Source organism: Cupriavidus pauculus (assembly GCF_008693385.1).
Lineage (GTDB): Bacteria > Pseudomonadota > Gammaproteobacteria > Burkholderiales > Burkholderiaceae > Cupriavidus > Cupriavidus pauculus_D.
The window spans coordinates 2601302-2714720 of the sequence record NZ_CP044067.1 but is presented as its reverse complement, the minus strand read 5'-3'; the positions used below and the strand labels follow the sequence as shown (position 1 = coordinate 2714720).

Genomic DNA, 113419 nt, shown 5'->3' with positions numbered 1-113419 from the left:
AGGATACGCCGCGCGCCGCGCCACGAGCACCAGCGCGAGAATCGACAGCAGATACGGCAGCATCAGATAGAACTGATACGGCAGCGCGGGCAGTCCCGGCAGGCTCGCGCCGCCCTGCTGCAGGCGCAACTGCAGCGCGTCGAACGCCGCGAACAGCAATGCGCCGAGCAGCGCGCGGCCCGGCCGCCACGAGGCGAAGACGACAAGCGCCACGCAGATCCAGCCACGGCCGTTCACCATATTGAAGAAGAACGCGTTGAATGCCGACGTGGTCAGGAACGCGCCGCCCACGGCCATGAGCGCGGACCCGGCCATCACGGCGCCGATGCGCATCGCACCCACGCGGATGCCCTGCCCCTCGGCCGCGGCGGGATTCTCGCCGACCATGCGGATGGCGAGCCCCAGTGGCGTGCGATACAGCAGCCACGCAAGCACGGGCGCGAGCAGCAGCGCAAGGAGCGTCAATGCGGTTTCCGCCCCCAGCACGCGACCGATCACGGGAATGCCTTCGAGCCACGTCATCGGCGCGAACGGCGTGATCGTCGGCGGCGTCGAGACCGAAGCAAAGCCCAGCCGGTACGCGTAGTACGAGAGACTCGTCGCGAGCATCGTCACGCCGAGCCCGGCCACGTGCTGCGACAGCGCCAGCGACACGGTCAGCACGCCATGCAGCAGCCCGAACAGCAGGCCCACGCCGGCGGCCACCGCCACGCCGCCCCAAAGCGGCGCGCCGTGATACACGGCCAGCCAGCCCGAGAATGCACCGGCCACCATGATGCCTTCGATGCCGAGGTTCAGCACACCCGCGCGCTCGCAGAGCAGCACACCCAGCGTGCCGAAGATCAGCGGCGTGCCCACGCGCAGCACGGCGACCCAGAACGGGGCGCCGGACAGGATATCGAGCAGTTCCATTACCCGGCCCTCCCGCTGCGGTTGAAACGGATACCGTCGAAGCGGACGCGATATCGCGCGAGCATCGTCGCCACCAGCATCGAGATCAGTGCCACCGCGACGATCACGTCGGCGATGGTATTAGGGACGTTCACCGCGCGGCTCATGCCGTCGGCGCCCACCAGGATACCCGCCACGAAGATCGAGGCAGCCACCACGCCCAGCGGATGGAGCCCTGCCAGCATCGCAATGACCACGCCCGCGTAGCCGTAGCCGGGCGAGATATCGAGTGTCAGGTAGCCCGTGCGGCCGGCCACCTCGACCACGCCGGCAAGGCCCGCCAGCGCGCCCGACAGCAATGCCGCCAGCACGGTCACGCGCGCCACGGGCATGCCCGCGAATGCGGCCGCGCGCGCATTGGCGCCCACCGCGCGCATTTGCAGGCCGAACACGGTAAAGCGGTTGATGGCCCAGACCACCACGGCCAGCAGCACCGCGCCGATCAGCCCGCTATGCACGCGGGACCGCTCCATCAGGCGCGACAGTTCGAGCTCGGGCACCAGTGCGACCGACTGCGGCCAGCCCATCGCGAGCGGATCCTTCATGGGGCCGTCCAGCATCATCGACACCAGCAGCAGCACGATGAAGTTGAGCAGCAGCGTGGTCACCACCTCGTCCACGCCGAGGCGCAGCTTGAGCATGGCCGGCACCAGCAGCAGCAACGCGCCGGCAATCATGCCGGCCGCCACCATCGCGGCGAACAGCACCCACACCTGCGCCGCCTCCGGCAGCGAGCCCACCCATGCCGGCATACCGCCATCGACCTGTCCGCCCACCGCCACCGCGGCCAGCGCGCCTAGATAAAGCTGCCCTTCGGCGCCGATATTGAACAGCCGCGTCCGGAAGGCGACCGCCACGGCCAGGCCGGTCAGCATCAGCGGCGTCGCGCGCGTCAGCGTTTCCGACCACGCGAAGCGCGAGCCGAAACCGCCCTCGAGCAGCAGCAGATAGGCGCGGCCCACAGGTGCGCCGGCCCACGCGACCAGCAGCGCGCAGACGGCCAGCGTGACGACGATCGCCCCGAACGGCGCGCCGAACAGCGCCAGCCGCGAAACGGAAGTTCTTGCCTCAAGCCGCATCGATGGCCTCCATGCGGTCGTTGGCGTGTGCTTCGCCGTGGCCCTCGCCCGCCATGGCGAGGCCGAGCGACGCGAGCGTCCAGGCCTCGGTGGGCCGTGCCGCGGTCAGGTGACCGCTGTGGATCACCGCGACGCGATCGGCTAGCGCGCGCAACTCGTCGAGGTCTTCGGAAATCAGCAGCACGGCCGCGCCCTGCGCCGCGGCTTCCAGCAGCTGGCGCCGCACATAGGCCACTGCGCCGATATCGAGCCCCCATGTCGGCTGGCTCGCGACGACGAGTCGCGGTGCCCGGTCGCCGCGCACCGACAGCGCGCGGCCGAGAATCAGTTTCTGCATATTGCCGCCAGACAGATTGCGCGCGGCCACTTCGGCGCCGCCGCCGCGCACGTCGAAGCGTTCGATCAGGCCGCGCGTGAATGCGCGCGCGGCGCCGCGTCGAATGACGCCGCCGCGCACGAAGGCGGGATTGCCCAGTTGTTCCGTAATCGCGTTCTCCCATAGCGAGAGGTCGCCGACCGTGCCTTGTGCATGCCGGTCTTCGGGAATGCGCGCCACGCCGGCCTCGATCCATTTCCGCGGCACGGCCGCAAGCGGCTGGCCCCCGAGGGTCACGCTGCCGTGCGACGGCGTCGCGATGCCGCTCATCAGTTCGGCCAGCGCCACCTGCCCGTTGCCGGACACGCCGGCAATGCCGACGATCTCGCCCGCATGCAGCGTCAGCGAGATGTCCGTCAGCGCGCCATGGCCGTCGCCGGCCGCCACGCTCACGCGGTCGAGCTTCGCCACGACTTCGCCCACCGTGCGGCTGGCGTCGCGAACCGGCATCTCCACGCGCCGGCCCACCATCCGTTCGGCCAGTTCGGCCTTGCTGGTCTCCCGCGTGGCGCCCGTCGAGACGAGCTTGCCGCCGCGCAGCACCGCCACGCGATGGGATACACGCATGACCTCGTCGAGCTTGTGGCTGATGAAGACGACCGACAGGCCTTCCGCGATCAGCTGCGCGAGCGTGCCGAACAGGCTGTCCACCTCCTGCGGCGTGAGCACGGCGGTCGGCTCGTCGAGAATCAGCACCCGCGCGCCACGATAGAGCGCCTTGATGATTTCCACCCGCTGACGCTCGCCCACCGACAGCGCGCCCACGCGCGCCTGCGGATCCACGGCCAGCCCGAAGCGCGCGGCAATCTCCTGCACGCGTGCGCGCGCGGCGCCGCGCTGCTGGCGCCAGCGCCACAGCGGTTCGGTGCCGATGAGGATGTTGTCCAGTACGGACAGGTTGTCCGCGAGCGTGAAGTGCTGATGGACCATGCCGATGCCGGCGGCCAGCGCGGCGCGCGGCTGGCCCGGAGGCAACGGCTGCCCGTCGATCTCGACGGTGCCGGCGTCGGCCACGTAATGGCCGAACAGGATATTGACGAGCGTACTCTTGCCGGCGCCATTCTCGCCGAGCAACGCGAGCACCTCGCCGCGATGCAGTTCGAGCGAGATATCGTCGTTGGCGACGAGGCTGCCGAAGCGTTTGGTGATACCGGTCAGGCGCAGCACCGGCGGTGGGGAATTCGACATCGTATGTAGAAAAGATCGGTGCCCCTCTCCCCGCTGGGGGAGAGGGGCCGGGAGTGAGGGCAGAAGTTTAATTGGACTTCGGCTCGGTCTCCACCACCTTCACCGCAAACTTGCCATCGAGAATCGCTTTCTCTTTTGCCTTGACCTTGGCCATCAGATCGGCCGGCACCTTGCCCTCGAAGGTCCCCAGCGGCGCAAGCTCCGCGCCCTTGTACTTCATCAGCGAGTACTGGCCATAGTCCTCGTTCTTGAACTGGCCGGCCTTGACCTTCGCCAGCGCGGCCGCGACGGTCGGCTCCATGTTCCACAGCGCCGAGGCGACGACCGTGTTCGGATACTGCGGCTGCGTGTTGATCACGTTGCCGATCGCCAGCTTGTTCCGTTCCTTGGCCGCATCGGACACCCCGAAGCGCTCCGCGTACAGGATGTCCGCGCCCTTGTCGACCATCGCAAAGGCCGCTTCCTTGGCCTTGGGCGGATCGAACCAGGAGCCGATGAAGCTCACCGTGAACTTGACCTTCGGATTGACCTCGCGCGCGCCTTCCATGAATGCGTGCATCAGGCGGTTGACCTCGGGAATCGCATAACCGCCCACCATGCCGATATGGTTGGTCTTGGTCATGCCGCCCGCGATCATGCCGGTGAGGTACGACGGTTCCTGGATGTAGTTGTCGAACACCGAGAAGTTGGGCGCCTGCGGTTTGCCCGACGAGCCCATCAGGAATGCGGTCTTCGGATAGTCCTTGGCCACCTTGCGCGCCGCCGACTCCACGGCGAACGACTCGCCCAGGATCAGCGCCGAGCCCTGCTCCGCATACTGGCGCAGCACACGCTCGTAGTCCGCGTTCGACACGCTTTCCGAGAACACGTAATCGATCTCGCCGCGGGCCTTCGCTTCGTTGAGCGCCTTGTGGATGCGCGACACCCACTGCTGTTCCACGGGTACCGTGTACACCGCCGCCACCTTGACCTTGGCCTGCGCATGCGCGCCCGGCGCGGTGCCCATGGCCACGGCCGCCGTGCCGGCCATGGCCAGCGCGATCACCAGACGGCGCTGTCGGCGCACGATTTCTACCCGTTCAGTCTTCATGACTTCCTTCCCCTTTTTCGTTTGACTGCGTTGATAACTTGTTCAGGCGTCCGCCGCGATCCCGCAACCGCGCAACAGCAAGGCGACCAGATGCTCGGTCGCATCGTCGAACGTGCGCGCGTCGAGCTCCGCCACGCCCAGCACCGCGCAGACCTGTGCCTCGAAATCGGCGTAGGTCTGCGTGGCCGCCCAGATCGTGAAGAACAGATGATGCGGGTCAACGGCCGCCATCTGCCCGCTGGCGATCCACTGCCGGATCACCACCGCCTTGCGCGCGACGAGCTCGCGCAACGCTTCGCGAAGCACGCCGCCGATCTCGGGCGCGCCGTGCAGCAGCTCGTTGGCGAACACGCGCGACGCATCGGGATGGCTTTCGGACAGCCGCATCTTGGCGCGGATGTACTGCTCCAGCGCCGTGCGCGGCGCATGATCGGCCGTGATGATATCCGTCTCCGAGAGCCAGAGGTGCAGCGTGTGCGCGAGCACGGCCCGATACAGCGCCTGCTTGGTACGGAAGTAGTAATGGAGGTTCGACTTCGGCACGCCCGCGCGCAGCGCGATCTCCGCCATGGTTGCCCCCGCGAACCCCGCGCGCGCGAACACGTGTTCCGCCGCGCGCATGATCAATGCCTCGTTCTCCTGGCGGATGCGCCCGCCGGGTTCACGCGCCGCTTCCGCCACGGCATTCGCCGGAGCGGATGCGGCCGTCATGCCTGCTGTATTTCTCATTTGGTGCCATAAAGCCGGTCGCCGGCATCGCCGAGTCCCGGCACGATATATCCGTGCTCGTTGAGCGTTTCATCGATCGCCGCCGTGACGATCAGTACATCGGGGTGCGCGGCCTGCAGCGCGCGCAGCCCTTGCCGCGAGGCGATCAGGCACACATACTTGAGCGCCGTCACGCCCGCTTCCTTGAGCCGGTTGAGCGCCGCGATGGCCGAGTTCCCCGTGGCCAGCATCGGATCGACCACGATCACGAGGCGCTCCCCGATGTCCTCGGGCATCTTGAAGTAGTACTCGATGGGCTCCAGCGTCTCCGGATCGCGGTACAGCCCGATATGCCCGACGCGCGCGGCGGGCAGCAATTCCAGCATGCCGTCCAGGAAGCCGTTGCCCGCGCGCAGGATCGACACGAGGCACAGCTTCTTGCCCGACAGCACCGGCGACTGCATCGGCGCGACAGGCGTGCGGATGGCCACCGTTTCCATCGCGAGGTCGCGCGTGGCCTCGTACGTCAGCAACTGGCTGATCTCGCGCACCAGCCGGCGAAAGTTGTCGGTCGTGGTCTCCTCGCTGCGCACCAGCGTGACCTTGTGCTGCACCAGCGGATGATTGACGACCAGCACCGATGGCGACAGCGCGCTCGCGGTCGTTTCGGCAAAGGCTTCCACTGCCGTGGGCACGGCGGACAGGTCGGTCATGGTGTGCTCCTCAGATCGGTCGCTAAGACGGAAGGCCAGACGAAAGACGACGGACGGGTGCCCGTCGCCCGATGCAATGCTGCCAATATCCTGCTGCTTCGTTTAGAACACGGTGCCGTCGCTCTGGATCGCGAACGGCGGCGGGCCACCCTCGCGCCGCTGCGCGGCGATGCGCCGCCCCGCGGCCCACGTGCCTCCTTCGAGCACGCGCGCGAGCGGGAAGTCCGCCTCGCTCAGGCCCAGCGCCTGCCGCACGCCATCGGCCACGAGATCGAGTCCGGTCACCGTCAGCGCGCGCCATTCCACGATGACGGGTTCATCGACGGTATGCACGCCCGCGGCAAACGCCGGGTCGCGCGGCTTCATGAGCTCGAAGTCGAACAGCAGCCCGCCGTTGCGATACTCGGGCAGGCCCGTCAGCGCATCGAGGCCCGTGACCGTGAGACCGCCGTCCTCGAGCGGCTCGATCAGCGAATATGTGAGCCACTGCGTGAGCTTGTGCAGCGGCACGAGCCCGTCCGGTGCCGCCTGATGCTGCCAGCAATCGCCGAGGGAGATCCCGTCCATCACGATCCGGCCCGGCCACACGGGACCGAGCGCGACCAGCAGCGTGCGCAATACGAAGCCCGCTTCCACGCGGCCGTCGCGCGCATGGCCCGCGATGTAGTCGAACAGATTGCCGAGCCGCGCGGGCGTGCCGAACACCGCCGGCGTGGCCTGCACGACCTCGCCGAGCCGGCGCAGCAGGCCCGCGCGTCCTTCGAGCCCGACGATGGGGTTGTGCTGCGCCACCTGGAACGCGTTGGCGATGGTCGAGGCATCGATGCGCATCAGCCGTTCGCCGTCCGCGCGCAGCGGATCGCCGTGCTCGGCCGAGAAGCCGCCGCGCGCGAACAGGTCGAAGCTCGCCACGCCGAGGCCTTCGGAACGCGTCAGGTTGATATCGCTGGCCGGATCGCGATAGCGCCAGTCCGGGCCCGCACCCGCATCGAGCAGCACGCTCGGGATGACGAGGTCGATGCCGATACGCGCGCGTTCGGCGCAATGGTCGGCACCGGACAGCCCCGCGCGCTCGCACAGGATCTGCCAGCGGTCCACCTTCTCGCCGGGCGCGCCGGCCTCGAAATGCCGCCAGCGGCTGTGATAGGGTACCTGCAGGTCGGGATAGCGGCGGCGGATCGTCGTGGCGACGTAATCCGCGATCGCATGGACCCGGTCGGGATGCCAGGTGAACAACGACGACTCGCCCGCCGCCACGTACTCGGTCACCGTGGCGCAATGCGTGCGCACCGCTTCGGCGGTCAGCAACGGGCTGGCCCGATGATTGGGCGGCACGGGGCTGTGCCAGCCGCTACCGTTGTCCTCGTCATGCCCGCTTGCCGGACGCTCCGGAAATTCGTTCATTCGTTCAACCCCCTGCCCTTCGCGAGAGCGAGTTCGTTGGCATCGGGCGGCGTGTAGTGCGTGAAATAGCCGGCAGCCACCTTCGCGTCGATCTCCACGCGCGCATCCGCCGGAATCAGCGCCTCGGGAATCGCCACCTGCTCCACCACTTCGATACCCTGCGCCGTCAGCGCGCCGTGTTTCATGTTGCTCATCGAGGCCCAGCGGTCGATACGCCGGATGCCGAGCCAGTGGAACACGTCGGGCATCAATTCCTGGAAGCGCATGTCCTGCACGCCCGCCACACATTCGGTCCGCGCGAAGTAGGTTTCCGCGCGATCGCCGCCCACCTGGCGCTTGCGGGCGTTGTAGACCAGGAACTTGGTCACCTCGCCCAGCGCGCGCCCTTCCTTCCGGTTATAGACCACCAGGCCGACTCCACCCTGCTGCGCCATCTCGATACAGACTTCGATGCCATGCGCGAGGTAGGGTCTGCAGGTACAGATATCGGAGCCGAAGACATCGGACCCGTTGCATTCGTCGTGCACGCGGCAGGCCACGCGCGTGTCGTCCTGCCCGAGCTTCGCGATATCGCCGAAGAAATACAGCGTCATGCCGCCGATCGGTGGCAGAAACACCTTCAGGTCGGGCCGCGTCACGAGTTCGGGGAACATGCCGCCGGTCTGCTCGAACAGGCTGCGCCGCAGCACGCTCTCCTTGATATGGAAACGCTCGGCGATACCGGGCAGGTACCACACCGGATCGATCGCGGCCTTGGTCACGCGCACGTCCCCGTTCGCGAACAGGATCTCGCCATCGGGCGCGAGCCGTCCGGCCGCGATTGCCGCGGTGAGTTCGGGCATGTTGATATGGGCGCGCGTGATGGCGATGGTCGGGCGGATATCGACGCCCGCCGCGATGCGGTCCTCGAACGCCGTGGAGACCAGATGCCCCCATGGATCGAGCGATACGATCTTGCCGGCGTCGCCCCACTGCGGATGCGGGCCGATGGCCTCGGCCGGCGCCGTGTCCGTGAGATCGGGACGGTGCGCGCGCTGCAGGTTGCCGGCCGCCACGGCCAGCGCGCGATAGATCGCGTAGGCACCCGCATGGGTGCCGATCACGTTCCGCTGCGCGGGGTCGGTGACGCTCGCGATCACCGGGCCCCGCTCGACCGCAGTCGGCGCGCCCCAGTGGATCGCTTCGGCCGGCTTGTCGCGCCGGGCATGCGAGGTCAGGACGATGTGATCGGACATGGAAGCCTCACTGGAATCCTGACCAAATGGTCAGGTTTACGATTCCATAGTAGGCAACCTTCATGCCATAGACCAATCGGGTTTTAACGAGTGTGCGCGCCAGGCAACGGTCCAGACGCGCACCGGCAGTGTGCGCGCCGCACCAGTCCGACGCGTGCCGTGCTCAGATCTTTGTCGTCCGCGAGGCAGGGGCGGGGTCGCGCGCCCACCACGCCTTCCACAGGACCTTCCACTGGGCCGCCAGCTGGCCCGCGAGGTCCCGGCTTTCCACGTGACGGTGGAACAGCGCCCCCGCCACGTTGCTCGCGACCCACGCGAGCACCATGCCCAGCGCGTTGAGCACCGGCTGCCCGGGCGCCACATGGTGTACGAACGCGTTCACGACGAGGCAGACCGGAAAGTGCACGAGGAAGACGGAGTAGGAAATCTTGCCGAAATAGGCGGCCACGCGCCCGCGCGGCCAGTCTTCGAGCCAGCCGCCCCGACGCGCGATCGCGAGGACGAGGGCCGTGGCCAGCGCCACCGCGATGCGCAGCCGGAAGTCCACGGCCAGCGCCGCCACGCCCACGGCGGCAAGCGCCACGAGCGCGCGCGAGGAACGCGACTTGTCCGATGCCCAGAACGCCAGCGAGCCCGCACCGTAAGCGCCGAAGAAATAGATCGCCCAAACGTCCCAGGCGGCATCGCGGTTGAACCAGAACAGCGAGGCCACCGCGAGCGCCGCCACCAGCGGCATGCCCCAGGGGCGGCCGTCAGTCCCCGCCAGCCCCGCGGCCGAGCCCGCGCGCGCCAGCCACAGCGCGCCAATCAGCAACGCGAACAACTGCAGGTCGATGGCCACGTACCAGACGCCGGCGGACAGCGCGTCCACATCCAGCACGCTGTGCAGCAGCAGCAGGTGCGCGAGGAACTGCTTCACATGGGGCGCGGCCGGAATCGAGTCGTGCACCATCCAGCTTCGCGCGAGCGCGGCGCCCACGATGCTGACGCCGATCGCGGCCGCATAGGGCACCACCAGCTTGCGGTACCGTCGCCACACGGTGGCGACCGGGTTCCGCACCAGCAGATGCCCGCCCGGCGCGAGGCTGCGTGCGGCGAGGAATCCGCTGATGACGAGGAAGACCTGCACGGCAATCCGCGCGTAGTCCGACATCCAGTCGATCAGGCCGGGCGCGAGCGAGTGGGCCGCATCGGACATGGGGCCGTAGAAGGACAGATGGTGCAGCACGATCAGCTGGGAACTGACCGCCTTGAGGGCGTCGATGCACGCCATCCGGGACGGACGGGAGCTCATTGTTATGGGGTGACGGCGAAGTTACGCGAAGGGCAGCATTCTACCTTGTGGTGCGTAACCTGTCCGATGCGGTGCATACCGCGCATTATCGGAGAACGGCGATTACCATTCGTCACATGGATTATCACAATGGTGCACTTCCACCACGCGGAGTTCACTAATGAGCGTCACCTCCCTCGTTTTCTCTCCTTTTTCCCGTTCTTTCCCTTCCGTTGCGCTCGCGGCCGCGCTCGGTGTCGCGCTAGGCGTCGCGCCCGCCGCCATGGCGGCGAACGACAACAGCGACGTCAGTGTCCGGGGCAATATCCGCCCGTCCGCCTGCCGCATCGCGCTGTCCGAGAACGGAGAAGTGGACTACGGCACGATCTCCGCCACGGTCGTCTCGAAGAGCACGGCAGGTTACTCGCCCGGCCAGCGCGAGGTGGTGCTGACCATCCACTGCGAGCTGGAAACGCGCGTGGGCGTCGCCGTCAGGGACAATCGCGTCGGCACGCGTGCCGACATCACTGGCATCGACCTGTATGGTTTCGGGCTCGGCAAGTTCAACGAATTCAAGCTCGGCGCCTACACGATCACGCCCGGCGCCACGGCCGCTACCGAGAAAGGCGAGGTCGCGCTGCTGATCTCGGACGACAAGGGCCGGAACTGGGCACGCAACTCGTTGCGTACGCTCCGCGCCGACGGCGTCTCCATGCTGAGCTGGGCCGAACCCGGCTCGACCACCCCGGCGGCACGGCGGCAGTTCCAGACGCCGCTGCGCGTGGACGCCTACCTGCCGAAGGCGGACGCGCTGCCCAAGCTGGACCAGACGATCGAGCTGGACGGCTCGGCGACGCTGTCCCTCGTCTACCTGTAAACCGCGTGCAAGCCGTGACGCGCAGCGAGCGAGTCAGGCGAGTCAGGAGCGTCGCGGCCTTGCGCGCCGCGACGTTACCGGTCGGGCGGGTCGATCTCCATGGCCGTCACGTCCACGCGTTGCAACCGGTTGTTCTGCCGGATCTCGGTCCGGAGCACGAACGCTTCGGACGGACAGTACCAGTCGGTCACGTTCAGCAGGCTCGGCTCCACCTGCAGATATTCGTCGCCGACCTGCAGCGGACCCAGCGAGGTGCGCTTCTCGTAGGTAATCGGCAGGCATTCCTTGCGACCCATCACGGTATCGATCATCTGCTTGCGCCCGACGTGGCGCGAGCCGACGAGGACGGTCGCATACAGCGCCTGGATCGACCCAACTACCTCGTCCTTGGCAATCGGGTAGATCTTGAGCGAGACGCTCGACCGGAACATCTCGCCCTCGAGCATCATGCCCTCGCGGATATCGAGGCCCGCGTAATTGAATACGCCGCTGCCCCGAAACGCCGCTTCACCGAACACGCGCGCATATTTCGCCCGCGCATTGATCACGGCATTGCGGCTGTCGATACTGGTCTTGGCCGTTGCCCCGCGGCGGTCGATGTTGATCTCGTGCATCTGGTTCGTGTCCACGGGCGGCCCCTTGAGGGCCGCCAGCGCCGACTTGGACCTGACCTCGAGCTGCGCGCTGCACCCCGTGTCCCAGCGCATGACCTCGCGCAGGATCATCGTGATGGACATCGGCATGTCGCCGTCGCCCTCCATTTGCACGCGCGACCCCGAGCGGAACCACGGCGCCTCGCATAGCGCGGCGCCTGCCGGCATCGGCGCGGTCGCCATCGGCTGCGTGACCGCCTGCACGATGGCGGCCGCGTCGGCCGGTGCGGCGCCGGGCGCGGCACCGGGTGCTGCATCGGGTGCGGTCTGTGCGAGCGCCGGCCCGGCGAGCAGCGCCATCGCCATCAGGGAGCCGTATTTTTGTGTTCTTTTAGTCACTTTAAGTCAACAATCCGGCGAAACTTAAGGCTTGCTTAATCTGCACCCGTCAGTATTGCGCGAAATCGCGTCCAAGGGTTTATCGGCCCATGTCCTATCGGGCACAGGGATGCGCTCGTGCTAACATTGCGCGCCCGAACGCCATGGTGCCCCGACGGGGCACTGCGTGGGGAACCGTCATGACGATGACGGTCTCAATTGCAGCACCTCTGTTGTCCACCGAATGCAGGCATGCCGCGTTGTCCGTGGTCTGCCATGCCGGCCGCGCCGCCGGATCCGGCCCAATCCAGGAGATCTATGCGCAGTTCCTCGCCCTCGCGCCTCGCCGGGCTGCCCGTCGGCATGATCGCCATGGTGGCCATCGCGATTCTGGTGGTATGGTTCGGCACGCTCGACGCCCGCCATCTGCTGCGCCCCGACGAGGGCCGCTACGCCGAGATTTCGCGCGAGATGTTCCTGAGCGGGGACTGGGTCACGATTCGCTACAACGACCTCAAGTACTTCGAGAAGCCGCCCTTCCATATGTGGGTGACGGCGCTCTCCTATACGTTGTTCGGCGTGGGCGACTGGCAGGCCCGGCTGTGCGTGGCGCTGTCCGGCATCGTGGGCCTTGCCGCGTCGATGTTCGCCGCCGCGCGCTGGTATGGCCCGCGCGTGGCCCTGCTGACCGGCCTCGCGCTGGTCGCCGCGCCGATGTGGAGCGTGGCCGGCCATTTCAATTCCCTCGACATGACGCTGTCCGGCGCGCTCGCCTGCGTGCTCGCGTTCATGCTCGTCGCGCAGCATCCCTCGGCCACGCCCGCCGCCCGGCGCAACTGGATGCTGGCCTGCTGGGCCGCGATGGGCGTCGCGGTGCTGACCAAGGGCCTCGTGGGCCTGGCGCTGCCGGGCCTCGTGCTCGTGGTCTACACGCTGATCACGCGCGATATCGGCCTCTGGCGCCGCCTGCACCTCGTTGCCGGCATCGTCGTGATACTGGTCGTGACGGTGCCCTGGTTCTGGCTCATCGACTCCCGCAATCCCGAATTCGCGCATTTCTTCTTTATCCACGAACACTGGGACCGCTACACGTCCACCGTGCACGAGCGCAAGGGCAGCATCTGGTACTTCGTGCCGCTGCTCGTCGCGGGCTTCCTGCCGTGGCTGGGCCTGCTCCCGCGGATGTGGAGCGAGATCCGCGAGCGGGCGGGGGCCGATCTGACCGCCCAACGCGGTGCCGGCTGCAAGCCGTTCCAGCCCGCATTGCTGGCCGCCGTGTGGGCCATCGCGATCTTCGCGTTCTTCAGCCTGTCCAGTTCCAAGCTGCCGGGCTACATCGTGCCGATCTTCCCGGCGCTCGCCATCCTCGCCGGCGTGGCGCTCGACCATATCAACGAGCGCTCGTGGAACCGGCAGATCAATGCGATGCTCGTGCTGGCCGTGGTCGGGCTGCTGGCCACGCCGTATCTCGCCACGCTCGACAAGCCGTCCACGCCGAACGCGGTCTACCGGCTGTTCGCGATCTGGGTCGGTGCCGCCTTCGTGGTGCTGCTGGCGGGCGCGATCGCCGCGCGCCGCCTGCTGCGGACGCGCGGGCTGTTCCCGAGCATCACGGCCTATGCGCTCGGGCTGTACCTGTGCTGCACCGTGGCGCTGCTCGGCCACGAGGTCATGGGCCGGCGCGCTTCCGGCGTGGACCTGCTGCCCGCGATCCGCGCCGTGCTCAAGCCCGACATGCCGTTCTACGGCGTCGGCGTGCTCGATCACACCCTGCCGTTCTACCTCGGCCACACGCTGACCATGGTCGAACACCCGGACGAACTCGAATTCGGTGTCACGCAGGCGCCCGACCGGTGGATTCCCACCGTGGCCGCGTTCATCGCCAAATGGAACGATGGCCAGCCCGCGCTGGGTATCATGTCGCCCGACACCTATGAAGGCCTGCGGGCGCAGCAGGTGCCGATGCATGTGGTCGCACGGGACGTGCGCCGCGTGGTCGTCAGCAACTTCCCGCTGCCGGCGCAATCCGAACAGACGAAACCCGCTTCATGACGCTCTCGACCTTCGCTTTCATTTTTGCCGGCGTGCTGCTCAATGCATGCGCGCAGCTGCTGCTCAAGGCCGGCACCAACGCGGTGGGCGCCATCACGCTCGATCGCGCGACCTTGCTGGACACCGCGTTCCGTGTGATCACGCAGTGGCCCGTGCTCGGCGGCCTGACGCTCTACGTGATCAGCGTCGGCGTGTGGATCATCGGGCTGTCGCGCGTCGATGTATCGATCGCCTACCCGATGCTGTCCCTCGGGTACGTGGTCAACGCACTGGCCGCCTGGTGGCTGTTTGGTGAGATGATCGGCCCGTTGCGCGTGGCCGGCATCCTGCTGATCCTGGCTGGCGTCTTCCTGATCGCCCGCTCATAGGAAATCACGATGACCGCTTCACACGAGTTCCTGCCGTTCGTGCGGCCCGACATCGATGCCGAGGCCATTGCCGAGGTCGGCAAGGTGCTGGCATCCGGCTGGATCACCTCCGGCCCGAAGATGCAGGCGTTCGAGGCCGCGCTGTCGGCGCTGTTCGACGGCCGTCCGGTGCGCACGTTCGCCAACGGCTCCGCCACGATGGAGATCGCGCTGCGCATCGCCGACATCGGCCCGGGCGACGAGGTCATCACCACGCCGATCACGTGGGTCGCCACCGCCAACGTGGTGCTCGCCGTCGGTGCGCGCCCCGTCTTCGTCGATATCGATCCGCGCACGCGCAACCTCGACCTCGATGCCGTGGAAGCCGCGATCACGCCGCGCACGCGCGCCATCATGCCGGTCTACCTGTCGGGCCTGCCCGTCGATATGGACCGCCTGTACGCGATCGCGAACCGCCACGGCCTGCGCGTGATCGAGGATGCCGCGCAGGCGATCGACTCGCGCTGGCGCGGCCGCCGCATCGGCGCGTTCGGTGACCTCGTCAGCTTCAGCTTCCAGGCCAACAAGAACATCACGACCATCGAAGGCGGCTGCCTGGTCATGAACTCGCCCGAAGAAGCGCAGCGCGCCGAGCGCCTGCGCCTGCAGGGCGTCATTCGCACGGGCATGGACGGCATGGACGTCGAGGAGCCCGGCGGCAAGTTCAACCTCACGGACGTCAATGCCGTGGTCGGCCTGCAGCAGCTAGGAAAGCTGGACGCGATTACCGCGCGCCGCGCGATGCTCGCGGAGACGTACTTCCAGTGCTTTGGCGCGACGGCCGGCTTCGAGGACCTCGGCGCCGAACTGCCGCTGCCGATCGACCGTGACGCCGCCACCACCAACTGGCACATGTTCCAGGTCGTGCTGCCCACCGCGCGCATGGCCGGCGGCCCCGCCACCGCGCGCCGCCAGTTCATGGAAGCGATGCGCGAACGCGGCATCGGCACGGGCGTGCATTACCCTCCCGTGCACCTGTTCACCCATTACCGCTCCCTGGGCTGGCGCGAAGGCATGCTCCCGCATGCCGAACGTATCGGCCACGGAATCGTCACGCTCCCGCTGTTCCCCGCGATGCAGCCTGCCGACGTCGAGCGGGTATGCGAAATCTTTACCGACACATGCAAACGCCTCTCTCACTAAGCCCGGTCGAAGTCTCGGTCGTCATTCCGGTCTACAACGAGGAAGACGGTCTGCAGGCACTGTTCGACCGCCTCTATCCGGCGCTCGATGCCCTGGGGACGTCGTACGAGATCATCTTCATCAACGACGGCAGCGCCGACCGCTCGCCGCAGATGCTGGCCGCGCAGTATCACAAGCGTCCCGATGTGACGCGCGTGATCCTGTTCAACGGCAATTTCGGCCAGCACATGGCGATTCTCGCGGGCTTCGAGCATACGCGCGGCCGCATCGTGATCACGCTCGACGCGGACCTGCAGAACCCGCCGGAAGAGATCCCGCGCCTGGTCGAGAAGATGCGCGAGGGCCATGACTATGTCGGCACCATCCGCCGCCAGCGCAACGACACCGCGTTCCGCCGCTATGCGTCGCGCGCGATGAACCGCCTGCGCGAGAAGATCACCAAGATCCGCATGACGGACCAGGGCTGCATGCTGCGCGCCTACGACCGCAACGTGATCGACACGATCAACGCGTGCCGCGAGGTCAACACGTTCATCCCGGCACTGGCGTACACGTTCTCGTCGAACCCGATCGAGATCGAGGTCGGCCACGAGCAGCGCCATGCGGGCGAGTCGAAGTACTCGCTGTATCAGCTCATCCGCCTGAACTTCGACCTCGTCACCGGCTTCTCGATCGTGCCGCTGCAGTGGTTCTCGGCCATCGGCACGATCCTGTCGCTGTCGTCCGCCGGACTGTTCGTGGTGCTGCTGATCCGGCGCTTCATCCTCGGCTCGGAAGTGCAGGGTGTGTTCACGCTGTTCGCCCTGACGTTCTTCCTCATGGGCATCATGCTCTTCGGCATCGGCCTGCTCGGCGAATACGTCGGCCGCATCTATCAGGAAGTCCGCGATCGTCCGCGCTATCGCATCCAGGCCGTGCTCGAACGCACCGGCGGCGCGGCTGGCGCGGGCGGCCGCGATGGCGCCGCCAGCAACGATGTGGAGGCAGCCTCGTGCGAGCGGTAGTCTTTGCGTACCACAACGTCGGCGACCGCTGCCTGCGCGTGCTGCATGCGCGCGGCGTGGACGTCGCGCTCGTCGTCACGCATCGCGACCGGCCCGACGAGAACATCTGGTTCCGCCGCGTGGCGGACACCGCCGCCGAGCTCGGCGTGCCGTTCGTCTATGGCGAGGATCCGGCCGATCCCGCGCTGGCACAGGCCGTGCGCGATGCCGCGCCCGACGTCATCTTCTCCTTCTACTACCGCTCGATGATCCCCGCCGCGCTGCTCGCGGTGGCGCCGGGCGGCGCGTTCAACATGCACGGTTCGCTGCTGCCGAAGTATCGCGGCCGCGTGCCGGTGAACTGGGCCGTGCTGCACGGCGAGACGGAAACCGGCGCCACGCTTCACGCGATGGAAGCCAAGCCCGACGCGGGCTTTATCGTCGACCAGACCGCGGTACCGATCCTGCCCGACGACACGGCCGGCGAAGTCTTCGAGAAGGTCACCGTGGCGGCCGAACAGACGCTGTGGCGCGCCCTGCCCGCGATGATCGCGGGCCACACGCCGCAACGCCCCAACGTGCTGGCCGAGGGCAGCTATTATTCGGGGCGCAAGCCCGAGGATGGCCGCATCGACTGGCGGCAGCCGGCGGCGGACGTCTATAACCTGATTCGGGCGGTGGCGCCGCCCTACCCCGGCGCCTTCACCGATCTGGGCGGCCGCCGCTTCGTGGTCGCGCGCGCACGCCGTATCTCTGGTGCTGGTGCCGGTGCCGGTGCCCTGTCGCCTGGCCTGCACGTGCGCGACGGCCGCATCGTCGCCGTCTGCGGCGACGGTGGCCTGCTCGATATCCAGACGCTGCTGCAAGGCAGCAGCGCGGACGACGGCGTTGCCGTCACCCCATCCGAATTCGCTTCTCTTATTACCGTTCTGCCCAACGAGGAAAACCGATGAAAAAGGTCCTGATTCTTGGCGTCAATGGCTTCATCGGCCACCACCTGACGCGCCGCATCCTGGAAACGACGAATTGGGAGGTCTACGGCATGGACATGTCGTCGGACCGACTGGGCGAGCTGATCGAGCACCCGCGCATGCACTTCTCCGAGGGTGACATCACCATCAACAAGGAGTGGGTGGAGTACAACATCCGCAAGTGCGACGTGATCCTGCCGCTCGTGGCCATCGCCACGCCGGCCACGTACGTGCGCAACCCGCTGCGCGTGTTCGAACTGGATTTCGAGGCCAACCTGCCCATCGTGCGCAGCGCCGTGAAGTACGGCAAGCACCTCGTGTTCCCGTCGACGTCCGAGGTCTACGGCATGTGCGCCGACGAAGAGTTCGATCCGGAAGCTTCGCCGCTGATCTACGGCCCGATCAACAAGCCGCGCTGGATCTACGCCTGCTCCAAGCAACTGATGGACCGCGTGATCCACGCCTACGGCATGGAACAAGGCCTCAACTACACGCTGTTCCGCCCGTTCAACTGGATCGGCGCCGGCCTCGACTCGATCTTCGAATCGAAGGAAGGCTCGTCGCGCGTGGTCACGCAGTTCCTCGGCCATATCGTGCGCGGCGAACCGATCAAGCTCGTGGACGGTGGCGAGCAGAAGCGTGCGTTCGCCGATATCTCGGACGGTATCAGCGCGCTGATGCAGATCATCGAGAACAAGGACGGCGTCGCCAGCGGCAAGATCTTCAATATCGGCAACCCCGCCAATATCCACTCGGTGCGTGAACTGGCCGAGATGATGCTGCAAATGGCCGCCGACTACCCCGAGTACGCCGACGAAGCGCGCAAGACGCAGATCGTCGAGACGTCGTCGGGCGATTTCTACGGCAAGGGCTATCAGGACGTGCAGCACCGCGTGCCGAAGATCGACAACACGATCCAGGAACTGGGCTGGAAGCCCGAGGTGACGATGGAAGACGCGCTGCGCCGCATCTTCGAGGCATACCGCGGCAAGGTCGTGGAAGCCCGCACCCTCGTGGACTCCGCGAACTGATATGGGCCGCATCGCGCTCAAGGTCGACGTCGATACGCTGCGCGGCACGCGCGAAGGTGTGCCGAAGCTGCTGTCGATGCTGTCCGCCGCGCGGGCGCAGGCCACGTTCCTCTACAGCCTCGGCCCCGATCACACGGGCTGGGCGCTGCGGCGCGTGTTCCGGCCCGGCTTTCTGAAGAAGGTGTCCCGCACCTCGGTGGTCTCGCTGTATGGCGTGCGCACGCTGATGTACGGCGTGCTGCTGCCGGCGCCGGACATCGGCCGCAAGGGCGCCGCCGAGATGCGTGCCGCGCGCGCCGCGGGACATGAGTGCGGCATCCATACGTGGGACCACGTCTACTGGCAGGACAACGTGCGCGGCCGCGATGCGGCCTGGACGCGCCGCCAGATGCAGAACGCGTTCGACCGCTACGGCGAAATCTTCGGCGAGGCGCCGCCCACGCATGGCGCGGCGGGCTGGCAGATGAACGACGAGGCGTTCCGCCAGATCGACGACTGGGGCATGGCCTATGCGTCCGACGGCCGCGGCGTGACGCCGTATATCCCGACCGTCGATGGCGTGGCGTGCCGCCACGTGCAGATGCCGACCACACTGCCAACGCTCGACGAGCTGATCGGCGTGGACGGCTGGACCGAAGAGAACGTGCACGAAGCGATCCTGCGCCAGACCGAGGCCGATCCGCGCGACCATGTCTTTACGCTGCACACCGAACTCGAGGGCGGCAAGCTGGCCCCCGTGTTCGAGAAGCTGCTGGCCGGCTGGCGCGCGCAGGGCCACGAGCTGGTCTCGATGGCCACGTGGTACCGCCACCTCGACCGTTCGACGCTGCCGCGGCTGCCGGTGACGTGGGGCGAGATCGAAGGCCGCAGCGGCGAGCTGATCATCCAGCCCTGAGCGGCCTCCAACCTGCTCCGTTCAACGGCGTGTCAGCCGCAGGCCGTTGAACACCACCAGCAGGCTCGCGCCCATATCGGCGAACACCGCCATCCACATGGTGCCCATGCCCATGACGGTCAGCGCGAGGAATACCACCTTGATACCGAGCGCCAGCGCGATGTTCTGACGCAGGATGGCCGACGTCCGGCGCGAGAGCCGCACGAACGCCGGAATCTTGCGCAGATCGTCGTCCATCAACGCGACATCGGCGGTCTCGATCGCGGTATCGGTTCCGGCCGCGCCCATTGCAAACCCGATATCGGCCCGCGCCAGCGCGGGGGCGTCGTTGATGCCGTCGCCGACCATCGCCACCTTGCGTCCGCCCGAGTGCGTCTTGTCCGCGAGCGCGGCAATCGCATCGGCCTTGTCGCCGGGCATCTGGTTGCCACGCACCTCGTCGATACCGACCTGCGCGCCGATGGCCGCAACCGTGTGCGGGTTGTCGCCGGACAGCATCAGCGTGCGAATGCCGAGCGCGTGCAGTTCCTCGATCGCCTGGCGGCTCGTCTCGCGCACCGTATCGGCCACGCCGAACAGCATTGTCGCGTCGGGCTTCGGCGCCATCGTGGCGAGCAGCACCACGGTCTTGCCCTGCCGCTCGAGCGCCTCGAGGCGGGCCTCGAGCGCCGGCGAGCACGCGCCGAGGTCGTGAATCAATCGATGATTGCCCAGGCAATACTGCACGCCATCGATACGCCCGCGCACGCCCAGACCCGGTAGCGCCTCGAATTCGGCAACTTCCCTCAACGCCACCCCATCGCTGGCGGCGGCATTGGCCACCGCGCGCGAGACGGGGTGATCGGACCGCGCGGCAAGGCTGGCCGCGATGGCGCGGGCCCGCGTGCCGGCCGATGCGCCATCGTGCGTCTCATCGACAAGGCTCGCCATATCGGTCTGCGCGGGCTTGCCGTGCGTGAGCGTGCCGGTCTTGTCCAGCGCGAGCCATGCGAGGTCGCGCCCCTGCTCCAGATACACGCCGCCCTTGACGAGAATGCCGCGCCGCGCGGCGGCGGCCAGGCCGCTGACGATGGTCACGGGCGTCGAGATCACGAGCGCGCACGGGCAGGCGATGACCAGGAGCACCAGCGCCTTGTAGATCCATTCCTGCCACCCCGCGCCCGTTGCCAGCGGCGGCACCACCGCCACCAGGACGGCGATCGCGAAGACCGCCGGCGTGTAGATGCGCGCAAACCGATCGACGAAGCGCTGCGTGGGCGCGCGGCTGCCCTGCGCGGCTTCCACGGCGTGGATGATGCGCGCGAGCGTCGAATCGCTCGCGGGCGCGGTGACTTCGTACTCGATCTCGCCCGACTGGTTGATCGCACCCGCGTAGAGCGGATCGCCCCCAGTCTTGTCCACCGGCACGCTCTCGCCCGTAATCGGGGCCTGATCGAACGCGGACTGGCCCCGCACGACGCGCCCGTCCAGCGCCACGCGCTCGCCCGGGCGCAGCCGCACGCGGGCGCCGACGGCCACGTCGCGCGCCGTCACGGGCTGCCAGCTGCCGTCGGGCTGCAACACCACGGCCTGCTCGGGCGTCATGGCCATCAGCCCGCGAATGGCATTGCGCGCGCGGTCGAGCGATGCGGCTTCGATGCGCTCCGCCACCGCGAACAGCACCATCACCATCGCGGCCTCGGGCCATTGGCCGATCAGCGCGGCGCCCGTCACGGCGATGCTCATCAGCGCGTTGATATTGAGATTGCCATTGCGCAGGGCGATCCAGCCCTTGCGGTACACGCCGAGGCCCGAGATCGCGATGGTCGCGAGGGCCAGCGCGGCGGGTAACCATGGCGTGGCAATGCCGAACCATTCGGCCGCCTCGGCGCCCAGCGCGGTGGCGCCGGCCAGCGCGAGCGGCCACCATGGCGCGGCGGCTTCCGCCGGCGCTCCCTCGGCACCTACCCCGGCCTCCGCATCGGCGAGCGGTTCGGCCTGCATGCCGAGGGTGCCGATGGCGCGCACCACGACGTCGGTCTCGTCCAGCGTGTGGTGGACCGTCAGCACGCGCTGCATCAGGTTGAAATCGAGCGCCGCCACGCCGGCCATGCCGCCGAGCTTGTTGCGGATCAGCGTTTCCTCGGTGGGGCAGTCCATGGCCGCGATGCGGTAGCGCGCGGCACGGGTGCCGGCCGGGGCCTCGACGGGCGTGCGGGCGGGTGTCACGGGCGTGCCGCAACCGCCGCCGCAGCAGGCGGAGACGGGCGCTACAGGTGCAGCTTCGTGCCCATGACCGCAATGCTCGTGTCCGCCATGGTCGTCGTGACCTGCATGATCGTGGTGGTCATGCGCGTGATGATCGTGCCCATGAGCGGCGTGATCATGATCGCGATGCGTGTCCTGTGCCGGGTGCCGGGCCATAACGTGATTCCGGAAGGGGGTGAGCCAAGATGGAATCCATTGAAGACCCTGTAGCCGCTACAGAGTCAAGCCGTCCCTTAAACGTCCCTTAAACCGTCCCTTTCGGAAACGGTCCGGTATCGGGGAACAGCAGCTCGAACTCGGTCAGCCCCTCCTGGCTGCGCACGGACACGCTCCCCCCATGCAGCCGCATGATCGAATCGACGATCGCCAGGCCCAGCCCGGTGGAGGTCGCCGAATTGCGCCGCGACGGATCGGCGCGGAAGAATCGCCCAAAGAGCTGCGGCAGGGCCTCCGCCTCGATGGCGGGCCCCGCGTTGGCGATGGAAATGCCCGTATGGCCGGGCCGCGCGCGCAGCACGGCCAGCCGGACCGTGCTGCCCACGGGCGCGTGCCGCAGCGCATTGTCGAGCAGGTTCGTGACCGCGCGGCGCAGCAGTGTCTGGTCCGCATTGATCATGGCCGCACCCGAGATCGTCAGTGTCAGGTCGCGCTCGGCCGCCACCGCGTCGAAATACTCGGCCACCTTGTCGAGCTCCGCGCGCGCGTCGAGTTGCCGCTGGTCGAGCGCCACCTGCGCGTGGTCGGCGCGCGCGAGGAACAGCATGTTCTCGATCATGCGCGACAGCCGCTCGAACTCCTCGAGATTCGACTCGAGCAGCGCTTCGTATTCGGCGGGGCTGCGCCGCTGCGCGAGCGTGACCTGCGTCTGTCCGACCAGATTGCTGATGGGCGTGCGGAAGTCGTGCGCGAGGTCGGCCGAGAACGTGGAGAGCCGCGTAAAGCTGTCCTGCAGGCGCGCAAGCATGTCGTTGAGCGCGCCGGCGAGTTCGCGCAACTCCTCGGGCGCGTTGCCGACGTCGAGCCGCGTGGCCAGCCGGCTCGTGGTCACGGCCGCGGCGTCATCGGCCATGCGCCGCAGCGGCAGCAGCCCGCGCCGTGCCAGCAGAAAGCCGAGCGCGGCCGCGACGATCGCGCCGCACAGGGTGGCGCCGAGCACCTGCCCGCGATACTCGCGCATCAGCGCGAAACGGGAGCCCGCGTCGCTGAGCACGAGGATCTCCACGGTCCGGCCCGTCGTGCCGACCTCACCCAGCGCGGCCAGCCCGCGCGACGGCGTGCCATTGCGCGGGCGCCATGACTCGAGCATCCCACGGTCGGGCGTCACGTTGGCCGCGTGCACACGCAGGGGCGGCAGCGTCTCGTTGCGCGGGTTGAGGGTGATCAGCGGCTCGCCGTCGCGTGTGCGCACGATCAGGATCAGGCCCTCGTGGCCCATGGCGATATCGGCAAAACGATGGGTGTCCGCGCGGATCTCGGTTTCGCTTTCCACCTCGCGCAGCACGTGCCGCACGCGCAGGACCTCGCTCACGAGCTCGCTGTCCGCATGGCCTTCCAGCTGGCTCTGGAGCGCGCTCGACAGGTAGGCGGCCACGCCGATCAGGATCAGCACGGTCGTCAGTCCATAGGCGAGCGCCAGGCGCGCGGTCAGCGACGACATGCGCCGGCGCAGCCAGTTCATGTGCGCGGTCCGATGCGGCGTCGCGGGAATCTCGTCACTCACGCCGCCCCGCACTCAGGATTCGTCCACGTCGTCGAGTACATAACCCATGCCGCGGCGCGTATGGATCAGCTTGCGCGGGAACGGGTCGTCCACCTTGGCCCGCAGGCGGCGGATCGAGACATCGACCACGTTGGTATTGCTGTCGAAGTTCATGTCCCACACCTGCGAGGCGATGAGGGAGCGCGACAGGACTTCGCCGCGCCGGCGCGCCAGCAGTTGCAGCAGCGCGAACTCCTTGGACGTGAGGTCGATACGCTGGCCCGCGCGCGTCACGCGGCGGCGGATCGCGTCGATCTGGAGGTCGGCCACTTCCATGAACTCGCTCTCGCGCAGCGGGCCGCGGCGCAGGATCGTGCGGATGCGCATGACCAGTTCCGCGAACGCGAACGGCTTGACCATATAGTCGTCGGCGCCGAGCTCGAGGCCTTTCAGCCGGTCCGACAGTTCGTCGCGCGCGGTCAGGCACAGCACGGGGGTGTCCTTGTCGCGCCGCAGTTCGCGCAGCACCTGCCAGCCATCCACGACCGGGAGCATCACGTCGAGCACGATCAGGTCGTAGTGATGCTCTCGCGCATGCGCGAGTCCATCGACGCCATCGCGCGCGAGGTCGGCCACGAAGCCGGATTCGGTCAGTCCCTTCAGCAGGTAATCGCCCGCCTTGGGTTCGTCTTCCACGATCAGGATGCGCATTGACAATCACTCATTGGCACTTTGCCCTTCCATCATAGGCAGCGTGCCCGTGTTTCCGTTGTTCAGAACCGCACGATAGCCGAGGAATCGCCGGGAGGGCCATACATTGCAGAAATGTCACGTTCCGGCGCCGTTTCTATCCGTGCAAACCCGGTACAATGCCCGCTGTCCTTTTCGCGCATCTTGCTCCGGTTTCTGCCGCCTGTAATGAAACGTCTGTTCGCCAGTTTCCTGTTGTGTCTTGCCATGTTCGCGCTCCCGATCCAGGGTGCCGCGGCGGCAGTCATGATGGTGTGCAGCGCGGCGGAAGCGGCGGGCCTGTCGATGACGGAGCGCCATGCGGCCGTCAAGGCGGAAGCCGAGGCGGAGATCGGCATCGATGCCACGCACGCGCATTGCCATATGCAGGGCGTCAGCGAAGCCGAGGACCAGCCGGTCTGGCACGATGCCGGCGACAAGGACCGCGATGGCAGTGCCTCCGCGCTGCCGATCGGCACGCATGCTTCGCATGCCGGCCATCATGCCGGTGGCATGTGCAGCGCGTGTGCGGCCTGTGCGGCCGGTGCGATGCTGCTGCCTGAAATTCCCGCCGTGGCGCTGATTCACCAGCGTCATGCCGCACCGCTCGCGGCGCCTGCCGCATTCGCGAGCTACCTCCCCCTGCCGGCCGAGCGCCCGCCTACTCCCGTCTGCTGACACCCGAGGTGCGTCCATCGCACGCACGGCGCGCCTGAGTTGCGCGCGGTGCGGGGCCGCTGGCTGCGCCTGCATGCGTTCGCTCTCCGGCGGACGTGCTCCTGTTGGTCTCGCTGACGCGTTGCACGCGTCGCCCTGAACTCGAGGTCTTTCATGCAAGCCATGCGTCTTTTGGCAATTGCCAGCCTGATGCTGTCCGCCGCCGCGCACGCCGCGGCACAGCCGTCTGGCACGGCCGGCGCGCCCGATCCGCTCGACCCGCGCGCGCCGGTGCCGCCCTTGCCCGCCGTCGGTGCGCTCGACGGCTACATCCCATTCGCGCCCGCGGCCATCGCCGGCTGGCGCCAGTCGAACACGCGTGTCGCATCGTCAATGCCCTCGCATGCGGGCCACAACATGGCCACCGCGCCCGACCCACACGCGGGCCACAACATGACCACCGCGCCCGACCCACACGCGGGCCACAACGTGACCGCCGCACCCGACCCACACGCGGGCCACAACATGACCGCCGCGCCCGACCCACACGCGGGTCATAACATGACCGCCGCACCCGATCCACACGCGGGCCACAACGTGACCACCGCGCCCGACCCACACGCGGGCCACAACATGACCAGCGCGCCCGACCCACACGCGGGCCACAACATGACCAGCGCACCCGACCCACACGCGGGTCATAACATGACCGCCGCACCCGATCCACACGCGGGCCACAACGTGACCACCGCGCCCGACCCACACGCGGGCCACAACATGTCCGCCGCACCCGACCCACACGCGGGCCACAACATGACCGCCGCACCCGATCCGCATGCGGGTCACAACATGAGCCCCGCGCCCGATTCCCACGCGGGTCACGACATGAGCGCCGCACCGGACGCGCATGCCGGTCATAACATGACCACCGCGCCCGATCCGCATGCGGGTCATAACATGACCGCCGCACCCGATCCACATGCGGGCCATGACATGGGCGCCGCGCCGGACCCATACGCGGGTCACGATATGGGCGCCCCATCGGATCCACACGCGGGCCATGACATGGGCGCCCCATCGGATCCACGCGCGGGTCACGATATGGGCGCCCCATCGGATCCACGCGCGGGCCATGACATGGGCGCCCCATCGGATCCACACGCGGGTCACGCGACGAGCGGGCATGACGCGCATACCGGTCATACCTCCCCCATGCAGGAGCCCCCGCATGCCCACTAAAACCCTCACCACCCTCCTCTCCGCCGCCCTGCTCGCCGGCTGCGCGCAGTTCTCGTCCGACGGCGGCTTCACCCCCGTCGCCGACACCGCGCGCGAACGCCTCGGCAAGGACGCCGCATGGCTCCGCACCGACGACGACCGCAGTGCCGCGCGCACCCGAACCCGCGAATTGCTTGCCGCGCCGCTCGACGCCGACGCCGCCATCCAGGTCGCGCTGCTCAACAGCCCCGCGCTGCAAGCGAGCTTCGCCAATCTCGGCATCGCCGAAGCCGACTACGTGCAAGCCACCCGCCTGCCCAACCCCGGCTTCTCGTTCAGCCGCAAAAGCGGCGACGACGTGCTCAAGATCGACCGCGCGGTCACCATCGGCGTCATGAACCTGCTGGCGCTCCCCTTTGCCGCGCGCATCGAGGACAGCCGCTTCGCCCAGGCCCGCCTGCAGGCCGCCGACGCCGTCCTGCGGCATGCCGAAGTCACGCGCCGCGCGTGGGTAGAGGCCGTCGCCGCCGAACAGGCCATGCGCTATGCCGAACAGGTCCGCCGCACCGCCGAAACCGGCGCGCTGTTCGCCCGCGACATGGCCCGCGCCGGCAATATGAGCGCACTCGACCACGCCCGCGAGCAGGCGTTCTACGCCGACGCCGCCGCGCAACTCGCGCGCGCCCGCGAACGCACGGTCTCCGCGCGCGAACGCCTCACGCGCCAGCTCGGCCTGTGGGGCGACGACGCCCAGCAGTACCGCCTGCCGGAGCGTCTGCCCGACCTCCCCGGCACCCGCCCGGAAATGCAGGACCTCGAGAGCTATGCCATTGCGCAGCGCCTCGACCTGCAGGCGGGCCGCGCGCAGCTGGAAAGCCTCGCGCGCTCGCTCGGCCTGACGCGCGCCACGCGCTTCGTGAGCGTGATCGACGTCGGCTACCTGCACAACAGCGACAACGGCCGCCGCGAAACGGGCTACGGCATCGATATCGAGGTACCGCTGTTCGACTGGGGCACGGCGCGCGTCGCCCGCGCCGAAGCCGTGTACACGCAGGCCGCCGCGCAACTCGCGGACCGCGCGATCGCCGCGCGCTCGTCGGTACGCGAACGGTACGCGTCGTACCAGGCGCGCTACGACGTCGCACGCCACTATCGCGACGAGGTCGTGCCGCTGCGCAAGCGCATCGGCAACGAACACCTGCTGCGCTACAACGGCATGCTGCTCAGCGTGTTCGAACTGCTGGCCGATGCGCGCGACCAGATCGCGGCCGTCAACGGCTACCTCGACGCCCAGCGCGATTACTGGCTCGCCGACGCGGAACTGCGCGGCGCGCTGGGTGGCACATTCGGCGGCCGCCTGCCCGACGGCCCCACCTCCAACGAACAACGATGACCATGGTCTCCCGACGTCAATTTCTCGGCGGCTCCGCCGCCGCCATGCTGGGCGCCGCGATGGTCTCGCGCGCCGGCGCCGCCGCGCTGCCCGAGGCACCGCTGCAGCAAAGCCCGACCATGCAACCGCCGCTCGCGCCGTCGAACGGCCGCCCCTATCAACCCGTGGCCACGCTCAACGGCTGGACGCTCCCCTGGCGCATGCGCAACGGCTGGAAGGAATTCCACCTCGTGGCCGAGCCCGTCGAACGCGAAATGGCGCCCGGCATGACCGCGCACCTGTGGGGCTACAACGGACAAAGCCCTGGACCGACGATCGAATGCGTGGAAGGCGACCGCGTGCGCATCTTCGTCACGAACAAGCTGCCCGAACACACGACCGTGCACTGGCACGGCGTGATCCTGCCCGCGGGCATGGACGGCGTGGGCGGCCTCTCGCAGCCGCATATCCCGCCGGGCAAGACCTTCGTCTACGAATTCGAGATGAAACACGCGGGCACCTACATGTACCACCCGCATTCGGACGAGATGGTGCAGATGGCCATGGGCATGATGGGCTTTATCGTCGTGCATCCGCGCGACAGCCGCCGCATGCGCGTGGACCGCGACTTCGTGTTCCTGATCGCGTCCTACGCGATCGACCCCGGCACCTATACGCCGCGCGTCGCGGAGATGACCGACTTCAATATGTGGACGTGGAACAGCCGCGTGTTTCCGGGCATCGACACGCTACCGGTACGGCTCGGCGATCGCGTGCGCATTCGCGTGGGCAACCTGACGATGACCAACCATCCGATCCATCTGCACGGTCATCGCTTCGAGGTCACGGGCACCGATGGCGGATGGGTACCGCCGTCGGCGCGCTGGCCCGAGGTGACCACCGACGTGGCCGTGGGCCAGATGCGCGCGATCGAGTTCATCGCCGACAACCCCGGCGACTGGGCCTTCCACTGCCACAAGGCGCACCACACGATGAATGCCATGGGGCATGACATGCCCACCATGATCGGCGTGCCGCAGAAGGACCTGGCCAGCCGCATGAGCGCGCTGGTGCCCGACTACATGGCGATGGGAGAGTCCGGCATGGCGGACATGGGCGCGATGAAGATGCCGCTGCCCGAGAACACGCTGCCGATGATGTCGGGCCAGGGCCCGTTCGGTCCGATCGAGATGGGCGGCATGTTCACCACGCTGAAGGTGCGCGAGGGACTCGCGGCCAACGACTATCGCGATCCGGGCTGGTACCGGCACCCGAAGGGCACCGTGGCGTTCGAATATACGGAAGCTCAGTCGACGCGATAGAAGTCGATGGACTGGCCCGCGTTGACGGCGCGCTGGAGCCAGTCCGGGTACTCGCCCGTGCCGTCCCAGGTCTGCCCCATCGCATTGCGGTAGAGCGCCGTGGCGCGCGCGGGCGCGACGGCCTTGATCTCTTTCTCTTCGCCCTCGTCGTGGGATTCGCCATCCGCGTCCGCGGCATCGATATCCGCAAAGCATCCGGCCTCGACCAGATCTTCGAAGGTCAGACCATGATGTTCCATCTGCTCGTGGATCCAGGTCACGGCGGCTTGCTTGGCGGAATCTGACTCGGACATGACTGTATGCGGGGCCCGCGTGTGGGAGCGGGCGAATGAAAACGGGAAAACGGGATACCGGAGATTGGGAAATCTGGGGGGGAACCTCAGAACCAGAATCCGAACGACCGGCGATGCGAGAAGAACGCGAAACATTCTACCGCGTGTTGGCGCCGGAGTCCCCTCGCGAGTGGGGTCAAGAACGCGAGAATCGCTGCCGTGCCATGCGCGCGGCCTCAATCGTCTTCCATCTTTGTCAATCCTGACAAATTTTGCGGCATGACAGCATTGTCATGGCGCAGTCATGCTCGCGTGGCCGGCCGATTCGTAGACTGTGTTCGTGGGTCGGTGCAGTGCCGGCCCGCAGACGAAGCGAATACCAACAGGAGTCAACGATGCGAAATCTCAGGCATGTCTTGCTGTCCACCACTCTGCTCGCCACGCTGGCCGGCACGGCCGGCATCGCGAGCGCGGCCGGTGCGGGCACGCGCACCGCCGATCCCTACCTCGACGGTGCCCGCACGGGCGCGCGAGACATCTATACCGACGGCGCCCGCGCCGTGAACGACCAGCGCAGCCCGTTCACCGACGGCGCGCGCGGCGTGCACGATCAGCGCGACCCGTTCACGCGGGGTGCGTAATCCCTTCGGCGGGCTCGCGCGCCCGCAGGGTGTGATCGGCCGAAGCCGGAAATTGTTCGGCGGGCATGGGCCTGCCGAACAGATACCCTTGTAGCGCGTCGCAGCCCAGCCCCGCGAGAAACTCGCGCTGCGCGGCAGTTTCCACCCCCTCGGCCACCACCTGCAGGTTCAGTGTGCGTCCCAGTGCGACGATCGCCGACACGATGGCCGCATCTTCCGAGTCTTCCTCCAGCTCCCGCACGAAGCCGCGATCGATCTTCAGTTCGCTCGCGGGAATGCGCTTGAGGTGCAACAGGCTCGAGTAACCGGTACCGAAATCGTCGATCGCGATGCGCACGCCCATGTCGTCGAGCCGCGTCAGAATGGCCAGGCTCGTCTCCACATCGCGCATCGCGGTGCTTTCCGTAATCTCGAGCGTCAACGACGGCGGCGGCACGCCATGGTTCGCGAGCGCCTGCGCCACGGCATCGACCATCCCCACATGGCAGAACTGCAAGGCGGACAGGTTGACCGCCATCGACAGCTCGGTCTGCCCGGCCCCATGCCATACCGCCAGCTGGCGGCAGGCTTCGTCGAGCACCCAGTTGCCGATCGGCACGATCGCGCCGGTCTTCTCCGCAAGCGCGATGAACTGGTCCGGCATCAGCAGCCCCTGCACCGGATGATCCCAGCGCAGCAACGCCTCCGCGCCGATCAGCGCGCCGTCGCCCGCCGCATATTTGGGCTGGTAGTGCAGGCGCAGCTGCCCCTGCTTGAGCGCGCCGCGCAGATCCTGCAGCAGCGTCTGCTGCGCGCGGGCCTGATGGTTCATCGACCGCTCGAAGAAGAAGTACGCATTGCGGCCGCTCGCCTTGGCGTGATACATCGCCGCGTCGGCATTGGTCAGCAGCGCGTCCTGATCGGCGCCATCGGTCGGATGCACCGCGATGCCGATGCTGGCCGAGACGTGCAATGTCATGCCGGCCACATAGGCGGGCTCGCGCAGCGCCGCCAGCAGGGACTCGGCAATGACGCCCGCATCCTCGGGCTCGTCCACCCACGCCAGCAGCACGAATTCATCCCCGCCCACGCGAGAGATGGTGTCCTCCGACCGCATGATCGTGCGCAACCGGCCCGCGATTTCCACCAGCAGCGCATCGCCGACGTGGTGACCGTAGCTGTCGTTGATGCCCTTGAAGCCATCGAGGTCGACGAACAGCACCGCGAAACTGCCCTGCTGGCGCATATTGGTCTGAATGGCCTGATTGAAGCGGTCGTCGAGCAATGCGCGGTTGGGCAGGCGCGTGAGCTTGTCGTGCAGCGCGAGGAATTCGAGTTCCTGATTGGCCGCGCCAAGGGCCTCCGCCATGATCGCGGTCCGCATCTCGAGCCGCATGTCGAGCACCGAGGTAATCAGCGCCACCGCGAGCACGCAGATCGTGATGACCAGGATCGGCAGCGCGAGCGACTCGCCGGGCAGGCCCTTGCCCACTGCACCGCAGACGCTGCCCAGCGGAAATTGCGCGGCGGCCATGCCCGTGTAGTGCATCGACGCGATCGCGCCCCCCATGATCACCGCGGCGCCCAGGCGCAGCTGATGCACGCGCGGCATGTTCCGGCGCAGCTGGAATGCGATCCAGAGCGCCGCGGCCGATGCGCCCACGGCGAGCAGCACGGAAAGCGCGAACAGCGACGGGTTGTAAATAATGCCCGGCTCGATGCGCAGCGCGGCCATGCCCGTGTAATGCATGCTCGCGATCGCACCGCCGAGTATCAGCGCGCCCAGCAGTAACCGTTGCCAAGGCAGGTTGTCGCCGCGCACGAGCCAGAGCGCGAATGCCGATGCGCCGATCGCGATGGCCAGCGACAGGATCGTGATGCCCACATCGTAGGCCAGTGGAATCGGTAACCGGAATGCGAGCATGCCGACGAAGTGCATCGACCAGATGCCCACGCCCATCGCCGTGGCCCCGCCCGCCAGCCAGACGAATGCCTGCAGGCCGCGCGCGGTGGCGATGCGCCCGGTGAGATCGAGCGCCGTATACGACGCGAGGACTGCGACAAGCAGCGAGAACAGGACGAGAAGCGCGTCGTAACTGGAGGACATCATGGGAAAGGCGCGGGACGACAGGTCAATAACGGCAGATCGGCAGCAAACTCGAGCGGCCTGAAACATATCAATACGATGCTTGACATGCAATGCGCCCGCAATACGCAACGTCCGACGATTCCTACACGGCAATCGGCGTGCGTCGGAGAGGCCACGCCATTGGCGGCGCCTATGCTTCAGTCATGGCAGCGAACACAGGAGAACACAACATGTGGAAGCGAATAGCAGGTGCGCTCACCGTGGGCGCTTGTGTGTGGGCGATGTCCGGCTGCACGCTCGGTGGCGCTGCTGCCGGCGGCTATGCAGGCCATGAACTGACCGGCGGCAGCACTGCGGGTACGGTCGGTGGCGCGGTGGTCGGCGGTGTGATCGGCCACGAGCTGGGCAAGTAAAGGGCAAGTAAAGAACAAGCAGGCTGTAACGTTTTCCGCTGTCTGGACGGACGGGCAGGGTCCCCCAGATTTGCGCGGTGTGGCTCTTGATGGGAAGAGTCCACCGCCACCGCCGCGTCGTGCGCTACGTGTTTCATCGCTGAAAGGCGTTACGCTCGACATGTTGTTTCATGACGCGGCGCGTGGGAAACCTCCAAAAGGAAAGCCCCGGGATATCCCGGGGCTTTTTCTTTTTCCGTTTCTATCGCAGCGCGACGTATCACGTGCTAGTAGGACTTCGGCAGGCCCAGCACGCGTTCGGCGATATGGCACAGGATCAGTTGCGCGCTGACCGGTGCGATGCGCGGGATATACGACTCCCGCAGATAGCGCTCCACGTGATACTCGCGCGCATAGCCCATGCCCCCGAGCGTGAGCACCGCCGTCTGGCAGGCCTGATGTGCGGCTTCCGCGGCCAGGTATTTGGCCGCATTGGCTTCCGCGCCGCACGGCTTGCCGTTGTCGTAAAGCCACGCGGCCTTCCACACCATCATGTCCGCGGCTTCGAGCGCCATCCATGCCTGCGCGAGCGGATGCTGAATGCCCTGGTTCTGGCCGATCGGCCGTCCGAATACGGTCCGCTCGCGCGCATAGCGCGTGGCGGCCTCGAGCGCGGCGCGCCCGAGCCCCACCGCTTCCGCCGCGATAAGGATGCGTTCGGGGTTGAGTCCGTGCAGGATGTATTCGAACCCCCTGCCCTCCTCGCCGATGCGATCCGCGGCGGGCACCATCAGCCCGTCGATGAACAGCATGTTCGAGTCGACGGCGCCGCGTCCCATCTTGTCGATCTCGCGCACTTCCACGCGTTCGCGGTCGAGCTTCGTATAGAAGAGGCTCAGCCCCTGCGTGGGCTTGGCCACCTTGTCCAGCGGCGTGGTACGCGCGAGCAGCAGCATGCGCGTGGCCACCTGCGCGGTGGAGATCCAGATCTTGCGGCCATCCACGCGGTACGCGCTGCCATCGGCCGTGGCCACGGCCTGCGTCTTCAGGCGCGTCGTGTCGAGGCCCGCATCGGGCTCGGTCACCGCGAAGCAGGCCTTCTCCTCGCCCGCGATCAGCGGCGGCAACGCGGCCTGTTGCTGCGCCTCGCTGCCGAACACGACCACGGGGTTGAGCCCGAAGACGTTCATATGGATCGCGGACGCGCCCGAGAAACCCGCGCCCGACGCCGACACCGTCTGCATGATCAGCGCGGCTTCCGTGATGCCGAGCCCCGCGCCGCCGTATTGCTCGGGCATCGCGATGCCGAGCCACCCCGCACCCGCCATCGCCTTGTGGAACGCATGCGGAAACTCGTGGCGCGTGTCCAGATCCGCCCAATAATCGGGACCGAAGTCCGCGCACAACTGCGCGACGGCCTCGACGATCGCGTTCTGTTCGGAAGTTCGTTCGAAGTTCATGCGTGTCGCACCCTCTTATTCAGGCTGGATGCCCGCGTCCTTGACGAGCTTCGTCCATTTGACGAGCTCGCTTGCGACGAAGCCCGAGAACTGCTGCGGCGTCTGGCCGAACGCCTCGAAGCCGAGTGCCTCGAAGCGTGGCGCCACCTCCTTGCTGCCGGCGATCTTCGACAGCTCGCGATTGAGCCGCTCCACGATCGGCTGCGGCGTCCTGGCCGGCGCGAACACGCCGTTCCACGACGTGATGTCGAACCCCTTGAGGCCCGGGGTATCGCCGATCGGGGGCAGATCGGGCAGCAGGCGGCTGCGCTGCGCGGTGGTGACCGCGAGCGCGCGCATCTTGCCGGCCTTCACGTTGGCGATGCCGGCCGCCACATCGACGAACATCATCGGCACCTGCCCCGCGATCACGTCCGTCATCGCGGGCGGCGTGCTCTTGTACGGCACGTGCAGCAGATCGATGCCGGCCATGCGGCCCAGCGTCGCGCCGGAGACGATGCCCGTGCTGTTGCCGCTCGCGTACGACATGCCCGGATGCGACTTCGCATAGGCGATGAGCTCGGCCACATTGTTGACGGGCAGCTTCGGGTTGATCACCAGCATGAACGGCAGGTTGCCCATGCGCGCCACCGGCGTGAAATCCTTGATCGGGTCGTACGGCAGCTTCTTCATCAGCGACGGATTCGCCGAATGCGTCGTGTTGGTCGTCATGAACAGCGTGTAGCCGTCCGGTGCCGCCTGCGCGACGAGTTCGGCGGCAATCGCGCCGTTTGCGCCCGGGCGGTTGTCCACCACCACGTTCTGGCCCAGCGCATCGCCGAGTTCTTTTGCCGTGATGCGCGCCACCGCGTCCGTGCCGCTGCCGGCAGCGAACGGCACCACGAGGCGAAGCGGGCGGCTTGGCCAGGCATCGGCGGCGGACGCCGGGGCCGTGACCATCAGGGCCGGGAGCCCGGCGAGCGTAAGGACGGTGGCGGCCAGCAGCCGGCGCACGCGGAAATTCGGCATGGTTGTCTCCAGATGTTGTTGTCGGGGTCCTGTCTCGGACCCTCGCTCGGTCAGCGCATGGGCTCAGGCGGCGGGACGGATCACGCGATCCGGCGATTCCTCGTAAGGGGGGCCGTAGATGACGAGCAGCTTGACCGGTTCTTCGCTGACCACGGTGAATACATGCATCGCATCGGCCGGGAAAAAGCAGCATTCGCCGGGACCCAGCTCGCGCGACTGGCCGTTGACCTCGGCGCGCGCCCGGCCTTCGAGGATGTAGCAGACCTGCTCGATGCCCGGATGCGCATGGGGCAGCGCGCCCTTGCCGCGCTCGATCGTGCCGTGGATGACCTCGATCTGCGTGGCGCCGACGTTCTCGCGCCCGATGATGCGGCGGTTGAGCGTGCCGACGTGGTTGGCGGGGTGGTAGCCCTCGACCTCTTCGGTGCGGACGAAATAGGTGTCAGTCATGGCGCTCGCTTTTTCATGTTTATGAATTCAATTTTATAGATATGAAAAGCAGCGTCAACGGGGTGAACCCTGAGAGACCCGGGAGTGAACCCGGCGTCCTCTCATTTTCGGCTCATTCTGCGTTCCCACAATGGACTCATCCGAGCCGGCGACCTCGCTGACCCAGATAACACCAACACCTCGGAGGTCATCATGACGCAACCCTACGCAGTCCTTGCCGCCAGCGCACTGGCCCTTTCCCTCGTTTCCGGCTGCGCCACGGCCGATGTTGGCTACGGCTACAACTACGACGCCGGCGCCGACTATGCGATGGCACGGCATCCGAACATCGAGCAGGCCAGCTTCCATGCGCAGCAGGCGATCGATCGCATGCAGGCCGCGCAGCGTGCCAACCACTACGACATGAACGGCCACGCGGCCCGCGCCATTGCGCTGCTGCGCGAGGCCCAGTCGGAAATGGAAGCGTCGGCGGTCACGATCACGCGCTGAGTCATCGTTGAGATCGTTTCCGGACTTTGCAGGAGAACCATCATGAAATCGTTCGCGCCCGTCCTTGCCGTCGCCGGCCTGCTGCTGGTCTCGGCCGCCTCCGCCAACTCCGCCTATGCCGCCGAAGGCTGCGGCCCGGGCGGATGGCGTGGGCCGTGGGGCCACTGCCGCTATGCGCGGCCGCCGGTCGTCTACCCGATCGCGGTGCCGGCCCTGCCCGCGGTGACCGTGCGTCCGAACGGCTGCCCGATTGGATTCTGGCGCGGCCCGTGGGGCCACTGCCGCGATACGCCGTACCACGGGCCGCTGCCCGGTGGCGGATGGAAGTGATGGACGACCCGAAACCCAACGATCGCGAAGGAGCCGACGCCATGGCCACGATTCCCCCCGCCCCGGATGCTGGCAGCCGTGCCAGCTGGCAGGCCCGGCTGCTCGTAAGGATGCTGCCACGACTGGTCGCGGCGGGCGTGACGGATGGCGCGACACCGCTGAGCGACGTCCCGGCCTTGCGGGCCCGCACGGAACGGCTCGCCCGGCCGGGAGCGTTCGTCGCTCGTTTGTGGGGCGCGCGGGTGTCGCGGCATGCGGATGGCGAACTCGCGGGCGAGTGGACCGAGCCGGCCGCCCATTCGGGCACCGCGCCTGCATCCGCCCGACCGCCGGGCCAGCCGGCTTCGGCCGATCGGATGGCGGGCATCGCGGCGCGTGGCGGCGGTGCGCGGCCGCCGCCGAACGGCGCGGTGCTCTATCTGCATGGCGGCGCGTTCGCCTTCGGCTCCTCCGCCACCCATCGCGCGGTCACGACGGCGCTCGCGCGCCTGACCAGGCTGCCCGTGCTGTCGCTCGACTACCGCCTCGCCCCCGAGCACCCGTTCCCCTGCGCGCTCGACGACGCCGTGCATGCCTATCGCACGCTGCTGGCGCGCGGCATCGCGCCCTGGTCGATCGTCCTCGCCGGGGACTCCGCCGGCGGCAACCTCGCCCTCGCAACGCTGGTCGCCTTGCGCGACGCGGGCGTCGATCTGCCCGCAGGCGCCGTGCTGTTTTCGCCGTGGGCGGACCTCAGCCACGCAACCCAGCGGAACAGCGGCGCGTTGCCCCTCTCCCAGTCCGCGATGGCCATGGCCACCCGCATGTATCTGGGCGATGGCGGCCAGCCAGTCGCCGACCACGACCTGCCGGCGCTGGCCTCCCCCGCGCATGCCGACCTGCACGGGCTCCCACCGCTGCAGATCCAGATCAGCGACGCGGAGACGATGTATCGCGACGCCCGCCTGCTCGCCTCCCGGTTGCGCCGCGCGGGCAGCGCGGCCGAGCTCGCGATCTGGCATGCGATGCCGCACGCATGGCCATGCTTCGCGCCGTTCCTGCCGGAAGCCCGTGCCGCCCTCCGCCAGGCCGCGACGTTCATCCGCCGCACCACGGGCGTGGCCCTATAATTCGCCGATGAATTCGCCGACGTCCAGACCCCCTGCTGCCTCCGCCAACGTCAAGACCGCCCTGCGCGTCATCGAGATCATCGAGACCTTCGCGCGCGAGCGGCGCGCCCTGTCGCTCTCGGAACTCGCGCGGCTGCTCGCGGTGCCGGCCTCGAGCTGCCTCGCGCTCATCCGCACGCTGACCTCGCTCGGGTATCTGTACGAAACGAGCCGGCGCCAGGGCTACTATCCCACCGGCCGCCTGCTCGCGATGGCGCAGCAGATCGCCCGCCACGACCCCGTGCTCGACCGCGTGCACGACACCATGGCCGAGCTGCGCGAAGCCACCGGCGAAACCATCGTCATCGGCAAGCTGCACGAAGGCCGCGCGGTGCTGTACCTCGACGTCCTCGAATCCCCGCACGCCATTCGCTATATCGCCACCGCCGGCGAAGCGCGCGAACTCCATGCGAACTCCATCGGCAAGGCCCTGCTCGCGGCCATGGACGAAACCGAGCGCGCGGCGCTGCTCGCGCAGTTGCCGCTCGAACGCTTTACGCCGCGCACACTGACCACCACCGACGACATCGAAACGGAACTGCGCGCCTCGCGAGAGCGTGGCGCGTTCGTCAACCTCAGCGAGTCGATGCCGGACGTGGGCGCGCTCGCATGGCCCGTTCGGTTGTCCGGCGAATGCTATGCGATCTCGATCGCGGGCCCCGTGTATCGCATCGAGCCGAATATCGAGCGGTTCTCGGCAATCCTGCGCACCGCATGCGCGACGCTGGAACGCGTGAACTGATCGCCCGCGACCGAAGCCGTCAGCGCGCGGGCAGGATCCGGCCCGCCACCTCGCCAAACCCGACGCGATAGCCATCGCCCTGGCACCATCCCGTCATCACGACCTCGTCACCGTCTTCGAGAAAACCGCGGCGCGCGCCATCGGCCAGCGTCAACGGTTCCGCACCATTGCGCGTGGTCTCCAGCAGGCTGCCGAACGCACCGGGCGTCGTGCCGCTGATCGTGCCCGAGCCCATGAGGTCGCCCACGCGCACGTTGCACCCGGACACCGTGTGGTGCGCCAGCTGCTGCGCCATCGTCCAGTACATCGCACGGAAATTGGTGCGGCACACCGTGGTGGCGTCGGCCGCCCCGGCGGGCTTCAGCGCCACCTCGAGCGCGATGTCGTACGCATTGCGCCCCTGCTGCCGCAGATACGCGAGCGGTTCCGGCGATTGCGCGGGATTGTCGCGGCGGAACGGTTCCAGCGCTTCCATCGTGACGATCCACGGCGAGATCGACGTGCCGAACGACTTGCTGTTGAACGGTCCCAGCGGCACGTACTCCCATTGCTGGATATCGCGCGCGCTCCAGTCGTTGAGCAACACCATGCCGAACATATGCGCGGGGGCATCGGCCACATCGATGGGCTCCCCGAGCGCGGAAGGATGGCCGACGATAAAGCCCATCTCGAGTTCGTAGTCGAGCTTGCGGCACGGCCCGAACACGGGCCGCGCCTCGTTCGGCAGCTTGATCTGTCCATTGGGCCGATGCAGCGGCGTACCGCTGACCACGACCGAGCTCGCGCGGCCGTTGTAGCCGATGGGAATCTCGAGCCAGTTCGGCAGCAGCGCGTTCTCGGGGTCGCGGAACATGCGCCCCACATTGGTCGCGTGCTCGCGCGACGAATAGAAGTCCGTGTAGCCCGGAATATCGACCGGCAGATGCATCGCCGCGCCGGCCATCGGCACAAGCGCGCGCTCGCGCAGCGCCGCATCGCCAGCGAGCGTGGCATCCCCTTCCGACAGCAGCGCCGTCAGCCGCGCGCGCGTCTCGCGCCATGCGGACCGCCCCAGCGCGATAAAGGGATTGAGCGTGGCATGCGCAAACGTGCCGCGCGTGGCGGCCGGCAGCAGGCCCGCCTCGTCGAGCACCGCGAGGTCCAGCACCATCGCACCGATCGCCACGCCCGCGCGCGGCGTACGCTCGGACGTCGAGAAAATGCCGTACGGCAGGTTCTGCAAGGAGAAATGCGTGCGGCCGTCATTGGCCGAGGGAATCCAGCTGAGCGTGGTCATGAAGCGTGTCTCGTGTTCCTGGTATTCAACGCTGCGTCGGGTCGAAATGCTTCCGCAACCCCTGCCAGCACGTGTAGTAGTCCTGCTGCAGCAGCGCGGATTGCGCGGCGTACGGCGTCGGGCGAATGACGGTGGGCGTCTCGAACATAAACGCCATCGTGTCCGTGACATGGTGCGGCGCGCTGGTGTCCGCGCGGCTCGCGCGCTCGAACGTGTCCGCGTCCGGGCCATGGCCGCTCATGCAGTTGTGCAGGCTCGCGCCTCCGGGCATGAAACCCTCGGCCTTGGCATCGTAGACACCGCTGATCAGCCCCATGAATTCGCTGGCCACATTGCGATGGAACCAGGGCGGCCGGAACGTATGCTCGGCGGCGAGCCAGCGCGGGCCGAAGATCACGAAGTCGATCGTATCGACACCCGGCGTATCGGACGGTGCCTGCAGCACGAGGAAGATCGACGGATCGGGATGGTCGTAGCTGATGGAACCGATCGTGTTGAAGCGCCGCAGGTCGTACTTGTACGGCGCGTAGTTGCCATGCCAGGCCACCACGTCCAGCGGCGAGTGGTCGATCTCGGCGCGCCACAGATTGCCCTGAAACCGGGCCACGAGCTCGAACTTCCCTTCGCGATCCTCGTAGCTCGCCACGGGCGAGAGAAAGTCGCGCGGATTGGCGAGGCCATTCGAACCGAGCACGCCGAGGTCGGGCAGCCGGAACAACTGGCCGAAGTTCTCGCAGATATAGCCGCGCGACTCGCCATCGGGCAGCTCCACGCGAAACCGCACACCGCGCGGCATCACGACGATCTCCTGCGGCGCGACCTCGAGCCGCCCCATCTCGGTGGCGACGAGCAAACGGCCCAGCTGCGGCACGATCAGCATCTCGCCATCGGCGTTGTAGAAGAAGCGGTCGATCATCGGCCGGTTGGCCAGATAGAGATGGATGCCGCAGCCCGTGAAGTCGGCCGGACCGCCATTGCCCGCCATGGTGACGATGCCATCCACGAAATCCGTCGGCGCGGACGGCATGGCCGGCGGACTCCACCGCAGCTGGTTCGGCGTGGGCGGCACCTCGTCGAAACGGCTGACCCACCGCGACGCGTCCATGCGGACGAACGGCCGGTGCATCGCGCCCGGCCGGATGCGATACAGCCAGCTGCGGCGGTTGTGCGCGCGCGGCGCCGTGAATGCCGTACCGGAGATCTGCTCCGCGTACAGCCCGTAGGGCACCCGCTGCGGCGAGTTCTGGCCTTCCGGCAATGCCCCCGGCAGGGCTTCGGTCGCGAACTCGTTCGCGAAGCCCGACTGATAGCGCAGGTCGCTTGCATCGCTCATGGCGGCATCTCCCGAATTACGTATTGATTAACGAATTTCGCTAATCGTAATTTTGACGGCGAGGCGTGTCAAATCCCGGTGGGGGTGAGGAAATGAAACGGGGCGTGAAAAGCGGAAGGGAACGCGTAACGGAACGCGTAAGGGAACGCGTAAGGGAACGCAGACTGGAAGGCGAGACGATGCGGCGCGGACGAAACCCACGCGGCACGGTGCAGCACGAGGCGGCAGCGACGCCGCCGGCGCGCGAGGCACCGGCGAACGACGACAATAGTCACCAGGCCGCCCGGAGGCGGCGCCGGGCATTACAGGGGCTTGTGGCCTTCGCCGGTAGCGGAACCGGCGCCAAAGCCGCCAGACGACGGCGCGGAGCCCGAAGGCGTGCCGCCCGACGGTGCGGGCTGGCCAGCCATCGAGGCTGCCGTGACGCCGCCATTGCGGCTGGCAATGAATGCATTCACGTCTGCGGCCAGATGCTGAGGCGCTAACACCACCTCGAGCCCCAGCGCCTCGCACGCGGCGAGGAACGTGGACATACGCGGATCGGCTTGACCCGATTCCGCCCGCAAATAGGCTTCCCGGGAAATCCCGGCCTTACGGGCGACGTCCTCCTGCTTGAGCTTGCGCGCACGGCGCAACGCCCGCAGTTGCCGGAACGGTTCGCTAGCGCCTCTTGGCACGGCTGTACTGTTCATGTCGGTCTCCAGTCACCAGTCAAAAAAAAGTGCGCGGACGTGCATTCGAGTATAGAGCACGTAAAGCGTTCCGTAGGTCCTTTGCGAAACACTTTTGCAGATTTCCTATGATGGCGCTTTCCGGTCTTCCGGGCTCTAGTCCGAAAGGCGTACACAGCACAACATTGGCCTGCGCACACACACTAACGGGGATGTCTGCTTTGCGTTGACGTCACATAAGTATTGTCGAAGTGTGCAGTAAGGCAAGTTGACAAACCGACCGGTCGTGCTAATCTGCACCGCATGCAGAAAGGCCAACTCACCCGCACCGCGATCATCGAACAGGCCCTGGCGTCCGCCAGCAAGGTCGGCTTCGAGCAGTTGTCGCTTGCCACGCTCGCGGCCGACACCCACATGTCGAAGAGCGGCCTCTACGCCCATTTCAAGTCGAAGGAAGCGCTGCAGGAGGCGGTACTCGAACGTGCCGTGGAGCGCTTCGGCGAGATCGTCGTGCAGCCCGCGATGCGCGCGCCGCGCGGTGTCCCGCGCCTGCAGACGCTGTTCGACGGATATCTCGAATGGGTGGGCGGCACGGTCACGGGCGGACGCTGCCTGTTCATGGCGCTGGCACAGGAATACCGCGACCGTCCGGGCGCCATCCGGGACCTGGTGGTCCAGGCGCTCAAGGACTGGCACGGCACCATCGCGCGCGTGATTCGCGATGCAATCGAAGACGGCGCGATTCGCGCCGACGTGGAACCGCGCCAGTTCGCATTCGACATGGTGGGCATCGGCATGTCGTTCCAGACCTCGTTCAAGCTGCTGGGCCGCGACGATGCGCAGGCCATGGCGCGCCACGCGTTCGCGCGCCTGCTCGCCGATGCGGGGACCCCCGCGCGCATACCCGCGACCGGCGCGCACTGACACCGAAACCCCGCGCGCCAGGGCGCGCGCGCGGGGCTTCCAAAGGCATTCTTGCCGCATTTTGTTGCCCTAAAAATAGCACGACTGGTCGGTCGCAAAATGCAAAAAAATGCGTCGGCGATGGCGAAGCGTCGCCACGATGCCGCGCCGACCACCGTTACCGTTCATGCCGGAGGTCCTTGCCGTGTCCGAAGTGCTGTCTTCTGCATCCAGCTCCCCCTCACAGGATTCCCCCGCGGCCGTCCGGGCGGCGCCGCATGCGCCCCCCGCCGCACGTCCGCCGGCGTCGCCGCGTATTCCGGGCTGGTACCGCCTCCGCTGGCAGGCGACCTCGCTGCTGCACCCGGCCGGCGCCGCGCGCGAACTCGAGCGCCTCTGGTTCTCGCCGCCGCGCGCGCCCATATCGGCCGACGGGCAGCGCATGCTCGACGCCGCGCGCGCGGACTGGGCGCTCGTGACGGGCCAGGGGGCAAGCCGGCGCGTGCGCGTATACCGCTGGGGGCAGGAAGGTCCCGTCGTGCTGCTCGCGCACGGCTGGGGCGGCAATGCGGCGCAGTGGCATGCGATGGTGGAGCCGCTGCTCGCGGCCGGTATGCGCGTGGCGGCATTCGACGCGTTGTCGCACGGTGCCTCCGACGCCGGCGCGCAAGGTGGGGACCGCAGTTCGATCGTCGAACTGTCGCGGTCGCTGCTCGCGGTGGCGTGGCATGTGGGCCCGGTCCACGCGGTGGTCTCGCATTCGGCCGGCGGTCCGGCGACGGCGCTGGCCATTCGCGAAGGGCTGCCGCTACGGCGTGCCGTACTGGTCTGCCCGCCCGCCGATATGGGCCGCGCATGCGCCGCGCTGGCCTGGCAGCTCGGCTTCAGCCCCGCGGTATTCGCGCGCATGGCGCGGGACAGCGCGGCGTGGCTCGGCATGCCATGGGAGACGTTGAACGTGCCCGACGTCGGCCGCACGCGCGATGTGCCGCCAACGCTGATCGTGCACGATCGCGATGACCGCGAAGTGCCCTGGGAAGATGGCGCCGCGATCGCGGGCGCATGGCCTGGTGCACAACTGGCGACGACCGAAGGGCTCGGCCACCGCCGCATCCTACGGGACGCGGCGGTAGCGGCGAGAATCGCCGGGTTCCTCGAAGCTCAGAAGCCCTGCAGCACGAGCTTGCCGATGGTCTGACCGCCTTCGAGCATCGCATGCGCGCGGCGCAGGTTCTCGGCGTTGATCGTGCCGAGGTTTTCGCCGAGCGTGGTCTGCAGGCGGCCCGCGTCGATCAGGCGCGCCACTTCGTTGAGCAGCTTGTGCTGCGCGATCATGTCCGGCGTGCCGTACATCGCGCGCGTGAACATGAACTCCCACACGAACGTCGCGCTCTTGCTCTTGAGCGCGCCGATGGCCAGCGGGCCCGCGTTCTCCACGATCGAGCAGATCTTGCCCTGCGGCGCGATCGCCTCGGCCATCGCCTCGAAATGACGGTCGGTGTCGTTGAAGCACAGGATGTAATCGACGTTCTCGAAGCCCAGCGTACGCAGTTGCGCGGGCATATCGCCGCGATGGTCGATCGTATGGTCGGCGCCGAGCTTGCGCACCCAGGCCTCCGACTCCGGACGCGAGGCCGTCGCGATCACGGTCAGCTTGCCGAGCGTCTTGGCCAGCTGGATACCGATGGAACCCACGCCGCCGGCACCGCCGATGATCAGCACCGATTTGCCCGCGTCCTCACCCTTCTCCGAAACCCCGAGACGATCGAACAGCGCTTCCCATGCGGTAATGGCGGTCAGCGGCAGCGCGGCCGCGTGCGCGAAGTCCAGCGAGGCCGGCTTGTGCCCGGCAATGCGTTCATCGACGAGGTGATACTCGCTGTTGGTACCCGAACGCGTGATGCTGCCCGCGTAGAACACGGGGTCGCCGACCTTGAACAGCGTCACGTCCGGACCCACCGCTACCACGGTGCCGGCCGCATCCCAGCCCAGCACGCGCGGCGCGGGCTCGATCTTGTCCTTCGGCGCGCGGACCTTGGTGTCCACGGGGTTCACGGCCACCGCCTCGATCTTGACCAGCAGATCGTGGCCGGCCGCTTCCGGCTTCGGCAGGTCGGTGTCGAACAGCGAACGCGGGTCGCTGATGGGCAGGTAATGGGTCAGGCCGATGGCTTTCATGGCAGGCTCCTGTCTGGAAGTAAATCTACGATGCCTGCATCGTAACCAACTTCCATCCGCTTGATTAGCCGGAAGCTGAAGCAATCACTTTCACTGGAATAGTGAAAATCCGTCCATAAAAAAGCCCGCCACGAGGGCGGGCACGCGTCAGCGCATCGTTCCTGCCAGGGGCAGCGTACCGTCAGGTCACATCGTCCGGCACCGGGCGGTAGCCCATCGGCGCGGTGGTGTTGGCATGCACGTACTTCTTCGCGTGGGCCTCTCGCATCGGCTTCAGCACGAAGATCGCCAGCACCGCGGACAGCGCGGCCATGCCGGAAGCCAGCATGAACACCGCGTGCCAGTCACCGGTCGCAGCCGTGATCACGCTCGAGAACGGGACCAGCAGCGCGGCCGTGCCCTTGGCCGTATAGAGCAAGCCAGCATTGGTCGCGGCGAACTTCGGACCGAACGTATCGCCGCAGGTCGCCGGGAACAGGCTGTAGATTTCACCCCAGGCGAAGAACACCACGCCCGTCAGCACCACGAACGCCACCGGGTTGTGGCCGTACTTCGACAGCAGCACGATGCCCACGGCCTCCACCGCGAACGCGATGAACATCGTGTTCTCCCGGCCGATGTTGTCGGAGATCCAGCCGAAGAACGGTCGCGTCAGGCCATTGAGCACGCGGTCGATGGTCAGCGCGAATGTCAGCGCCGGCAGCGTGAGGCCGAGGATGGACACGGGCGAGTCATGCAGGCCGAAGTCCTTGGCGATCGGGCCGAGCTGCGCGGTGGCCATGAGGCCGCCTGCGGCCATCATCACGAACATCGCGTACATGACCCAGAAGATCGGCGAGGACAGGACCTGGCGCGGCGTGGCGTTGTAGGTCGTGGCGCTCTTCAGCGTGGCCTTGACCTCGCTGAGGATCTTCGCCGAGGGCGGATAGAGCGCCATGCCCAGCACGAACACGATCAGGCCCTGGCCCAGGCCGAACCAGAGGAACGTGGCCTCGTAGCCGCTGCTCTTGATCATGTTGGCGATCGGCACCACGGTCATCGCGGAGCCCGCGCCGAAGCCCGCCGCGGTAATCCCCGCCGCCAGCCCGCGGCGGTTCGGGAACCACTTGAGCGCGTTGCCCACGCAGGTGCCATATACCGCGCCGGCACCCACACCGCCGATGGCGGCTGCGACGTACAGCATCGGCAGCGACGAGGCCACCGAATTCAGCGCCCATGCGATGGCGCACAGCAAGCCACCGCCCACGACCACCGGGCGGGGACCGTACTTGTCGACGAGATAGCCCTCGATCGGGACCAGCCACGTCTCCGTGACCACGAAAATGGTGAACGCCACCTGGATGGCCGTGCGGCCCCAGTGGTACTTGTCATCGATGGGATTGACGAACAGCGTCCAGCCATACTGCATATTGGCGATCATCGCCATACAGATCACGCCAAACACGAGTTGCATCCACGGGGACGCAAAACGGGACGTCGACGCCTGTTGCTGTAGTTCCATGGTGTCTCCTTCTGACGGGGCGGCCCGCCGTTGTGGATAGGCGTCCTGTGCGGACGCTCTTTTGTGCTGTTGTTGTTCGATATTTGCGCGCTAGACCTTCGAACAGCTGAGCCGTTCTAGTGCTATACGGTATGTGATATATCAACCAAGTCAAGCCGGGATTTCGGTGCGCCGCCGCACCGTTGCGGATGGCATTGGCTCGTCACTGGCACCCTGCTCTGCCACTGGTGTGCCATGCGCATGAAACGCGCATTGGAATGGGCCAGGACTCGCTTGCGAATCAATGACTTGGATGCGATCGCCAGATCAATGCGAAGCGGTGTCGAGTGGGGGTGTTTTCCGTGCGTTGCAGCAGCGTGAGGACCCTGATAGGGAAAGTCCTAGGCGTGCGACAAGTGCTGCCGATCGTGAATGTGTCGACATTCAGAATCTGACGGAATGAGGCAGGAAGAAGACAGGCAGGAAACCGGCCGTAAGCTCGGATGTCGCGGGCGCGACAAAAGCTGTGAAGCACGTATGGAGAAGCCGGCCGTAACAAGCTCCAACGTTACTGCCAATCAGATGCGCGCGAATTCGGGAACCAGAGCCGGGACCTGAACGGGCGTGGCGGCGGGACGCGAGCGGCCGACACCGTCGGTCGAATCCTGCGAGGCACCCAGGCCGGCGAAACGGCCATGGTCTTGCGCGGTCGTCAGCGTTTCCATCGGCACGCGCGTGCCGATCAGCCAGGTTGCGAAAACGCCCAGATGGATCAGACCAAGAGCGAGGACGGAAAGCAGAGCGGTGTTCATGAAAAATCCTGAGTGAGGTAGGTCAAGGAGTTTTCATTATATGCTGCATCGCAAGGTCTGTAAATATTTGGTATGTGATATATCTTGAGAAGGTTTCCTCTATATGCACCAAACGCAACAAGGCACCCCGCGGGGTGCCTTGTCGTTCTCTCGAGCGCGCCAATCACTGGGGCGCCGCATGTTGCAAATCCACACTTTCGGGGCAAAGACCCTTTGTGCGTTGCGGTCAGCCGGCTTTCTTCAGCAGGTCCTGATCGTATTCCTGCGCGCGCAGATTGTCCCAGACCGCCGCCGCATTGGGCTTGAGCGACCGGCTCTTCCGCCGGACCAGCATGACCGTGGACGTGACCTGCGGCCGCAATGGCCGCAGCACGGCCGCGGGCGCCATGCCGGACGCCTGCGCGCGCGATGGCACCACGCCGATGCCGAGGCCCATCGCGACCATGCCGAAGATCGCCGCGAAATGCCCGAGCACCTGCAGCGTGCCGGGCCGCACATGATAGGTCGCGAGCGCGCGTTCGACGGCGGGCTGCATGCCCGAATGCTGGTCGAGCGTCAGCACGGTGGCATCGGCGAGGTCGCCCCATCCGAGCGATTCGCGCGCGGCCAGCGGGTGCTGCGCGGGAAGTACCGCGCATAGCGGATCCACGCATAGCGGTTCGCAATACAGATCGTCGCAGGACGCCGGATTGCTCGCGATGCCGAAATCCACTTCGCCGTTACGCACGCTCTGCAGTACCCCTTCGTGCGAACGGTCGCGCAGCGTGATGCCGATGCCCGGCCATGCCGTGCGGCAACCCGCGACCCACGTGGGGACGCACATCGACGACAGCACGGGATCGGTGGCGATCTGCACGGTGCCCTGGCTCGGTTTGCCCGTGCCGTGGCTTTCGCGCAGCGTCTGCTCGACCTCCTCGATCAGATGGCAGATGCGTTGCGACAGGTGCGCGCCCGCATCGGTCAGTTCCACCTGCCGTGTGGTGCGATCGAACAGCCGCTGGGCGATTTCCTCCTCGAGTTCGCGCACGCTGCGACTGATGGCCGATTGCGTCAGGCCCAGCTCGGCGGCGGCGCGCGTGAAGCTCTTCTGCCGCGCTACCGCCGCGAAGGCCTTCAATTGTGGAAGCGAAACATTCATGGTGCCGCTCCTTGTTGTGTGACTGCTCTTTGGTGCCGCGTGGTGGTGTCGTGCTTGTGCCGTCGCGCTCGTGTTGCCGCTTTTCGGATAGATCGGGTATTGCGATGCCGCCCTACTCCCCCTTGCCGGTGGAGAAGCCGGCCATATACGTGGCACGGTCGCTGACCGTCTGTGCATTCGCGTGGCCGGTGATGAAGCGCCGCCGCATCGGCTGCAACAGGAACTTCGCCGACAGCCCCGCCGCTACCGTCATGACGGCCGCCACGGTGAACACGAGGCTCCAGCCGCCGTGATGGGACAACACCGATGCCAGGGGCACGAGCAGCGCCGCGGTACCCTTCGCCGTGTACAGCGTGCCGGCGTTGGCGGCGGCGAACTTGCTGCCGAACGTGTCGGCGCAGAGGGCCGGGAAGATCGAGAAGATCTCGCCCCAGAACAGGAACGTGAGCGCCGCGAACAGCATGAACCAGTAAGGGTTGTGGCCGAGTTCCATCAGGCCGATGAGCGATAGCCCCTCGCCGATGAAGATGAAGAACATCGTGTTCTCGCGGCCGATGCGGTCCGAGATAAAGCCGCACAGCGGACGCGTCAGGCCGTTGCAGAGGTTGTCGATCGACAGCGTCATCGTGAGCAGCGGCAGCGTCACGCCGAGCATCGTGATGGGCATCGACGCGAAGCCGAAGTCCTTGGCGATCGGGCCGAGTTGCGCGGTGGCCATGATGCCGCCCGCCGCCACCGCCACGAAGGAGGCATAGATCAGCCAGAACACCGGCGTCTTCACCATCTGGCCCGGCGTGAACTCCACCGGATTCGTCAGGATGGCCTTGTTGGTCGCCACGTTGCGCGGGGGTTTCGGCTTGACCAGCAGCATCGCCATGATGAAGATGAGTACGCCCTGGAGGATGCCGAACGTGAAGAACGCATGCTCGTAGCCGGACTTCTGGATCATGTTCGCGATGGGAATCACGGTGAGGGCCGAGCCCGCGCCGAAGCCCGCGGCGGTCAGGCCGGCGGCAAGGCCCCGCTTGTCCGGGAACCACTTGAGCGCGTTGCCGACGCACGTGCCATACACGCCGCCGGCACCGATGCCGGCGATCACCGCCGAGGCGTAGAGCATCGGCAGCGACGTGGCATACGAGTTCATAACCCAGGACAGGCCGGCGCAGATGGCGCCACAGGCGACGACGGGACGCGGACCGAATTTATCGACGAGCCAGCCCTCGATGGGCACCAGCCACGTTTCGGTCACGATGAAGATGGAGAACGCGATCTGGATCGCCGATTCGCCCCACTGATGCTTGGCGTTCATGGGGTTGACGAACAGCGTCCAGCCATACTGGAGGTTCGCCACGAGGCCCATACAGAGCACACCGATAAATAACTGGAACCAACGGTTGTGCAGCAAACCGCCATTGGAATTGCCCATGACGGGGCCTGCCGCATCGATGTGCGCCATGTCGTGTCTCCTTGCATTAGTGTCTTGCGCTCTGGTGGCGCAGCTCGCGGGCAACACATCGTGGGGGATGGCGCCCTCGTTTCTTCACTACTGAATGAGCGCGCCTGACATTGCGGCACGTTGCATCTGTGGAATTGATGCTACTTCAAACTTAGATCACCACAGCATAAAGTTTTTTATTATGATCATTTACGATCCTTTATAGATTGCAGGAAACGGTGCAATGAAAAATGCCACGCTGCGTCAACTCAAGGTCTTCGAAACGGTGGCGCGCCACCTGAGTTTTTCGCGCGCGGCGGAGGAGCTGCACCTTACGCAACCTGCTGTTTCTACACAGGTTCGGCAGCTCGAGCATCACGTTGGACTGCCGCTTTTCGAGCAGCTCGGCAAGCGGATCTACCTCACGCCGGCGGGCACGGAAATGCTGCACTATAGCCGCAGCATCATTCAGCAATTCCGCGAGGCAGAAGATGCGATGGCGCAGCTTAAGGGTATATCCGGAGGCCGTCTCAATGTCGCGGTGATCAGTGCGGGCGACTATTTTTTTCCGCGCTTGCTTGCGGAATTCATGGGTCGTCATGACGGCGTGACTTTAAATCTTGCGGTGCACAATCGCGAAGAATTATTGCATCAGCTCGGCGGCAACCTCACGGACCTCGCGGTCATGGTGCGCCCGCCCGAAGGCGGCGACACGATCGCCGAATCGTTCGCGCCGCACCCGTACGTCATTGTCGCGGCGCCCAATCATCCCCTGGTCGGCAAGCGCCATATTCCGCTCGCCGGGCTCGCGGAGGAGGCATTCGTTTCGCGCGAGCGCGGCTCCGACACGTGGAACTCGATGCAGGAGGGCTTTGCGGGGCGGCTGTCCAACCTGCGCATCGCGATGGAGATCAAGAGCACCGAGACCATCAAGCAGGCCGTCATCGCGAACATGGGTATCGCGTTCCTCTCCGCCCATACGGTGGGCCTCGAATTGCAGACGGGCAAGCTTGCCGTGCTCGATATCGAGGGCTTTCCCGTGATGCTCAACTGGTACGTGGTTCACCGCCGCAACAAGCGGCTGCCGCCCGTGGCGCTCGCGTTCAAGCACTTCCTGATGGAGGAAGGCGCACGGCTGATCCAGCAGATCACTGGCGTGGAAGGCCTGATCCGCCATCCATAAACGATGGCTTATGGTTTTCCGATGAAACTTTAATTATCGTAAATGGTTCGTCGCCACTAAGCTTCCTTTCAACGAAGCCCACAACGAAGGAGACGAATATGGACCAACTGCAAACCGCCCCGCACGCCGTCACGCACGACGGCACCACCGCCGCGCATCTGGACCGCGACATGCAACTGGCCGCGTTCAACGCAGCCTTCATGGAGCTGGGCCTGCGCTTCCGCTGGGACATGCAGATGTTCGAATGGCTGTGCGGCATCGAATGCGAACGCACGCGCGTGTGCCGCTATATCGAGGAATACCACGCGCACCTGCTCACGGCCTATGAACCGGCCTTCCTGAGCCAGCTGATCTTCGACAAGAAGAACGACTACCTGCGCGCGATGCGGACGGGCGTGAACTGATACACCCGCCTCTCGACGTCAAAAACACCCCAGGAACACCCCTTTCCCAAGGGGTGTTCTTGTTTTATCAGCCCGCACTGGCCGTGGCGCTCGCCTTGGCCTCCAGCTCCGCGATCCGCTTGCGTAGCGCGCGTTCCTCCTGGAAGCGTGCGGTCTCGTCGCGGATGATGGCCACGATGCCCGTAATGGCCCCGCCCTCGCCGTGCAACAGCGCCACGGTGAACGCGATCGACATCGCATCGCCGTTCTTGTTGATCGCGGGAACCTTGAGCAGATCGTGGCCATAGCGGGTCTGGCCCGTCGCCATCGTCTTGTCGTAGCCTTCCCAATGGCGCGCGCGCAGGCGCTCGGGAATGATGAGGTCCAGCGACTTGCCCAGCGCTTCTTCCTGGGTGTAGCCGAACATGTACTCGGCGGCCGGGTTCCACAACGTGATGGCACCGTCGGGACCGGAGATGACGACGGCATCGCCGATGGCCGTCACCAGTTGCTCGTAGTCGATCGCAGCCTGCATGGTCTTTCCTGAGGAATGATGGGAATGCCCCGATGCGCCACCGGAAACACCGGTGGCTGCCATCGGGGCACTGGCAGTGCTGCCGTCCAGCTTAGATGACCTGCGCCTCGCGCAGGCGGGCGATCTCCTCGGCGCCGTAGCCAAGACCGGACAGCACTTCCGCGCTGTGCTCGCCCAGCAGCGGCGAACCGGTGATCTCGGGCTTCATGCCCGAGAACTTGATCGGGCTGCCCACGGTCAGGTACGTGCCACGTTCCTTGTGCGGGACTTCCACGATCGAGCCGCTCTTGCGCAGCGATTCATCCTCGGCAATCTCCTTCATCGACAGTACCGGCGAGCACGGAATATCGAACTTGCGCAGGATATCCACGGCCTCGTACTTGGTCTTGTCGGCGAGCCATTGCTCGATGGTGTCGAAGATCTCCGTGATATGCGGCTGGCGCGCCTTGGCCGTGTTGTAGTTCGGATCGTTGATCCACTCTTCCCGGCCCAGCGCCTTGCAGATCGGCTCCCATGCGTGGCCCTGGATGGTGAAGTAGATATACGCGTTGGGATCGGTCTCCCAGCCCTTGCACTTCAGCACCCAGCCCGGCTGGCCGCCACCGCCGGCGTTGCCGCCGCGGGGCACCACGTCGCTGAACGTGCCGTGCGGGTACTGGGGATACTCTTCCAGATAACCGATGCGGTCCAGGCGCTGCTGATCGCGCAGCTTCACGCGGCACAGGTTCAGCACGGCGTCCTGCATCGACACGGCCACCTTCTGGCCCTCGCCGGTCTGCTGGCGGCCGATGATCGCGGTCAGGATGCCGATGGCCAGGTGCATGCCGGTGTTCGAGTCGCCCAGCGCGGCGGCCGACACGGTCGGCGGGCCGTCCCAGAAACCCGTGGTCGACGCGGCGCCGCCGGCGCACTGTGCCACGTTCTCGTACACCTTCAGGTCTTCATAGTGGTGGCCGTCGCTGAAGCCCTTGACCGATGCCACGATCATCTTCGGGTTCAGTTCCTTGATGCGGTCCCACGAAAAGCCCATGCGGTCCAGCGCGCCCGGGCCGAAGTTCTCCACCAGCACGTCCGACTCGCGAATCAGTTGCTCGAGGATCTTCTTGCCTTCCGGCTTCTTGGTGTCCAGCGTCAGGGAGCGCTTGTTGCTGTTCAGCATCGTGAAGTACAGCGCGTCCGCGTCGGGAATGTCGCGCAGCTGCGTGCGGGTGACGTCGCCCGACCCGGGGCGCTCCACCTTGATGACGTCCGCGCCGAACCACGCGAGAAGCTGCGTGCAGGCGGGACCGGCCTGAACGTGCGTGAAGTCGATGATCTTGATGCCGTTGAGTGGGAGGTTCACGTTCGCTCTCCTATTGGAATAGAGGGGTGAAACTAAAACGGGGTTGGCTGGATTGGATTACTTGCTGGCCGAGCTCTGCGGATTCAGGTTGGTCAGACGACCGCTTTCGGTGCCCGCATTCGGGTCGATGACCGCGTTGATCAGCGTGGGCCTGCCCGACTTCAGGGCTTCCCGCACCGCGGCTTCGAGCTCCGCGGGGGTGGTGACGTTGTGACCGACGCCACCGAATGCTTCCATCATCTTGTCGTAACGCGCTCCCTTGACGAACATCGTGACCGCGGGATCCTTGCCGCCGGTCGGATTCACATCGACGCCCTTGTAGACGCCGTTGTTGTTGAACACGACGATGCAGATGGGCAGGTCGTAGCGGCAGATCGTTTCGACCTCCATGCCGGAGAACCCGAACGCGCTATCGCCGCACAGCGCGAGGACCGGCTTGCTGGTCTCCACCGCCGCGGCCACCGCGTAGCCCATGCCCACGCCCATCACGCCCCACGTCCCGACGTCCAGGCGCTTGCGCGGCTCGTACATGTCGATGACGGCGCGGGCGTAGTCCAGCGTGTTGGCGCCTTCGTTCACGAACGAGATGCCAGGGTTGTCCTTGACGACATCCTTGAGCACGCGCAGCGCGCCGTGGAAGTTCATCGGCGACACTTCCTTCGCCAGCGTCTCTGCCATCTTCGCGAGGTTCTTGTCCTTCTTCTCGTCCACCGCGTGCAGCCACTCTGCGCCGGGCTTCGGGAAGCCGTTGCCGACCTTCTCGAGCAGTGCCGATACGCACGAGCCGATATCGCCCACGACCGGCGCGGCGATGGCGACGTTGCTGTCCATCTCCGTCGGCGAGATATCGATCTGGATGAACTGCTTCGGCTTGCCCCAGGTCTTGCCCTTGCCGTGCGAGAGCAGCCAGTTCAGGCGCGCACCGACCAGCATCACCACATCGGCTTCCGCCAGCACGTACGAGCGCGCGGCCGAGGCCGACTGCGGATGCGTATCGGGAATCAGGCCCTTGGCCATCGACATCGGCAGATACGGAATGCCCGTCTTCTCGACCAGCGCGCGGATGTCCGCATCGGCGCGTGCGTAGGCAGCGCCCTTGCCCAGCAGGATCAGCGGGCGCTTGGCGCTCTTCAGCAGCGCGACGGCACGGTCGATCGAGTCCGGTGCCGGCAACTGGCGCGGGGCCGGATCCACGACCTTGATCAGCGAGTTGCGGCCCTTCTCGGCTTCCATCGACTGCGCCAGCAGCTTGGCCGGCAGGTCCAGGTACACCCCGCCCGGGCGGCCCGATACGGCGGCGCGGATGGCCCGTGCGACGCCCACGCCGATGTCCTCGGCGTGCAGCACGCGGAAGGCGGCCTTGGCGTGCGGGCGGGCGATGGCCAGCTGGTCCATCTCTTCGTAGTCGCCCTGCTGCAGGTCCACGATCTCGCGCTCGCTCGAGCCGCTGATCAGGATCATCGGAAAGCAGTTGGTGGTCGCGTTCGCCAGCGCGGTCAGCCCGTTCAGGAAGCCCGGCGCGGAAACGGTCAGGCAAACCCCGGGCTTCTGCGTGAGAAAGCCGGCGATGGCCGCCGCGTTGCCCGCGTTCTGCTCATGACGGAAGCTGATGACGCGCATGCCGTTGGCCTGCGCCAGGCGGGCCAGATCCGTGACCGGGATACCGGGCAGGCCGTAGATGTTCTCGATGCCGTTCAGCTTCAGCGCGTCGATGACCAGATGAAAGCCATCGGTTTGCGCCTGTTGCGCTTCGACGGCTTGACGCTGCAGCTCGTTGTCTACTTCTGCCATGGTTGCATCCTTCTGTACGAATTGACTGGGATAGAGGACTTCTGCTTCAGGACGTGCAAATACGGTATGTGATATATCCAAGCTCAGCAAGGACTCATTGTGAACTTTCGTCGGTGCGGCGCAGCATTTGACCGAAATTGCCGGTTAGATAAGGGAAATTACGGAGATCAACCGCTCATATGGTTGACCAGCGACCCGATGCCATCGATCGTCACCGCCACCACGGCGCCGTCCTTCATCGACCCGACGCCGATCGAGGTGCCGACGGCGATCACGTCGCCCGGCATCAGCGTCATATCGCGCGACAGCAGGCTCACCTGCTCTTCGGGCGAAAACACGATGTCGGACAGTGGGTAGTTCTGACGCTCGACGCCGTCCAGCCGCGTCACGACACTGGCGCTGCGCCAGTCGAACCCCGTGACGATGGCCGGCCCGATACAGCCGAACGTGTCCGAGCCCTTGGCGCGCGTCCACTGCGGAAAATTGGGGTCGGCATTGAGCAGTTCGCCCGCCGTGACGTCGTTGACGATCGTGTAGCCGAAGATGTGCGAGGCGGCCTCGGCGAGCGGCACATTGCGGCATGGGCGGCCGATGACGATGCCCAGTTCGCCTTCGTAGGCGATCTTGCCGGTGTACCCGCTCGGACGCTGGATGGCGTCTCCGGGACCCGCGAGCGAACTCGCCGGCTTCAGCAGGAACAGCGGATGCGTGGGCACCGATTTCTCGAGCCGGGCCGCGAGCGCGTGGAAGTTGTTCCACAGCGCCACGATCTTGCCGGGCTCGCAGGGTGCCACCAGTTCCAGCGCGGCATAGGGGTAGATGTTCCCCGTGGCGCGCGGATCGGTATAGCCGGGGCCGTCGAATTCCATGACGCGGTCGGCATGGCTGTCGTCGAGCCGCCCGTAGGCGAGGTCGCCATCGGGGCGGCGGAAGCGAATCCAGGTTTGCACGGCAAAAGCTCCTCCGGCGGGCGCGACCGTGTCGCACCAGCGCTTTGCACGTTGAGGGGAGCCCCTGTCAGGGGCAGTGGCTTGCAGGCGCCGGCCGGGGCCGGCCGCCTCGGGTCAGATCGCTCCCGCGACGCGCAGCGCCGCAATCTGCGCCGGCGATCGGCCCAGCCATTCGAGGATCTCGTCGGTATGTTCGCCCAGCAGCGGCGAGCGCTCGACCTCGACCGGCGAGTCGGACAGCGTGATCGGCGAGCCCAGCTGCACGTACTTGCCGCGCGCCGGGTGGTCCAGCTCCACCAGATAACCGCGCTCGTACATCGTCCGGTCCTCGATCAGGTCCTTCATCGACAGGATCGGGCCGCACGGCACGTCCACCCCGTTGAGCGCGTTCATCACCTCGAACTTGGTGCGGCCCAGCGTCCATTCCTCGATGATGCCGAAGCACGTGGGGAGCTTCTTGAGGCGGACTTCGGGCGTGGCGAATTCCGGATCGGTGATCAGTTCCTCGCGGCCGCACAGACGCATCAGCGGTTCCCAGCCCTGCGGCTGGATGATGACGTAGACGTAGTCGTTGGGACCGCCCGGCGCGCAGCGCAGCGCGGCACCCGGCTGGCCGCCACCCGATGCGTTGCCCGCGCGCGGCACGTGGTCGTCGAACTGGTCGTTGGGGTACTCGCGCAGCGGGCCGGCATCCAGACGCTGCTGGTCGCGCAGCTTCACGCGGCAGAGGTTCAGCACGGCGTCCTGCATGGCCACTTCCACGCGCTGGCCGCGGCCCGAATGCTCGCGCTGCAGCAGCGCGGCGAGGATGCCCACCACGCAGTGCACGCCCGTGCCCGAGTCGCCGATCTGCGCACCGGTCACCGTCGGCATTCCGGTGGCCTCGCCTGTCGTCGATGCCGCGCCGCCCATGCACTGGGCCACGTTCTCGTAGGCCTTGCAGTCTTGATACGGGCCGGGGCCGAAACCCTTGATCGACGCGTAGATCATGCGCGGATTCAGGTCCTGGATCTGGTCCCAGCCGAAGCCGGCGCGGGCCAGCACGCCCGGGCCGAAATTCTCGATGAGCACGTCGCTTTTCTGGATCAGGTCCTCGAGCAGCGCCTTGCCTTCCGGCGTCTTCATATTGAGCGTCAGGCTGCGCTTGTTGCTGTTCAGCATCGTGAAGTACAGGCTGTCGGCGTTGGGCACGTCACGCAGCTGGCTGCGCGTGATGTCGCCCCGCCCGGGCATTTCGACCTTGATCACGTCGGCGCCCATCCACGCCATCAGCTGCGTCGCCGAAGGTCCGGCTTGCACGTGCGTCATGTCCAGGATGCGAATGCCGTCCAGGGCCTTGCGTTGCTCCATGATGCGTCTCCTGATTTGTGTTTCGCTCTTTCGACATACAGTATGTGGTATATCACGAAGATGCAAGAGGGTTTAAACCCCAATCAGGCAAGTTTCGATATTGCGACGCAGCAATCAGGATTCGGCCAAAAAAAATGCCCCAGCGCCGGGCCGGCGCTGGGGCATCGCGATGACGGAGCGGGTCGTCAGTCCAGGAAGTCGCAGTGCTTCTCGACGTAATCGGCGAGGTCCAGCGAATGCTGGCGCACGAGCCGTTCGGCCAGTTCCGTGTCGCGCTTTTCCAGTGCCTCGATGATCCGCAGATGGTCGACGATCGAACGCGCGGCGCGATCGCTCTGGGAAATGGTCATTTTTCGGATCGCGCGCACATGGACGAAGATGTTCTTGATCTGGTCCATGATGACCTGCGACTTCGACAGCTGCACGATCGCCTGATGGAAGACGATGTTGGCGTCCGAGTACTCCTCGATATGCTCGGCCGGTGTCGAGTCCCGGAAGCTGTCGAACATGTGGCGCAGCTTGCCGATCTCCTCGTCCGTGGCGTTCTGCGTGGCCAGACGCGCGGCCATGCTTTCCAGCGCGGCCCAGACCTGAATCATTTCGACGATCTCGCGCTTGGTCTTGCGCATGATGTAGATGCCGCGGCGCGGCACCGTGCGCAGGAAGCCTTCCTGCTCGAGCAGCGTCATGGCCTCGCGAATCGGGGTGCGGCTCACGCCCAGCGCTTCGCTGAGCACGCGCTCGTCGAGGCGCACCTCCTCTCGCGACTGGTAGATATCGGCATCGGCGATGGCCTGGCGCAGCATCGCGTAGGCCTGGTCGCGCAGGCTGGCGCCCGCATTGATCGGCTGCAGCGCCAGTGTGAGACCGCCTGGCGGCTGGGTGACGTCCTGAACTTCTGTTTGGCTTTGGGCAGACATGAATGCACTCGTAGATGGCCGGCGCGCGGTCCCCGGCAGACTTCACACGCAACGATAGATGGCAGTTTGGCATGCCGTCATGCGTTTCGCTCATGAATTCTGCCTCCGGGGACGCGCGGGTGGCGATCAGATATCGCCACCGGCCTTTCGTATATGGTATATCACATCACTGCCACTGCAAGGTTATGCCGCGCGCGCCACCTTCGCGTCGTTCGGCGCCGACGCGGGCGCCAGCGCGGTCTGCGCCATGCGATCGCGCTGCTTGACCAGGCCCAGCACCGCGTCGATCATCGGCGTCGGCTGCCCGAGCATGCGGCCCATCTCCTGCACCACCGTCAGCAGCGGATCGATCTCCATCGCGCGCCCCGCCTCCAGATCCTGCAGCATCGACGTCTTGTGCGCGCCCACCGCACCCGCGCCATCGATCCGCCGCTCCACGTCCACGCGGAAATGGACGCCGAAGCGCTCGGCAATGTCCTTGGCCTCGAGCATCATCTGCTTCGACAGCGCGCGGGTGGCGGGATCGGACGTGATGATGTCCAGCGTGCCGTGGGTCAGCGCGCTGATCGGGTTGAAGCACAGGTTGCCCCAGAGCTTGAGCCAGATCTCGTCGCGGATGTTGTCGCGAACCGGTGCGTCGAGGTCCGCGGCAACCATCAGCTCGGCCAGCGCCGTCACGCGCGTGGACCGGCTGCCATCGGGCTCCCCGATCGGGAATTTCTTGCCATAGACGTGCCGGATCACACCGGGCGCCTCGATCTCGGCGGCGGGATAGAGCACGCAGCCGATCGCGCGCTCGGGGCCGAAGCCCTTCCACTGCTTCGCGCCCGGGTCCACGCTCTCCAGCGTCGAGCCCGCGAATTCGCCGCCGTGCTTGTAGAAGTACCAGTAGGGAATGCCGTTGACGCCCGTGACGATGGCGGTCTGGGGACCGATCAGCGGCTGCATCAGGTCCACCACGCCCGGCACCTGGTGGGCCTTGAGCGTGATGAACACGTAGTCCTGCGGGCCCAGTTCGCGTGGATCGCTCGTGCAGCGGACGCGGGCCACGCGTTCCTGCCCCTCGATCAGCAACCGCACGCCGTTGGCCTGCATGGCGGCCAGATGCGGGCCGCGCGCGATAAAACTGACGTCGGCACCCGCCAGCGCGAGCTGGGCGCCCAGATACCCGCCGATGGCACCGGCGCCATAGATACAGATCTTCATGCGTCGTCTCCTCAGTGCTATAGATTATGTAAAAGCTGTTTTGATATATCACATACTATATTCCACACCAGCACAGGACAACCTCAATTTGCGGGACGACCGCAATCTTTCCCGCCTCCGCGCGGCGTTCACGTGCACTGTCAGACATCCTCCTGTTCTCAGATAGCGCCTGCTGCACTACCATCGAAGTGTCGTCCGCTGTGCCCAGCCCGTTCCCCGTGCCCCACCCGCCAAGGAGTTCGCATGGATTCGCTGATGGACCTCGCCCGTGACCCGTCGGCATGGGCCGCGCTGGCCACGCTGATCGCGATGGAAGTCGTGCTTGGGATCGACAACCTCATCTTCATCTCCATCCTCACGAACAAGCTGCCCGAGGAAACGCGCGAGAAGGCGCGGCGGATCGGTATCGGCCTGGCGCTGATCCTGCGCCTCGGCCTGCTGGCGACGATCGCCATCATCGTGTCGCTGACCGAGCCCGTGTTCACGATCTTCGGCAAGGGCATCTCGTGGCGGGATCTGATCCTCATTGCCGGCGGCGCGTTCCTCGTCTGGAAAGCGACGCGGGAGATCCACCAGCACGTGGCACACGACGACGACCATGGCGAAGGCGGCGAGCCAGGCGACGACGCCGCGGCGGCCCGCGCCGTGCCCGGCTTTGCGGCCGCGATCGGGCAGATCCTGATCCTCGACATCGTGTTCTCGATCGACAGCATCATCACGGCCGTGGGTATGACCGACCATGTGCCCATCATGTTCGTCGCGGTGATCGTGGCCGTGACGGTCATGCTGTTCGCGGCAGGGCCGCTGGCCAACTTCATCAACCGCAACCCGACCATCGTCATGCTGGCGCTGGCCTTCCTGATCATGATCGGCATGACGCTGATCGCGGACGGGCTCGGCCACCACGTGCCGAAGGGGTATATCTATACGGCCATGGCCTTCTCCGTGGCAGTGGAGGCGCTGAACATGCTGGCGCGGCGCAGGAAGAAGAAGCACTAGGCCCGGGCGGCAACAGCCGCGGGCGAACGGGTATCATCTCCGGTTGCTGTCACGCATAACCCCACTCCATGCTTCCTACCGATCTTTCCGGTCCCGACGGCAGCCAGGCTTCGCTGCCGCGGTCCGAACGGGCCTATCAGCAGCTGCGGGCCGCCATCCAGTCCGGGCAACTGTCGCCGGGCACGCGCCTGCGCGAGGTCGAGCTCGCCGAGTCGCTCGGCCTGTCGCGCACCCCCGTGCGCGAGGCGCTGTCGCGGCTCGAGTCCGAGGGCCTCGTCGTCAACGAACCCAATCGCGGCATGATGGTGACGCAGCTCGACGCCAGCATGGTCAGCGAGCTGTACGTGATGCGCGAAGTGCTGGAGGCCACCGCGGCCGCGCTGGCCGCGCGCCATGCGACCGACGTCGAGATCTCGCTGCTGCGCGATATCGTCGAACGAGACCTGCTCCTCGCCGAAGATCCCGAACGGCTCGTCGCGAACAACCGCCTGTTCCACGAGACACTGCACCGCTGCGCGCATAACCGTTACCTGCTCAAGACCCTGCGCACGCTGCACGAGTCGATGGCGTTGCTGGGCCGCTCGACCCTCGCCGTGCCGGGCCGCGCGCGCGGTTCGTACGAGGAACACATGGCCCTCGTGGAAGCGCTCGAAGCACGGAATCCCACGCAAGCCGAGCAAATCGCACGGCGGCATATCCAGCAGGCCTACAAGGTGCGCCTGTCGCTGTGGGTCGAGGAACAATCGCGCTGATTCGCGCCGATCGCGCACGCGCGCGTGCCGGGCGTTTAGTCGGGCATTTGGTCGGGCGTTTGGTCGGGCATTTGCACACATTGTTCAACATTGAAGAAAAGTGTGTTCCGTCCTCACGCTTTTCTGACGCGTCAGACCTTGCTATCGTGCGTATTGGGGTCGGGGCTCTTCTCTCCTTCCGACTCCGCGTCACCTCCGTGGCGGTTTTTTCATTGGTGTCAGCGCGCGTGGTCAGACTGTTCGTCCGCACGCCCGGTTGATACAAGGCGCGGCGCTTGCCGCGCCTACTTTTCTACCCGAGACGAGGAGACCGCCATGCAAGGCAAGACCGTCAGGATTCCCGGGCCGGACCATCCCATCGATATCAAGCCGCTCGATGGCCGCGTGATCGTGACAGCGGGCGGCCAGGTGGTTGCCGACAGCCGGCACGCGCTCGTACTGAAAGAATCCACCTACCCGGCCGTCTACTACATTCCGCGAGAAGACGCGGACATGTCGCAGCTGACCCGCACGACGCACAGCACGCACTGCCCCTACAAGGGCGATGCCGCGTACTACAGCATTCCCGGCGCCGGCGATCGCGGCGCCAATGCGGTATGGACGTACGAAACCCCGCATGACGCGGTGGTGTCCATCGCCGGCCATCTCGCGTTCTACCCCGATCGCGTCGACAGCATCGAAGTCAGCGCCTGAGCGCGCGCTCCACAACAAAGACACGACACATGGCATTGCAGACCCAAGGCGTGCCCGCCGGGCACCGTTCGCCGTTGTATAGCCGTTATCTCGCGGTACGCCAGCGTACGCTCGCATTGGTCGAGCCCCTCAACGCGGAGGACATGGCCATCCAGTCCATGCCCGACGCGAGTCCCGCCAAATGGCACCTGGGCCATACGACGTGGTTCTTCGAGACGTTCCTGCTGACGCCGCATCTGCCGGGCTACAAGGTCTATGACGCCAGTTACGGCTATCTCTTCAATTCGTACTACGAAGCCATCGGCGAACGTCAGCCGCGCCCGTTTCGCGGGCTGCTGAGCCGGCCGACCGTCGATGAGGTGATGGCTTACCGCGCGCATGTCGACGCGCAGATGCTCGCGCTGCTCGAGACGCGCGCGCCCGACGCGCTCGCATCGCTGATGGATCTGGGCCTCGCGCACGAGGAACAGCACCAGGAACTGCTGCTGATGGACATCCTCCATCTGTTCGCGCAGTCCCCGCTCAAGCCCGCGTACGACACGCGCTGGCCCCGCCCGCGTGCCGCCGGCCGCGCGCGCTATGCGCGCATGGAGGGCGGACTCGTCGAGATCGGCGACGACTCCGACGGCTTCTGCTTCGACAACGAGCGGCCGCGCCACAAGATCTACGTGGCCCCGTTCGAGATCGCGGACCGGCTCGTGACCAATGGCGAATGGCTGCGCTTTATCAACGATGGCGGCTACACGCGCCCCGAGCTGTGGCTTGCCGATGGCTGGGCACGCGTAAAGTCGGGCGAGCTCGATGCCCCGCTGTACTGGCAGCATTCCGAGCATGGCTGGCAGGAGATGACTCTCGGCGGCCTGCGTTCGATCGACTGGGACGCCCCCGTCGTGCACGTGAGCTACTACGAGGCGAACGCCTATGCGCGCTGGGCCGGTGCGCGCCTGCCGTCGGAAGCCGAGTGGGAGATCAGCACGCGCGCCGGGGTGCTGACCCAGGTCGATGATGTGGCATGGCAGTGGACGCAGACCGCGTACGGCCCCTATCCGGGCTTCCACGCGTCGATGGATGCGATTGGCGAGTACAACGGCAAGTTCATGGTGAGCCAGCTCGTGCTGCGCGGCGGCGCGAGCGTGACGCCGCCGGACCACGCACGGGCAACGTACCGCAATTTCTTCTATCCGCATATGCGCTGGATGTTCGCGGGCGTGCGTCTGGCGCGCGATCCGGGCACGCAGCCGCCGGGGCGGCATCCCAGCCATGACGAGCATGACGACTTCACGCGCGACGTGCGCGTGGGCCTGTCGGGTCATCCCAAGGCGATGTCGCCAAAGTACTTCTACGATGCGACCGGCTCCGATCTGTTCGAGGCGATCTGCCGCACGCCCGAGTACTACCCCACGCGTACGGAATCCGCGCTGCTGGCGCGTATCGCCGGCGATGTGGTCGCCACCTTTGCCAAGGGCACCGCGCTGATCGAATTCGGCAGCGGCGCCAGCGAGAAGACGAATCTGCTGCTCGCGGCCAGCGATCGCATCGATGCGTATGTGCCCGTGGATATCAGCGGCGACGCGCTGGCGGGCGCGGTATCGCGGCTTGCGCAACGCTATCCGGCGTTGCACGTCCACGCGCTGGAGGCCGATTTCACGCAGCCGTTCGCGCTGCCGGAGGCCACGCGGGGCCGTCCGCGCGTCGGGTTCTTCCCGGGCTCGACCATTGGCAATTTCACGCACGACGAGGCCACGCAGTTCCTGCGCAATGCGCGCGAGATGCTCGGCGCCGATGCCCGCATGATCGTCGGTGCGGACATGGTCAAGGATCTGCCGACGCTGCTGCGCGCCTACGACGATGCGGAAGGCGTGACGGCGCGGTTCAACAAGAATCTGCTCGTGCGCATCAACCGCGAGCTCGATGGGAATTTCGATCCGGACACGTTCGACCACCTCGCCATCTGGAACGACGCGCACCAGCGTATCGAGATGCATCTGGTCAGCCGCGTCGACCAGATCGTGCACGCCGCGGGGCAGTCGTTCACGTTCCGGCGCGGCGAGCGGCTGCATACCGAGAACTCGCACAAATTCACGGTGGAGTCGCTCTCGGCGCTTGCCGTCGATGCGGGCTGGCAGGTGACGCGCCACTGGATCAGCGACGCGCCCGCGTTCGGCGTGTTCGAGCTTGCCGCGCGCTAGCCGAGCATGCGCACCAGCGTCTTCAGCAACGGCGCGAAGTCCGGCGCGCCGTCGTAGCGAGTGCCGTTGAGGAACAGCGACGGCGTGCCATTCACGCCGCTTCGCACGCCCCCCTTGAAGTCGGCTTCGATCTTCGCCACGAATTCCTTGTCGCCGTCGAACGCGCGCTGGACCAGCACGTCGGGCACACCGAGCTCGCGCGCGTAGCGCACCAGATCGTCGTCCTCGAGGGCGCCCTGGCTTTCGAAGAGCCGGTCGTGCATCGGCCAGAACTTGCCCGCGTGCGCAGCCGCCTCGCTGACCATCGCCGCCGCACCCGCATGCGGGTGCATATCGACGAGCGGAAAATGGCGATAGACCACGGCGAGCCGATCGCCGAGTTCGCGCTGCAGCTGCTGGATGATCGGATACATGCGCCCGCAGAACGGACACTCGAAGTCGCCGTACTCGACGAGCACCAGCGGTGCGTCCGCGTTGCCCTGCAGATGATCGGCCGGGCCGACCGGAATGGTGAGGTGGCTCATTGAGGCTCCTTGCCCTGCAGACGGCCCAGCGCATCGAGAATGCCATCGACGCCAGGGTTGATGGCGATGGGCGACACATAGCTCCAGCGAATCACGCCGTCGCCATCGATGACGAACAGCGCGCGTTCCGAGGTGCCATCCGTTTCGCGATAGACGCCGTAGGCGCGCGCCACGGCGCCCTTCGGTTCGAAGTCCGCGAGCAGCGGGAAATGCAGCTTCCTTTGTTCGGCAAACGCCGTATGGCTCCAGACGCTATCGACGGAAATCCCCAACAGGACGGCGCCAAAGGCCTCCATCTCGTGCCGCGTGGCGTTGAGGAGCGTCATTTCGTCGCCGCAGACCGGACTCCAGTCCGCGGGATAGAACGCCAGGACCACGGGCCGGCCGCGCAATTCGCGCAGCGCGATGCTCTGGTCCGGTGTCGCGTGAAGACTGAAGTCGGGCGCGATGGTCCCCGCCTTCAGGTACTCGGCAGCTGATGCCATGGATCTTCCTCGTTAGGGGCAGGGCAAGCCCATTCTTCTCCCTTTTCCCGCACCGAGGATTCAGATTGCCGCCCGTCTTTCCAGTTCGAACGGTTCTCCATCAACTTATTTATCAACGCTGATGAATAATCTATCGAAACATGTCATTGGAACTTGTAAATGCCCCGCCCTATGATCTGCTCATACCAAGCGGAATACGGATAGGGGCTTCCTTTGACAACCTGGGCAATTGGCATCGATATCGGCGGCACGTTCACGGACGTGGTCGCCCTGGACTACGACGAGGGGGCGCTGCATAGCCTCAAGGTCCTGACCACACACGGGGATCCGGCCCAGGGCGTGGCCGACGGCGTGCAGCAGCTGATGCAGGCATGCGATATCCGTCCCGGCAGCGTCGCCCGCGTGGTCCACGCCACCACGCTCTTCACCAATGCGCTGATCGAGCGGCGCGGCAGCACCACGGGTCTGCTGACGACGCGCGGCTTTCGCGATGTGCTCGAGATCGGGCACGAGCGCAAGTACGACCTCTACGACATCCATATCGAACCGGCGCCCGCGCTCGTACCGCGCAACCTGCGCGCCGAAATCGGCGGCCGCGTCGATGGCCATGGCCGCGTGCTCGAGGCGCCCGATGCGGAAGACGTGCGCAAGGCCGTCGCCGGCCTCGTCGAACAGGGCGTCGAATCGATCGCCGTCTGCCTGCTGCATGCGTACGCGTTTGTCGGCCACGAGCAGCAGGTGCGGGCATGGATCGCGCAGGACTTTCCGCATCTCCACGTCACGCTGTCCTCCGACGTGGCGCCCGTCATTCGCGAGTTCGAGCGCAACTCGACCACGGTGGCCAACGCCTATATCAAGCCGCTGGCCAAGCGGTATCTGGACGCGCTGGAGAGCCGCCTTACCGCGCTCGGGCTGCCGAAGGGCGTGCTGCTGATGCTGTCCAACGGCGGCCTGTCCCATATCGAGGAAGCCAAGCGCAATCCGATCGAACTGCTCGAATCGGGCCCCGCGGCCGGTGCCATCTCCGCGGCGCACTACAGCCATCGCGACGACCAGCCCAACCTCATGGCGTTCGACATGGGCGGTACCACCGCCAAGCTCTGCCTCGTCGAGCACGGCAAGCCCTATATCGCGTTCGGCTTCGAGGCGGCGCGCCGCAAGCGCTTCGCCGAAGGTAGCGGCCTGCCGATTCGCATCACCACCATCGACCTCATCGAGATCGGCGCGGGCGGCGGCAGCATCGCCCATTGCGACGAACTCGGCCTGATGAAGGTGGGCCCGCATAGCGCGGGTTCGGAACCCGGACCGGCATGCTATGGGCTGGGCGGACAGGATCCGACCGTCACCGATGCCAACCTCGTGCTCGGCTACCTCAATCCCGACTACTTCGCGGGCGGCACCATGAAGGTCGATCGCGACAAGGCGCACGGGGCACTGTCGCGCATCGCCAGCGAGATGGGCGGCCAGACGCAAATCGGCGCGCTCGACGTCGCATGGGGCATGCACGACATCGTGGCCGAGAACATGGCCGGCGCCGCGCGCGTCCACGCCGCGGAACGCGGTCGCGATCCGCGCGACTTCGTGCTGCTGTGCACGGGCGGCGGGGGGCCGCTCCACGCGTACTACGTCGCGCAGAAGATCGGCGTGAACACGATCATCTGCCCGCCGGCCGCCGGCGTCGCCTCGGCGTATGGCCTGCTGGTCGCGCCCGCGCGGGCCGACCGTTCGCGCACGGCAACGTTCCGTCCGTCCACGGGGCAACTCGCCGAACTGGAAGACGCGTTCCGCCACCTCGAGGCGCAGGTCCGCGATTCGCTGGCCTCCGTCGATGCGACGTTCGGCCCCATCAGGCTGTCGCGCCATGCCGATGGCCGCTTCGTCGGGCAGGGTTTCACGCTGTCCGTCGAACTGCCGGAAGGGCCCTACCTTGCCGACACGGCCGGCGAAGGCGCGATGCGCGAGGCGCTCACCGCCGCGTTCGAGTCCGCCTATCGCGAGAAATTCGGCCGCACACCGCCCAATGTCCCGATCGAACTCGTCAACCTGCGCGTCACCGGCGAAGCGCCGCCGCGCATGGCGTTCGCGCCGAAGCCGCTCGACACCGGCGATCGTGCCACGCCGTCCGGCGAGCGCGAGGTGTATTTCCGCGAGGCGCATGGCTACGTGTCCACACCCGTGTTCCATCGCTCGGCGCTGCGTGTGGGCTTCTCCGCCCAGGGGCCTCTGCTCGTCGAGGACACGGGCTCGACGCTCGTAGTCGGCCCCAAGGGCCATGTCGAACAACTTGCCAGCGGCAACCTGGTCATCACCATCAAGGAGCAGTGAGCCATGGCCATTGCAAATGCAGCGACATCGGCGGCATCGGTCGATCCGATCTTTCTCGAAGTATTTTGGACGCGCGTGCGCTCGGTCGTCAACGAAGCCGCGAAGCTGATCGTGCGCACATCGTTCTCCACACTGTCCACCGAAGCCAACGACTTCGCCGTGGTGGTGACGGATTCAGCCGGCCGCGCGCTGGCCGAGAACAGCGGCAGCATTCCGTCGTTCATCGGCACCCTGCCCCGCACCGTGCAGGCGGCCCTCGCCAGGATCGGTGCGGCCAATATGCAGCCCGGCGATATCTACATCACCAACAATCCGTGGATCGGCACCGGCCACCTGAACGACGTCTGCCTGGTCAAGCCGCTGTTCCACGACGGATCGCTGATCGGCTTCGCGGCCACGGCGGGCCACGTGCCCGATATCGGCGGCAAGATCCGATCGGTCGATGCGCGCGAGCTGTTCGAAGAAGGCTTCCATATTCCGCTGATGCCGCTGCTGCGCGCGAATCGGGCGGACGAAACGCTGCTGTCGCTGATCCGCACCAACGTGCGGACGCCCGAGCAGACGGTCGGCGATATCTGGGCACAGGTGGGCGCGGTCGAACTCATCGCCACACGGCTCACCGCCATCCTGCGCGAGTACGCGCTGCCCGGTATCGATGACCTCGCCCAGGCGTTGTTCACGCGGAGCGAAGACGCGATGCGCCGCGCCATCGCGAAGCTGCCCGAAGGCAGCTATGCCTACGACATGGAAACGGACGGCTTCGGCGAGCGCTTTCGCTTCGCGGTCACGGTCCGCGTGCGCGGCGGCGAGATCGAATGCGATTTCGCGGGAACGTCGCCGCAGCAGCCGCGCGGCATCAACTGCGTACTGTCCTATACGAACGCGATGTCCGTGTATGCGATCAAGTGCCTGCTGTTGCCCGACCTGCCCAACAACGATGGGCTGTTCCGTCCGATCAAGGTCACCGCGCCGGAAGGCACGATCCTGAACCCGCGCTCGCCGGCTCCCGTGGGCGGCCGCGCGTGCACGGGGCACTATGTGCCGACGGCGATCTTCGGCGCCATGCATCGCGTGCTGCCCGATGCAGTGATGGCGGGCGTCGGTTCGCCGCTGTGGATCGCCAACCTCAGCGGCACCACGGCGGAAGGCAAGCCGTTTGCCACGGTGCTGTTCTACAACGGCGGCCTGGGTGGCACGGCGAAAAAGGACGGCGCGTCGGTGATGTCATGGCCGAGCAATATCTCGCCGACGCCGATCGAGGTCGCGGAGCGCGATGCGCCGCTGCACTTCCGGTACAAGCGGCTGCGCGAAGGATCGGGCGGTGCCGGGCAGTATCGCGGCGGCCTTGGCGAAGAGATCTGTTTCGTCAGCGAACATCCGACGCCGCTCTCCATCGTCTTCCTCACGGAACGCCTGCACGTGCCCGCACCGGGACTCGGGGGCGCGGAGGCCGGCGCGTGTGGCGAGGTGCTGATCAACGGCGAGGCCATCAATGCGCGCATTCCGCATACGCTGAACCCCGGCGACGAAGTCATTCTGCGCACGCCGGGCGGCGGCGGTTTCGGTCCCGCCTCGGCCCGGGACCCGGAACTCGGCCGGCGCGACCGCCTGCACGGCTACGTGGCCTGAGCCATGCGCGAGGCGTCTCTATACAGGGTCGATCGCGGCGGCTACCACGCCCTCGGGCAGCGTCTGCCCGTGGATCGTCTGCAGCAGCACGCGCAGCAGCCGCTGCGCGGTCGGCGACAGCGATCGCAGCCGGCGCGTGATCAGGCAGACCTCGCGCTTCAGCACCGGCGATTCGAGTTCGCGGAAGGCCAGCGTCTCGAATCCCGCGACCTTGCCTGCGAGCGCGGGCACGATCGAGAAGCCGCCGCCTTCCGTCAGCACGGCCAGCAGGGACGTCGAACTCGAGATCTCGAACTGGCAGTTGTCGAAACCTGGCCATGCCGGACCCTGCGTCCTGAGGATCGTGCCGATGCCGGTGTCCTGCGTGAAGGCCACGAAGCCTTCGCTCGGGAGGTCGGTCCATTTGAGCGGGCCCTTGCCCTTCGCGAGCGGATTGTCGGGGCGGCAGACGATGCCGAACGTATCGCTCAGCAGCGGCACGTAGTCGAGTTCGTCGAAGCCCTTGTAGCGGCTGGCGATGGCGAAGTCCAGTTCGCCGTCCACCACCAGTTGCTCGACCTGCTGCGCGCCCGCATCGCGGAGCGTGAACGACACGGCCGGGTACTCCTCGCGGAACGCCACGATCGACTGCACGAGGAACTGATAGATGGCCGATGCCGCGGCGGCGATGCGCACATGGCCCTTCTGGCTCTGCGCGATGGCCTCGAGGTCGGAGATCGCCGCGTCGAACTCTCGCAGGATCTTGTCCGCTTCCGCCTTGAACCGCACCGCCTCGGGCGTCATCGCCACGCGGCGCGTGTTGCGGTCGAACAGCTTGAGGCCGACGGCCTCCTCGAACTGCTGGATGGTGGCGGTGAGCGCGGACTGGGTCACGAACAGCCGGGTCGCGGCCGTCGTGAAGGAACCCGACTCCGCGACCTCGACGAAGCAGCGCAGATGACGAAGCGAAATGGTGCGATTCATGCCTCGAAAAATATATCTGCAAAAACGAATAGTCAACAAAAACTAATAATTTGTACCGAATAGCCGGCCCACATAAACTTTTCGCACCCGGCCTGTTTTTTCCGACCTGCCCACCCCGCACACCATGCCGAACCTTGCTGCCCGAATCCGCCGCATCAAACCCTCTCCGAGCTCCATGGCAGGCCAGCGCGCGCGCGAACTGCGCGAGACGGGCCGCGACATCGTCGGCCTGACCAGCGGCGAGCCGGACTTCGATACGCCCGCCAACGTGACCGAAGCGGTCATCCGCGCGATGGCCGCGTCCAAGACCAAGTACACCGACGTCGGCGGCACGCCGGACCTCAAGCTCGCCATCCGCGACAAGTTCCTGCGCGACAACGGCCTCGACTACAAGCCGTCCGAACTGATCGTGGGCACGGGCGCCAAGCAGATCATCTTCAATGCGCTGATGTGCACAGTGGAAGCCGGCGACGAAGTCATCGTGCCGTCGCCCTACTGGGTGTCGTATCCCGACATCGTGCTGCTGGCCGGCGGTACGCCGGTCATCGTGCCCTGCCCCGCAGGATGCGGATTCAAGCTGCAGCCCGAAGACCTCGACCGCGCGATAACGCCGCGCACGAAGTGGGTCATCCTGAACGCGCCGAACAATCCCAGCGGCGCGATCTACACGCGTGAAGAAATGCGCGCACTGGCCGACGTGCTGATGCGCCATCCGCATGTGTGGGTACTGTCGGACGACATCTACGAACACCTGATCTTCGATGGGCGCGAGTTCTGCACGCCCGCGCAGGTCGAGCCCGCGCTGAAGAACCGCACGCTGACGCTCAATGGCGTGTCGAAGGCGTACGCGATGACGGGCTGGCGGATCGGGTATGCCGGCGCGCCGGCCGGTCTCGTCAAGGCGATGGTCAAGCTGCAGTCGCAGAGCACGTCGAATCCGTCCTCCATCAGCCAGGCGGCCGCCATGGAAGCGCTCAACGGACCGCAGGACTTCATGGCGCCGCGCCGGGCGATCTTTCAGGAACGGCGCGACAAGGTCGTGGGCTGGCTCAACGACATCCCCGGCATCCGCTGCCACCGGCCCGAAGGCGCGTTCTATGCGTTTCCGTCGTGTGCCGCGCTGCTGGGCAAGAAGACGCCCGACGGCAAGGTGCTCGAGACCGACGAGGATTTCATCCTGTATCTGCTGGACGCGGTGAACGTTGCCGTCCTGCATGGGGCCGCCTATGGCGTCTCGCCGTTTTTCCGTATTTCGTATGCGACCTCGATCGAGGTGCTCGACGAAGGCTGCCAGCGCCTGAGACGGGCATGCGAAATGCTCGTCTGAACCAATACGATATGAAGCGGCCCTCGATGGCCGCCTGCTCGCTCCAGCGCACGCTCCTGTGTTTAACCCCCACTTTGACCGCCCACGGTCATCCTCCCATGGAGAGCAAGCAATGCATGGAATTTCCCTGCCGGGCCTCTTGGCCGCGACCGCAGTGACGCTCGCAGCGGGCATCGTCGCGCCGGCACATGCCGCGGACGAAGCCACCGACTTTCCGTCCAGGCCGATCCGCATCGTCGTGCCGTATCCGGCGGGCGGCTCCGTCGATCTGCTCGCGCGGGCGCTCGGGGAGCGGGTCGGCGCGAAGTTCGGCCAGCCCGTCGTCGTCGAAAGCCGGCCCGGTGCGGGCAGCAATATCGGCGCCGCGTTCGTGGCGAAGGCGCCGGCGGACGGCTATACCCTGCTGCTGGGCACGTCGGCCGCGCTGGCCGTCAATGTAAGCCTGTACAAGAACCTGTCGTATTCGCCGCTGAAGGACTTTCGCCCGGTGATGCTGGCCACGCGCCTGCCGAGCCTCGTGGTCGTCAACTCGAGCAGTCCGGTGAAGTCGATGAAGGAACTGACGCCCTATCTCTCGAGCCAGGGCGCGCAGGCCTCCTATGCGTCCGCGGGCAACGGCACGCCCGCGCATCTGGGCGGCGAACTCTTCAAGAAGCTGGCCAATCTGCCCAAGCTGGTGCACGTGCCCTACAAGGGCGGCGCCCCCGCGCTGGCCGACCTGCTCGGCAACCAGACGACGATGATGATCGCCATCGCGCCCGAGGCCTTGCCCATGGTGAAGGACGGCAAGCTGCGCGCGCTGGCCGTGACCACGAGCAATCGCCTCGCGCAGTTCCCCGATCTGCCGACCGTGGCCGAGTCGGGCGTGCCGAACTACGAGCTCGTGGCCTGGTACGGCCTCGTTGCCCCGGCCGGCACACCGGCCCCGATCGTCGCGAAGCTGAACACGGCGTTCAATGAAGCGCTCGAAGACCCGAAGGTCCGCACCCGCCTGACCGATATGGGCTTCGACCTCGTAGGCGGTCCGCCGTCGGTGCTGGAGAACCAGATGCGCAGCGAGGCAGTCAAGTGGGCAAAGGTCATCAAGGAGGCGCAGATCGAGATGGATTGAAGGGGGCGGCCTGTGGGACTGTGGGCCTGTGGGCCTGTGGGCCTGTGGGCCTGTGGGCCTGTGGCCCTGAGGGCCCGACGCCCCTTCACGCAAGCGCGGCCGCCGGCCCGCGCCTGCGGAGCGTGCTGCGCGCGACCAGCGCGCATACCGCGAACGTTCCGGCGAGGACGCCGAGGGACGACGAGGTGTGGCCGTGCGTGGTGAATCCGGTCGCGAAGGCGATGGCGGCCAGTTCCAGTCTGCGGCCGAGGTTGTGGTTGCGTGTCATGGTCTTGTCCGCGAATCGCCTGCGTGATCGTTGCCGGTTTATATCTGCGGGGTTCTCAGTATTCGGTCACCGGCGCGTGGACCGGTGCGATCGATGCGTGCGGGGTCTGCGTGCGCTGGGCGGCCTTGTGGACCATCGTGTAGGCGTAGTCGATGCCCATGCCGTAGGCGCCCGAGTGTTCCTTGGCCAGGCCCGTCACGGCGTCGTACGTTTCCTTGTTCTTCCAGTCGCGCTGCCACTCGAGCAGCACCTGCTGCCACGTCACGGGCACCACGCCGGCCTGGATCATGCGCTGCATCGCGTAGTCGTGCGCTTCCTTGGTCGTGCCGCCCGAGGCGTCGGCCACCATGTAGATCTCGTAGTCGCCTTCGAGCATCGCGCTCAGCGCGAACGTGGTGTTGCAGACTTCGGTCCACAGACCGGCCACGACGATCTTCCTGCGGCCGTTGGCGGCCAGCGCGTCACGCACCTTCTGGTCGTCCCACGAGTTCATCGAGGTGCGCTCCAGCGTTTCCTTGCCGGGGAACACGTCGAGCAGTTCGGGGTAGGTGTAGCCGGAGAACGAATCGGACTCGACCGTGGTGATGGTGGTCGGCACGTCGAAGATCTTTGCTGCCTTGGCCAGGCCCACGACATTGTTCTTCATGGTCTGGCGGTCCATCGACTGCACGCCGAAGGCCATCTGGGGCTGATGGTCGATGAAGATCAGCTGGCTGTTGCGCGGGGTCAGGACTTGCAGCTTGGCGTTCGACATGGTTTCTCTCCGGAAAAGGTAATTCAATAAGTTTGAGGTTGTTGTTGGGCGGCCCTGGCTTCGCTTTGCTCGGCTGCTTTGCCGTCTCTGCGTTGCCGCGCTGTCCATGGGTTGAACTATAGCGGTCGCCTTCCCGGAGAAAGTCGGCTATCGCTGTCATAGTTATTCAAAATAATTGAATATAGGTCACATTGTCGAAATGTGACCCGCAAAAAGCAAAACCGGCCCGCCGCTCACACGAGAGGTGTGGCGGCGGGCCGGTTCAATGGGGTGCGGCACCTTGCGATGCCGCGTACTACCTGGTCGCTGGACAGCGACCCGATCCAACTAGCTTGCTGCGATCAGCCGTTTGCGTAGACAACCTTGGCCTTGCGGGCTTCGGCTTGCAGGCGGGTGAAGACGTTCTGCACAGCGGCGATGACGCGCTTGACGTCGTTGGCGAAGCCGAGGCTTTGCGAGCCCAGTTCGCGCTCGATCAGTTCGCGCTCGAGTTGGTCGGTGATCTTGATATCGGAGTTCGTGTTCATGGCGTTCTTCCTTCCTAGGGATAACCCTTATGGGGTTTTCCCGAATTGTAGCAAAAGGATTGGCGCAATGCAGCATTAGGTAATAGTACGTAGTGCTTGGCAGCAACAACGGCCGCAAAAAGGGCCGGATGAGAGACTTTTTGACGCCACTTTGGCCGATTTTGTACGCAGAACCGCACGTAGGCACCATCGCGGGTGTGGACTTGCATCGCAACACGCCTATCGACATGCGGTTGCCCCATTCGGGTTCCGACAACATCTCGTCCATTCCGGACAACCGGTTCAAGACAGCCGCCGTCCGGCGCGTCAGCACGTATGCTGGCACCTATGAAACTTGTCTTGCGTAGAACCCTGTGGACCGGTCTGGCGCTCGTTGCGCTCGCAGGGGCCGGTGCAGTGACCCGGTTGGACCTGTGGCATGTGCCGGATCCGATCCCTTCGGCGGTTGGGGCACCTGCCGATGTCTCCTTTGGCCCCAGCGGCCAGGATCAGACCGATGCACTGCAATCGGCACTCGATACCCTGCAGTCGGGCCAGCGGCTGGTGCTCGCGCCGGGCACCTATACGGTCAGCCGCGTGCTGACCGTGAGCCGGGAGCAGGTCGTCGTGTCCGGCTACGGGGCGACCTTCGTCGCGACCAATCCGGATCAGCAGGCCATTGTCATGAACGGACGAAACTCGACGCTCGTGGGGCTGACGCTGCGCGGCGTCGGCACGCAGCGGCTGGAGTCGGCGACATCGGCGAAAGTGGTCGTCGACGGCGAAGGCATTCAGGTGCTCGACGTCACGATCCAGGGTGGCGCCAGCGCCGGCATCTTCGTGTCGCGGGGCCGAAGCATCGCGCTGATCGGGGACAAGGTCAGCGGGACGCTGGCCGACGGCATTCACATCACGGGCGGGTCGCAGGACGTGCTCGTGCAGGACTCCTCCGTGACGGCCACCGGCGACGACATGGTGGGGATCGTCAGCTATCAGCGCGATGGCGAGCAGACGCGGAACATCTACGTGACCGGCAACTATCTGGCCGGCAACGCGTGGGGACGCGGCGTCGCGGTGGTCGGCAGCGCGGACGTGACCGTCGTCGGCAACTGGGTGGAGGGCGTGCAGAAGGCCGCGGCCATCATGGTGGCGCAGGAGGATGGCTATCGGACGATGGATGCCTCCAACGTGCTGATTGCCAGCAACTCGATTGCCGACGACCAGAACGCGACGCAACCCGGGAACAACCGCATGGCGACCGGGCACGCAGCCATCGACATCAATACGGACAGCGGCAGCGTGTCGCGGCTGCAGATCATGGGCAACCAGATCATCCGCACGCGGTTCGACGGCTTTCGGGTACAGGGCAATATCTGCGGGGTCGGCATTACCGGCAACCGTTTCGGCGCCATCGGCGGGACGCCGATCGCGCTGCTCTACCGCAACTGTACGGCCGAGCAATTCAACTGCGGCGGGAATACGCTCGATGGCGCGGGTATGTCCGGGCCGTCAGGGTGTTCCGGCGGGGGATCGGTTCAGGTTGCCGGGGCCGACGCGAGCCGGTTACCCCAGGTGCGGTCTTCCTATCGACGTCCCCAATAGCGCCGTTCCCCCAATAGCGCCGCCCCCCCCAATAACGCCGCCTTATCTGACGCGCGGCGTTTCCGCGACCAGCTGCCGCAGGTACTTGCCGTAGTGGCTCTTGCCGAGCGGCGTGGCAAGGCGCTCGACCTGTTCGTCGTCGATCCAGCGCCGCCGGAATGCAATCTCCTCGGGACACGCGACCATCAGGCCCTGGCGCTTCTGCAACGTGGCGACCATCTGCGCGGCATCGATCAGCGAGTCGTGCGTGCCCGTATCGAACCACGCGTAGCCACGGCCCATGATGTCGACGTTCAGCTTGCCCGCCGCAAGGTAGCGCGAGTTCACCTCGGTGATCTCGAGCTCCCCGCGCGCCGAGGGGCGAATGTCCGCGGCGATGTCGCACACCGCGTTGTCATAGAAGTAGAGCCCCGTCACCGCGTAGCTGGACCGCGGCGTGGCGGGCTTCTCCTCGATGGACAACGCGCGAAAGTCCTCGTCAAACTCCACCACGCCGTAGCGTTCGGGATCGTGTACGTGATACGCGAACACGGTGGCACCCTCCTCGCGCCGGCCGGAACGGGTCAGCATGCGGGCGAGATCGTGGCCGTAGTAGATGTTGTCGCCGAGGATCAGCGCCGACGGGTCGCGGCCGACGAAGTCGCGGCCGATGATGAATGCCTGCGCGAGGCCGTCCGGCGAAGGCTGCTCCGCGTAGTGGAGGTTCATGCCCCACTGCCTCCCGTCGCCAAGCAGCGAGGCAAAGCGCGGCGTGTCCTGCGGCGTGGAGATGATCAGCACGTCGCGAATGCCGGCCACCATCAGCGTGGTGAGCGGGTAGTAGATCATCGGCTTGTCGTACACGGGCAGCAGCTGTTTGGAGATGCATTGCGTGACCGGGTACAGCCGCGTGCCGGAACCGCCGGCGAGAATGATGCCCTTGCGTGTCATACCTGCATCTCCTTCACAGTTGGGGATTCATGCGTGCGTGGTGCGGGCGCGCCGCCGTTCGTCGCGCGCCGGTAGCAGAGGCAGAACGCGATGGCGCCCGCCAGTTCGGTAAGGATCACGGAGATCACCGTGCCCTCGGCCCCCAGGTACAGTACGAAGGGCACCACGTAGATCAGATGCAGCAGCGTGACCGCGGCATAGATGTTCCGGACCGTGCGATGGTGACCCAGCGCCATCAGCCCCAGATTGCCGTAGATGAACGCCACGCTCGTCAGCGGCAGCAGCACGGCCTCCAGCCGCAGCAGCAGAATTGCGTCATGGAACGGCTCGCCCAGCCACATGCGAATGCCCATGCCCGCGAACACCTCCACGAACACGAACATCGAGCAGGAGCATGCGAAGACCACCACCATCGCACGGCGCATCAGCGCGCGCGCGGCCGCGGGGTTGGTCACGTTGTACTGGCTGATGCGCGGATAGAACGCGGTGCCCAGCACCGTGAAAATGGTCTGGCCCGCGATGCGGATCTTGTCCGCCATCGAGAACTGGCCCACCGCGACCGGTCCGTGAAAGTGGTTGAGCAGGATCGCGTTGAAGTTCACGTAGAAGCTGACGAGCACCAGCGACAGGAACATCGGAAAGCCGTCACGCAACGATGCCGTGACCGCCGTCCACGGGACCCTGACCAGCGACGCCATCCGCCCGCGCACGACGCCCCACAGCGCCGCGGCGGCAAGCATCGCGGTGCCCACGCTGATACCGAGCGCGGCCAGCGCCGCGTCGCCGGGCGACTTGACCCACAACATCACGCAGCCGAGGCTTGCTGCCTTGGAGACGAAGTTGGGCAATACCAGCGTCTTCATCCTCTCCAGCCCCTGATAGAGCCAGATAGGCGTGACCGCATTGGCGACGACGCCGACGAATGCCGCGGCGAGAATGGTCCAGTGCTCGCGGAGATCGGGCAGGCCGAGCAGTGCGCCGCCCATCAGCACTGCCGCGCCGAGCAACAGCAGCAGCTTGGCCAGCATCGTCGCGGAGAACACTTCGGCGACGGCCGCCGGGTCGTCGCGCCTGAGCGACACCACGCGCGTCGCGGAGAGGTTGTGGCCGTAGTCGGTCAGAAGAATCAGGTATTGCGCCAGCGCCTGGCAGTAGGCCAGCACGCCGAACTCGCGCACGCCCAGCTTGTGGCCCAGAAACGGCAGCAGGACGAGCGGAAACAGGTAGTTGCTGCCCTGGATCAACAACAGGTACGACGCGGTCGAACGTATGGATGGCGGCATGGGCACGGCCTTCGCTTAGCGGCGTGGGCCGAAGTTCGGCCGGCCATAGAGCGATTGCGCCGCGGCCGGGGCCCGCTGCCGGACAGGCTGCCCGAGGAAGCGGAAGATCAGCCAGAGCAAGGCGAGCGGGACGAAATTGCGGCCGCTGAACAGGTTCGGCACGCGCAGGATTTCCATCAGCGAGACCAGCAGCACCGCATGCGCGCAGCACCAGAAGCCATTGCCCGTGCGCCAGCCCGCGTAGCTGCGGCCCAGCAGCCAGCCCATCAGCGCCGCCTCCAGCAGCGCAAACCAGCCCCATTCGTAGAAATGCACGTAGAGGCCGGACGGATTGTTGAACTCCGGGTCGCCGAACGTGTTGAGGAACGTGCCGTAGCCGTCGCCACGTCCGACGAACGGGCGAAAGCTCTCGCCGATGACCGGAAACTTGACCAGCCAGTCGAACGTGAACGTGGGATAGCCGGTCCCCCAGCCCATGATCGTCAGCAGGCCCGCGCCGTTGTTGATGGCCGTCGAGTAGTACAGGCCCAGACGCTCCAGCGCGAAGTCGAAGATGTTGTCGTAGATGTTGACGTAGTACGTCTCCCACGAGCGGTTGTACTCGTTGGCGATAAAGAAGCCGATCAGCGGCGGAATGGCGGCGAACGGCCCGAGCGACATCAGCAGGCTGCGCCCTTCGCCCTTGCCGGACAGCCGGAACCGCGCAAACATCAGCGCCCACGGCAGCACCACTTCGACCAGCGCCAGCCGCTCCGCGAAAATGAAGCTGCGCAGCAGCGTGAGGACGAACAGCACGCCAAGGTAGGCCTTGTAGCGCGTGATGCCACGCACGGCGACCGGAAAGACGGCGAAGTAGAGCGGCACGTAGGCCACGGACGCCTGCGTCAGCGTGCTGATGCCCGCCACGCGGCCCTTGAGTTCGAGCACGTCGTAGGTACTGGCGGTACCGTTCAGATACGACATCAGCACGGCCGGCTTGGCGAGGACCCCACCCATCATCACGAGGTAGCCCAGGCAGGCGAGCCAGAACAACGCGTCCAGCACGAGCGGCGACACCGCGACGGGCCGCTCGGCCGGACGCGGCGCCAGCACGCGCTCGCCGGCGGCGGCCGCGGCCATCGTGAACAGGAACAACGCGCCGGCGATCGCGTAGTGGCTGTTGAAGTAGATGCGATCGATCGACTTCTGGTCGCCCAGCAGTTCGACGCAGACCAGTGCGTACAGCGGGATGATGAACCACAGCAGCAGCTTTGCCGGATCTTCCCACCAGTAGCCGTCGTTCAGGGGGCGGACGTCGCGCATGGGGCGGCCTTCACTCGGGCGCCACGGCGAGCGGATCCGCGACGGCCATGCCGCGCGGGATGCTCGGCGCTACCGCGGGCGTCTGCGCCATCGCGCCGCGCACCATCGCGAGGAACTCCGCGCGGAACCGCTCCGGCGAAAACTGCAGCGCATTGCGCCGGCACGCGGCGGGCAGCACGGGCCCGCTGCCCTCGAAGCGGCATACCGCGCGCACGATGTCCTCGACGGTCTGGCGCGGAAAGAACACCCCCGTGCGCAGGTCCCGGTCGCGGCTGTCGATCACGGTTTCGCGCGCGCCGCCCTGCCCCAGCGCGATGACCGGCGTGCCGCACGCCTGCGCCTCCACGGCGACGATACCGAAGTCCTCCTCGGCGGCGAACACGAAGGCCTTTGCGCGCTGCATATGCGAGACCAGCACCTCCGCCGACTGGTAGCCGAGCACGCGGACATTCGGCGTGGCCATGTCGCGGATGCGCTCGAAATCGGGACCATCGCCGATGACGACCAGCTGCTTGTCCCGCATGGAGGCAAAGGCCTCGACGATCAGGCTGACCTTCTTGTAGGGCACGAGGCGCGACGCGGTGAGGTAGAAGTCCTCGCGCTGTTCGTTCAGGCTGAATTTCTCGACATCGACGGGCGGATAGACCACGACGGCATCGCGCCCGTAGACCTTGTGGATGCGCCGGGCCACATACGCGGAATTGGCCACGAACAGATCCACGCCATGCGCGGTGCGCTGGTCCCATAGCCGCATGTAGTGCAGGATCGCGCGGGCCAGCCAGCTCTTGGGACCGCGCGTCAGCCGCGACTCCGTGAGGTACTGGTGCTGCAGGTCCCACGCGTATCGCATCGGCGAATGCACATAGCTGACGTGTACCTGGCCGGGGCCCGTGATGACGCCCTTGGCCACGGCATGGCTCGAAGAGATGACCAGATCGTAGGCAGAGAGATCGAGCTGTTCCACGGCCAGCGGCATCAGCGGCAGGTAGGCGCGGAACGATTTGCGCGCGCGCGGCAGGCGCTGGATAAACGTCGTGGTCGCGTGCTTGCCCTGCAGCGCGGCGCGCTGCGCGTCGGGAAAGAAATCGACCACGCTGAACAGGTCGGCCTCCGGCCAGATCTTGAGGATCTGCTCGAGCACGCGCTCGGACCCGGCGTACGTGGACAGCCATTCGTGTACGACGGCGACCCGGCCGAATTCGCTGACAGGAGGATTCATCGTTGTGGAAGCCATGGTGAGATCTCGCCAAGTAACCGCGCGGCCGTGTCGCGCCAGGAATAGCGCCGCACGCGCGCCAGGCCCTTCTCGCGCAGCTTCTCGCGCAGGGCACTGTCTTGCATGACGCGGGTCAGCAGCGCGCCGAACTCGCGCGGGCTGGTCGGCGTGAAATACAGCACGGCCGGACCGCAGGCCTCTCGCACGGAGGGCAGGTTCGACGCCAGCACGGGACACCCCAGCGTCATCGCCTCCACGGGCGGCAGTCCGTAGCCCTCGTAGAGCGACGGAAACACGAAGCAGCCCGCGCCCCGGAACAGCGCCTTGAGGTCGGCGTCCTCGACATAGCCGAGCCGCTTGACCGAACTCATCTGGGCCGACCGGTCGTCGCGCACGGACTGGAACACGTGCCCGCCGCCGCCCACGATGACCACGTCGTAGTCCACCGTGCCCAGCATGCCGACTGCCTCCGCCACCAGCCTGAAGTTCTTGTGATAGCTCGCGCTGCTGACGGCGAGCACATACGGACGATCGAACAGACCGTACTTGAGCCGCACGTCCTCCGATTCCGGCAGCCGCAGCATATGGTCGCCGCTCAGGGGCAGCACGCCGATCTTCCGGCCGGGAATGCGATAAGCGGACGCGATCTCGCGGCGCGAGAATTCGGACACGGTCAGCACGCGCCGGGCCACGCGCCCGACCCATGGCGCCATGACGCCGTACCAGGAGCGGAACGCCCGCGAGTACGCCTGCGGCACGCGCACCGGGGCGGCGTCGTGCATCACCGTCACCTGGTTCGGATAGAGCAGCGGTGCCGCATTGCACAGGTTGAGCAGCAGCGCGCCTCCGGCCGCCACCGGCAGGCTGACCTGCTCCCATAACTGCCCGCCGCCCCGCCCCAGATGGTGGCCCACATGACGTATATGCAGGTTCGGGAACTGCTGCGCATCGACGGCGACGTCGGGGGGCACCAGCAGTTCGAACGACAGGCCCGCCGTGGCGGGATCCTGCTCGGCCACCAGCTGGTCGATGCAACGGACCACCTCATGTGCGAAGCGGTCGACGCCGGTGGCTTGGCGCCCCAGGAAGCGGCCATTGATCGCGACGGTCGTGGGCATCGCATGCTCCTAGTGACCGGCCCGCGCAAGCGGATTGGCGATGTACCGCACCACGCGGTCGCTGAACGACGCAGCCGGCAGCAGGCACAGCACGGTGAGGCCCCAGACCGCGATCTTCTTGCGCAGCGTCCAGAACGGATTGGCGACGATCGTATGGAAGTAGCGGCCCGAGTCGTACTGGAACCAGTGCCAGCGCTGCGCGAAGGACGCGCCGTAGACCTGCTGCGCGAAGCGCGCCTTCTCCGCCGAGAAATCGAGCGGAGCCGGCGGCAGTTCGATGCCCAGCCGGTCCTGCGCGATCTCGCGCAGGACCGACCAGCGGCGCGCCGACTGCCGGGCCACGGCCAGCGAGTCTTCGGCGTTGGAGAGCGACAGGTCCTCGCCCGGCGCCTTCGCCGCGGCGGCGCGATGCACGCGATAGCAACCGAGCGCCTGCTCGATCGCGCAGACCTTGCCTAGCAGTGCCACGCCGTAGATGGCATAGAAGTCGGCACCATGGATATTGTCGGCGCCAACCGGTACGGGGAAGATGCGGCGCAGCGCCTCCACGCGATAGGCATTGCCCGACCCCGGCGGCGACGGATACAGCCAGCCGTCGCGCAGCATGCGCCCACAGCCGTCGGCCCGGATCGACTGCGGCACCTGCACGCCGGTAGGCAGGCCGTCGCTCGTCATGACGTCCAGGCGGTACTGCACCTTGACCCAGTCGCCCGAGCCCGAGAACGCGGCGATGACGGTAGCGGCCGCGGCGGGATGCAGCATGTCGTCGGCATCGAGAAACAAGACGTACGGCGTGACGACGCGTTCCAGCGCGTGGTTGTAGGCGGCCACCTGTCCGCCGTTGGGCTGGAAGACGGCCTCGACGCGTGTACCGTACCCTTCGATGATCGCGCGCGAATCGTCGGTGGACCCATCGTCGATGACCATCACCCGCACGTCCGGCGTGGACTGGGCGAGCGCCGAATCGATGGCGGCCGCCAGGTACTGCGCATAGTTGTAGTTGCAGATGACGATGGTCAGCGCGGGCGATGCGGTCCGGTCGGGCATGGATGTCTCCTGTCGTGGCTATAGCGAATAGTCGGCGTGGAAGCCGAGCCGGCTTGCCTCGCCATCGGCGATGGCGGCCTCCAGCAGGCGCAGGCGCGCCTCGGCATTGCGCCGCTTGCCATAAAGCCGCAGCAGCCGCAGGAATACGTACCGGTTCAGGCGATACATCATTCCCGACTGGGACCAGTAGTTGCGGTCGAACCATGCCTGGTTGCGGCTGCTGTAGTACGCGCGGAAATCCGAACCGCTGAGCAGCATGCATTCGAAATGGTTCTTCCAGTTGCGCTTGACGTTCCACGACCCTTCCAGATCCTCCAGCTCCGCGCCGGTGACCAGCGCGATGCAGCCGCCGCGCGCGGTCAGGCGGTAGGTGTATTCGGTGTCGTCCGCATAGAGCACGAGGTTGGTATCGGGCAGGCCGAGGTCCGTGTACATGTCGCGGTGGCCCAGCAGCCCGCCGTAGGGCGCGAACGGCAGCGGCACCACGGCCGGGAGCGCGTCGGGGCGCGGACGTCCCCACGGGGTGCGGCGCCAGATCTTGTAGGGGATGCGCGCCACGTGAAAGCCGAAGTAGCTCGAGCGCGGGGGCATGGCGAGCCTGACCGGCACGCCGGCCGCGATATCGCCCTGATGGTCGGGCCGGAAACCCAGCACCGCGGCGAGCTGACGTCCGCGCTGGCGTGCGAGCACGTCGAGCTGGTGGGCCAGCACGTCGAGCGCGCCTTCGCGCGGCGCGTTGTCGTCGTCCATCAGCCAGATGAAGTCCGTGGTGCTGCGCTCGAGCGCCGCGGCAATGCCGATCGCGTAGCCATTGGCCGAGCCCGAGTTGCTGGGCAGCCGGATGATCGTGGCGCGCTTGCCCCATGTGGTCTCGAGCAGCGAGAGATCGGAGCTCGAGTTGTTGCTGACCACGATCGCGTGCATGACGCCTTCGCTCTCGAAGCTGCGCCGCAGCAGTTCCGCGCAGTAATGGAGGCGGTCGCCATAGGTGACCGTGACCAGCGTGATGCGCTTGTGGTGCAGGTGCGGCATGGCGGCTCTCCCCAAGGCCAGTCGTGATAGGTACTCAAACCCCGGCCGTGACGGTCTGCGTCTCGGCCGTCGAGCCATAGGCGTAGCTGTACCGATGCATCGTGCCGGTGAAGTCGTTGAAGATCACGCCGCGCACGGCGACGTTGGCCTGCGCGAGCCGGCGCGTGCTTTCGTCGATCTGCTCGACCGTGGTCACGCGGTGGCGCGCGACCATGAAGACCGTGCCCGCCATGCGGCCGAGCACGAGCGCGTCGGCCACGGGCAACAGCGGCGGGCCGTCGAGCACCACCATGTCGTAGTGCGCGGCCACCTGCTGGATCAGCACGCGAAGCTCGGGTTGCAGCAGGAGTTCGCTCGGGCCCGCGGAACAGGCGCCCGTGGAAAGGAAATCGAGGCCGTAGGACACATTGCGGCGGATCGCGTCCTCGGGCTTGCATGTGCCCGCCAGCACCTCGGCAAGTCCGGGCCCGCGGTCCAGATGAAAGCGCTTGTGCAGACGGCCATTGCGCAGGTCGGCGTCGATCAGCAGCACGCGCTGCTTGGACGCGCCGGCCAGCGTGGCGAGGTTGGCGGCGACGAACGATTTGCCGACCCCCGCGGTGGGACCGGTGATGAGCACCACGCGGTTCGGCGCGTCGTGCAGCGCGAAATGGAGCGTGGTACGGACAGCGCGCAGACTTTCGATCGCCGCATCCGGCAGCATCGGGCCCTCGCCGGAGCGGCTCCGCCACGACGCACGCAACGGTCCCGTCAGGCGGCTGCGCGGCACCGTGGCGTAGACGGGAATGCCCGTGGCGATCTCGATCTCCTCGCGATCCTGCACCGTACCCGCGATACGGCGGCGCGCCATCGCGAGCACGATGCCCGCCATGAGGCCGGCCAGCAGCGAACCGCCGATGGCCACGCCGCGCCGCGGCGAGATCGGCGTCTCCGGCGGCGTGGCCGGATCGATCAGCCGCACGTTCGCCACCTTGCCGGCGCGGACCAGCGTCAGTTGCTGGCGCGCATTGAGGCGGTTCGTATAGAGCTCGGTGTCAACATGCAGATTGCGCTGCAGCTGGAGCACCTTCTGCTCGATCAGCGGCAGCTGCTTCGTACGGCCCTGCACCACGGACCATGCCGCCTGCGCTTCGCGGATCTGTCCGTCGATGGCCAGCAGCGCCGGATGCTTCTCGGTGTACTGCGTCATCAGTTCCTGCCGCTTCTGGCGCAGGTCCACCAGCCGCGTCTCGGCCTCGACGCTCTGTTGCAGCAGCGCGCGCGCTTCCTGGCTCGTATCGACGGTGCCCTGCTGCGCGCGGAACGCGTTGTAGCGGCTTTCCGACTCCTCGAGCTGCTTCTTGAGTTGCGGCAGCTGTTCGTCGAGGAAGCGGATCGACTTGTCGGCTTCCTCGGAACGCCGGCGCACGTTCTGGTCCACGTACTCCTTGCCGATCTCGTTGAGGATGCGCGTGGACTCCACCGGATCGACGCTGTCCAGCGACACGCCGATGATGCTCGACTGCTTGCCGCGCTCGCCGATGGCCAGCGTGCGCTGCAGCCATTCCGTGGTGGCGGTCTCCGAATAGCGCTTGAGCGTGAAGCTTGCGCCGGGCTGGCCCGTGGCGGTGCGAACCAGCAGCGTCAGCGGCCCGCGCGCGGTCTCCGCGCGCATCAGGATGCCGACGCGGCCGGACAGCGAGATGTCGGGCGCGCCAAACGCGGTGGGCTGCGTCAGCGTGAAGTCGCCATGCTCCCCCAGCGTCAGCGTGAATGGCTTGCCCTGCAGCGCGGGCGGCACGTCGAACGTCGTCACCGCGATGCGTTCCTTGCCGTAGACATGGCCGCCGAGCGGCCGCGAATAGCCGTCCGCGCGTTCCGCGAGCCACCAGCCGATGACGGGCACATAACGCGGCGCGGCATCGATATAGAGCTTGAGCGTGTCCACGGCGCGCGATACCACCATGCGCGAGCTCAACACCTGGATCTCAGACGTGGTGTCGGGCTTGATCTCGGGCGTCAGCCGGGGATCGCCCGAGGCCGACCGGTTCTCGATCGAGCTCGGTTCCACCTGGATCAGCATGTCGGAGCGATAGACCGGGCGCGTGAACACCGCATAGGCGACGCCCGCGAGCACGCAGGCGAGCGTGATGCCGGCGATCAGCCAGCGGCTGGCCACCAGCGTGGTCAGCGGGTTCATCGCGCGTGCCGTCGGACGGGCCATCGGCCCGTAGTACGGCACCGGATGTGCGAGATCTGTGGTTTGCATTGCCATTGCCCTCCCGGGGTTCGCTTGACTCATGGCGCTATCGCGCGACTGGCGGTGGCGGTCTGTGCGGTGGGCAGGAGCAGGTTGACCACGCGGCTCCAGCGCACCAGCGACGAGGTGTCCACGAACACCACGTCGTTGGCCTGGAGTGCAAATCCATCGGCGAGCGCCATCGCGGACGGCCGGCTGGCGTCCAGATGGAACACCTGCGGCTCGTGCCCGCCATTGCCGCGCACGACATAGACCTGCTGCGCATCGCCCGAGTACTGGCTGATGCCGCCGGCGTCGCCGAGCGCCTGATTGAGGCTGAGCTTGCCGTTGTTCAGCGTGAGCGCCGCGTTGCGCGCGACCTCGCCGATGACGTAGACCTTGCTGTCGGTGCCCGCGTAGACGCGCACGAGATCGCCATCGCGGAGCAGGATGTCCGACGGGTTCGTGCCCTTGGCAATCAGGTCCGGAAAGCTCACGCGGGCCGTGCGCTCGCCACGCGTTACCGCGACCCACGACCGGTCGGCCGCGGCGCTGAAGCCGCCCGCGCGATTGATCGCTTCGGGCAAGGTCATCGGTACGTCGTTGATGATCTGCACGCCGGACTGCTGCACGGCGCCGTCCAGATAGACGCGCTTGCTCCGGTAGGCCTGGATGCGCAGCGTCACCTGCGGATTGCGCACGTATTCGGCGAGCCGCCGCGTGAGCAACTCGCGCGCCTCGGCCTCCGTCAGGCCCGCCACCTGCACCATGCCCACGAACGCGTACTGCACATTGCCGCGCGCATCGACGGTATAGCCCGTGACGACGGAGTTGGAACCGGACGTATCCACGCCGCTGGTCACCTGCAGCGAGGGCAGGTTCAGTTCGGGATGTCCCCACACGACGATGCTGAGCACGTCGCCGGGCCCCAGCACGTAGGGGCGGGGCTTGTCGAACAGCGCGCGCACTTCGGGCGAAATGCCGTTGGGTTGCGCCGCGCGCTGCGAGGCCAGCAGCCCATGATCGATCTCGATCAGGTTCTCCTGCGAGACGGACTGCACGCCCTGCACCGATGGCAGGCTGCCCACGGCCGGCGCGGGCTGGACCGGCCCCGCGGCCGACGCCTGCTGCGTGCTTGTGGACGTGGTCGTCGTGGTCTTGTACGTCATGCCCGGCGCCATCGCGCAGCCGCTCACCACATACACCACGAGGGCCGAGAACCAGCCGGAGAGCCGCCTGCTCCAGGGCAGGTCAGTATGCGCCGCGACCATAGATCACCACTCCGATTGTCTTGAACAGGATCACGATGTCGCCGGCGAACGTCCAGTTGCGGACGTAGGCCACGTCGAGCATCACGCGCTTGTCGTAGTCGGCATCGTTGCGGCCGCTGACCTGCCAGAGTCCGGTGATGCCCGGCAGCACGCGCAGGTAGTACGACACCGAATCGCCATAGCGTTCGAGCTCTTTCTCGACCACCGGGCGCGGACCGACCAGGCTCATGTCGCCGCGCACCACGTTCCAGAGCTGCGGCAGTTCGTCGATGCTCGTCTTGCGGATAAAGCGGCCCAGGCGCGTCACGCGCACATCGTTGCGAAGCTTGAAGTCTTTCTCCCATTCCGCGCGCGCGGCGGGATCGTTCGCCAGCAGCGCCTGCAGCACGGCGTCGGCATTGCGCACCATCGAGCGGAACTTGAGGCATCGGAACTTGCGGCCGTCCATGCCGACGCGGGTGTGGCCATAGACGCAGGCGCCCCCATCGCGCATGACGAGCAGGGCCACGGTCAGCATCAGCGGCGACAGGAGAATCAGCAGGGTCAGGGCCGCGCTGACATCGAACGCGCGCTTGGTGGCATGGCCGAGCGCCCCCGCATAACGCGGTTCGACGCGCGGTTTCGTACCTTCGCGCGCCTCGGCCAGATCTGGGGACAGGCTCGCGGAGATGTTGGCCGTCAGATGAGAAGGCAGGATGCCGGCTCTGGACAGCAACGACTTGAGGAAGCGCAGGCGCATGCTGGTATCTCCCTGGACCGATGGGTGGACGACAGACGGCGCGGCACGCTGGCGGTGCGCCGTCCCGGGGGCAGGTTCAGGTCGAGCTCAGGCGCAGCGGCCGTACGTATCCGCTATGCGGACGATGTCGTCCTCGCCAAGATAGGCACCCGATTGCACTTCGATGAGTTCGAGCGGCAGCTTGCCGGGGTTTTCCAGCCGGTGCATCACGCCGATCGGGATATAGGTGGACTCGTTCTCGCTGAGCAGGAAGCGTTCGTCGCCGCGCGTCACCTGGGCGGTGCCGCGCACCACGGTCCAGTGTTCGGCGCGATGATGGTGCAGCTGGAGGGACAGCGATGCGCCCGGATTCACGACGATGCGCTTGACCTGGAAACGCTCGCCCTGGTCGATCGAGTCGTAGCAGCCCCAGGGGCGCTGCACCTTGCGATGGTTCTCCGCCTCGCTGCCCCGCTCGCGCGCGATCCGCTCGACCAGCCCCTTTACGCCCTGCACATGCGAGCGATCGACCACGAGCACGGCATCGGGCGTCTCCACCACGATCAGGTTCGTCGTGCCCACGCAAGCCACGAGGCGGCTGTCGGCATGGACGTAGCAGGACGTCGCGCCTTCGTACATCGCACGGCCACGCGCGGCGTTACCCTCCGCATCCTTGTCGATGGCGTCCCACACGGCGTCCCACGATCCGAGGTCGGACCAGCCCGCGGACATCGGCACCACCACGCCCTGCACATCGCCCGCGCGCGCCAGGTGCTCCATGACCGCATAGTCGATGGAGTCCGACGGCACGGCCGCGAACGCCTCGGTGTCGGGGTGATAGAAGGTGCCGTGTTCATGGCCCTTCGCGAAGGCATCGCAGCACGCTGCATGCATGTCGGCCTGCAAGCGTTGCAGCGTCGCCAGCCATGTGCTCGCGCGCACGACGAAGATGCCACTGTTCCACCAGTAGTCGCCGGAAGCCGCGTATGCCTGTGCGATCTCGGCCGCGGGCTTCTCGACGAAGCTGTCGATCGCGTGCGCCACGCCATCGAGCGGCGAGCCGATGCGGATATACCCGTAGCCCGTGTCTGCCCGCGTCGGCGGCACGCCGAGCGTCACGATGGCGCCCTGCTCCGCGAACTGCGCGGCGCGCGTGACGGCATGGCCGAAGGCCTCCGTATCGGCAATGACATGGTCGGCGGGCATGACCACCATGATGCTGTCGTCGCCCTGGGCCGTGGCCAGCAGCGCCGCGAGCGTCAGTGCCGGCGCGGTGTTGCGGCCCGTCGGCTCGACCACGATGCGCGCATCGACGCCGGCGGCCTCCAGTTGCTGCGCCGTCATGAAGCGATGCGGCTCGCCGCACACGATGATCGCGGCCGTCTCCGCGCGGCCCATGCCGCGCAACGCCTCCGTGCGGCGAACGGTGGCCTGCAGCAGCGAGTCGCGGCCGATGACGTCGATCAGTTGCTTGGGATAGTGCTTGCGGGATAGTGGCCAGAGCCGTGTGCCCGATCCACCGGCCAGCACGACGGGGCAGAACTTCAGTGCGGTGGCATGCAGGCGCGCGTCTGCAAGGTGGGGGGCTTCGGTGAGGGCTTCGCCGGGAACGGTGATGGGCATCCTGAGCTCCTGAGAGGCAATCCGACCGGTATGGCAAGACTTTGCTGCACTGAAGCATAGATGCGCGGAAATGCGCCGGTATAACCATGTCCGAAAACGGAGAAGATTTGACCGATGCCGCCGCGAAATGTCAGAAAAACGTATTTATCTTGATAATGGCACATTATCCTGCACCAAATTAGTCATGTAACCGCCTATCTCTGGGGCGGGAGCGTGTTTCACCGCACCAGATTTCGCGTGCGTTGCACAAATGCGGTGAAGTCGTTGTTCTATATGACTTTTTAGCTTTCTTATCGGACAGCGGCTGTATGTACGGTAGGTAACAATTATCAAATTTGATTCACTTTTGATAATCACTCGACGACATATTGCGGCGTATCCCGCATTTTCAGAGCGACTTTTCTCCGGCAACCGTATCCCTCCGACAACGTTACGTGAATATCGGACATTCGACGTTGTGCGGCGCGGCAAATTGAATATGATGCAGATAAACCAGTTTCGAATCCGAAGTTCTTTCGCGAGGGGAAATGCGTCATGGAGAACCTAGTCGACACACCTCCGCCCGTGCGGCAACTGGGTCCTCTGCCGGTGGCGGGGCAACAGGCGGTCCAGCGTATCGGCCTGCTGCTGTTCGATGGTTGCTCGCTGCTCGCTGCCGGCATCGTCGCCGAGGCGTTTCGCATTGCCAACGAACTCGAGATCCAGAAACACAGGCGTCCCTTCTATCAACTCTCGCTGCTCTCGCACCATGGCGGCAACATCGCGTGCTCCTCGTCGGTCAGGATCTGGACGCAGGGTCTCGAAGCCGCTGGCCAGCGCGGTTTCGGCGCCATCTTCATCGCGTGCAGCGAGCGCGAACCGGCGGGCGAACGTGCCGCGCGCGTCATGAGTACCACGCTGGAGATCAGCGCGGCCGCACTGGAATGGCGCGATAGCGGACGTGAAATGATCACGCCGCGTGTGTCGCGCGCGACGGCCGCCATTTCCGGCGACCCAGGCATCAATATCGCCCCCGCCACCGTCTTCTGGTGCCGCGGCGGCACGGGCCATACGCCGGAAGTGATGCCCTCGGCGATGGATCTCGCGCTCGCACAGATCGAGAGCGACCTCGGCACGGCCATGGCGGAGGAAGTGGGCAACCTGCTCGCGCCACGCCGCGAGGCCGCGAACGATACGTCCGACGATGCGAGTCGCGACGACAAGGAAGAACGCGACGACGACCTGCCGGACATGTCGGCCGCAACGGCCAACAAGATCCACGCCTCCGCGCGCTGGATCACCGAGCATTACATGGAGTCCATCTCCGTCGCCGATGCCGCGCGCTTTGCCGCGATGAGCGAGCGCAACTATCTGCGCCGATTCAAATGCACGATCGGCGTCACGCCTTCCGAGTATCTGCTGCGCGCGCGGCTCGACATGAGCTGCAAGCTGCTGACCAGGACCACATTGCCCGTCGACAAGGTCGCCCGGCGCTGCGGCATGGGCAACGGCGACCGCCTCTGCAAGATCTTCCGCAAGCGCTTCGCGCTCTCCCCCACCGAATACAGGAACCAGCATCACAACACAGGCGGATCGATATCGCCACTTCTGGAGGAGCGCTGAGCATGTACAAGGAAATGCTTGACCTGGCCAAGCTGGACTGGATGGCACGCGAACTTGCGGAGCCCTACCGGACGAATCCCCCCTTCCCGCATATCTGCGTGGACGACTTTCTCGACGGAGACGTATATCGCGAAACCAGTGACGCCTTCCCGGGCAAGAAGGAAAGCGGTTGGTTCAAGTTCCAGTCGGCCGCGGAGAACCTCAAGCTGCAGATCCAGGACTTCTACTCGATTCCGCCCGCGCTGCGGGGGCTCATCCTCGAGATGAACAGCCCGGGGTTCGTGCGCTTTCTCGAAACGCTGACCGGCATCACCGGACTGGTGCCCGACCCGCATCTGCATGGCGGTGGGCTGCATCAGACGCTGCCGGGCGGGCACCTCGGGCTGCATATCGACTACAACTACCATCCCGAGTGGAAGCTGGACCGCCGCGTAAACGTGCTGCTGTACTTCAACGACACCTGGGAGGACAACTGGGCCGGGCACCTCCAGCTCTGGGACGAAGGCGTGCAGCACTGCGTGCAGAAGATCGCGCCGATCGGCAACCGGCTCGTCGTGTTCAGCACCAACGAATGCTCCTGGCACGGGCATCCCGTGCCGCTCGCCTGTCCGGCGGGCATGTCGCGCCGCTCAATCGCGCTCTACTACTACTCGAACGGCCGGCCCAAGGATGAGGAGGCGGAGGTCCACACCACACGATTTCAGGCGGCCCCGGGCGAGCGATTTCCATTGACGACGCGCGACTTCCTGCACGGCATCACGCCGCCGTACGCCAAGGCACTGGCACGGCGGCTCGTGGGCCGCTGAGCCCTGATCTATCGGACAGGAGTCCAGCGATGTCCTGCATTCTCGTTACCGGCGGCGCGGGTTTTATCGGCGCCAATTTCGTGATCGACTGGCTGGCCCGGCCGGAGGACGGCACACAGACCGCCCCCCAGACCGTCCCCCAGACCGTCCCCCAGACCGCCCCCCAGACCGACGCCGTGGTCAACGTCGACAAGCTGACCTACGCGGGCAACCGCCACAGCCTCGACCTCATCGACGGGGATCCGCGCCACCGGCTCGTCCACGCGGACATCTGCGATCGCGCGAAGATGGACGAACTGCTCGTTCGCTACCATCCGCGCGCGATCGTCCACCTTGCCGCGGAAAGCCATGTCGATCGGTCCATCCACGGTCCCGCCGCCTTTATCGATACCAATATCGCGGGCACGTTCTCGCTGCTGGAAGCCGCGCGCACGTACTGGCAGGCGCTGCCCGACGACGACCGCGCGGCCTTTCGCTTCCTCCATGTCTCGACCGACGAGGTATTCGGTTCGCTGGGGCCCGCCGACGCGCCGTTCTCCGAAACCACGGCCTATGCGCCGAACAGTCCGTACTCGGCATCGAAGGCGGCCTCGGATCATCTGGTGCGCGCATGGCACCACACGTACGGCCTGCCCGTGCTGACGACGAACTGCTCCAACAACTATGGGCCGTATCAGTTCCCGGAAAAGCTGATTCCGCTGATGATCGCCCGCGCGCTGGCGGGCGAGACCCTGCCGGTGTACGGCGATGGGCAGAACATTCGGGACTGGCTCTACGTCGGCGACCATTGCGCGGCCATCCGCGCGGTACTGGCGAACGGGCGCGTCGGCGAGACCTACAACGTGGGCGGCTGGAACGAGAAGACGAACATCGATGTCGTGCATGCACTGTGCGACAGCCTCGACGCACTGCGGCCCCGTCACGCGGGCTCGTATCGCGAGCAGATCCGGTTTGTGAAGGACCGTCCCGGGCATGACCGCCGCTATGCGATCGACGCGCGCAAGATCGAGCGCGAACTCGGATGGCGCCCGGCGGAAACCTTCGAGACAGGCCTGCGCAAGACCGTCGCGTGGTATCTCGACAATCCGCTCTGGGTACGCGACGTCATGTCGGGCGCGTATCGCCACTGGATGGGGATGCAATATGCCGCGTGAACGCCCGCGCGGCGCGCCGCCCACGTTACTCGTCACGGGCGGCAACGGTCAGATCGGCTTCGAACTGACGCGCAGCCTCGCGCCGCTCGGCCGCGTCATCGCGCTCGACCGCGGTGGCTGCAACCTTGCCGATATCGGCCAGTTGCGCGGCGTGGTGCGGCACTTCGCGCCCGACATCATCGTCAATGCCGCCGCCTACACGGCCGTGGACAAGGCCGAGAGCGACGCCGCCCAGGCCTTCGCGATCAATGGCACCGCACCCGGTGTGCTGGCCGAAGAGGCCAGCGCGCTGGGTGCCTTGCTCGTCCACTATTCCACGGATTACGTGTTCGACGGCACAAAGGACGACCCCTATACCGAGGCCGACACGCCCCATCCGGTATCGGCTTACGGCGAAAGCAAGCTGGCGGGCGAGACCGCGGTCCTGAACAGCGAGGCCAGCGCCCTGGTGCTGCGCACGAGCTGGGTCTTCGGCAGCCACGGCAACAATTTTGCGCGGACGATGCTCAAGCTCGGCTGCGATCGCGACCGGCTGCGCGTGGTGGCGGACCAGTCCGGCGCGCCCACGCCGGCCGCGCTCGTGGCCGACGTGACGGCGCAGATCGTGGCGCGGCACTGGATCTTCGGCAGTCCCACCGCATTCCCGCGCGGCCTCTACCACCTGACCGCATCGGGCGCGACGACGTGGCATGCCTACGCACTGGAAGTGCTGCGGATTGCCGCCGCGCTCGGCGTCGCGCTCAAGGTCGATCCCGCGCGCGTCGAGCCCATCGGCACGGACGACTATCCCCTGCCCGCGCGCCGGCCCGCGAACTCGCGGCTGGCCACCGCCAGGCTGTGCCAGGTCTTCGGCATCCATCTCCCCGACTGGCAGGACGGCCTGCATGCGGTGATGCCGGAACTGGTTTCGCAATTGCCCAGGAGTTGAACCATGACCATGAACGTGACCCGCACCGAGATTCCGGATGTGCTGATCGTCGATCCCAAGGTGTTCGGCGACGATCGTGGTTTCTTCTACGAAAGCTTCAACGGACTCGAGTTCGAGGCGGCCACCGGCTTGAAGCGCCACTTCGTGCAGGACAACCATTCGCGCTCGGCGCGCAATGTCCTGCGTGGGCTCCACTATCAGGTCAGGCATCCGCAGGGCAAGCTCGTGCGCGTGGTCACCGGCGAGGTGTACGACGTGGCCGTGGACCTGCGCAGAAGCTCGCCGACGTTCGGCAAGTGGGTGGGCGTGACGCTCTCCGCCGAGAACAAGCGGCAGCTGTGGATCCCGGAAGGCTTTGCCCACGGCTTCGTGGTGCTGTCCGACTACGCCGAGTTCCTGTACAAGACCACCGACCGCTGGTACCCCGAGCACGAGCGATCGCTGCTCTGGAACGACGGCCACCTCAGGATCGAATGGCCGATCGCCGGCACGCCGATCCTTGCCGCGAAGGACGCGGCGGGCCGCACCCTCGAGGATGCGGAGGTGTTTGCCTAGTGCGGCAACATGGCGTCGCGCGCCAATGCGGTGTTCTCCGCAGTCACGAAGCGGTCCCCCGGAACTGCCTGACCGCTTCGTCCCGCAGCGCCTCCACGAGCCGTGTGCGCGACGTCGTGCGGGACCAGATCAGGCCCATGCGCCGCGGTTCGCTGTGCATGGGCAGCGGCAGATGCACGAGCCGCAGCCCCTCGGGCCATGGGCGGATCCACTCGGGGACGAGCGATACGCCGAGGCCCCGGTCCACCATCACGGCAATCGCCGACAGCGAATTGAGCTCGAAGCGTTCGTTGGGCGCGATGCCGTTGTCGCGCAGGTAGCGGTCGGCGAGCTGGCCGCCCCATTCGTGGCGGTCGTAGCGGATGAACGGCGCCACGCGCAGCAGCTCGTGGGGATCCGACCCCGCAAGCTGCGCGGGCACCAGCAAGCCCAGCGGCTCTTCCCGCAACAATTGCCAGCGAAGCAGCTTCGGCAGCGGCGAAGGTGAGGCCAGCACGATGGCGGCATCGAGCGTCCCGTTCAGCACGGCCGGGTGCATATCGACCGAATAGCCGGGCTGCACGTACACGCTGATGCCCGGATAGCGCTTGATCAGCGCGCTCAGCAGATCGGGCACCATGCCCGTCAGTGCGGTCGGTCCGGCACCGAGCCGCAACTCCCCCGCCAGTTTTTCTTCATCGAGCGCCGCCGCGAACATGCCGCTCACATGCGCGAGCACGTCGCGCGCTCTCGCGGCGACGCGTTCACCGCTTTCCGTGGCAATGACATGCCGGCCCGACCGGATCACGAGCGACACCCCCATCTCGCGTTCGAGCGCCCGAATCTGCTGCGCGACGGCGGCGGGCGTCAGGCTGAGCCGCCGTGCGGCCTCCGCGATGGACCCATGCTCGAGCACGGAAAGGAAATTCTGCAGGAAGAGGGTGTTCATGAGGTCGATACCCGATACGGGACGGCATGAAGATAGTTTATCTATCTTTTGAAGAAAGACGATAGGCCTTTTTCTTTATCGACCGGCTTCGCATACTGGTCCTCATACCTACAAGACAACAATCAGGAGACAGCATGCAACGCCCCTATGCATCCATTCTGGCCGTGCTATGCACAGGCCTGCTCGCCACGGCCAGCGCCGCGATGGCCCAGGAGCCCGTCCTGCCGAAAACGATTCGTATCGTCGTGCCCTTCTCCCCCGGCGGCAGCAACGATCTGTTCGCCCGCGCGCTGGCGCAGGGCCTGGCCGGCCGGACCGGTTCCTCCGTCGTCGTGGAGAACCGGCCCGGCGCCGGTGGTGCCATCGGCGCGCAGGCCGTGGCCACCGGCGATCCGGACGGCTCGACGCTGCTGCTCAACTCGCTGAGCTTCAGCACCAACGCGGCGATCCAGCCGAAGCTGCCCTACGACCCGATCAAGTCGTTCGAGCCCGTGGCGATGCTGAACCGCGGACCCATGCTGCTCGTGACCGCGGCCAATACGCCCTACAAGAGCGTGAAGGACGTCGTCGAGGCGTTCCAGGGCAAGGGCGGCGACAAGGACAAGAGCATCAACTTCGGCTCGGCCGGTCCCGGTTCGAGCGGCCATCTCGGCGGCGAACTGCTCAACGCGCTGGGCCAGGGCCGCGCGGTACACGTGCCGTACAAGGGCGTCTCCAATGCGGTCGTCGATATGGTGGGCGGCAACGTGCAGGTCATGATCACGACCGCGGCATCGGTGGCCGGTCCGCTGAAAAGCGGTCAGGTCCGCGCGCTCGCGGTGACCTCGGCGGAGCGTTCGCGCTTTGCGCCCGGCCTGCCGACCGTCGCCGAGACGCTGCCCGGCTTCGTCGTGGAAGCATGGTGGGGCGTGTTCGCGCCCGCGAAGACACCGCAGCCCATCGTCGATCGCCTCAATCAGGAGATTCGCGCGGTGGCCGAGACGCCGGCGATGAAGGAACTCTTCTCGCGCGAGTCGACGGAGCCGAGCAACATGACCGCGCCGCAGTTCGCGAGCTATGTGCAGTCCGAGGTCGGCAAGTGGCGCACGCTCGTCTCGACCCGACATGTGGCCGTCGCCACCAACTGAGCCACGCGATGCAAAGCAAGGTATTCAACCCGAAAGCGCGCGGCCCGCTGCATGGCCTGCGGATCATCGACATGAGCCGGCTGGTCGCCGGCAACATGCTGACGCTGCAACTGGCCGATTTCGGCGCGGACGTGATCAAGATCGAGCCGCCCGACGGCGACTCGCTGCGCAACTTCAAGACCGATGGGCTCGATATCTGGTGGAAGACCTACGCGCGCAACAAGCGCAGCCTCGGGCTGAATCTGCGCAACCCCGAAAGCATCGCGTTGCTCAAGACGCTTGCCGAGACCGCCGACGCGCTGATCGAAAGCTTCCGGCCCGGCACGCTGGAAGCGATGGGACTGGGCCCCGACGTGCTGCATGCGATCAATCCGAATCTCGTCATCACCCGCATCTCGGGCTGGGGCCAGACCGGACCCTATCGCCACAAGCCCGGATTCGGCACGCTCGTCGAAGGCTATAGCGGCTTTGCGGCGATCAACGGCTTCGAGGATCGCGAACCGGTGCTGCCGCCGATGTTCCTCGGCGACATGACGACGGGCCTCTATGGCGCGAGCGCCACGATGATGGCGCTCTGGCATATCCAGGCGCATGGCGGGCGCGGCCAGGTCATCGACCTGTCGCTGTTCGAGCCGATGCTGTCGATCATGGGACCGCAGGCGGCCAATTACAAGTTCACGGGCAAGCTCAAGCGCCGCACGGGCAGCCGGTCGAGCACGACCGCGCCGCGCAACGTGTATCGCACGCGGGACGACAAATGGCTCGCGCTCTCGACGGCGTCCAACAGCGTGGCGCGCCGGCTCATGGAGACCATCGGGCGCGGCGACATGCTCGACGATCCGCGCTATGCCACCAACAGCGCGCGCCTCGCGCATATCGAAGAGGTCGATCGCGTGGTGGGCGACTTTATCCGCGCGCGCAGCCTCGACGAGAACATGGCGGTCTTCGAGGCGGCGGGCGTCACGATCGGCCCTGTCCATGACGCGAAGCAGGTGCTCGACGACGCGTATGTGGCCCAGCGCGAAAGCCTCGTCGAGCTGCCGGACGCGGAACTGGGCGCACTGCCGATGCACAACATCGTGCCCCGCTGGAGCGATACCCCCGGGGACTTCCGCTGCCCGGCACCGGACCTCGGGCAGCACAACGACGAGATCGTCCGCGAGGCGCTCGGCGAGGCAGGCCTCGCCCGATTGCGCGCGAGCGGCGCGCTGGTCGGCGGCGCGCACGCGCCCGCCCCGCTTTCCTCTGCGGCCTGACAACGCTGCACTGCCATCACACAAGGAGAAGACAATGAACCGAGTTGGTCATCCGATCACGGGTCCCGGCGCCTGGAAAGGTCCCGACATCGACTGGACGAAGGAAGGGCTCCACGTCCTCGGCGCGGAAGAACTGGCCGAGATCGATCGCGCGCTCCAGCATCTGAAGTCGCTGGGCGACGTGGACTTTCCCGATATCACGCGCGAGACGTTCCCGCTCGACACCGTGGGCACGCTCATGGCGTCGCTGCCAAAGCGGCTGCGCGAGGGCGCGGGCTTCCTGATGCTGCGCGGACTGCCGCGCGACCGTTACAGCGACGACGATATGGCCCGCATCTATTTCGGGCTCGGCGCGTACATCGGCAAGACCATGACGCAGTCGTACCTCGGCGACCGCCTGGGACACGTCGTCAACGTGAGCGACTACGAGCCGAAGTCTCGCGGCTATCGCAAGGGAGGCGGGCAGCTCATGCATACCGACTCGTGCGACATCATCGGATTGATGTGCCTGCGCACGGCCATCTCGGGTGGCGAGAGCCGCATCACGAGCGCGCTGACCGTGCACAACTATCTGCTCGAACATCACCCGAAGTCGCTCGACATCCTGAGCCGCGGCCTGTTCCTGAAGCGTACCGACGAGGACGGCCGCCGCGCCACACGCACGTTCAGCGAAGACCGCGTGCCGTTCTTTGCCGACGATGGCCAGGGCGAAGTCACCTGCTACCTGCCCACCGGCTATGCGCGTCTCGCCGAGAAAAGCGGACAGCGTCCGTTCTCGCAGGAGGAGTCGGACGCGCTCTACCACGCGCGCAAGGCCGCGGCGATGCCCGAGCACTACCTCGATATGGGCTTCCGCGAGGGCGATATCCAGTTCCTGAACAACCGCATGATGGTGCATGGCCGCACCGACTACGAAGATCATCAGGAACTGTCGAAGCGCCGCCATCTGCTGCGCATGTGGCTGCGCGTGGAGTCGTGGCCGGCCATGCCGAAGAAGCAGGTGTTCCATACCGATGAGGACATGCGCCTGTGGAGCGTCACGCGCAGGCCGTTCATGGAGCTGCCGTCCAACCACGACCGCGACCTGCTCGAAGGCGTCGCGGGCGCGATGGTGGAGTAACGGCCGTCCCCCCGAGGGCAACATCCCGAGGGGGCAATCTCAATATGTGGACCCTCCACGCCCCACAATCGCCCTACCATCTTGTGAACCCAATCCACTGGCTTTCACAATATGGACGCTATCGAGCGCGTATCTGGCGGGGCGGCGAGGCGCATTGCCGAGTTTGCGAGCGGCTTCGGCGCCCATGACCTCGACCCCGGCCTGCTGGAAGCGGTCGGCCGGGCGTTTATCGACACCTATGGCGTAGGGCTCGCCGGGCGGAACGAACCGCCCGCGGTCAAGGCGCGGCGATATGCGCGCGTGGCGGCCGGCGGCGATGCATGGCACGCGTCTCTCGCGAACTCGGCGCGTTGCTGGGGAGACGGCGAGCGGCTGCCCGTGGAGCTCGCCGCGCTCGTCAATGGCGTCGCCGCGCACGTGCTCGACTACGACGACGTGACGTCGCCGATGCGCGGCCATCCGAGTGTCGCGCTGCTGCCTGCACTCGTGGCGTTGGGCGAGTCCCTCGATGCGGACGGCGCGGCCCTCGCGGCGGCCTACGTCGTGGGCTTCGAAGTCATCTGCAAGCTCTCGCGCGCCTACGCGGTGCATCACTACGCAAAAGGCTGGCATTCCACGTCCAGCATCGGCACGATTGCCGCCGCCGTGGCCTGCGCGCATCTGCTGAAGCTCGATGTCCCGGGCATCGTCCATGCCATCGGCCTGGCCGTGGCGCAGACGGCGGGGACGCGCGCCAACTTCGGCACCGATGCAAAGTCGTTCCAGGCCGGGCAATGCAATGCCGCGGCCCTCCGCGCGGCCCTGCTGGCGAAGGAAGGCTTCGACGCCGCGCCCGGCGCGCTCGACGGCCAGTTCGGCTATACCGCGCTCTACGCCGACGAGGCCAGCCTCGACGACGAGCTGGCAACGCTTGGGCATGGCACGCTCGAATTGCTGCGCAGCGGCATCGAGGTCAAGAAGTATCCCCTCTGCTATGCCACGCATCGCGCGATCGACGGCATGCTCGACCTCCGCGCCGAACACGCCCTCACGCTCGGCGATATCGAGACCGTCGCCATCTTCACCAGCGCCGGCGCGCTGACCCCACTCATCCATCATCGGCCCCAAACGGGGCTCGAGGCGAAGTTCAGCCTCGAATACGCAATGGTCGCGGCACTGCTCGACGGCCATGTCACGCTGGCGAGCTTCACCGATGACGCAGTGCAACGCCCGGCCGCCCAGGCCGCGCTATCGCGCGTCACCGGACAGTCGTCCGCCGATGGGCAGGTGTTTCCGCGCTGGACACATATCGACCTCACGCTTCGCAACGGACGCCGGCTCTCGCGCCGGGTCGATAGCCTGCGGGGGTCCGCGGCGCTGCCGCTTTCCGCGGCCGAACTCAAGAGCAAGTTCGACGACTGCCTCGCATGGGGCGGTGCCAAAGCCGACGCGGGAAGCACTGCGGGCAACACCTTCGCGCGCGCCATGGCGCTGGACCGCTACGCGGTGCGGGATCTGCTGACCGGCGACTGATCCGTCGCCGCGCATCAAAAAGAACACAACATGGAGACAAACGATGCACCACTCGTCGCGCCGCATGCGCGGGCTTCTGGCCGCGCTATCGATCCTGCCCGGCATGCAGGGGCTGGCCCATGGCGCCGGCTTTCCGGATAAGCCGATCACGCTCGTGGTGCCCTACGCCCCGGGCGCTACCACCGATACCATCGCGCGGCGCGTCGGCGCGCTGATGGGCAAGGCGCTCGGCACGACGATCGTCATCGAGAACAAGCCGGGCGCGAATGGCGTCATCGGCGCCACCACCGTGGCGCGGGCCGCGCCGAACGGCTACACCATGCTGCTGTCGACGGACTCCAGCAGCGTGCTGAATCCGCTGCTCTATACCAACCTCAGCTACAACCCCGACAAGGACCTCGCGCCCGTCGCGCTGCTCAGCGACCTGCCGCTGGTGCTCGTGGTGAACAGCAGCCTGCCCGTGCGCGACCTGAAGGAATTCGTCGCCTACGCCAAGGCGCATCCGGGCGAGATCAATTACGGTTCCACGGGCAATGGCGGCACGTTCCACCTGGCCGGCGAGCTCTTCAGCCAGCAGGCGGGCATCAGGATGACGCACGTGCCGTACAAGGGTGGCGCGCCCGCCGTCGCGGCCATGGTCGGCAACGAGATCCAGGCGCTGTTCGGCGTCGTCGGTTCCAACCTGTCGCAGATCCGCGCGGGCAAGCTGCGGCCCATCGCGCTCGCCGCGCGGGAACGCATGCCCACGCTGCCCGACGTGCCCACGTTCGCGGAGTCCGGCTACAAGGACTTTGTCGTGCAGGTGCGCTATGGCCTGTCGGTGCCGAAGGCGGTGCCGCGCCCCATCGTCGAGCAGCTTGCCGCAGCCGCCAACAAGGCGCTGGCCGATCCGGAGTTCCGCGGCACCTTTATCGCGCAGGGGTTCGTGCCGCCGGCATCGTCCGATCCCGCGGCCTATCAGTCGCTGATCGACAGCGACAGGCGCGTCTGGACGGACCTGATCCGGCAGAAGAATATTTCTCTCGACCAGTGACCGGGGCCATGACCATGCGACACAAGCTGCCATTCGCGCTGATGCGCGGCGGTACCAGCAAGGGCGTCTTCCTGCACGCCGATCACGTTCCCGCCGACCGCGAACGGCTGACGGCGTTGCTGCTCGACCTGTTCGGCAGTCCCGATCGCAGGCAGATCGACGGACTCGGCGGTGCCGACAAGCTGACGAGCAAGGCGGCGATCATCGGTCCGCCCGTGCGGCCCGACACGGACGTGACGTATCTGTTCGGTCAGGTGGGCACGGTCCAGGCGGAGGTCGATTACAACCTCAATTGCGGCAACCTGACCGCCGCGGTCGGCGTGTATGCGATCGAGGAGGGTTTCGTCGCGCCCGTGGAAGGTCTGACCGAAGTGCGCGTGCACAACGTCAACACGGACCGCGTGATCCGCGTCGTAGTGCCCGTGCGCGATGGCGAGCCCGTCTGGGAAGGCGATTTCGCCATCGGCGGCGTACCGGGGACCGGCGCGCCCATCGACCTGGACTTCTCGGCGGCAACGGGCGCCATCACGGGCACGCTGTTCCCGACGGGCAACGTCAGCGACTGGCTCGACGTACCAGAGGTCGGGCAGGTCGAGGTGTCGATCGTCGATGGGGCGAACCTCGCGGTCTATATCGATCACGCGGCGCTCGATATGACGGGACTGGAAAGTCCGGACGAGATCGATGCGGATGCCGCGCTCAAGCGCCGCATGGACGCGGTCCGCAAGGTGGTCGCATATCGATGCGGCCTGCAGGACTACTGGAATGCGCGCAAGGCACCGTCCACGCCGATGCTGATCGTGCTGCGCGGCGCGACCGATTATCTGACCTGCACGCAGGGAGAGCGCGTGCCCGCGCATACGTTCGACCTCGTCGTGCGGCAGTATGCGTCGGGGTCCGCGAGCAAGACGCTTGCTGGCACGCTCACGGCGACGACCGGTGTGGCGTGCCGCGTGCCGGGCACGATTCCTTACCGGTTACTGGGGGAGGATGCACGGCGATCGACACGCCGCCTTGGCTTTGGCCACCCCTCGGGCATCGCATTCGTGGAGGCGGCGGTCGATGCGACGCGCGAGGGCGTGTCCGTCGACCGCATGGTCGTGCAGCGCACCGCCCGCCGGCTAGCCGATGGCGTCGCCTACCTCAGGCAAGGCATCGACATGCCCACGGCCGTTACTGATCCGCCGTGATACCCGCGGCGCGGATGATGCCGCCCCACTTGGCCGTGTCCGCCTTGATCGCGGCCGCCATCGCCTGCGGCGTGCCGCCATCGACCACATAGCCGTCGTTGGTCAGCTTGTCCTTGTTCTCCTTCAGGCCGGCGACGATCGCGCTATGCAGCCTGGCAAGAATGGGCTGCGGCACGCCCGCAGGCGCGATATAGCCGTACCACGTGTCCGAGTCGTACCCCGGCACGCCGGACTCCGCGATCGTCGGCACATCCGGCATCAGCGGATTGCGCTGGGGACTGCCGACGGCGAGCGCGCGTACCTTGCCATTGCGCATCTGCGGCAATGCGGACGCCGTCTGCACGAACATGACCGGAATCTGTCCCGCCAGCAGATCCGCCATGGCGGGACTGCCGCCCTTGTACGGCACGTGCAGCATGTCGATCTTCGCCATCGACTTGAGCAGTTCACCCGCCAGATGCTGCGAGGTGCCGGTGCCTGCCGACCCGTAGGTCACCTTGCCGGGCTCCTTCCTCGTCATCGCCAGCAACTCCTGAAAGTTGTTCGCCGCAAACGACTTGTTGACCACGACCACCAGCGGCAATTCGGCCGCGATGGTGATCGGCGCGAAATCCTTCGCCGCGTCGTACGGCAGCTTCTTGTACATGCTGGGATTGTTCGTGAGGATCCCGGCGGAGGTCATCATGATCGTGTAGCCGTCCGGCGCCGAGCGCGCCGTGAACTCCGCGGCAATGATGCCGCCCGCGCCGGGCCGGTTCTCGACGATCACAGGCTGGCCCAGCGTCTTCGACATCGACTGGCCGACTACACGGGCGAGCAGGTCGGTGCTGGCGCCGGCGGGGTAAGGCACCACCACGCGAATGGGCTTGCTGGGGAAGCTGTCGCCCTGCGCGCTGGCCGTGGCCGGCAGGCTTTCGAGCGCGACCAGCATCGCGATCGATGCCAGGCGGCGGAAGCCGTGGGTTGGGGTATGTCTCATCGTCTCCATCTCCTCGTTATTGGTGTCTGACTGCCGGCTACCACGCCATGTCCAGCGTATTCGCCAGTCTTGTTCGTTCCCGCGCGTCGATGAACTCGCGCGCGCGGTCCGCATTGAAATTGCGCCCCGCGTGCGCGAGCAGATGCGGCAGCTCGGCCCGCGGCAACCCCAGATCGCGCAGCCGCGTGGGCATGCCGAGCGATGCAAAATGGTCTGACACGGCTTGCGCGACCGCCTCCACGTCCCCGTCATCCCCGCAACCTGTGGTTTGCCCAATCACATGGATCACGTCCGGGCAGAGGTGACCGTGCACGCGGATGGCCGCGGGCGTGAGCGCCGCATGCGTGCTGGCCTGATCGATGGCCTCGAACCGGTGAAAGATCGGTGCCGCCAGCGCATACACGACGCGCGCAATCCGATGCGCGTCGAACGGCCGCCCGCCATCGTCCTCGTCGCGGTTCTGCAGCAATGCCGCCGCGCACAGGTCGATGCGTGGACCGTAGTCTTCGGTCTCCACCGCGCGGCGCAGCGCGCGGCGGGCCAGTTCGTAGGCCTGCCTGCGATCGCCCTCGACGAGCGGATTGGCGCGCTCCATCGTGCCGAGGTTCATCAGCGCCCGCCAGTACACCGAGAAACCCGTCGAACGCACGAGGTGGGGCGGTGCCGTCATCAGTGCCGCCGCATCCCAGAAGATGACGGCGGGGCGCGTCTTCGGATCGAAGAACTCGAGCCGCTCCCCGGTGGCGTCATCCTTCAGCGCGCTGCCGCCCCGGTTCTGCGCGGACGTGGCCGCCGTCAGGATATTGACGATGGGCAGCTTCGGCGCCAGCAGCTTCGGACTGACGGGCGGCGCGCCTTCGCCATACTGCGTGCAGAGCGTCCGCAGCGGCGCGCGCTCGCCGAGACACATCGCGATGACGCGCGTGGCCTTGATCACGCTGCCAGCGCCGATCGCGAGAATGACGTCGGCGCGCCGCTCCGACGCCATCGCCGCCGCGGCCTCGATATCGCTCACGGGGGCGTCCTTGCGGAGGCCCCCGTAGACGCCGGCAAGGCTGTCGCCGAGCAGCGCGCGGAGGCGTTCGATCAGGCCCGACCGCTCCGCGACGCTGCGGCCGCACACCACGAGCGCGCGCGAGGCACCGAGCCGGTCCAGCTCGCGCGGCAGTGCATCCAGCGCATCGAGGCCGGACCGGATGCGCACGGGCCGCTGCACGGCGTCGAACTCGTACATGGCGCCTCCTCAGCTGGACGGCAGCCCGCTCTTGAGCAGATCGCGCGCGACGACCCAGCGGTGCACCTCGCTCGGCCCCTCGACGATGCGCAGCACGCGCGCCATCCGGGCGATGTACTCCAGCGGCAGTTCCTTGGACACGCCCATGCCGCCGAACAGCTGGATCGCGCGATCCGCGACGCGCCCGATCATCTCCGTGGACTGGATCTTGACAATCGCGCCATCGCGCCGGAAGTCGGTGTCGCCGCGATCGATGCGCCATGCCAGCCGGTAGACGAGCCAGCGCACCATCTCCATCTCCTGGAAGCTGTCCGCGATCCAGTTCTGGATGGTCTGCCGATCGGCCAGCGGCGCGCCGAACGTCGTGCGCGTATTGGCTTGCTCGATCATCATCTCGATGCACCGGCTCGCCAGCCCCAGACACCGTGATGCAATGTCGAGGCGCCGCACCCCGAGCCGCTTCTGCAGCGGCTTGAACGCCGTGCCGATCTCGCCCAGCACCTGCTCGTCGCCGACCTCGACGTTGTCGAACACGACCTCGTACGGATGGTACTCACCGATCATCGGATAGCCCGTCGGCACCGTCAGGCCCGGCGTGCCCTTGTCCACGAGGAACGCGGACATGCCGCCATGGGCACCCCTGGACGGATCGGTCACCGCGAGCACGATCATGAAGTCGGCACGGCGGGCGTTGCTGATAAAGATCTTCGTGCCGTTGATCACCCATTTGCCGTTCCGTCGTTCGGCGCGCGTCTTGATGGCGCCCGCATCGGAACCGGCGCCCGGCTCCGTCAGCGCGATGCAGCTCTTCTTCTCGCCCCTTGCGTACGGCAGCAGGTACCGATCGATCTGCGAGCCGACGCAGAGCTCCCTGAGCAGATAGAGATTCGGGCTCTCCGGTGGCAGCACGAACGGCACGATGCTGTGCTTGAGCTCCTCGATGACGACGCACTTGGCCAGCATGCCGAACTCCTGCCCGCCGTATTCCTCCGGCACGTCGATGCCCCACAGGCCGATCTCGCGCGCCGTGTGCTGCAGCTTCGCATCGAGTTCCGGCGGAATCAGCGGCGTGTCGGTGAAGCCGCGCTCCGCCTCGCGGCGGATGATCAGCGCTTCATGCGGGATCAGTTCGTTGCGTACGAAGCGGGAAACGGTGTCCCGCACCATGCGCGTGTCTTCTGGTAATTCGAAATCCATGTTGCCGTGTTCCCAGTGTCTGTTATGCCGGCTTGCCGGCGGGCGTGAAGCGCGGGATCGTGATCTCTTCCGTGACCTTGTCGAACGTGACGGTCACCGCATCGCCGACCTTGACGGCGTCGTTGGGCACGCCGACCACGTTGCTGATCATGCGCGGGCCCTCTTCGAGCTGGATCATCGCGACGTTGTAAGGCACGTCCTGCGCAAAGCCCGCGTGATAGACCTGGTGGAAGACGATGTAGGAGAACACGGTGCCGCGGCCCGACAGGCGCCGCCAGTCGGCGCGTTCGGACAGGCACTGCGGACAGACGTGATTGATCGGATAGCGGATATGCCCGCAGTCCAGGCACTGCTGCATGCGCAGCTCTTCGCGGCGCGCGGCTTCCCAGAACGGGCGGTTGTCGTCGCCCAGCACGGGCAGGGGCTTGTTGTAATCGGTCATGATCATCGTTCTCCGTCTCAGCCCTGCTGCAGGATCATTGCGTTCGAGCAGTTCAGCGTCATGCCGCGGCCCGTCACCAGGCACGTCTCCGCGCCCGCCACCTGGCGCTCGCCGCATTCGCCGCGAATCTGCCGCACCCCTTCGACGATATGCAGCCACCCCTCCATATACGACTCGGAAAGATTGCCGCCCGCCGTGTTCACCGGCAGTTCGCCACCCAGCTGGATGCGCCCGCCCTCCACGAACGGACCGGCCTCGCCCACGCCGCAGAAGCCCGCGTGTTCGAGCCACAGCAGCACGCTCATCGTGAAGTTGTCGTAAAGCTGCGCGACGTCGATGTCCTTCGGACCGACGCCGGCCATCGCATAAGCCCGCTTGAGCGCATCCTTCTGATGCGGCACGTACCACCAGTCCTCGCGCTCCATGTTCTGCGTGGTGTAGGCCTGCCCCATGCCGGCAATCACCACCGGCGGCTGCTTCAGATGCCTGGCCCGCTCCGCCGACGTGACGATGATGCAGACGCCGCCATCGCTGATCAGGCAGCAGTCGAGCAGGTGGAACGGCTCGACCACGAACCGCGAATTCTGGTGATCCTCGATCGTGATCGGCTCGCGCATGACGGCGTTGGGATTCATCGAGGCATGGCGCCGGCATGCAACCGCCACCTCGCCAAGGTGACGGCTCGTCGTGCCATACAGCGCCATATGCCGACTGGCGGCGATGGCGCTGTTGGCGGCCGCCGCGAACATGCCCCAGATGCCCCACGAATCGCCCCAGCCGGAGGCGCGGCTGAACTTCGAGCCGCCCGTCTTGGCGGTATCGCCGAACACGCACGCGACCGTCGTGGCAAGGCCTGCATGAATGGCCGCGGCGGCCATCTGCACCAGCGCGCCGGCCGTGCCGCCGCCCAGCGTCATGCTGCCCGTGTACTGGGGGTCGATCCCCAGCGTCTCGCCGAGGCGCAGGTAGTTGAGCGAGGCCTCCGGCGACGTCGTGCCCGGCATCGTCAGCAGGCCATCGATATCGGACTTCTTCAAACCCGCGTCGTCGAGCGCGCGCTTGAACGCGTCCGTGGCGAGCGTGATCGGCGTCGATCCGGGCAGCCGTCCCTGCGCGGAAGCACCGACCCCGGCGATGGCGATCTTTCGTGACAAACTCATTGCACCCTCCTCCTTATTTTCCGTGGTACTGCGGCGGACGCTTTTCCTGGAAAGCGCGCCGCCCTTCTATCCGGTCCTCGGTATCGCGCATGAGCCCGAAGACATAGCGTTCGGTGTCGATCGCAACCGGCAGCGGCATGTCCATGCCCTGCTGCACGAGCCGCTTGACCGCGCGCACGGCGAGGGGCGCGTTCTGTGCAATCCGTTGGGCAATCGACGTGGCGGTGGCAAGCAGTTCCGCCTGCGGCACGACCTTGCTGACCAGGCCGATGCGCAGTGCCTCGGCCGCATCGACACGGTCGCCCGTCAGCAGCATCAGCATCGCGTTGGACGCGCCGACGGCGCGCGGCAGGCGCTGCGTGCCGCCCGCGCCCGGAATGCTGCCGATGCGCACTTCCGACAGCGCGAACTGCGCGTTGTCGGAGGCGATGCGGATGTCGCAGGCGAGCGCCAGTTCGAGTCCGCCGCCCATCGCAAAGCCGTTGATCGCGCAGATCAGCGGCTTGTCCGTGGTCAGGCCCGCCAGCAGGTGGTCCGACTTCGCGCGCCCGAACGTCGTCGAGGCAAAGCTGTCTTTCGGCGGCATCGTCTTCTTCAGGTCCGAGCCCGTGCAGAACGCCTTCTCGCCGGCGCCCGTCAGCACGGCCACGCGAATCGAATCGTCCGCATGGATGCGCCGCCAGGTCTCGTCGAGTTCCGCGCGCATGTCCGGATCGATCGCGTTCATCGCTTCCGGCCGGTTCAGTGTGATCGTCGCCACGTTGTCGGCAACGTCGATCAGGACGCTCATGGTGTCTCCCTGTCTTGTGCTTATGCGAGTGCGCCGCTGTCGATCAGGCGCGCCACGTCGGCATCGCTCAATCCCAGCAGATCGCGGCAGATCTCCCGCGTGTGCTGCCCCAGCAGCGGCGCGGGCGTCGATGGATTCGAGTGGGCATCCGAGAAACGGAACGGCGGCGCGTTGTAGATGCTCGGGCCCATCTCCGGATGGTCGAGCGTCACCCAGTGCCCGCGCGCCTGCAGTTGCGGGTCGGTGGTCAGTACGTCCGCGGCGTTGTTGACGATGCCGGCCGAGATGCCCGCTGCCTGCAACGCATGCATGAGTGCGGGTCCATCCCATTTGCGCGATCTCGCGGCGATCTCGGCATCGATCGCTTCGCGGTCCGCGAGGCGTCCCGCGACGGACGCCCACCGCGCGGGTTCCGGCAGGTCCAGCGCGGCGCGGAGCGACAGCCATTGCGCATCGTCGGCCACCGCGATGGCGATCCAGCGGTCCTCGCCATCGCACGGATAGACCCCGTGCGGCGCCATGTCGGGATGCGTGTTGCCGCGACGGTCATCGACACGTCCGTTGAAGGCGCTGTTCAGGATCCACGGCCCCATCAGCGCCAGCGTCGGCTCGGTCTGCGCGATATCGATGAACTGTCCCTCGCCGGTCCGGCGCGCGTGGCGCAGCGCGGCCAGGATCGCGAACGCCGCGTGCGTGGGGTTGGGAATATGGTCGGGATAGTTGGTCCCGGTCCCCGCCGGCTCGCGGTCCGGCAGGCCCGTCAGATGCTGCAGGCCGGTCAGCGCGCCGATGATCAGGCCGTAGCCGAGGTAGTCCTTCTCGGGGCCAGTGGTCCCCTGCATGGACATCGACGCGTACACGACCCGCGGACGAATCTCGCGCACGGCGTCATAACCGAGCCCGATCTTCTCCATGACGCCGGGCGTGAAGTTGTTGGCCACGATATCGGCATCGGCAATCAGTTGCCGGATCAGCTGCAATCCATCGGGATGCTTCGCGTTGACCGTGATGCTGCGCTTGCTCGAGTTGCGGTCCGCGAAGTAGCCGCTGCGGTTCACGCCCGATACGCCATCCTTGAAGGGACGCGCGATGCGCAGCGAGTCCAGCCGCGTGCAGGTCTCGATCTTGATGACGTCGGCGCCGAGGTCGGCGAGCAGCTTCGTCGTGAAGGACCCGGCCCCGATCCACGTGAAGTCGATGACGCGAATGCCTTGGAGCAATCTCTTCATTGCACGACTCCCGCATCGAACAGCGCCGCCTGCGCGGGTCCGGAAATGCCGAGCCCCGACAGGATCTCCGCCGTATGCTGACCCAGCCGCGGCGCCAGGCGCTCCAGCCGCCAGGGGGTCGCGCCGAACCGGTAAGGTGCGCCGGGGAATTTGCCCGCGGTCGTGAACGCGCCCTCGCCGAACGCTTCGGGGCCGACATCGAGGAAGAAGCCGCGCGCCGCGAGCTGCTCGCTGTCGAGCACGTCCGCGGGCGTGCTGACGGGGGCGATGGGAATGCGGCGCGCCTGACCGCGCTGATAGAGCTCGGCCTTCGTGTATCGGAGCGCGAAACCGTTGAAGACGCGCGCGAACGTCTCCTTGGCCTCCTTCGTGCTCAGGTAGTCGCGGTTCGACCACCGTTCGTCGCGCAGGGCCTCGACGCCTTCGATGCCCTCCTCCGCGAGCCATTCGACCGTGTTGCCCCAGAACCGATTGGCGCCCACGCCGGCGGCCATCAGATAGATATAGCCATCCTTGCAACGGAAGACGCCGCTGCCCGCCTCGCGCTGCCGGCCCGCGGTCCGGCCCCGGATCGTGCCTTCGAGGTCGAAGAACTGCACCGCGTTCTCCATCCCCATGACGATGCACTCCTGCATCGAGACATCGATATACTGGCCCGCGCCGCTCGCCTCGGCCTCATGGAGCGCCGCGAGCGATGCCACGGCGGCGAAAAGATTGGCGGCCGCGATGCCCTGGTAGCCGAACGGCACCATGGGCGGGCTATCGACGTAGCCGCCCAGCGACATCATCCCGCCCATCGCCATCGCCACCAGGTCCTCGCCCTTCCACCCGGCATAGGGTCCAGTCTGGCCGAACGGCGTGATGCTCGTCATCACCAGGCGCGGATTCCAAGCGCGCAGCGTCGCGTATCCCAGCCCGAGCGCATCCATCTCGCCGGGCACCGCGCATTCGATCAGCAGATCGGTATCGGCGACCAGCTGGCGGAACAGCGCCTTGCCTTGCGCCGTATCGAGGTCGAGGCCGATGCTGCGCTTGTTCGTGTTGTTGTACTGGAAGTAGAGACTCGCCTCGGCATCGGTCCGGCCTTCGAGAAACGGTGCCATGGCGCGGGTGCGCGTGCCGCCGGCCGGCTCGACCAGCACGACGTCGGCACCCAGGTCGGCGAAGAGCTTCGCGCAGTAGTTGCCGAGCGCCGCGCCCATGTCGAGCACCCTGATGCCCGCCAGCGCCGCGCCCGATTTGTAATGTAGTTCCATATATTGGGATTTTCCTTGCCGATCCGATTTCATCGCCACATCGTGTTTGCGGTGGATAATCACGGTTTCGATGGCTAAGAATGTTACGAATCCCCGGTCGCCAGCGTCAACGACGGTTGTTCCATATATTGGGATCATGAAAAGAGAAGACTTCGCGGACGGCAGCGTCGCCGTCAGCGGCACGCAGACGATCCAGCGCGCCGCGTTCATCCTTCGCCTGATTGCGGCGCACAACCGCACGGGCATGCGGCTCGCCGACATCTATCGCGCAGCGGGGCTCGAGCGATCGACCGCGCATCGGATCCTGCAGGGACTGGTGGCGGAACAACTGGTGACGCAGCATCCGGCGTCCAAGCGCTATTACCTCGGCAGCAGCCTCTACGAGATGGGTCTCGCGGCGGCGCCGCGCTTTCAGCTGCGGGACGTGTGCCACCCGCATATCAAGGCGCTGGCGGAGGCGTCGGGAGACACCGTCTTTCTGACGGTCAGGTCGGGGTTCAACGGCGTGTGCGTGGATCGCGAGGAAGGGTCGTTCCCGATCCGCGCGTTCGTGCTCGAGGTGGGCCGGCCGCGTCCGCTTAATATCGGCGGCGGCAACGTGGCCATTCTCAGCACGCTGCCCGACGACGAGATCCTGCGCATCTGCCTGTCGAACGAGACAAAGGTGAGCGAGGGATATCCGAACTACTCGGAACGTGTGATGTGGGACAAGGTGAAGCAGGTGCGCACGCGCGGGTACCTCGTCAATCGCGTGCTGGAAGTGCCGACGGTACGGACCGTCGCGGTGCCCGTGCACGCGCCGTACGAGCAGTCGGCCGCGGCGGCCATCAGCATCTCCGCTGTGGCGTCGCGGATGCAGAACGCGCGGATCGAAAGCCTGGCGAAGCTGCTGCTGGAGACGGTCCAGCGGATCGAGGCCGACGTGCGCGCGATGCAGGGCGGCTAGCGCGAGCGGCGGACTTCGGCGGCGCGGGGCGTGTAGAGTGGGCGGCGGAGCGGCGGCGGTATAATCGCGGGTTGCTTTCCCGCCGTCCGAACCCTCCATGCCCCGAATTCCCGCCCATCGTTCCGGCTCGCTGCACAGCGAGACCGCCCTGCCCGCGTCCCCCGACGTCAATACCTCCAGGCGCGCCCTGCTGAAAGGCGCGCTGGCCTCGGCCGCGATGGCGAGCGGCTTTCCCGCGCTGGCGCAGGACAACTGGCCTGCCAAGCCGATCCGGCTCGTCATTCCGTTCCCGCCGGGCGGCGGCACCGATATCCTCGCGCGCCTCGTGGCCAACCAGGTCGCGCAGAGCACCAAATGGACGTTCGTGCCCGACAACAAGCCCGGCGCGGGCGGCACGCTCGGCATTGCCGAGATCGTGCGCGCGGCGCCCACCGGCTACGAACTGGTCATGGGCCAGAAGGACAATCTCGTGGTGGCGCCATGGCTCTACAAGTCGGTGTCGTATGTGCCGGCGCGCGACCTCATCGCCATCAGCCACGTTGCCTACACGCCGATCTGCATCGTCACGTCGGCGAACTCGCGCTTCAAGACGCTGGCCGATGTGGTCGCGGCCGCGAAGGCGCATCCGGAGTCGGTCCGCTATGGCTCGCCCGGCAATGGCACGACGATTCACCTCGCGGCGGAGATCTTCAGCCACGCGGCCGGCATCAAGCTGCTGCACGTGCCGTACAAGGGCTCGAATGCCGCGATGATGGACGCGATGGCCGGCAACGTCGACCTGATGGTCGCCTCGGTGCCCTCGGCGCTGGCACAGGTCAAGGCCGGCAAGCTGCGCGTACTGGCCGTGACGTCGGCCACCCGCAGCACGTCGCTGCCGAACGTGCCGACCGTCGCCGAAAGCGGCTACAAGGACGTGGATGTCAGCACCTGGTACGGCATCTTCGCGCCCGCGAAAACGCCGGCCAGCGTCGTGGACCGCCTGGCCACCGAGATCAACAAGGTGCTGGCCAACCCCGACGTCATTCATGCGATCCACGAACAGGGCGCCGAGGCGAAGCTCATGACGCCGAAGGCGTTCGCCGAGCTCGTGGATTCGGACTATCGGAAGTGGAAGCCCATCGTCGAGCAGTCCGGCGCGAAGGTGGATTGACCCGGGGTCGATCGAACCTTCACGCGTCCCGCAGCACCAGCTCGTCTCCCGGGCGGATCGTCCCGCCCCGCACCACCTCGGCATAGATGCCGAGGTCCCCGTGCTTCACGTACTGCAGCAGCGACACCGGAATATTGAGGTCGCGGATACCCGTCTGCGGATCCACGCTCGTGGCCGCGCAGCGTTTCGTGCGCCGCACGACCTTCAGTACCACGTCGCCGATCGTCAGTTCGCGATCGACCCATTCCATTTCCGTCCACGCGGGCTGTCCCGAGAAATACAGGTTTGCGCGAAAACGCAGCGGATCCAGCGGGTGGTCCAGATGGCGCGCGAAGTCGGCCACCGTATCGAGGTTGATCAGCGAGATGCTGCGCATCAGCGCTTCCGACCGCACGCTCACATCCGTGAACTGGAAATTCGGCGCGTTGACCACGCGCGGCGTGCCCGGCAGCGGCACGTCGAGATACCGCTGCAGATAATCCGCGAGCCCCTTGCGGTCCGCGTCGTCGGCAAGATCGAACCGCGACACCCTGCCGTCCTCGGCCAGTTCCAGTTGCGCCGATGACTCGACGAAGCGCGTCTTCAGGCGCGCAAGCTTTTCGTACTTGGCCAGCATCAGGAACTGCGTCTTCGGCGCGGGCACTGGGTGCGCCGGGTCGAAATCGAGCGAACCGTCCGTGACCGCGTAGGCGCGGTCGAGCGGAAACCCCTGCGCGGCATGCAGGTCCACGCTGGCGAGCGTTTCGGGCGACAGGCCCTTGACCGGATAGCGGTATAGCGACTGGATGTTCATGGCGGTAGGCAGATGGCGTAAGCGAGGTCCCTATGTTGCCGCGCCACAAACCGTTCGCCAAGTGCTTTTGCCACACGAATCCCGGCGCGAAAACGGTGCACACCCACCCGAATTGGTGCTCTGCAAAAAAGCCATGCACCATTGCGCGCCACTCTGCATTTTTGCAGAGGCATCTGCGAACTCTCTCCTTTTCGCCGTTGCACGAATCGAACAAGAATGCAGCCAGATTGATCGTCATCGGGAGAGAGCAGCATGATCAAACCATCACCACGCGCCTACGAGGCGCTGTACCAGAACCCAGAATTCCAGCGGCTGGTGCGCACCCGCAGGCGCGTCGTGCTGACCCTGTTCGCGATCAGCATGACGATGTTCTTCGCCGTGCCCGTGCTCGCCGGCATCGGTTCCAGCCTGTTCGAGATTCGAGTCACGGCCTCGACCAACTTCGGGCTCTGGTACCTGTGCGGCCAGTATTTCGTCGGCGGCGTCATCGCCTGGGCCTATGCGGCAAAGCTGCGCCGGCTCGATGCGATGGCCGATGCACTGATCTCGCAGGCCCCGTCCCCGGAGCCTGAGGCCGCCCACGCGGTGGCAGCGTGAGGAGCCCGGCCATGAAAGCGCGTATTCCCCACCTTCTTGCCGCCATCGCCGCCATTGCCGCATCGCCGCTGAC

Annotated in this window: 105 protein-coding genes and 2 pseudogenes (2 of these 107 cut by a window edge); 47 read left to right on the top strand and 60 right to left on the bottom strand. The window is 66.5% G+C overall.

Features of this window, described 5'->3' with window-relative positions:
* From FOB72_RS30385 to FOB72_RS30345, 9 genes are all read right to left on the bottom strand, one after another.
* Positions 1 to 912: the 5' portion of an ABC transporter permease gene (locus tag FOB72_RS30385; RefSeq protein ID WP_150376939.1), read on the bottom strand. Its footprint begins 39 nt before the window's first position; the window shows 912 of its 951 coding nt (coding positions 1-912); the start codon lies at positions 910 to 912; its stop codon lies beyond the left edge, outside the window.
* Positions 912 to 2030 carry an ABC transporter permease gene (locus FOB72_RS30380; RefSeq protein WP_150376938.1) on the bottom strand — a complete coding sequence of 373 codons (1119 nt, stop codon included), beginning with the start codon at positions 2028 to 2030 and terminating at the stop codon, positions 912 to 914. Before FOB72_RS30380 ends, FOB72_RS30385 begins: the two co-directional genes overlap by 1 nt.
* On the bottom strand, positions 2020 to 3594 hold the full coding sequence (locus FOB72_RS30375) for an ABC transporter ATP-binding protein (protein WP_150376937.1): 1575 nt from the start codon (positions 3592 to 3594) through the stop codon (positions 2020 to 2022). Before FOB72_RS30375 ends, FOB72_RS30380 begins: the two co-directional genes overlap by 11 nt.
* Positions 3595 to 3661: 67 nt before the next feature.
* Positions 3662 to 4624 (bottom strand): BMP family protein, encoded by a 963-nt coding sequence (locus FOB72_RS30370; protein WP_150377582.1) that lies wholly within the window; start codon positions 4622 to 4624, stop codon positions 3662 to 3664.
* A 102-nt stretch (positions 4625 to 4726) separates the two neighbouring features.
* The gene (locus tag FOB72_RS30365; protein ID WP_150376936.1) at positions 4727 to 5395 is read right to left on the bottom strand and encodes a TetR/AcrR family transcriptional regulator; all 669 of its coding nucleotides are present in this window, start codon (positions 5393 to 5395) and stop codon (positions 4727 to 4729) included.
* A 14-nt stretch (positions 5396 to 5409) separates the two neighbouring features.
* Entirely contained in the window at positions 5410 to 6105 is a 696-nt protein-coding gene (gene upp / locus FOB72_RS30360; protein ID WP_150376935.1) for a uracil phosphoribosyltransferase, read from the bottom strand.
* 102 nt (positions 6106 to 6207) lie between these two features.
* Complete coding sequence (locus tag FOB72_RS30355; protein ID WP_150376934.1) at positions 6208 to 7509, bottom strand: URC4/urg3 family protein; 1302 nt, start codon at positions 7507 to 7509, stop codon at positions 6208 to 6210.
* Positions 7506 to 8744, bottom strand: coding sequence for a GTP cyclohydrolase II (locus FOB72_RS30350; RefSeq protein ID WP_150376933.1), 1239 nt, complete (start codon positions 8742 to 8744; stop codon positions 7506 to 7508). Before FOB72_RS30350 ends, FOB72_RS30355 begins: the two co-directional genes overlap by 4 nt.
* 163 nt (positions 8745 to 8907) lie before the next feature.
* Positions 8908 to 10038, bottom strand: coding sequence for an acyltransferase family protein (locus FOB72_RS30345; RefSeq protein ID WP_150376932.1), 1131 nt, complete (start codon positions 10036 to 10038; stop codon positions 8908 to 8910).
* Positions 10039 to 10198: 160 nt separating this feature from the next.
* On the opposite strand from FOB72_RS30345, the gene FOB72_RS30340 reads away from it, so the two are divergent.
* On the top strand, positions 10199 to 10894 hold the full coding sequence (locus FOB72_RS30340) for a DUF1120 domain-containing protein (RefSeq protein WP_150376931.1): 696 nt from the start codon (positions 10199 to 10201) through the stop codon (positions 10892 to 10894).
* A 74-nt stretch (positions 10895 to 10968) separates the two neighbouring features.
* Here the strand turns inward: FOB72_RS30340 and FOB72_RS30335 are convergent, their stop codons facing one another.
* Positions 10969 to 11853, bottom strand: a complete 885-nt coding sequence (locus FOB72_RS30335; RefSeq protein ID WP_150376930.1) for a hypothetical protein — start codon at positions 11851 to 11853, stop codon at positions 10969 to 10971.
* 330 nt (positions 11854 to 12183) lie between these two features.
* On the opposite strand from FOB72_RS30335, the gene FOB72_RS30330 reads away from it, so the two are divergent.
* From FOB72_RS30330 to FOB72_RS30300, 7 genes are read left to right on the top strand one after another with little or no spacing between them, the layout of a single operon-like run.
* Positions 12184 to 13917: an ArnT family glycosyltransferase gene (locus FOB72_RS30330; protein WP_150376929.1), complete on the top strand. Its 1734-nt coding sequence runs from the start codon at positions 12184 to 12186 to the stop codon at positions 13915 to 13917.
* Positions 13914 to 14285 carry a DMT family transporter gene (locus FOB72_RS30325; protein WP_150376928.1) on the top strand — a complete coding sequence of 124 codons (372 nt, stop codon included), beginning with the start codon at positions 13914 to 13916 and terminating at the stop codon, positions 14283 to 14285. The genes FOB72_RS30330 and FOB72_RS30325 overlap by 4 nt, the downstream gene beginning before the upstream one ends.
* Before the next feature lie 9 nt (positions 14286 to 14294).
* Positions 14295 to 15467, top strand: coding sequence for a DegT/DnrJ/EryC1/StrS family aminotransferase (locus FOB72_RS30320; RefSeq protein ID WP_150376927.1), 1173 nt, complete (start codon positions 14295 to 14297; stop codon positions 15465 to 15467).
* Entirely contained in the window at positions 15446 to 16471 is a 1026-nt protein-coding gene (locus tag FOB72_RS30315) for a glycosyltransferase (protein WP_223851646.1), read from the top strand. Before FOB72_RS30320 ends, FOB72_RS30315 begins: the two co-directional genes overlap by 22 nt.
* On the top strand, positions 16459 to 17403 hold the full coding sequence (locus FOB72_RS30310; protein ID WP_150376926.1) for a formyltransferase: 945 nt from the start codon (positions 16459 to 16461) through the stop codon (positions 17401 to 17403). The genes FOB72_RS30315 and FOB72_RS30310 overlap by 13 nt, the downstream gene beginning before the upstream one ends.
* Positions 17400 to 18452 carry a bifunctional UDP-4-keto-pentose/UDP-xylose synthase gene (locus FOB72_RS30305; RefSeq protein ID WP_150376925.1) on the top strand — a complete coding sequence of 351 codons (1053 nt, stop codon included), beginning with the start codon at positions 17400 to 17402 and terminating at the stop codon, positions 18450 to 18452. Before FOB72_RS30310 ends, FOB72_RS30305 begins: the two co-directional genes overlap by 4 nt.
* Position 18453: 1 nt before the next feature.
* Positions 18454 to 19347: a polysaccharide deacetylase family protein gene (locus FOB72_RS30300; RefSeq protein WP_150376924.1), complete on the top strand. Its 894-nt coding sequence runs from the start codon at positions 18454 to 18456 to the stop codon at positions 19345 to 19347.
* A 21-nt stretch (positions 19348 to 19368) separates the two neighbouring features.
* Here FOB72_RS30300 and FOB72_RS30295 read toward each other — a convergent pair whose 3' ends face one another.
* The 3 genes from FOB72_RS30295 to FOB72_RS30285 form a co-directional block, all read right to left on the bottom strand.
* The gene (locus FOB72_RS30295) at positions 19369 to 21555 is read right to left on the bottom strand and encodes a heavy metal translocating P-type ATPase (RefSeq protein ID WP_223851645.1); all 2187 of its coding nucleotides are present in this window, start codon (positions 21553 to 21555) and stop codon (positions 19369 to 19371) included.
* A gap of 283 nt (positions 21556 to 21838) precedes the next feature.
* Positions 21839 to 23272, bottom strand: a complete 1434-nt coding sequence (locus FOB72_RS30290; protein ID WP_150377581.1) for a heavy metal sensor histidine kinase — start codon at positions 23270 to 23272, stop codon at positions 21839 to 21841.
* Positions 23273 to 23326: 54 nt separating this feature from the next.
* Positions 23327 to 24004, bottom strand: coding sequence for a heavy metal response regulator transcription factor (locus tag FOB72_RS30285; protein WP_150376922.1), 678 nt, complete (start codon positions 24002 to 24004; stop codon positions 23327 to 23329).
* A 207-nt stretch (positions 24005 to 24211) separates the two neighbouring features.
* Between FOB72_RS30285 and FOB72_RS30280 the strand changes: the two genes are divergently transcribed.
* From FOB72_RS30280 to FOB72_RS30265, 4 genes are all read left to right on the top strand, one after another.
* Positions 24212 to 24700 (top strand): hypothetical protein, encoded by a 489-nt coding sequence (locus tag FOB72_RS30280; protein ID WP_150376921.1) that lies wholly within the window; start codon positions 24212 to 24214, stop codon positions 24698 to 24700.
* A gap of 153 nt (positions 24701 to 24853) precedes the next feature.
* On the top strand, positions 24854 to 25918 hold the full coding sequence (locus tag FOB72_RS30275; protein ID WP_150376920.1) for a hypothetical protein: 1065 nt from the start codon (positions 24854 to 24856) through the stop codon (positions 25916 to 25918).
* Positions 25908 to 27290, top strand: a complete 1383-nt coding sequence (locus tag FOB72_RS30270) for a TolC family protein (protein WP_150376919.1) — start codon at positions 25908 to 25910, stop codon at positions 27288 to 27290. The genes FOB72_RS30275 and FOB72_RS30270 overlap by 11 nt, the downstream gene beginning before the upstream one ends.
* Positions 27291 to 27292: 2 nt before the next feature.
* Positions 27293 to 28591, top strand: coding sequence for a copper oxidase (locus FOB72_RS30265; RefSeq protein WP_150377579.1), 1299 nt, complete (start codon positions 27293 to 27295; stop codon positions 28589 to 28591).
* On the opposite strand, the gene FOB72_RS30260 is transcribed toward FOB72_RS30265, so the two are convergent.
* Entirely contained in the window at positions 28576 to 28884 is a 309-nt protein-coding gene (locus FOB72_RS30260) for an H-NS family nucleoid-associated regulatory protein (RefSeq protein ID WP_150376918.1), read from the bottom strand. The two genes, FOB72_RS30265 and FOB72_RS30260, sit on opposite strands and share 16 nt — an antisense overlap.
* 374 nt (positions 28885 to 29258) lie before the next feature.
* On the opposite strand from FOB72_RS30260, the gene FOB72_RS30255 reads away from it, so the two are divergent.
* Positions 29259 to 29504, top strand: a complete 246-nt coding sequence (locus FOB72_RS30255) for a copper resistance protein CopQ (protein WP_150376917.1) — start codon at positions 29259 to 29261, stop codon at positions 29502 to 29504.
* Here FOB72_RS30255 and FOB72_RS30250 read toward each other — a convergent pair.
* Complete coding sequence (locus tag FOB72_RS30250; protein WP_150376916.1) at positions 29488 to 31593, bottom strand: putative bifunctional diguanylate cyclase/phosphodiesterase; 2106 nt, start codon at positions 31591 to 31593, stop codon at positions 29488 to 29490. The two genes, FOB72_RS30255 and FOB72_RS30250, sit on opposite strands and share 17 nt — an antisense overlap.
* Before the next feature lie 209 nt (positions 31594 to 31802).
* Here FOB72_RS30250 and FOB72_RS30245 point away from each other — a divergent pair, with 209 nt between their 5' ends.
* Positions 31803 to 31985 (top strand): glycine zipper 2TM domain-containing protein, encoded by a 183-nt coding sequence (locus tag FOB72_RS30245; RefSeq protein WP_150376915.1) that lies wholly within the window; start codon positions 31803 to 31805, stop codon positions 31983 to 31985.
* A gap of 266 nt (positions 31986 to 32251) precedes the next feature.
* Here FOB72_RS30245 and FOB72_RS30240 read toward each other — a convergent pair whose 3' ends face one another.
* The 3 genes from FOB72_RS30240 to FOB72_RS30230 form a co-directional block, all read right to left on the bottom strand.
* Entirely contained in the window at positions 32252 to 33424 is a 1173-nt protein-coding gene (locus tag FOB72_RS30240) for an acyl-CoA dehydrogenase family protein (protein WP_150376914.1), read from the bottom strand.
* 15 nt (positions 33425 to 33439) lie between these two features.
* Positions 33440 to 34432, bottom strand: a complete 993-nt coding sequence (locus FOB72_RS30235) for a Bug family tripartite tricarboxylate transporter substrate binding protein (protein WP_150376913.1) — start codon at positions 34430 to 34432, stop codon at positions 33440 to 33442.
* A 63-nt stretch (positions 34433 to 34495) separates the two neighbouring features.
* Positions 34496 to 34882 carry a cupin domain-containing protein gene (locus FOB72_RS30230; protein ID WP_150376912.1) on the bottom strand — a complete coding sequence of 129 codons (387 nt, stop codon included), beginning with the start codon at positions 34880 to 34882 and terminating at the stop codon, positions 34496 to 34498.
* Positions 34883 to 35074: 192 nt separating this feature from the next.
* Between FOB72_RS30230 and FOB72_RS30225 the strand changes: the two genes are divergently transcribed.
* From FOB72_RS30225 to FOB72_RS30210, 4 genes are read left to right on the top strand one after another with little or no spacing between them, the layout of a single operon-like run.
* Positions 35075 to 35371 carry a hypothetical protein gene (locus FOB72_RS30225; RefSeq protein ID WP_150376911.1) on the top strand — a complete coding sequence of 99 codons (297 nt, stop codon included), beginning with the start codon at positions 35075 to 35077 and terminating at the stop codon, positions 35369 to 35371.
* A 42-nt stretch (positions 35372 to 35413) separates the two neighbouring features.
* Positions 35414 to 35701, top strand: coding sequence for a GCG_CRPN prefix-to-repeats domain-containing protein (locus FOB72_RS30220; RefSeq protein WP_191002311.1), 288 nt, complete (start codon positions 35414 to 35416; stop codon positions 35699 to 35701).
* Positions 35702 to 35742: 41 nt separating this feature from the next.
* Positions 35743 to 36810 (top strand): alpha/beta hydrolase, encoded by a 1068-nt coding sequence (locus FOB72_RS30215; protein ID WP_150376910.1) that lies wholly within the window; start codon positions 35743 to 35745, stop codon positions 36808 to 36810.
* A 7-nt stretch (positions 36811 to 36817) separates the two neighbouring features.
* Positions 36818 to 37591, top strand: coding sequence for an IclR family transcriptional regulator (locus tag FOB72_RS30210; RefSeq protein WP_150376909.1), 774 nt, complete (start codon positions 36818 to 36820; stop codon positions 37589 to 37591).
* Positions 37592 to 37610: 19 nt separating this feature from the next.
* Here the strand turns inward: FOB72_RS30210 and fahA are convergent, their stop codons facing one another.
* The 3 genes from fahA to FOB72_RS30195 form a co-directional block, all read right to left on the bottom strand.
* Complete coding sequence (gene fahA, locus FOB72_RS30205) at positions 37611 to 38867, bottom strand: fumarylacetoacetase (RefSeq protein WP_150376908.1); 1257 nt, start codon at positions 38865 to 38867, stop codon at positions 37611 to 37613.
* A gap of 25 nt (positions 38868 to 38892) precedes the next feature.
* Positions 38893 to 40200 (bottom strand): homogentisate 1,2-dioxygenase, encoded by a 1308-nt coding sequence (gene hmgA / locus FOB72_RS30200; protein WP_150376907.1) that lies wholly within the window; start codon positions 40198 to 40200, stop codon positions 38893 to 38895.
* 302 nt (positions 40201 to 40502) lie between these two features.
* Positions 40503 to 40892, bottom strand: a complete 390-nt coding sequence (locus FOB72_RS30195; protein WP_150376906.1) for a helix-turn-helix domain-containing protein — start codon at positions 40890 to 40892, stop codon at positions 40503 to 40505.
* A 282-nt stretch (positions 40893 to 41174) separates the two neighbouring features.
* On the opposite strand from FOB72_RS30195, the gene FOB72_RS30190 reads away from it, so the two are divergent.
* Positions 41175 to 41795 (top strand): TetR/AcrR family transcriptional regulator, encoded by a 621-nt coding sequence (locus FOB72_RS30190; RefSeq protein ID WP_150376905.1) that lies wholly within the window; start codon positions 41175 to 41177, stop codon positions 41793 to 41795.
* A 166-nt stretch (positions 41796 to 41961) separates the two neighbouring features.
* Positions 41962 to 42972 carry an alpha/beta fold hydrolase gene (locus FOB72_RS30185; RefSeq protein WP_150376904.1) on the top strand — a complete coding sequence of 337 codons (1011 nt, stop codon included), beginning with the start codon at positions 41962 to 41964 and terminating at the stop codon, positions 42970 to 42972.
* Here the strand turns inward: FOB72_RS30185 and FOB72_RS30180 are convergent.
* From FOB72_RS30180 to oxlT (FOB72_RS30160), 5 genes are all read right to left on the bottom strand, one after another.
* Positions 42936 to 43952 carry a zinc-binding alcohol dehydrogenase family protein gene (locus FOB72_RS30180; RefSeq protein ID WP_150376903.1) on the bottom strand — a complete coding sequence of 339 codons (1017 nt, stop codon included), beginning with the start codon at positions 43950 to 43952 and terminating at the stop codon, positions 42936 to 42938. The two genes, FOB72_RS30185 and FOB72_RS30180, sit on opposite strands and share 37 nt — an antisense overlap.
* Positions 43953 to 44133: 181 nt before the next feature.
* Positions 44134 to 45453, bottom strand: a complete 1320-nt coding sequence (gene oxlT, locus FOB72_RS30175; RefSeq protein WP_150376902.1) for an oxalate/formate MFS antiporter — start codon at positions 45451 to 45453, stop codon at positions 44134 to 44136.
* Between the two features lie 557 nt (positions 45454 to 46010).
* A complete protein-coding gene (locus FOB72_RS30170; RefSeq protein WP_150376901.1) occupies positions 46011 to 46244 on the bottom strand; it encodes a hypothetical protein in 234 nt (77 codons plus the stop codon).
* Between the two features lie 226 nt (positions 46245 to 46470).
* Positions 46471 to 47382: a LysR family transcriptional regulator gene (locus tag FOB72_RS30165; RefSeq protein WP_150376900.1), complete on the bottom strand. Its 912-nt coding sequence runs from the start codon at positions 47380 to 47382 to the stop codon at positions 46471 to 46473.
* 112 nt (positions 47383 to 47494) lie between these two features.
* On the bottom strand, positions 47495 to 48838 hold the full coding sequence (gene oxlT, locus FOB72_RS30160; RefSeq protein ID WP_150376899.1) for an oxalate/formate MFS antiporter: 1344 nt from the start codon (positions 48836 to 48838) through the stop codon (positions 47495 to 47497).
* A 223-nt stretch (positions 48839 to 49061) separates the two neighbouring features.
* On the opposite strand from oxlT (FOB72_RS30160), the gene FOB72_RS30155 reads away from it, so the two are divergent.
* Together FOB72_RS30155 and FOB72_RS30150 are read left to right on the top strand one after the other, a co-directional pair.
* Positions 49062 to 50000, top strand: a complete 939-nt coding sequence (locus FOB72_RS30155; protein WP_150376898.1) for a LysR family transcriptional regulator — start codon at positions 49062 to 49064, stop codon at positions 49998 to 50000.
* A 98-nt stretch (positions 50001 to 50098) separates the two neighbouring features.
* The gene (locus FOB72_RS30150; protein WP_150376897.1) at positions 50099 to 50404 is read left to right on the top strand and encodes a LysR family transcriptional regulator; all 306 of its coding nucleotides are present in this window, start codon (positions 50099 to 50101) and stop codon (positions 50402 to 50404) included.
* A 67-nt stretch (positions 50405 to 50471) separates the two neighbouring features.
* Here FOB72_RS30150 and FOB72_RS30145 read toward each other — a convergent pair whose 3' ends face one another.
* The 7 genes from FOB72_RS30145 to FOB72_RS30115 form a co-directional block, all read right to left on the bottom strand.
* Positions 50472 to 50918, bottom strand: coding sequence for a PAS domain-containing protein (locus FOB72_RS30145; protein ID WP_150376896.1), 447 nt, complete (start codon positions 50916 to 50918; stop codon positions 50472 to 50474).
* Positions 50919 to 51009: 91 nt separating this feature from the next.
* Positions 51010 to 52260, bottom strand: a complete 1251-nt coding sequence (gene frc, locus FOB72_RS30140; protein ID WP_150376895.1) for a formyl-CoA transferase — start codon at positions 52258 to 52260, stop codon at positions 51010 to 51012.
* A 57-nt stretch (positions 52261 to 52317) separates the two neighbouring features.
* Positions 52318 to 54051, bottom strand: coding sequence for an oxalyl-CoA decarboxylase (gene oxc, locus FOB72_RS30135; protein WP_150376894.1), 1734 nt, complete (start codon positions 54049 to 54051; stop codon positions 52318 to 52320).
* Positions 54052 to 54218: 167 nt separating this feature from the next.
* The gene (locus FOB72_RS30130; protein ID WP_150376893.1) at positions 54219 to 55001 is read right to left on the bottom strand and encodes a fumarylacetoacetate hydrolase family protein; all 783 of its coding nucleotides are present in this window, start codon (positions 54999 to 55001) and stop codon (positions 54219 to 54221) included.
* Between the two features lie 114 nt (positions 55002 to 55115).
* Positions 55116 to 56351 (bottom strand): formyl-CoA transferase, encoded by a 1236-nt coding sequence (frc, locus tag FOB72_RS30125; protein ID WP_150376892.1) that lies wholly within the window; start codon positions 56349 to 56351, stop codon positions 55116 to 55118.
* Between the two features lie 185 nt (positions 56352 to 56536).
* Complete coding sequence (locus tag FOB72_RS30120; RefSeq protein ID WP_150376891.1) at positions 56537 to 57271, bottom strand: GntR family transcriptional regulator; 735 nt, start codon at positions 57269 to 57271, stop codon at positions 56537 to 56539.
* Between the two features lie 183 nt (positions 57272 to 57454).
* The gene (locus tag FOB72_RS30115; RefSeq protein WP_150376890.1) at positions 57455 to 58477 is read right to left on the bottom strand and encodes a 2-dehydropantoate 2-reductase; all 1023 of its coding nucleotides are present in this window, start codon (positions 58475 to 58477) and stop codon (positions 57455 to 57457) included.
* 243 nt (positions 58478 to 58720) lie between these two features.
* Between FOB72_RS30115 and FOB72_RS30110 the strand changes: the two genes are divergently transcribed.
* The 5 genes and pseudogenes from FOB72_RS30110 to egtD all read left to right on the top strand — a co-directional run bounded on the left by FOB72_RS30110 (position 58721) and on the right by egtD (position 63110).
* Positions 58721 to 59476, top strand: coding sequence for a TerC family protein (locus FOB72_RS30110; RefSeq protein ID WP_150376889.1), 756 nt, complete (start codon positions 58721 to 58723; stop codon positions 59474 to 59476).
* A 68-nt stretch (positions 59477 to 59544) separates the two neighbouring features.
* Positions 59545 to 60228 (top strand): GntR family transcriptional regulator, encoded by a 684-nt coding sequence (locus FOB72_RS30105; RefSeq protein ID WP_150376888.1) that lies wholly within the window; start codon positions 59545 to 59547, stop codon positions 60226 to 60228.
* Between the two features lie 315 nt (positions 60229 to 60543).
* Positions 60544 to 60921 (top strand): DUF427 domain-containing protein, encoded by a 378-nt coding sequence (locus FOB72_RS30100; protein WP_150376887.1) that lies wholly within the window; start codon positions 60544 to 60546, stop codon positions 60919 to 60921.
* A gap of 29 nt (positions 60922 to 60950) precedes the next feature.
* Positions 60951 to 62144: pseudogene (gene egtB / locus FOB72_RS33020) on the top strand (ergothioneine biosynthesis protein EgtB); the annotation flags it as partial.
* Positions 62118 to 63110 carry an L-histidine N(alpha)-methyltransferase gene (egtD, locus tag FOB72_RS33015; RefSeq protein WP_411859888.1) on the top strand — a complete coding sequence of 331 codons (993 nt, stop codon included), beginning with the start codon at positions 62118 to 62120 and terminating at the stop codon, positions 63108 to 63110. The pseudogene egtB and the gene egtD, both read left to right, overlap by 27 nt.
* Here egtD and FOB72_RS30090 read toward each other — a convergent pair.
* Positions 63107 to 63634: a DsbA family protein gene (locus FOB72_RS30090; protein WP_150376885.1), complete on the bottom strand. Its 528-nt coding sequence runs from the start codon at positions 63632 to 63634 to the stop codon at positions 63107 to 63109. The two genes, egtD and FOB72_RS30090, sit on opposite strands and share 4 nt — an antisense overlap.
* Entirely contained in the window at positions 63631 to 64119 is a 489-nt protein-coding gene (locus tag FOB72_RS30085; protein ID WP_150376884.1) for a redoxin domain-containing protein, read from the bottom strand. The genes FOB72_RS30090 and FOB72_RS30085 overlap by 4 nt, the downstream gene beginning before the upstream one ends.
* 213 nt (positions 64120 to 64332) lie before the next feature.
* On the opposite strand from FOB72_RS30085, the gene FOB72_RS30080 reads away from it, so the two are divergent.
* Both FOB72_RS30080 and FOB72_RS30075 read left to right on the top strand, forming a co-directional pair.
* A complete protein-coding gene (locus FOB72_RS30080) occupies positions 64333 to 66444 on the top strand; it encodes a hydantoinase/oxoprolinase family protein (protein ID WP_150376883.1) in 2112 nt (703 codons plus the stop codon).
* Positions 66445 to 66447: 3 nt separating this feature from the next.
* A complete protein-coding gene (locus FOB72_RS30075; protein WP_150376882.1) occupies positions 66448 to 68073 on the top strand; it encodes a hydantoinase B/oxoprolinase family protein in 1626 nt (541 codons plus the stop codon).
* Between the two features lie 18 nt (positions 68074 to 68091).
* Here the strand turns inward: FOB72_RS30075 and FOB72_RS30070 are convergent, their stop codons facing one another.
* A complete protein-coding gene (locus tag FOB72_RS30070) occupies positions 68092 to 69036 on the bottom strand; it encodes a LysR family transcriptional regulator (protein ID WP_150376881.1) in 945 nt (314 codons plus the stop codon).
* Positions 69037 to 69160: 124 nt separating this feature from the next.
* Here FOB72_RS30070 and FOB72_RS30065 point away from each other — a divergent pair, with 124 nt between their 5' ends.
* Both FOB72_RS30065 and FOB72_RS30060 read left to right on the top strand, forming a co-directional pair.
* Positions 69161 to 70363, top strand: coding sequence for a pyridoxal phosphate-dependent aminotransferase (locus tag FOB72_RS30065; protein ID WP_150376880.1), 1203 nt, complete (start codon positions 69161 to 69163; stop codon positions 70361 to 70363).
* Positions 70364 to 70475: 112 nt separating this feature from the next.
* The gene (locus tag FOB72_RS30060; RefSeq protein ID WP_150376879.1) at positions 70476 to 71474 is read left to right on the top strand and encodes a Bug family tripartite tricarboxylate transporter substrate binding protein; all 999 of its coding nucleotides are present in this window, start codon (positions 70476 to 70478) and stop codon (positions 71472 to 71474) included.
* Positions 71475 to 71559: 85 nt separating this feature from the next.
* Here the strand turns inward: FOB72_RS30060 and FOB72_RS30055 are convergent, their stop codons facing one another.
* The 3 genes from FOB72_RS30055 to FOB72_RS30045 form a co-directional block, all read right to left on the bottom strand.
* The gene (locus tag FOB72_RS30055) at positions 71560 to 71742 is read right to left on the bottom strand and encodes a hypothetical protein (protein WP_150376878.1); all 183 of its coding nucleotides are present in this window, start codon (positions 71740 to 71742) and stop codon (positions 71560 to 71562) included.
* Positions 71743 to 71797: 55 nt separating this feature from the next.
* Positions 71798 to 72496: a hydrolase gene (locus tag FOB72_RS30050; protein ID WP_150374063.1), complete on the bottom strand. Its 699-nt coding sequence runs from the start codon at positions 72494 to 72496 to the stop codon at positions 71798 to 71800.
* 341 nt (positions 72497 to 72837) lie between these two features.
* Positions 72838 to 73023, bottom strand: a complete 186-nt coding sequence (locus tag FOB72_RS30045) for a hypothetical protein (protein ID WP_150376877.1) — start codon at positions 73021 to 73023, stop codon at positions 72838 to 72840.
* Positions 73024 to 73362: 339 nt separating this feature from the next.
* On the opposite strand from FOB72_RS30045, the gene FOB72_RS30040 reads away from it, so the two are divergent.
* Entirely contained in the window at positions 73363 to 74604 is a 1242-nt protein-coding gene (locus FOB72_RS30040) for a right-handed parallel beta-helix repeat-containing protein (RefSeq protein WP_223851644.1), read from the top strand.
* 42 nt (positions 74605 to 74646) lie between these two features.
* Here FOB72_RS30040 and rfbA read toward each other — a convergent pair whose 3' ends face one another.
* The 11 genes and pseudogenes from rfbA to FOB72_RS29985 form a co-directional block, all read right to left on the bottom strand.
* Positions 74647 to 75534, bottom strand: a complete 888-nt coding sequence (gene rfbA / locus FOB72_RS30035) for a glucose-1-phosphate thymidylyltransferase RfbA (protein ID WP_150376875.1) — start codon at positions 75532 to 75534, stop codon at positions 74647 to 74649.
* Entirely contained in the window at positions 75531 to 76817 is a 1287-nt protein-coding gene (locus tag FOB72_RS30030; protein ID WP_150376874.1) for an oligosaccharide flippase family protein, read from the bottom strand. Before FOB72_RS30030 ends, rfbA begins: the two co-directional genes overlap by 4 nt.
* Positions 76818 to 76832: 15 nt before the next feature.
* Positions 76833 to 78119, bottom strand: coding sequence for an oligosaccharide repeat unit polymerase (locus tag FOB72_RS30025; protein WP_191002310.1), 1287 nt, complete (start codon positions 78117 to 78119; stop codon positions 76833 to 76835).
* 10 nt (positions 78120 to 78129) lie between these two features.
* Complete coding sequence (locus tag FOB72_RS30020; RefSeq protein ID WP_150376873.1) at positions 78130 to 79353, bottom strand: glycosyltransferase family 4 protein; 1224 nt, start codon at positions 79351 to 79353, stop codon at positions 78130 to 78132.
* On the bottom strand, positions 79335 to 80453 hold the full coding sequence (locus tag FOB72_RS30015; protein ID WP_150376872.1) for a glycosyltransferase family 4 protein: 1119 nt from the start codon (positions 80451 to 80453) through the stop codon (positions 79335 to 79337). Before FOB72_RS30015 ends, FOB72_RS30020 begins: the two co-directional genes overlap by 19 nt.
* 9 nt (positions 80454 to 80462) lie before the next feature.
* Positions 80463 to 81500 (bottom strand): glycosyltransferase family 2 protein, encoded by a 1038-nt coding sequence (locus FOB72_RS30010; RefSeq protein WP_150376871.1) that lies wholly within the window; start codon positions 81498 to 81500, stop codon positions 80463 to 80465.
* An 18-nt stretch (positions 81501 to 81518) separates the two neighbouring features.
* Positions 81519 to 82532: a glycosyltransferase gene (locus FOB72_RS30005; RefSeq protein ID WP_150376870.1), complete on the bottom strand. Its 1014-nt coding sequence runs from the start codon at positions 82530 to 82532 to the stop codon at positions 81519 to 81521.
* Positions 82533 to 82566: 34 nt separating this feature from the next.
* Complete coding sequence (locus FOB72_RS30000) at positions 82567 to 84780, bottom strand: polysaccharide biosynthesis tyrosine autokinase (protein WP_150376869.1); 2214 nt, start codon at positions 84778 to 84780, stop codon at positions 82567 to 82569.
* A gap of 29 nt (positions 84781 to 84809) precedes the next feature.
* The gene (locus tag FOB72_RS29995) at positions 84810 to 86021 is read right to left on the bottom strand and encodes a polysaccharide biosynthesis/export family protein (RefSeq protein ID WP_150376868.1); all 1212 of its coding nucleotides are present in this window, start codon (positions 86019 to 86021) and stop codon (positions 84810 to 84812) included.
* Positions 86002 to 86625: pseudogene (locus FOB72_RS29990) on the bottom strand (sugar transferase); the annotation flags it as partial. The gene FOB72_RS29995 and the pseudogene FOB72_RS29990, both read right to left, overlap by 20 nt.
* Positions 86626 to 86847: 222 nt before the next feature.
* Positions 86848 to 88362, bottom strand: a complete 1515-nt coding sequence (locus tag FOB72_RS29985) for a mannose-1-phosphate guanylyltransferase/mannose-6-phosphate isomerase (protein ID WP_150376866.1) — start codon at positions 88360 to 88362, stop codon at positions 86848 to 86850.
* A gap of 534 nt (positions 88363 to 88896) precedes the next feature.
* On the opposite strand from FOB72_RS29985, the gene FOB72_RS29980 reads away from it, so the two are divergent.
* The 5 genes from FOB72_RS29980 to rfbC are packed head-to-tail and all read left to right on the top strand — an operon-like array spanning position 88897 to position 93407.
* Positions 88897 to 89964, top strand: a complete 1068-nt coding sequence (locus FOB72_RS29980) for a GlxA family transcriptional regulator (protein WP_150376865.1) — start codon at positions 88897 to 88899, stop codon at positions 89962 to 89964.
* 2 nt (positions 89965 to 89966) lie between these two features.
* Complete coding sequence (locus FOB72_RS29975) at positions 89967 to 90770, top strand: 2OG-Fe(II) oxygenase (RefSeq protein WP_150376864.1); 804 nt, start codon at positions 89967 to 89969, stop codon at positions 90768 to 90770.
* 29 nt (positions 90771 to 90799) lie between these two features.
* Entirely contained in the window at positions 90800 to 91924 is a 1125-nt protein-coding gene (rfbB, locus tag FOB72_RS29970) for a dTDP-glucose 4,6-dehydratase (protein WP_150376863.1), read from the top strand.
* A complete protein-coding gene (gene rfbD / locus FOB72_RS29965) occupies positions 91914 to 92852 on the top strand; it encodes a dTDP-4-dehydrorhamnose reductase (protein ID WP_150376862.1) in 939 nt (312 codons plus the stop codon). Before rfbB ends, rfbD begins: the two co-directional genes overlap by 11 nt.
* A 3-nt stretch (positions 92853 to 92855) precedes the next feature.
* The gene (rfbC, locus tag FOB72_RS29960; protein WP_150376861.1) at positions 92856 to 93407 is read left to right on the top strand and encodes a dTDP-4-dehydrorhamnose 3,5-epimerase; all 552 of its coding nucleotides are present in this window, start codon (positions 92856 to 92858) and stop codon (positions 93405 to 93407) included.
* Positions 93408 to 93450: 43 nt separating this feature from the next.
* On the opposite strand, the gene FOB72_RS29955 is transcribed toward rfbC, so the two are convergent.
* Positions 93451 to 94335, bottom strand: a complete 885-nt coding sequence (locus FOB72_RS29955; protein WP_150376860.1) for a LysR family transcriptional regulator — start codon at positions 94333 to 94335, stop codon at positions 93451 to 93453.
* Between the two features lie 134 nt (positions 94336 to 94469).
* Between FOB72_RS29955 and FOB72_RS29950 the strand changes: the two genes are divergently transcribed.
* The 6 genes from FOB72_RS29950 to FOB72_RS29925 all read left to right on the top strand — a co-directional run bounded on the left by FOB72_RS29950 (position 94470) and on the right by FOB72_RS29925 (position 101573).
* Positions 94470 to 95462 (top strand): tripartite tricarboxylate transporter substrate-binding protein, encoded by a 993-nt coding sequence (locus FOB72_RS29950; protein ID WP_150376859.1) that lies wholly within the window; start codon positions 94470 to 94472, stop codon positions 95460 to 95462.
* An 8-nt stretch (positions 95463 to 95470) separates the two neighbouring features.
* The gene (locus FOB72_RS29945; RefSeq protein WP_150376858.1) at positions 95471 to 96718 is read left to right on the top strand and encodes a CaiB/BaiF CoA transferase family protein; all 1248 of its coding nucleotides are present in this window, start codon (positions 95471 to 95473) and stop codon (positions 96716 to 96718) included.
* A 34-nt stretch (positions 96719 to 96752) separates the two neighbouring features.
* Positions 96753 to 97838, top strand: coding sequence for a TauD/TfdA family dioxygenase (locus tag FOB72_RS29940; RefSeq protein ID WP_150376857.1), 1086 nt, complete (start codon positions 96753 to 96755; stop codon positions 97836 to 97838).
* Positions 97839 to 97949: 111 nt separating this feature from the next.
* The gene (locus FOB72_RS29935; RefSeq protein ID WP_150376856.1) at positions 97950 to 99350 is read left to right on the top strand and encodes an MmgE/PrpD family protein; all 1401 of its coding nucleotides are present in this window, start codon (positions 97950 to 97952) and stop codon (positions 99348 to 99350) included.
* Positions 99351 to 99393: 43 nt separating this feature from the next.
* A complete protein-coding gene (locus tag FOB72_RS29930; protein WP_150376855.1) occupies positions 99394 to 100383 on the top strand; it encodes a Bug family tripartite tricarboxylate transporter substrate binding protein in 990 nt (329 codons plus the stop codon).
* Positions 100384 to 100391: 8 nt separating this feature from the next.
* On the top strand, positions 100392 to 101573 hold the full coding sequence (locus FOB72_RS29925; protein WP_150376854.1) for a PrpF domain-containing protein: 1182 nt from the start codon (positions 100392 to 100394) through the stop codon (positions 101571 to 101573).
* Here FOB72_RS29925 and FOB72_RS29920 read toward each other — a convergent pair.
* From FOB72_RS29920 to FOB72_RS29885, 8 genes are read right to left on the bottom strand one after another with little or no spacing between them, the layout of a single operon-like run.
* Positions 101557 to 102552, bottom strand: coding sequence for a Bug family tripartite tricarboxylate transporter substrate binding protein (locus tag FOB72_RS29920; protein WP_223851643.1), 996 nt, complete (start codon positions 102550 to 102552; stop codon positions 101557 to 101559). The two genes, FOB72_RS29925 and FOB72_RS29920, sit on opposite strands and share 17 nt — an antisense overlap.
* Before the next feature lie 37 nt (positions 102553 to 102589).
* Complete coding sequence (locus tag FOB72_RS29915) at positions 102590 to 103786, bottom strand: iron-containing alcohol dehydrogenase family protein (RefSeq protein WP_150376852.1); 1197 nt, start codon at positions 103784 to 103786, stop codon at positions 102590 to 102592.
* 9 nt (positions 103787 to 103795) lie between these two features.
* Complete coding sequence (locus FOB72_RS29910) at positions 103796 to 104983, bottom strand: acyl-CoA dehydrogenase family protein (RefSeq protein WP_150376851.1); 1188 nt, start codon at positions 104981 to 104983, stop codon at positions 103796 to 103798.
* A gap of 22 nt (positions 104984 to 105005) precedes the next feature.
* A complete protein-coding gene (locus tag FOB72_RS29905) occupies positions 105006 to 105425 on the bottom strand; it encodes a Zn-ribbon domain-containing OB-fold protein (RefSeq protein WP_223851642.1) in 420 nt (139 codons plus the stop codon).
* 17 nt (positions 105426 to 105442) lie between these two features.
* Positions 105443 to 106585 carry a thiolase family protein gene (locus tag FOB72_RS29900; RefSeq protein WP_150376849.1) on the bottom strand — a complete coding sequence of 381 codons (1143 nt, stop codon included), beginning with the start codon at positions 106583 to 106585 and terminating at the stop codon, positions 105443 to 105445.
* Between the two features lie 13 nt (positions 106586 to 106598).
* Complete coding sequence (locus tag FOB72_RS29895) at positions 106599 to 107375, bottom strand: enoyl-CoA hydratase/isomerase family protein (protein ID WP_150376848.1); 777 nt, start codon at positions 107373 to 107375, stop codon at positions 106599 to 106601.
* A 20-nt stretch (positions 107376 to 107395) separates the two neighbouring features.
* A complete protein-coding gene (locus FOB72_RS29890; RefSeq protein ID WP_150376847.1) occupies positions 107396 to 108604 on the bottom strand; it encodes a CaiB/BaiF CoA transferase family protein in 1209 nt (402 codons plus the stop codon).
* The gene (locus tag FOB72_RS29885; protein ID WP_150376846.1) at positions 108601 to 109860 is read right to left on the bottom strand and encodes a CaiB/BaiF CoA transferase family protein; all 1260 of its coding nucleotides are present in this window, start codon (positions 109858 to 109860) and stop codon (positions 108601 to 108603) included. The genes FOB72_RS29890 and FOB72_RS29885 overlap by 4 nt, the downstream gene beginning before the upstream one ends.
* 136 nt (positions 109861 to 109996) lie before the next feature.
* Between FOB72_RS29885 and FOB72_RS29880 the strand changes: the two genes are divergently transcribed.
* Together FOB72_RS29880 and FOB72_RS29875 are read left to right on the top strand one after the other, a co-directional pair.
* Positions 109997 to 110806: an IclR family transcriptional regulator gene (locus FOB72_RS29880; RefSeq protein ID WP_150376845.1), complete on the top strand. Its 810-nt coding sequence runs from the start codon at positions 109997 to 109999 to the stop codon at positions 110804 to 110806.
* A gap of 217 nt (positions 110807 to 111023) precedes the next feature.
* The gene (locus FOB72_RS29875) at positions 111024 to 111956 is read left to right on the top strand and encodes a Bug family tripartite tricarboxylate transporter substrate binding protein (protein ID WP_150377576.1); all 933 of its coding nucleotides are present in this window, start codon (positions 111024 to 111026) and stop codon (positions 111954 to 111956) included.
* Between the two features lie 19 nt (positions 111957 to 111975).
* Here FOB72_RS29875 and FOB72_RS29870 read toward each other — a convergent pair whose 3' ends face one another.
* Positions 111976 to 112749, bottom strand: a complete 774-nt coding sequence (locus FOB72_RS29870; protein WP_150376844.1) for an MOSC domain-containing protein — start codon at positions 112747 to 112749, stop codon at positions 111976 to 111978.
* 252 nt (positions 112750 to 113001) lie between these two features.
* On the opposite strand from FOB72_RS29870, the gene FOB72_RS29865 reads away from it, so the two are divergent.
* Positions 113002 to 113346 carry a DUF485 domain-containing protein gene (locus tag FOB72_RS29865; protein ID WP_150376843.1) on the top strand — a complete coding sequence of 115 codons (345 nt, stop codon included), beginning with the start codon at positions 113002 to 113004 and terminating at the stop codon, positions 113344 to 113346.
* An 11-nt stretch (positions 113347 to 113357) separates the two neighbouring features.
* Positions 113358 to 113419: the start of a cation acetate symporter gene (locus FOB72_RS29860; protein WP_150376842.1), read on the top strand. It continues 1669 nt past the right edge of the window; the window shows 62 of its 1731 coding nt (coding positions 1-62); its start codon is at positions 113358 to 113360; its stop codon lies off the right edge, out of view.

Bases quoted from the DNA above. Each gene is read 5' to 3' on its own strand.
- FOB72_RS30365 (WP_150376936.1), bottom strand. From the start codon at position 5,395: ATGACGGCCGCATCCGCTCCGGCGAATGCCGTGGCGGAAGCGGCGCGT.
- rfbD (WP_150376862.1), top strand. From the start codon at position 91,914: ATGCCGCGTGAACGCCCGCGCGGCGCGCCGCCCACGTTACTCGTCACG.
- FOB72_RS30300 (WP_150376924.1), top strand. From the start codon at position 18,454: ATGGGCCGCATCGCGCTCAAGGTCGACGTCGATACGCTGCGCGGCACG.
- FOB72_RS30335 (WP_150376930.1), bottom strand. From the start codon at position 11,853: ATGGCGATGGCGCTGCTCGCCGGGCCGGCGCTCGCACAGACCGCACCC.
- FOB72_RS29870 (WP_150376844.1), bottom strand. From the start codon at position 112,749: ATGAACATCCAGTCGCTATACCGCTATCCGGTCAAGGGCCTGTCGCCC.
- FOB72_RS29975 (WP_150376864.1), top strand. From the start codon at position 89,967: ATGTACAAGGAAATGCTTGACCTGGCCAAGCTGGACTGGATGGCACGC.
- FOB72_RS30235 (WP_150376913.1), bottom strand. From the start codon at position 34,432: ATGCCGAATTTCCGCGTGCGCCGGCTGCTGGCCGCCACCGTCCTTACG.
- FOB72_RS30155 (WP_150376898.1), top strand. From the start codon at position 49,062: ATGAAAAATGCCACGCTGCGTCAACTCAAGGTCTTCGAAACGGTGGCG.
- FOB72_RS30075 (WP_150376882.1), top strand. From the start codon at position 66,448: ATGGCCATTGCAAATGCAGCGACATCGGCGGCATCGGTCGATCCGATC.
- FOB72_RS29905 (WP_223851642.1), bottom strand. From the start codon at position 105,425: ATGACCGATTACAACAAGCCCCTGCCCGTGCTGGGCGACGACAACCGC.
- FOB72_RS30105 (WP_150376888.1), top strand. From the start codon at position 59,545: ATGCTTCCTACCGATCTTTCCGGTCCCGACGGCAGCCAGGCTTCGCTG.
- FOB72_RS29940 (WP_150376857.1), top strand. From the start codon at position 96,753: ATGAACCGAGTTGGTCATCCGATCACGGGTCCCGGCGCCTGGAAAGGT.
- FOB72_RS30145 (WP_150376896.1), bottom strand. From the start codon at position 50,918: ATGCAGGCTGCGATCGACTACGAGCAACTGGTGACGGCCATCGGCGAT.
- FOB72_RS30350 (WP_150376933.1), bottom strand. From the start codon at position 8,744: ATGTCCGATCACATCGTCCTGACCTCGCATGCCCGGCGCGACAAGCCG.
- FOB72_RS30325 (WP_150376928.1), top strand. From the start codon at position 13,914: ATGACGCTCTCGACCTTCGCTTTCATTTTTGCCGGCGTGCTGCTCAAT.
- FOB72_RS29925 (WP_150376854.1), top strand. From the start codon at position 100,392: ATGACCATGCGACACAAGCTGCCATTCGCGCTGATGCGCGGCGGTACC.
- frc (WP_150376892.1), bottom strand. From the start codon at position 56,351: ATGGAGCAACGCAAGGCCCTGGACGGCATTCGCATCCTGGACATGACG.
- FOB72_RS29865 (WP_150376843.1), top strand. From the start codon at position 113,002: ATGATCAAACCATCACCACGCGCCTACGAGGCGCTGTACCAGAACCCA.
- upp (WP_150376935.1), bottom strand. From the start codon at position 6,105: ATGACCGACCTGTCCGCCGTGCCCACGGCAGTGGAAGCCTTTGCCGAA.
- FOB72_RS30005 (WP_150376870.1), bottom strand. From the start codon at position 82,532: ATGCCGCACCTGCACCACAAGCGCATCACGCTGGTCACGGTCACCTAT.
- FOB72_RS29895 (WP_150376848.1), bottom strand. From the start codon at position 107,375: ATGAGCGTCCTGATCGACGTTGCCGACAACGTGGCGACGATCACACTG.
- FOB72_RS30170 (WP_150376901.1), bottom strand. From the start codon at position 46,244: ATGAACACCGCTCTGCTTTCCGTCCTCGCTCTTGGTCTGATCCATCTG.
- FOB72_RS29955 (WP_150376860.1), bottom strand. From the start codon at position 94,335: ATGAACACCCTCTTCCTGCAGAATTTCCTTTCCGTGCTCGAGCATGGG.
- FOB72_RS30070 (WP_150376881.1), bottom strand. From the start codon at position 69,036: ATGAATCGCACCATTTCGCTTCGTCATCTGCGCTGCTTCGTCGAGGTC.
- FOB72_RS30220 (WP_191002311.1), top strand. From the start codon at position 35,414: ATGAAATCGTTCGCGCCCGTCCTTGCCGTCGCCGGCCTGCTGCTGGTC.
- FOB72_RS29880 (WP_150376845.1), top strand. From the start codon at position 109,997: ATGAAAAGAGAAGACTTCGCGGACGGCAGCGTCGCCGTCAGCGGCACG.
- FOB72_RS29980 (WP_150376865.1), top strand. From the start codon at position 88,897: ATGGAGAACCTAGTCGACACACCTCCGCCCGTGCGGCAACTGGGTCCT.
- FOB72_RS30275 (WP_150376920.1), top strand. From the start codon at position 24,854: ATGCAAGCCATGCGTCTTTTGGCAATTGCCAGCCTGATGCTGTCCGCC.
- FOB72_RS30380 (WP_150376938.1), bottom strand. From the start codon at position 2,030: ATGCGGCTTGAGGCAAGAACTTCCGTTTCGCGGCTGGCGCTGTTCGGC.
- FOB72_RS30195 (WP_150376906.1), bottom strand. From the start codon at position 40,892: ATGAACAGTACAGCCGTGCCAAGAGGCGCTAGCGAACCGTTCCGGCAA.
- FOB72_RS30000 (WP_150376869.1), bottom strand. From the start codon at position 84,780: ATGCAAACCACAGATCTCGCACATCCGGTGCCGTACTACGGGCCGATG.
- oxc (WP_150376894.1), bottom strand. From the start codon at position 54,051: ATGGCAGAAGTAGACAACGAGCTGCAGCGTCAAGCCGTCGAAGCGCAA.
- oxlT (WP_150376902.1), bottom strand. From the start codon at position 45,453: ATGGAACTACAGCAACAGGCGTCGACGTCCCGTTTTGCGTCCCCGTGG.
- FOB72_RS30355 (WP_150376934.1), bottom strand. From the start codon at position 7,509: ATGAACGAATTTCCGGAGCGTCCGGCAAGCGGGCATGACGAGGACAAC.
- FOB72_RS30290 (WP_150377581.1), bottom strand. From the start codon at position 23,272: ATGAACTGGCTGCGCCGGCGCATGTCGTCGCTGACCGCGCGCCTGGCG.
- FOB72_RS30110 (WP_150376889.1), top strand. From the start codon at position 58,721: ATGGATTCGCTGATGGACCTCGCCCGTGACCCGTCGGCATGGGCCGCG.
- hmgA (WP_150376907.1), bottom strand. From the start codon at position 40,200: ATGAGCGATGCAAGCGACCTGCGCTATCAGTCGGGCTTCGCGAACGAG.
- rfbB (WP_150376863.1), top strand. From the start codon at position 90,800: ATGTCCTGCATTCTCGTTACCGGCGGCGCGGGTTTTATCGGCGCCAAT.
- FOB72_RS30010 (WP_150376871.1), bottom strand. From the start codon at position 81,500: ATGCCCGACCGGACCGCATCGCCCGCGCTGACCATCGTCATCTGCAAC.
- FOB72_RS29950 (WP_150376859.1), top strand. From the start codon at position 94,470: ATGCAACGCCCCTATGCATCCATTCTGGCCGTGCTATGCACAGGCCTG.
- FOB72_RS29900 (WP_150376849.1), bottom strand. From the start codon at position 106,585: ATGAGTTTGTCACGAAAGATCGCCATCGCCGGGGTCGGTGCTTCCGCG.
- oxlT (WP_150376899.1), bottom strand. From the start codon at position 48,838: ATGGCGCACATCGATGCGGCAGGCCCCGTCATGGGCAATTCCAATGGC.
- FOB72_RS30340 (WP_150376931.1), top strand. From the start codon at position 10,199: ATGAGCGTCACCTCCCTCGTTTTCTCTCCTTTTTCCCGTTCTTTCCCT.
- rfbC (WP_150376861.1), top strand. From the start codon at position 92,856: ATGACCATGAACGTGACCCGCACCGAGATTCCGGATGTGCTGATCGTC.
- FOB72_RS30240 (WP_150376914.1), bottom strand. From the start codon at position 33,424: ATGAACTTCGAACGAACTTCCGAACAGAACGCGATCGTCGAGGCCGTC.
- FOB72_RS30100 (WP_150376887.1), top strand. From the start codon at position 60,544: ATGCAAGGCAAGACCGTCAGGATTCCCGGGCCGGACCATCCCATCGAT.
- FOB72_RS30055 (WP_150376878.1), bottom strand. From the start codon at position 71,742: ATGACACGCAACCACAACCTCGGCCGCAGACTGGAACTGGCCGCCATC.
- FOB72_RS29930 (WP_150376855.1), top strand. From the start codon at position 99,394: ATGCACCACTCGTCGCGCCGCATGCGCGGGCTTCTGGCCGCGCTATCG.
- FOB72_RS30285 (WP_150376922.1), bottom strand. From the start codon at position 24,004: ATGCGCATCCTGATCGTGGAAGACGAACCCAAGGCGGGCGATTACCTG.
- FOB72_RS30060 (WP_150376879.1), top strand. From the start codon at position 70,476: ATGCATGGAATTTCCCTGCCGGGCCTCTTGGCCGCGACCGCAGTGACG.
- FOB72_RS30085 (WP_150376884.1), bottom strand. From the start codon at position 64,119: ATGGCATCAGCTGCCGAGTACCTGAAGGCGGGGACCATCGCGCCCGAC.
- FOB72_RS29945 (WP_150376858.1), top strand. From the start codon at position 95,471: ATGCAAAGCAAGGTATTCAACCCGAAAGCGCGCGGCCCGCTGCATGGC.
- FOB72_RS30315 (WP_223851646.1), top strand. From the start codon at position 15,446: ATGCAAACGCCTCTCTCACTAAGCCCGGTCGAAGTCTCGGTCGTCATT.
- FOB72_RS29875 (WP_150377576.1), top strand. From the start codon at position 111,024: ATGGCGAGCGGCTTTCCCGCGCTGGCGCAGGACAACTGGCCTGCCAAG.
- FOB72_RS29920 (WP_223851643.1), bottom strand. From the start codon at position 102,552: ATGAGACATACCCCAACCCACGGCTTCCGCCGCCTGGCATCGATCGCG.
- rfbA (WP_150376875.1), bottom strand. From the start codon at position 75,534: ATGACACGCAAGGGCATCATTCTCGCCGGCGGTTCCGGCACGCGGCTG.
- FOB72_RS30030 (WP_150376874.1), bottom strand. From the start codon at position 76,817: ATGCCGCCATCCATACGTTCGACCGCGTCGTACCTGTTGTTGATCCAG.
- FOB72_RS30065 (WP_150376880.1), top strand. From the start codon at position 69,161: ATGCCGAACCTTGCTGCCCGAATCCGCCGCATCAAACCCTCTCCGAGC.
- FOB72_RS30215 (WP_150376910.1), top strand. From the start codon at position 35,743: ATGGCCACGATTCCCCCCGCCCCGGATGCTGGCAGCCGTGCCAGCTGG.
- FOB72_RS30250 (WP_150376916.1), bottom strand. From the start codon at position 31,593: ATGATGTCCTCCAGTTACGACGCGCTTCTCGTCCTGTTCTCGCTGCTT.
- FOB72_RS29995 (WP_150376868.1), bottom strand. From the start codon at position 86,021: ATGGTCGCGGCGCATACTGACCTGCCCTGGAGCAGGCGGCTCTCCGGC.
- FOB72_RS30190 (WP_150376905.1), top strand. From the start codon at position 41,175: ATGCAGAAAGGCCAACTCACCCGCACCGCGATCATCGAACAGGCCCTG.
- FOB72_RS30050 (WP_150374063.1), bottom strand. From the start codon at position 72,496: ATGTCGAACGCCAAGCTGCAAGTCCTGACCCCGCGCAACAGCCAGCTG.
- FOB72_RS29915 (WP_150376852.1), bottom strand. From the start codon at position 103,786: ATGTACGAGTTCGACGCCGTGCAGCGGCCCGTGCGCATCCGGTCCGGC.
- FOB72_RS30185 (WP_150376904.1), top strand. From the start codon at position 41,962: ATGCCGGAGGTCCTTGCCGTGTCCGAAGTGCTGTCTTCTGCATCCAGC.
- FOB72_RS30165 (WP_150376900.1), bottom strand. From the start codon at position 47,382: ATGAATGTTTCGCTTCCACAATTGAAGGCCTTCGCGGCGGTAGCGCGG.
- FOB72_RS30120 (WP_150376891.1), bottom strand. From the start codon at position 57,271: ATGTCTGCCCAAAGCCAAACAGAAGTTCAGGACGTCACCCAGCCGCCA.
- FOB72_RS30150 (WP_150376897.1), top strand. From the start codon at position 50,099: ATGGACCAACTGCAAACCGCCCCGCACGCCGTCACGCACGACGGCACC.
- FOB72_RS29885 (WP_150376846.1), bottom strand. From the start codon at position 109,860: ATGGAACTACATTACAAATCGGGCGCGGCGCTGGCGGGCATCAGGGTG.
- FOB72_RS30115 (WP_150376890.1), bottom strand. From the start codon at position 58,477: ATGAAGATCTGTATCTATGGCGCCGGTGCCATCGGCGGGTATCTGGGC.
- FOB72_RS30245 (WP_150376915.1), top strand. From the start codon at position 31,803: ATGTGGAAGCGAATAGCAGGTGCGCTCACCGTGGGCGCTTGTGTGTGG.
- FOB72_RS29935 (WP_150376856.1), top strand. From the start codon at position 97,950: ATGGACGCTATCGAGCGCGTATCTGGCGGGGCGGCGAGGCGCATTGCC.
- FOB72_RS30320 (WP_150376927.1), top strand. From the start codon at position 14,295: ATGACCGCTTCACACGAGTTCCTGCCGTTCGTGCGGCCCGACATCGAT.
- FOB72_RS29890 (WP_150376847.1), bottom strand. From the start codon at position 108,604: ATGAAGAGATTGCTCCAAGGCATTCGCGTCATCGACTTCACGTGGATC.
- FOB72_RS30305 (WP_150376925.1), top strand. From the start codon at position 17,400: ATGAAAAAGGTCCTGATTCTTGGCGTCAATGGCTTCATCGGCCACCAC.
- FOB72_RS30270 (WP_150376919.1), top strand. From the start codon at position 25,908: ATGCCCACTAAAACCCTCACCACCCTCCTCTCCGCCGCCCTGCTCGCC.
- egtD (WP_411859888.1), top strand. From the start codon at position 62,118: ATGTTCGCGGGCGTGCGTCTGGCGCGCGATCCGGGCACGCAGCCGCCG.
- FOB72_RS30210 (WP_150376909.1), top strand. From the start codon at position 36,818: ATGAATTCGCCGACGTCCAGACCCCCTGCTGCCTCCGCCAACGTCAAG.
- FOB72_RS30345 (WP_150376932.1), bottom strand. From the start codon at position 10,038: ATGAGCTCCCGTCCGTCCCGGATGGCGTGCATCGACGCCCTCAAGGCG.
- FOB72_RS30025 (WP_191002310.1), bottom strand. From the start codon at position 78,119: ATGCGCGACGTCCGCCCCCTGAACGACGGCTACTGGTGGGAAGATCCG.
- FOB72_RS30225 (WP_150376911.1), top strand. From the start codon at position 35,075: ATGACGCAACCCTACGCAGTCCTTGCCGCCAGCGCACTGGCCCTTTCC.
- fahA (WP_150376908.1), bottom strand. From the start codon at position 38,867: ATGACCACGCTCAGCTGGATTCCCTCGGCCAATGACGGCCGCACGCAT.
- FOB72_RS30090 (WP_150376885.1), bottom strand. From the start codon at position 63,634: ATGAGCCACCTCACCATTCCGGTCGGCCCGGCCGATCATCTGCAGGGC.
- FOB72_RS30260 (WP_150376918.1), bottom strand. From the start codon at position 28,884: ATGTCCGAGTCAGATTCCGCCAAGCAAGCCGCCGTGACCTGGATCCAC.
- FOB72_RS30045 (WP_150376877.1), bottom strand. From the start codon at position 73,023: ATGAACACGAACTCCGATATCAAGATCACCGACCAACTCGAGCGCGAA.
- FOB72_RS30255 (WP_150376917.1), top strand. From the start codon at position 29,259: ATGCGAAATCTCAGGCATGTCTTGCTGTCCACCACTCTGCTCGCCACG.
- FOB72_RS30280 (WP_150376921.1), top strand. From the start codon at position 24,212: ATGAAACGTCTGTTCGCCAGTTTCCTGTTGTGTCTTGCCATGTTCGCG.
- FOB72_RS29985 (WP_150376866.1), bottom strand. From the start codon at position 88,362: ATGCCCATCACCGTTCCCGGCGAAGCCCTCACCGAAGCCCCCCACCTT.
- FOB72_RS30180 (WP_150376903.1), bottom strand. From the start codon at position 43,952: ATGAAAGCCATCGGCCTGACCCATTACCTGCCCATCAGCGACCCGCGT.
- FOB72_RS30370 (WP_150377582.1), bottom strand. From the start codon at position 4,624: ATGGCCGGCACGGCGGCCGTGGCCATGGGCACCGCGCCGGGCGCGCAT.
- FOB72_RS30330 (WP_150376929.1), top strand. From the start codon at position 12,184: ATGCGCAGTTCCTCGCCCTCGCGCCTCGCCGGGCTGCCCGTCGGCATG.
- FOB72_RS30020 (WP_150376873.1), bottom strand. From the start codon at position 79,353: ATGGCTTCCACAACGATGAATCCTCCTGTCAGCGAATTCGGCCGGGTC.
- FOB72_RS30265 (WP_150377579.1), top strand. From the start codon at position 27,293: ATGGTCTCCCGACGTCAATTTCTCGGCGGCTCCGCCGCCGCCATGCTG.
- FOB72_RS30230 (WP_150376912.1), bottom strand. From the start codon at position 34,882: ATGACTGACACCTATTTCGTCCGCACCGAAGAGGTCGAGGGCTACCAC.
- FOB72_RS29910 (WP_150376851.1), bottom strand. From the start codon at position 104,983: ATGGATTTCGAATTACCAGAAGACACGCGCATGGTGCGGGACACCGTT.
- FOB72_RS30375 (WP_150376937.1), bottom strand. From the start codon at position 3,594: ATGTCGAATTCCCCACCGCCGGTGCTGCGCCTGACCGGTATCACCAAA.
- FOB72_RS30015 (WP_150376872.1), bottom strand. From the start codon at position 80,453: ATGCCCACGACCGTCGCGATCAATGGCCGCTTCCTGGGGCGCCAAGCC.